Consider the following 114016-nt stretch of genomic DNA (forward strand, 5'->3'; position numbering starts at 1 on the left):
GGCGCCCGTGCGGTTGCTCGTGGCTCAGCACCCGCGCCCCCGGGTACGGCGTCAGGTCGACGGCCGGTGCCTCCGGGTCGGTGAGGTCTACGCGGAACAGGTGGTGGTTCTCGTCGCCACCGCTGTCCTGCGCGTAGATCAGCCAGCGCGGGTCGTGCGTCCACTCGAAGCTCGTGACGCTGCGGACTTCGTCGGCGGTCACGCAGCGCGGCTCGCCGTCGGCTCCTCCGTCCCGGCCGAGGTCCTGCACCCAGACGTTGAGCCGGTTCTTCCACGGCGCGAGGAAGGCGATCCGGTCGCCGTCCGGGGAGATCGACGCACCGGCGCGCTCGGGCGGGCCGACCAGGTCCTCGACGGAGAGGCGTGCGGGTGAGGTCATCGGAGTCCTTTCATCGGGCTGGTGAGGCGCTGCAACCAGCACACGCCGTGCCGTCGCGGCACGGTCAACCCGACGTGTCGGGCATCACCTCGCGCCTCGGCCGGTGAAATTCGGTTGCTCGGTCGTGGTGGGGGCGGGCAGGGTTCCGGTGTGGTCGAGGGGGCTCGGGACGGGCGTGCGGGGATCGATGCGGAGCTGGTCGGGCGCTTGGTCGCGACCCGGTTCCCGCGGTGGGGCGGGCTGCCGGTGACGCCCGTGGAGGTCGACGGGTGGGACAACCGGACCTATCGGCTCGGCGAGCGGATGACGGTGCGGCTGCCGACGGCGCCCGAGTACGAGGCGGCGATCCACAAGGAGCACCACTGGCTCCCGCTGCTCGCGCCGTCGCTGCCCGTGGCGATCCCGGAGCCGCTGGCCAAAGGCGAGCCTGGGTGCGGTTTTCCGCGCAGCTGGTCGATCCGGCGCTGGCTGGACGGCGCGACCGCCGCGCCGGGGCGCATCGCGGATCTGACCTCCTTCGCCGTGTCGGTCGCGGAGTTCCTGTCGGCCCTGCACCGGATCGACGCGTCCGGCGGCCCGCCACCGGGGGCGCACAACTTCCACCGGGGAGCGCCGCCCGCGCACTACGACGGTGAGACCCGGGCCGCGCTGGCGGAGCTCGACGGCCGGATCGACGTGGACGCGGTCGCCGCGGTGTGGGACGCGGCGCTCGACTCGACCTGGGGCGGCGACCCGGTGTGGTTCCACGGCGACGTCGCCGTGGGGAACCTGCTGGTGCGCGACGGCCGGCTCAGCGCGGTCATCGACTTCGGGTCCTGCGGAGTCGGGGACCCCGCCTGCGACCTGGTGATCGCGTGGACGTTGTTCACCGGCGCGAGCCGGGACGCGTTCCGCGCGGCCGTCGGACTGGACGACGCGACGTGGGCGCGCGCTCGCGGCTGGGCGTTGTGGAAAGCGCTGATCACGCTCGCCGCCGACCCGCTCGGAGAGTCCGCCGTCGCGCAGCACCGGGTGCTCGACGCAGTTCTCGCCGAGGTGTGAGGACCGGGCGGGTCAGCGGGTCCGGGGCAGGCGTGCGATGGCGGTGATGATGAGGCCGTCGTCGGCCAGCCAGCGGCCGGTGAACGAGGTGAGCGGGGCCCCCTCCACTTCGGGGCCGGTCTTGAGCAGCCGCGCGGAGAAGGTGCCGCCGGGGTCGATGGTGAGGTCGGCGTCCTCGAAGCCCAGCCACTCGCCGGTGATCGGGAACCACGCCTTGTAGACGGATTCCTTGGCGCTGAACAGAATCCGGTCCCAGTGCACCGAAGGGTCCTCGGCGGACAGCGCCTCGATCCGCGGGCGCTCGGCGGGGAGGGTCACGGCGTTGAGGACGCCGTCCGGCAGCACGTCGTGCGGTTCCGCGTCGATGCCGACGGTGAGCACCGAGCTCTCCAGGCCGACGACGGCGGCCCGGTAACCGGCGCAGTGCGTCATGCTGCCCACGACCCCGGCGGGCCAGCCGGGCGCGCCGCGTTCGCCGGGCAGCAGCGGTGCGGCCGGCACACCGACCTTCGCCAGCGCGGCTCGGGCGCAGTGGCGGACCGTGGTGAACTCGCGGCGGCGCTTGTCCACCGCGCGCGCGATCACCGCGGCCTCCTCGTCGAACAGCCAGGCGTCCGGCGGGTCGGTGCGGGTCTCCTCCCAGGCGAGCTCGCCGGGCAGCAGGCGTTCGATCACGACGTCTCCTCGGGGAACACCAGGCGCAGCGGGTCGTCGGGCAGGCCGCGGCGCTTCCACTCGCGCGGGTAGCCGACCGACACCTCCTGGAACCGCACGCCGTCGTGCCAGGTGGTGCGGGGGATGTGCAGGTGCCCGTAGATCACGGCCGCGGCCCGGTGGCGCAGGTGCCAGTCGGCGGTGTGCACGGTGCCGCACCACTGCGCGAACTGCGGGTACCAGAGCACGTCGGTGGGTTCGCGCACCAGCGGGTAGTGGTTCACCAGCACCGTCGGCAGCTCCGGATCGCACTCGGCGAGCCGCTTCTCGCTGTAGGCGAGCCGCGCCCGGCACCAGTCGTCGCGGGTCGCGTACGGATCCGGGTGCAGCAGGAACTCGTCGCTGCACACCACGCCGGACTCGTGCGCCACGGCCAGCGCCTCCTCCTTCGTGGAGGTCCCGGCGGGGCGGAAGGTGTAGTCGTAGAGCACGAACAGCGGCGCGATGGTCACCGGGCCGCCGCGCCCGGTCCACACCGGGAACTCGTCCTCCGGGGTGACCACGCCGAGCTCGCGGCAGCGGCGCACCAGCTCCAGGTAACGGGCTTCACCGCGCAGCTGCAGCGAATCCTGCTTCGGCGTCCACAGCTCGTGGTTGCCGGGCACCCAGATGACCTTCGCGAACCGCTCCGCGAGCATGCCCAGCGCCCAGGAGATCTCGTCGGCGAGCTCGCCCACGTCGCCCGCGACGATCAGCCAGTCGTGCTCGGTGCGCGGACGCAGGGCGCGCGCGATGTCCTTGTTCTCGGCCATCGCGACGTGCAGGTCGCTGACGGCCAGCAGTTCGCCGGAAGTGGAGCTCATGATGCCGCGATCGTATCCGAACGAATGCCGGTGCTCGGCCGGTTCGCGCGGTTTCTAGGGGTTCCCCGGGCCGTGGCGCCGCACCGGCCGCCGGGGGCGGGGCGTCAGGCCGTGAACGATCGGATCGGCTGTGCCTTGCACTGCCTGGAGGCGATCGGTCACGGGCTCCACCCGCGGGATCGGCACGGTGTCCTGCTCCAGCGGATCGGGTCCGGTCAGCCAGCCGATGCCGGTTCCGCGCAGGTGCCGGTACTCGACGAACGCCAGTGCCAGCGTGGTCACCAGCCCGCACAGGTTCAGCGCGTACGAGAGTTCATCGGGTACGGGGTCCTGCGCGGTGGTCCACCGGCCGACGAACTCGATCCCGGTCATCGTGACGGCCAGCGCCGCCGAGATGACCGGCGCGAGCAGCGGGTGCACGTCGCTCGTCCACATCGCCGTCCGCGCCGCCCAGTACACGAAGCACAGCGCGTACCCCGCGAGCCAGCCGACGAACAGGAATGCGGTGAGTCCGACCGCGTACTGCCATCCCTCGGTGATCACCTGGGTCTCCTCGCCGTCCGAACCGGCCCAGAGCGCCACGATGCATCCGACGGCCACCGCGACCGGGATGACGACGGTGCCCAAGCCAGCCAGGAGCCGTCCTCCCAGGCGGGAGAACCCCGCCCCGAACCGGCCGCGGAACCGCCGGTGGGTGGCGAAGAACAGCAGCGGCAGCACCACCGGGACGACGCACAGCGCGAGCAGGGCGGTCCAGAACGTCTTCTCGGAGGCCTCCGTGAGGTTCTCCAGCACCGACTTCTGGTACAGCCCCGTCGCGATGCTGACGGTCAGCAGACCGCTCGCCGAACGCCAGAACGCGACCCGCTCCAGCGTCCGGGTCTCCTTGTCCACGGCGTACGGCCGGAACAGCGCGCGGGCCAGCTGCCACGGCAGCACGATGCTGATCCCGTGGGCGGGGCGGACGCGCACCGGAACGCCGTTGCGCTCGGAGATCAGCTCGCCCAGGTACCGGTGGCGCCGGTCGGCGACCGCCAGCACGACTCGCAGGCCGATGCCGAGCGGGATCGTGATCGCGAGCACCGGCCACAACAGCCACTGCACCGAGAAGCCCAGCGCGCCGAACACCGCCGCGATCAGCAAGGCCGCGATCAGCACGCCCTCGGTCGTCCACACACCCAGGCGCAGCCGCCATCGGTCCTGCGCCGCGCGCTGGAACCGGTTTTCGAGCGGGTCGAGCGGGAGTGGTCGGATCATGCCATCGACGCTATGAAGACGGCGGATCCCGCGTTCCCGGATTTCCGGGGCTCCGCGAAGTTCGCCGGTCGCTCGGGTGACGGCGGATTCCGGCGCTCCCCGGCGATGGAAGGGCCCTCCGCACCCCGGCACGACGAACTCCCACACTGTGAGAGGCACAATCTTGGTCTGGTGGGTTGGGTTTACATCCGCTGGGCGGCGTGGCTACCGTGATCGCATGGCCCGGACGGCGACGCTCACCACGCGCGAATACGTGGACAACGCACGGGTGTCCTCCGCGCTCTGTAGCGCCTGAGCCCTTCCTTCCGCACTGCCGTGGCCGAGCCGGACCGCTCGGCCGAGTCGGCACTGCCGCCCCCGCTGACCGACCTTCTCCGGTGACACCGCACGCCTGATGCGAGTCGGTGCGGCGCCCCGTTCTTCGGCGGCACCGGTCGCGAACCAGTGCCGTCCTCCGCAGATCCTTGTCGCCAGTGGAGCGTGACGATGACTTCGCCCGCGGCGCCTCCGAGCGCCCGATCCGACACCGGCGGCATCGCCGTCACAACGGTGCGGACCAGCCGATCCAAAGGGGAGCAGCGCGTTCCCCGCTGGCTGGTCAAGACCTTCAGCCCGATCGCGCTGATCGCGCTGTGGCAACTGCTCAGCTCGATCGGCGTGCTCGACGACGACACGCTCGCCTCGCCGGCGACGGTCGCCGCCACCGCCTGGGAGATGTGGCAGGAGGGCAGGCTGCAGGACGCGGTGCTGGCCTCCGTGCAGCGCGTGGCGATCGGGCTGGTCTTCGGCCTGATCGCGGCGGTCGTGCTGGCCACGATCTCCGGGTTGTTCCGGCGCGGTGAGGACATCGCCGACGCGCCGATGCAGATGCTGCGCACGGTGCCCGTGATCGGCCTGATCCCGCTGCTGATCATCTGGTTCGGCATCGGGGAGACGCCGAAGATCGTGCTCATCGCGCTCGCGGTGACCTTCCCGCTGTACATGAACATCTTCGGCGGCATCCGCAACGTGGACGCGGGCCTGGTGGAGGCCGCCAAGACCCTCGGTCTCGGCTGGTTCGCCCAGGTGCGGCACGTGATCCTGCCCGCGGCGATGCCGAACGCGCTGGTGGGGCTGCGGTTCTCGCTCGGCTCGGCGTGGCTGGCGCTGGTGTTCGGCGAAACGATCAACGCGAACGCGGGCATCGGCTACGAGATGAACATGGCCCGCGAGTTCTTCCAGACCGACGTCATCGTGGTCTGCCTGGTGCTCTACGCCCTGCTCGGCCTGGTGGCCGACTTCATCGTTCGACTTCTCGAAAGGACCGTGCTGGCATGGCGACCGGCTTTCCGCGGAGCGTGACGGAATCCGCCCCCGAGACCGCGGCCCCCGAGACCGCGGCCCCCGAGGCCGCCCCCGACGAGCACGTCGACGCGGCCACCACCGGTCCGGGCGGGGCCACCACCGACCCGGGCGGTGCGCCGGAGACCGCCACCGAGTCCGCGTCGAAGGGCGCGCTGCCCGCCACGGTGCGCGGCCTCACGAAGAGCTTCGGCGACCACACCGTCATCGACGGTCTCGACCTGGACATCGAACCGGGCCAGTTCGTGGCGCTGCTCGGCCCCAGCGGGTGCGGCAAGAGCACCCTGCTGCGCATCCTCGCCGACCTCGACCGCGAGATCACCGGCGAGGTCCAGGTGGCGCAGCGGCGCGCGGTGGCGTTCCAAGCGCCGCGGCTGCTGCCGTGGAAGCGGGTGTGGCGCAACGTGGTCCTCGGCCTGCGCGGCAAGCCGAACCGGGCGAAGGCCGTCGCCGCGCTGGAGGAGGTCGGCCTCGGGCACCGGGTGGACGTGTGGCCGAAGGTGCTCTCCGGCGGTGAGGCGCAGCGCGCCTCGCTGGCCCGCGCGCTGGTGCGCGAACCGGACCTGCTGCTGCTGGACGAGCCGTTCTCCGCGCTCGACGCCCTCACCCGGCTGAAGGTGCAGGCGCTGGTCGGGGAGCTGTGGCAGCGCCACGGCTGCGCGATCCTGCTCGTCACCCACGACGTCGAGGAGGCGCTGCTGCTCGCGGATCGGGTGCTGGTGATGGACGGCGGCGGCATCGTGCACGACCAGCTCGTCGAACACCCCCGCCCGCGCGACGTGTCCGCACCGGCGTTCGTGGCGCAGCGCTCCGAGCTCCTCTCCTGGCTGGGAGTGCACTGAGCACGACTTCTCCATAGCGGCGCAACGACATTCGCCGCACGGACGCGCGATCACCACCGCGGCTCCACCGGAGCCGGGGCGAGCCGACGCGTCCGCTCGCGGATCAGGACCGAACAGGAAGTGTTGTCATGAGTGTGGAAATCGTCGGCATGATCGGCCCCCAGCACGTCTCGGAGATCCACCGAGCAGAAGGGCCCGCGATCGACCCGGAGTTCCTGCGGCGTTTCGCCCGCGCCCACGAGGACGGCGGGTTCGACCGCGTGCTCATCGGCCACGGCTCCGGCTCACCGGACGGCACCCAGATCGCCGCGCACGTCGCCGCGCACACCGACCGGCTCGGGTTCCTGGTGGCGCACCGGCCGGGCTTCGTGTCGCCGACGCTGGCGGCGCGCACCTTCTCGACGCTGGACACCCTCGCGGGCGGCCGGATCGCGGTGCACATCATCACCGGCGGCAGCGACTCCGAGCAGCGCCGCGACGGCGACTACCTGGACAAGGAGCAGCGCTACGCCCGCACCGACGAATACCTCGACGTCCTGAAGCGGGCGTGGACCGAGGACGGCCCGATCAGCCACGACGGCCCGAACTACCGCTTCGAGGACTTCCAGACCGCGGTGAAACCCGTTCAGCGGCCCCGGATTCCGCTGTACTTCGGCGGTTCCTCCGAGGCCGCATACCGGGTCGGCGGCAAGCACGCCGACGTGTTCGCGCTGTGGGGCGAACCGCTGGCCGAGACCGCCGAGCAGATCGCCTCGGTGCGCGCCGCCGCCCGCGCGGCCGGGCGCACCGACACCCCCGGAATCAGCGTGTCGTTCCGGCCGATCCTCGGCGCCACCGAGGAGCTCGCCTGGGAACGCGCGCATTCCGTGCTGGACCGGATCCACGCCGCCCGCGGCGGGTTCGGCTCGTTCACCGGGCCGAAGACCCTCGGCAAGGGCACCGAGGTCGCCAACGTCGGCTCGCAGCGCCTGCTCGCCGCCGCCGCGAAGGGCGAGCTGCACGACCGCGCGCTGTGGACCCCGACCTCGCAGGCCACGAACGCGGCGGGCAACTCCACCGCGCTCGTCGGCACCGCCGAGACCGTGGCGAAGGCGCTGGCCGACTACGTCGACATCGGCGTGACCACGTTGCTGATCCGCGGTTACGACCCGCTCGACGACGCCATCGACTACGGCCGCGAACTCCTCCCGGCCGTCCGCGAAGAAGTCGCCCGCCGCGCCCGCGCGGGCGCGACCACCGAGCAGGACCAGAGCGAAAGGACCCCGGCATGACCGCCACCGCACCTTCCTCGCAACTCTCGGAATTCGCCCGGAACCTGCGGCCCCGCACCAACACCTTCCCGCCGCGGCCGAAGTTCGACTCCGTGGAGGACGAGCGGCTCTTCCGCAAGCAGCGCCTCGTCGCCGGGTTCCGGATCTTCGGCAAGCTCGGCTACAACGAGGGCGCAGCCGGGCACATCACCGTGCGCGACCCGGAACTGACCGACCACTTCTGGGTCAACCCCTTGGGCCGCGCGTTCAGCCGCATCAAGGCCTCCGATCTGCTGCTGGTCAACCACGACGGCGAGATCGTGCACGGCGACCACCCGGTCAACCAGGCCGCTTTCGCGATCCACTCGCAGATCCACCGCGCCCACCCGCACCTGGACGCGGCCGCGCACAGCCACTCCATCTGGGGCAAGGCGCTGGCCGCGCTGGGCACCGAGCTGCTGCCGATCTCGCAGGACGGCGCGCAGTTCTACGGCGACAACGTGATCGTGCCGGACTTCTCCGGTGTGGTGCTGGACCTGGAAGAGGGCCGCCGCATCGCCGAAACCCTGGGACAGCGGCGGGTGGCGATCCTCGCGAACCACGGCCTGCTCACCGTCGGGCGGTCGGTGGAGGAGGCGGTGTCGCTGTACGTGGCCGCCGAGCGCAACGCGAAGACGCAGATCCTCGCCTCGTCGGCGGGCGAGCCGCAGCTGATCCCCGACGACATCGCCCGCCACACCCACGAGCAGTACAGCAGGCACGCCGACCCGGGCTGGGTCACGTTCGCGCCGCTGTACGAGGAGATCGTGCACGAACAGCCCGACCTGCTGGACTGACCGTCCTAAACGGACATGAGGAGTGATCGTGGCTCGACATCGCACGGCGGTGGTGGCGGTGGTGCTAGCGCTGCTCTCGGTGCTGGCAGGCTGCGGCGGCGGACGACCCGCGGACCGGCTCTCGGACGTGACCCTGGTGCTCGGTGACCAAGCCGGCGGCACCCGGGCGCGGGCCGAGGCGGCGAAGGCGTTCGAGGACGCGCCGTACCGGGTGCGGTGGGCCAATTTCCAAGGCGCCGCGCCGCTGTTCGAGGCGGTGCGTTCCGGCGAAGTGGACACCGCCGTCGCCGGGGACACCCCCACCTTGCAGGCGCTGGCCGGGGGAGTGCCGATCCGCCCGGCCGTCGCCACCGCCGCCGCGCAGTCGTCCACGGCGATCGTGGTGCCGCCGGACTCGCCGATCCGCACCGTGGCCGACCTGCGCGGCAAGCACATCGTGATCTCCTCGGCCGCGGGCAGCATCTCGCAGCTCACCGTGCTCGGAGCACTGGAGGAGGCGGGCTTGGACCCGCGCGATGTGGAGATCACCTTCAGCCTGCCCACCGACGCTCAAGCCGGTTTCCGCGCCGGCCACATCGAGGCGTGGGCGACGTTCGACCCGTACCTCGCCATCGCGCAGGACGCGGGAGCGCGGGTGCTCCGCGACGGCACCGGCATCAACGGCCACAACGGATTCATATCCGTCGCCGAGTCCTCCCTGGCGGACCCGCTGAAGCGGGAGGCGTTGGCCGACGCCATGCGCCGATTCGCCCGAGCCTGGCAGTGGAGCGACGAGAACCAAGCCGAATACCAGCGGGTCTACTCGGACCTGACGTCCCTGGAACCCCAGGTGGCCCGCAACATCCTCACCCGGACCCGGCAAGAGATCCGGCCGCTGAGCCCGGAGGTGCTCGCCGAGTTGCAGCGCACCGCCGACCGGTTCCGCGCCGCCGGGGTGATCCGGGAGCCGATCGACGTCGCGGCATCCAGCGTGCCCGACCTGTACTCCGGCGGGGCATGATGCCGGGGATGGAACGAATGGAGTCGACATGACGCGCACGTGGGTGCCCGACAGCGCTTCGCGGGGCCACGTCGTAGTGCTGCACGGCAGGGGCGAACATCCCGGTGTGTACGAGCGGTTCGGGCGCAGGCTCGCCGTCGACGGCTACACGGTGGTCGTACCGGACCTGGCCGCGGAGCCGGGTGAGCCCGCGGCGTGGTTCGCCGACGCGGGCGACACGGCCCGCATCCTCGTCGGGACCGACACCGGGGCGCTGCGAGCCTGGGAGGCGGCGCTGAGCTCGTCCGTCGACGGCCTGGTGCTGGCGGGCACGCCGCTGTCGGCGGCGACGGAGGCGCCCGCGGGCCGTGACGAAGAGATCTCCGCGCGCACGTCCTGCCCGATCCACCGGGAACGCCTCGACGCCGACCCCGACTTCAGGTGGGGCGAGCTCGACGCGGGCACTTCGGTGCCGCCGCGAGGTCTCCCGGAGATCCCGGTGCTGCTGCTGCACGGCGACGGCGACGCCATCGCGCCGGTGGACCCGGTGACGCGGCTCGGCGCCGCGCATCCGCAGGCCACCGCGGCGGTGTTCAAGGACGGCGTGCACGACATCCTCAACGACAAGGTGCACCGCAGCGTCGCCGCCCGGATCGTGCTGTTCTGCGAGGAGATCGCCAAGGGAGCCGTGGTGCTGCCCGAGGTCACCGCCGCGAAGAGCTCGCGGGTGCGCCGCGCCGCGCCCGTGCACATCTCGGCGCGGGTGGACTACTCGGTGCGGGCGCTCACCGAACTCGCCCGCAGCGGCAGGCAGCAGACCTGCGAGTCGATGGCCCGCACCCAGGGAATTCCGCTGAACTCCCTGGTGAACCTGATGGTGGAGCTGCGCCGCGGCCGCCTCGTCAACAGCCAGCGCGGCTGCGAAGGCGGCTACTGGCCGGCGAAACCGGCCGAGGAGATCACTCTCGCGGAGGTGATCCGCGTCGTGGAGGGCTCGGTGACCTCCCGCCACGACGACGCGCCGCAGGACGGCGTGTGGGCGCGGCTGGGCGGCACGGTCGCCGAGTTCCTCGACCACGTCACCATCGCCGACCTCGCCGCCGACCGAACCCCGGTGGCCTGACCCGCCCGACCGCCCGGGTCGCGAGGAACCCCGAGCCGGGGCGACCCTCGCCGTGAACCACGCGCAGAACGGAGCTCGACATGTCCGACGCCTTCCACCCCGACTTCAGCTCGCAGGACGCACCCGCGGACGACCGGCCGCTGCGGGCACGGCTGCACCACATCCGTGGTGATTCGCTGGACCGCAACACCGCGCAGACCGAGGGGATGCAGCGGCTCGCCGCGATCAGCGGGGACACCGTCGGCTCCGAGCGGATCTGGACCGGCGAGACGCACGTCGCCCCGTCCACCTCCTCCGACAACCACCACCACGGCGAGTCCGAGACGGCGATCTACGTCGCGAGCGGCAACCCCGAGTTCGTCTTCCACGACGGCACCGAAGAGGTCCGCATCAAGACCGAACCGGGCGACTACATCTTCGTCCCGCCCTACGTCCCGCACCGCGAGGAGAACCCCGACCCGGACAACAAGGCCGTCGTCGTCATCTCCCGCAGCACCCAGGAGGCGATCGTCGTGAACCTCCCGGAGCTCTACGCGCTCTGACGCCGCCTTCTCGCCACGGGGTCGATTTCTGGCGTTCGTCCGATTGCTGATTCCGGGAGCGGGCTGCCGGGAACCCGTCCCCGTGGTGGGGCGCCTTGGTGGCCGCTGCGCGGCGGCTCCGCCGCCGACGAGGGAAGCGGGGACGCCCGCTGGGCCGACGGGGACGGCGGCCACCCGCCCCGCCCGCGGACCGCCTCGAAGCCCTTGTGGCAGGGTTGGATAGAGTTTCGTGCCTGCATTCAGGTGCACCCCGCGGCCGGATGCTCCTCGTCGGGGATCGGGCAGTCGATGCTGGTGGCCGCGCGACGGAAGGATCTCGTTGGCCACCCCGCTGCACCCTGACTTATCGGGCACGTCCGGCCCGCCTGAGCAGACCGGATTCCGCTCGGCCCTCGCTTCGCACCTCGCCACCGCGCAGCGGTGGACGGAGCTCTTGCGCGCCCAGGTGCTCGCACGGCCGCGTTCCGTGATCGCCGTCGGAGCGGCCGCGCTGGTGGTCTCGACGGTGGCGATGTTCCTGATGCGCCGCGCCGGGCTCGGGCACGACGCGGGCATCGACTACCAGGTCTACCGGTGGGCGGTGCACACCTGGCTCAGCGGCGGGGACATCACGGTCGGCGGGCCGATGACCAGCGCGGATCGCATCCTGCCGTGGGTGTACCCGCCGTTCGCGCTGCTCCCGCTGTCGGTGCCCGCGCTGCTGCCGCACGTCGTCGGCCTGTGGCTGATCTACCTGACGGACCTGGCCGCCATCGGGGTGGTGCTGTACCTCGTGGCGCGGCGGATGTGGCCGCTGGCCGGGCGGGAGAGCGCGCTGGCGGTGGCCGCGCTCGCGCTGCCGGGAACGCTGCTGCTGGAACCGGTGTACGCGTCGTTCGGACTGGGCCAGATCAACATCCTGCTGATGGCGCTGGTGGCCGTCGACTGCCTCGCCGAGAGCCCTCGGTGGCCGCGCGGTCTGCTGGTCGGCCTCGCCGCCGCGATCAAGCTCACGCCCGCCGCGTTCCTGCTGTTCTTCCTGGTGCGCAAGGACTACCGGGCCGCCGCCGTCGCGGCGGTCACCGCCACGGCCGGAACCTGCTTCGGCTTCGTGCTCAACCGGTCGGCCTCGATGGACTACTGGTTCGGCAGCGGCCCCGCGGCCGGGGTGAGTGGTTCCGCGTTCCACACCAACCAATCGGTCATGGGCGGGCTCGCCAGGTTGGACCTGCCCACGTTGACCCAGTACTCGCTGTGGGCGCTGTTCGCGCTGGTGCTGACGCTGGTGACGGTCCGCGTGCTGCGGTCGGCGGAGGTCGGGCATGCGCTGCTGGGGACCGCGCTGCTGGCCCTGCTGATCTCGCCGACGTCCTGGTCGGACCACTGGGTGTGGGTGGCGCCGGGCCTGCTCGTCGTGGCCGGTACCGCCCTGCGCAGGCGCAGCACGGGCTGGCTCGCCGCCGGAGCGGTCATCATCGTCGCCGCGTTCGCGGCCACGTTCCGGATGCTGCCCGCGAGCGGCGACTGGAATGCCGTACAGCACGTGATCGGCGATTCCTATCTGCTGATCGGTATCGCAATGCTTTTGCTGCTGTCGCGTTATGCGGCGCGTCCGGGTCGGTTGCCCGAACCGCCGGGAGTGCTCACCGGTCGCCTCCCGCGCGATTGATCGGAGCGGGCGGGAATCTGCTGTGACGGTGTGAAATCGTCCGATTCCGCTCCGCTTCGCAGCATTCCCGATAATCGATCAAGAATGGTCTTCTCGGCGGTTCGCTCAGCGTGGCAGCGGAATTGCGCAGCGTGCCGGTGCGGCCTTTCCGGAGTGGACCGGTTCCGCGGTGGGCGACCGGGCGCGGCAGCCGTGGTGCCCGATCGGTGCTGGTCAGGGAGGTGTCCGACCTGGTTCAGGGCCGTCTGTGTGCGGCTGGGCGGGTCGGTGCGCTCGCGTTCCCGCGCATAGCGGGAAAGGCGACCGCGCGGGTTGCGGCATCCGTGTGAACTTCGCCCCGTCGCCGGAGAATCGGCCATTCCACAGGGGACGGTGCGGCGGAAAGCCGCTGCGCGCAAGGGTTCCTATGCTGTGGCCTACATCACCAGTAACGCGGGCTGGACCGAAAAAGCCGCTCTGAGCTGGGAAGACGACTCTCGGTGGCGCGCTGCGGGCCGCCGCTCGCCGGAAGTGGCGGGCACGGGCGGTTGATCGAACGTGACCTGCGGTGGAAGTGCCCGAAGGGGATCGTCGCGGTCGGCGGGAAGGCGCCATGTGATTTTTACCCGCGTTACTCAGGCGTAGCCTTGAGCGGCATCGGTCTGTACAGTGCCTCAAACTGACCGACGATGCAACGGCGCATCCTTTTGTCAGTGCCCGATAGGTTTTCGCGGATCGATGGCGAGTGCTCACAATTCCCTCGCTCGATCCGGGCCTGGCGACGGGAGGATCGATGCCGGATTCCCAGTATTTGAGAAATGAGGCGCAACGTCGCGCCGCCGAGCGGGGTCTGTACGACCCGGCTCACGACCACGACGCCTGCGGAGTGGCGTTCGTGGCCGATATGCACGGGCGACGCAGCCATGCCCTGGTGGAGAACGCGCTCACGGCATTGCGAAACCTGGAACACCGGGGAGCCAAGGGCGCCGACCCGGAGACCGGAGACGGCGTCGGCCTGCTCACGCAGGTCCCGGACGCCTTCTTCCGCGCCGTCGTCCCCTTCGACCTGCCCGAAGCGGGCGGGTACGCGGCGGGGACCGCCTTCCTGCCCGCGGACGGGTCCGCGGCCGAGGAGGCCGTCGGAGTCATCGAGCGGATCGTGGCCGAGGAAGGGCTCACCCTGCTCGGCTGGCGCGAAGTGCCGATCGTCGCCGAGAACGCGGGCCGCTCCGCCCGCGAGGTGATGCCGAGCTTCCGGCAGTTGTTCATCGGGCACGGAACCGACGGTGCCGAGCAGGAATCGGCGCTCCAGTTCGAACGCCGCGCCTTCTGCGTGCGCAAGCGTGCCGAGCACGAGGCGGCGGTGTACTTCCCGAGCCTGTCGGCCCGGACCTTCGTCTACAAGGGAATGCTCAGCGAGACCCAGCTCGACGCGTTCTTCCCGGACCTGCTCGACGAGCGGTTCACGAGCGCGATCGGCCTGGTGCACTCGCGGTTCTCCACGAACACGTTCCCGTCGTGGCCGCTGGCGCACCCGTACCGCTTCATCGCGCACAACGGCGAGATCAACACGATGAAGGGCAACCGGAACTGGATGCGGACCCGCGAGAGCATGCTCGCGACCGACCTCATCCCCGGTGAGCTCAAGCGGCTGTTCCCGATCGCCACGCCCGACGGCAGCGACTCGGCGACCTTCGACGAGGTCTTGGAGCTGCTGCACCTCGGTGGCCGGTCGCTGCCGCACTCGGTGCTGATGATGATCCCGGAGGCGTGGGAGAACCACGCCGAGATGGACCCGCGGCGCAAGGCGTTCTACGAGTTCCACAACTACCTGATGGAGCCCTGGGACGGTCCCGCGCTGGTGGCGTTCACCGACGGCACCCAGATCGGCGCGGTCCTCGACCGCAACGGGCTGCGCCCCGGCCGCTACTGGGTCACCGACGACGGCCTGGTCGTGCTGGCCAGCGAAGTCGGCGTGCTCGACCTGGACCCGGCGCGCGTGGTGCGCAAGGGCCGGTTGCAGCCGGGCCGCATGTTCCTCGTCGACACCGGCGCCGGCCGCATCGTCGACGACGAGGAGATCAAGGGCGAGCTGGCCGCCGCGCACCCGTACCAGCAGTGGCTGGACGACGGCGTGGTGCACCTGGGCGACCTGCCCGACCGCGACCGCGAGGTGCCCTCGCACGCGTCGCTGGTGCACAGCCAGCAGGTGTTCGGCTACACCCAGGAAGAACTGGGAGTGCTGCTCAAGCCGATGGCCGCCGGTGGTGCGGAACCGATCGGCTCGATGGGCAACGACGTGCCGTTCGCGGCGTTCTCCAAGCGCCCCCGGCAACTGTTCGACTACTTCACCCAGTTGTTCGCGCAGGTCACGAACCCGCCGCTGGACGCGATCCGGGAAGAGCTGGTGACCTCGCTGGCCACCCACGTGGGACCTGAGCACAACCTGCTCGACCACGACCCGGACGCCTGCAAGCAGCTGGTGCTGCCGTTCCCGGTGCTGGACAACGACCAGCTCGCCAAGATCGTGCACATCAACGACGACGGCGACCGGCCCGGCCTCAAGCCCGCCACGATCCGCAGCACCTACGAGGTCGGCGGTGGCGGGCAGGCGCTGCGGGACCGGCTGGACGAGATCTGCGACGAGGTCTCGGCCGCCGTCGCAGACGGGGCGCACGTCCTGGTGCTCTCCGACCGCACCGCCGACGCCGATCACGCCCCGATCCCGTCGCTGCTGGTCACCGGCGCCGTGCACCACCACCTGGTGCGCGAGAAGACCCGCACCCGGGTCGGCCTGGTGATCGAGGCGGGCGACGTGCGCGAGGTGCACCACGTCGCGCTGCTGATCGGCTACGGCGCCGCCGCGGTCAACCCGTACCTGGCGATGGCCAGCGTCGAGGACCTGGTGCACAACGGCGTGCTCCAGGGACTCGACGGCACGCAGGCCACCGGCAACCTGATCAAGGCGCTCGGCAAGGGCGTGCGCAAGACCATGTCCAAGATGGGCGTGTCCACGGTGGCCTCCTACACCGGCGCGCAGATCTTCGAGGCGATCGGTCTCGGCGCGGAGGTCATCGAGCGGTGCTTCGCGGGCACCACCTCGCGGCTCGGCGGCGTCGGCTTCGACCTGCTGGCCAAGGAGGTCGCCGAGCGGCACCGCAAGGCCTACCCGGCCGACGGCGTCCAGGCCTCGCACCGGAGCCTGGCGGTGGGCGGTGAGTACCAGTGGCGGCGCGAAGGCGACCCGCACCTGTTCAACCCGCGCACCGTGTTCAAGCTGCAGCACTCCACGCGGGCCGGTCGCTACGAGGTCTTCAAGGAGTACACGAAGGCCGTCGACGACCAGTCGCGCGACCTGATGACGCTGCGCGGGCTGTTCAAGTTCCGCGACGGCGTGCGCAAGCCGGTGCCGATCGACGAGGTCGAGTCCGTCGAGTCGATCGTGAAGCGGTTCGCCACCGGCGCCATCTCCTACGGGTCGATCTCGCAGGAGATGCACGAGACGCTGGCGATCGCGATGAACCGCCTCGGCGGCAAGTCCAACACCGGTGAGGGCGGTGAGGACGCCGACCGGTTCACCCCGGACGCCAACGGCGACTCGCGCCGCTCCGCGATCAAGCAGGTCGCCTCCGGGCGGTTCGGCGTCACCAGCGAATACCTGGTCAACGCCGACGACATCCAGATCAAGATGGCCCAGGGCGCCAAGCCCGGTGAGGGCGGCCAGCTGCCCGGCCACAAGGTGTACCCGTGGGTCGGCAAGACCCGGCACTCCACGCCGGGCGTGGGGCTGATCTCCCCGCCGCCGCACCACGACATCTACTCGATCGAAGACCTCGCGCAGCTGATCCACGACCTGAAGAACGCCAACCCGAAGGCGCGGATCCACGTCAAGCTGGTCAGCGAGGTCGGTGTCGGCACGGTCGCGGCGGGCGTGAGCAAGGCCCACGCCGACGTGGTGCTCATCTCCGGGCACGACGGCGGCACCGGCGCCTCACCGCTGTCGTCGATCAAGCACGCGGGCGGGCCCTGGGAGCTGGGGCTGGCCGAGACGCAGCAGACGCTGCTGGCCAACGACCTGCGCGACCGGATCGTGGTGCAGACCGACGGTCAGCTCAAGACCGGTCGCGACGTGGTGATCGCCGCGCTGCTCGGCGCGGAGGAGTTCGGTTTCGCCACCGCTCCGCTGGTCGTGTCCGGCTGCATCATGATGCGGGTGTGCCACCTCGACACCTGTCCGGTGGGCGTGGCGACGCAGAACCCGGATCTGCGGGCGAAGTTCGACGGCAAGGCCGAGTACGTGGTGAACTTCTTCAAGTTCATCGCCGAAGAAGTGCGGGAATACCTGGCAGAACTCGGTTTCCGCTCCATCGAAGAGGCCATCGGGCACGCCGAGCTGATCGACACCGACGACGCGGTGCGGCACTGGAAGACCGAGGAGCTCGACCTCTCGGCCATCACCCACGTGCCGGAACTGCCCGCGGGCGCGGCGCTGCACAACACGACCACCCAGGACCACGGGCTGGACAAGGCCCTGGACCACACGCTGATCCAGCTCAGCGAGGGTGCGCTCAAGGACGGCTCGCCGGTGCGGCTGGAACTGCCGGTGCGCAACGTCAACCGCACGGTGGGCACCATGCTCGGCCACGAGCTGACCACCAGGTGGGGCGGCGAGGGCCTGCCGGACGACACGATCGACGTGACGTTCACCGGTTCGGCCGGGCAGAGCTTCGGCGCGTTCGTGCCGCGCGGCATCACGCTGCGGTTGCTGGGCGACGGCAACGACTACGTCGGCAAGGGCCTCTCGGGCGGGCGCATCGTGGTGCGGCCACCGGAGAACGCCTCCTACACCGCCGAGGACAACGTCATCGCGGGCAACGTGCTGCTCTACGGCGCGACCGGCGGCGAGCTGTTCGTGCGCGGTGTCGTGGGGGAGCGGTTCTGCGTGCGCAACTCCGGCGCGGTGGCCGTCGTCGAGGGCATCGGCGATCACGGTTGCGAGTACATGACCGGTGGCCGCGCGGTGATCCTCGGTGGCACCGGGCGCAACTTCGCGGCCGGCATGTCCGGCGGCATCGCCTACGTGCTGGACCTGCGCGAGGACCGCGTCAACCCGGAGATGGTCGACCTCGACCCGCTCGACGACGCCGACCGCGAGTTCCTGCACGACCGGATCCGCAGGCACTTCGAGCAGACCGCCTCGCAGGTGGCGAGCGAACTGCTGGCCGACTGGGACCGTTCGGTGGAGCGCTTCGGCAAGGTCATGCCGCGCGACTTCAAGCGCGTGCTGGAAGCGCAGGACGCCGCCGAGCGCGACGGTCGCGACGTCAACAAGGCGATCATGGAGGCGGCTCATGGCTGACCCGAAGGGATTCATCACCACGGCGCGCCAAACGCCCCAGCGCCGCCCCGTGGACATCAGGATCAAGGACTGGCGCGAGGTCTACCTGGACTTCGAGCCGGGCCGGGTCAAGGAGCAGGCAGGGCGCTGCATGGATTGCGGCATCCCCTTCTGTCACAACGGTTGTCCGCTGGGCAACCTGATCCCGGAGTGGAACGACCTCACCTGGCGCGGCGACTGGAGCGACGCGGTCGAGCGCCTGCACGCCACGAACAACTTCCCGGAGTTCACCGGGACGTTGTGCCCCGCCCCGTGCGAGGCGGCGTGCGTGGTCGGCATCAACTCCGACCCGGTGACGATCAAGCAGGTCGAGATCGAGATCATCGACAAGGCCTGGGACGAGGGCTGGGTGACCCCGCAGGCGCCCGCGGCGAAGACCGGCAAGAAGGTCGCGGTGATCGGTTCCGGCCCGTCCGGGCTGGCCGCCGCCCAGCAGTTGACCCGCGCGGGCCACGACGTCGTGGTCTACGAGCGGGCCGACCGCATCGGCGGGCTGCTGCGCTACGGCATTCCCGAGTTCAAGATGGAGAAGCGCCGGCTGGACCGGCGGCTCGGGCAGATGCGGGCCGAGGGCACCGAGTTCCGCGCCGGCGTCAACGTCGGCGTGGACGTGACGGTGGAGCAGCTGAAGGCGGACTACGACGCGGTGGTCCTCTCCGGCGGCGCGACCGCGGCCCGCGACCTGCCGATCACCGGCCGCGAGGCCGTCGGTGTCCACCAGGCGATGGAGTACCTGCCGCTGTCGAACCGGGTGCAGGAGGGCGACCTCCAGTCCTCGCCGATCGACGCCGCGGGCAAGGACGTCGTCGTGATCGGCGGCGGTGACACCGGTGCCGACTGCGTCGGCACCGCGCACCGCCAGGGCGCTGCGTCGGTGACCCAGCTGGAGATCATGCCGACGCCGCCGTCCGAGCGGCCCGACAGCCAGCCGTGGCCGACGTACCCGATGACGTTCAAGGTGACCTCGGCGCACGAGGAGGGCGGGGAGCGGCTGTTCTCCGTCAACACCCAGGAGTTCCTCAAGGACGAGGCTGGGAACCTGCGTGCGCTGCGCCTCGCGGAAGTGCGTCGGGAGGACGGCCGCTTCGTGCCGGTCGAGGGCACCGAGCGGGAACTGCCCTGCCAGCTGGCGTTCCTGGCGATGGGCTTCGTCGGCCCGGAGAAGGAAGGTCTGCTCACCGACCTCGGCGTGGAGCTCGACGAGCGCGGCAACGTCGCCCGCGACTCGGACTTCATGACCACTGTGGACGGTGTGTTCACGGCGGGCGACATGGGCCGCGGCCAGTCGCTGATCGTGTGGGCGATCTCGGAGGGCCGTTCGGCCGCCGCCGGGGTCGACCGCTACCTGACGGGCCGGGACGTGCTCCCCGCCCCGATCGCACCGACGGACCGCCCGATGGTCTGATCGGTCGACGTCACGAGCGCCCCGGGATCCGCGCGATCTCGGGGCGCTCCGTCGTTTCCGGTCGTCTCCGGCCGGGTCGTTCCCGACGGGACGTCGCTGCCCGCCGAGCTGACCGATTGGTCGGTCTTGTTCCATCCCGACGCGTATCACACACGAACCTGATCGCATGGATTCCCGCTGCTCATCAGGCGTGCGGACGAGGTGGAGACCGGTTCGCGTCGCGGAAAACACCTTTGCCGTGCGTGGCGTTCGGAGGAACATGGGCGCCGTCATCCGGGTGCGGCGATGCGGCCGACCGGGCAAGGGGCATCCCGAGGGGAACATGAGCAAGCACTTCGCGTTCGTCAGCATGACCGCGCACGGGCACGTCAATCCGACCTTGCCGCTGGTGGAGGAGCTCGTCCGGCGCGGGCACCGCGTCACCTACGCCATCGGCCCCGAATTCCACGCCGCCGTCCAGGCGGTCGGTGCGGGGCTGCTCGACACCGGCACCGTGATGCCCGAGATGCCCACGAACTTCACGAAGTTCACGCCCGAAGCCATGGCCCCGCTGCTCGAATTCCGGTTGAAGGACGTCCGGGAGTCCTTCCCGAAGCTGCTGGCGCACTTCGAGCAGGACCGGCCGGACGCGGTGTGCTTCGACCAGGGCGAGCTCACCGGCCGGATGCTCGCCGAGAAGCTCGGCGTGCCGGAAGTCGCGCTGGTGCCGCACTTCGCGGGCAACGAGGAGTTCTCGCTGCGCGACATCATGACGAACGAGGACGAGGACGCGTTCGACCCGAGCCACCCGGTCCTGCAGGATTTCATGGCTCGGCTCAAGGAGATCACCACCGAGTTCGGGGTGAGCTTCGACCCGGCCGCGTTCGGCCAGGCGCCGCCGTCGCCGCTGAACCTGGTGTTCCTGCCGAAGAAGTTCCAGCTGCGCCCGGAGACCTTCGACGACCGGTTCGAGTTCATCGGCCCGTCGGTCGGTCAGCGCGGCATCGTCGACTGGAAGCCGGCGCACCCCGAGTCGCCGCTGCTGTTCATCTCGCTGGGCACCGTGTTCAACCAGCGCCCGGACTTCTTCCAGCTGTGCATCGAGGCGTTCCGGGACTCCGGCTGGCAGGTCGCGATGTCCATCGGCAAGGTCGTCGACGTCGCGGACCTGGGCGAGATCCCGGAGAACTTCGACGTGCGCCCGAGCTTCCCGCAGCCCGCGGTGCTCCAGCACGCCGCCGCGTTCCTCACCCACACCGGCATGAACTCGACGATGGAGACGCTGTACTACGGCGTGCCGCCGATCGCCGTTCCGCAGATGCCGGAGCAGGAGGCCAACGCCGACCGCGCCGAAGAGCTCGGCCTCGGCAAGCGCTTGCAGGCCGCGGACCTCACGCCGGAGCTGCTGCGCACGACCGTGGACGAGGTCGCAGCGGACGAGCGGATCCGCGCCAACCTGGCCGAGATGCGCGAGGCCGTCCTCGCCGGGGGCGGAGCCTCCGCCGGAGCCGACGCCCTGGAGAAGTTCCTGGGCTGACCGCCGCACCCGAACGGCCCGTCCTCCCTTCGCCGGGAGGGCGGGCCGTTCGCGCGCGTTCAGGTCAGGATTCGGGCTCCGCGCGGCTGCGGAAGGTGAGCAGCCCCTCGACTCCGCGCGTGAACGTGTCGCACACGGGTTGCGGGTCGGTCAGGCAGCCCGCGGCCATCGCGCCGTCGCGCAGCATCACGAAGTGCCGGGCGGCGGGGGCCGGGTCGATCTTCCCGATGCCGGTGAACAGGTCGACCATCGTCGCCAGGTACCACTGCCGGTGCGCCTGGACTGCCTGGTGGACGGGGTGTTCCGGGTCGGGGTACTCGGCGGCGGCGTTGAGGAACGCGCAGCCCCGGAATCCCGGTCCCCGGATGTCGTCGGTGACGGCTCGGCCGACGGCTCGCACGACGTCGTCCGGATCGGTGCCGGTGGCGCGCGCCTGCTCCGTCCGCGCCCGGATGGCCTCGTCGGCGCGGGACAGGTATGCGACGAGCAGGTCGTCCTTGCTGGGGAAGTGCCGGTAGAGCGTGGCGCGCGTGACCTGCGCTCGGGCGATGACGCGATCGACCCCCACGGAGTGCAGGCCTTCGGCGTAGAAGAGCTCCGTCGCCGCGTCGAGCAGGCGAGCCCGTGCCTCCGACATCCGTCCTCCGTTCGTTTCGCTGGAGTGCCGCCGCGAGGTTAGCAGATAGAACGGTCGGTCTTGACGCGGCGCGACGGGTGATGCAGGCCAAGTGTACCGACCGTTCTATCTCCCTGATGGAACGGAACACCGCACCCTGGGAGGGCTCCGATGTCCAGCTCCGCAACAGCCGCCCGAGCCGACGGCACCGGCACGGCCGCCGCCGAGGCCACCAAGTCGCTGCGCGCGCTGTACTACGTCCGGTTCGGATTCGCGCTGGTCTGGGCAGCGCTGATGGCGGTGCTGGCCGGGACCCTCGGCCCGGCGGTCATCGTCCTGCTGGTGCTCTACCCGCTGTTCGACATGGCGGCGGCGGTGCTCGACTTCCGCTCGTCGGGCGCCGGCCGACCGAAGGCGCCGCTCTACGTCAACATGGGGCTGAGCCTGCTCACCGCGGCAGGTCTGGTCGTCGCGATCCCCGTCGGCATCCCCGGCGTGCTGCGGGTGTGGGGGGCGTGGGCGATCACCGCGGGCCTCGTGCAGCTGCTCGTCGCGATCCTGCGCTACCGGCTCGGCGGCCAGTGGCCGATGATCCTCAGCGGGGGCATCTCCACGATCGCGGGCGCCGGCTTCGTCCTGATGGCCGACGGGCCGGACGCCTCGCTCGGCTCCATCGCCGGTTATGCGCTGCTGGGCGGCATCTTCTTCCTGCTGTCCGCGCTCCGGCTGCACCGCCTGGCAGTCCGGGCGAGCTGACCGCTGTCCGCCGCCGGTCCGGTGGGGCCGGTGACTCCGCGAGAACGCGAGGTGCGACGGCGACCGGGACGATGCGTGCCCGGTCGCCGCCGGTGCGTCAGCGCGAGGTGTCCGAGCGGACCAGGACGCGCGCGAGCTCGATGGCGTCCGCGAGGGTGTCGAGGGGGAGTGGCTGCATCGCCAGCGCGCCCTCGTGCAGGAGGAGGAGCCGGGTGGCGAGGGTGCCGGGGTCCGGGCAGCCGGCGGCGGTGGCGAGCTCCTCGAAGAGGTCCCGCAACCAGGACTTCTGGTCCGCGATGATGCCGTGCGCCGGGTGCGCGGGGTCCGGGATCTCGGCCAGCGCGTTGGTGAACGCGCAGCCGCGGGCGTGGGTCGCGCTCCAGGTCCGCAGCGCTTCGAAGGGCGCGGTGACGGCCTCGGCGGGATCTTCGCAGGCGTCCGCGGTGGCGCGCACCAGCGACCGCCAGCGCTCGCCGCGTTGCGCCAGGTAGATCGCGACGAGCCGGTCCTTGGACCCGAACTGGTTGTAGAGGGTTCGCTTGGTGACGCCGGAGCGTTCGGCGATCAGGTCAACGCCGACCGCGGTGATCCCGTTGGCGTAGAACAGTTCCTCGGCGGCCGTCGCGATGCGGCTCCCGGCCGCTGTCAGGGGGCGTGCTTCCTGCATCGAGCTCACTTCACAGGTCGGTGTACCGTGGGCGGAGGTTCACCGATCAGTATACCTAGGGAGGTTCACGATGGGCATGCCCGAGACCATGCGCGCGGTCCGGATCACGATGCACGGGGGACCGGAGGTTCTCGAACCGGTGGAAGCGGCAGTGCCCGCCGCGGGCGAAGGGGAAGTGCTGGTGCGGGTCGCTTCGGTGGCGTTGAACAACACTGACCTGTGGACCAGGGGCGGTGCCTACGGCCGTCCGGACGACCCCGAGGCGCTGTCGGGCTGGCGCGGCCCCATCGACTTCCCGCGGATCCAGGGCGCCGACGTGGCGGGGCGGATCGTCGCGGTCGGCGCGGGCGTGGCCGACGACCTCGTCGGCCGCCGAGTGGTCGTCGACCCGGCGATCTACGACGCCGACGGCCCGGACGCGAACCCGGTCGGGCTGATGGGCAGCGAACGCGACGGCGGCTACGCCGAGTACGTGACCGCACCGGCGCGGCGGGTCCACGACGTCACCGACTCCCCGCTCACCGACGACCAGATCGCGGCGCTGCCGACCGCGTACGGCACCGCGCTGGGCATGATCGAGCGGGGCCGGGTGCGGGCGGGCGAGACGGTGCTGGTCTCCGGCGCCTCCGGCGGCGTCGGCATCGCGCTGGTGCAGCTCGCCCGTGCTCGCGGGGCGACGGTCCTCGCGATCAGCAGCGGATCCAAGATCCGGGCGGTGCGGGAGGCGGGCGCGCACGCCGTCGTCGACCGCGCGGGCGACGTCGTCGACCAGCTCCGCGCCGCCGCGCCCGGTGGCGTCGACGTCGCGCTCGACGTCGTGGCGGGAGACCTGGTGAGCGAAGGGGTTGCGCTGCTGCGGGAAGGCGGCCGGTGGGTGATCGCGGGCGCGCTCGGCGGATACCGCACGACCCTGGACGTGCGCCGCCTCTACCTGCACAACGCGCAGGTGATCGGCTCCGCGATGCACACGCCCGCCCACTTCGACCTGCTCGTGGGACTCGCCCGCCGGGCCGAGGTCCAGCCCGTGATCGCCGCGACGTTCGCGCTGGAGCAAGCCGCCCGGGCACAGGAGGAACTGGCCCGCCGCAACCACGTCGGCAAGCTCGTCCTGCACCCGTGAACCGGTCGAACCGCTCGCTCGTCGCTTCGGCGACGCGCGATTTCGCGGAATCGGAGAACGGGTGACCGGAATCAGAGGAAGCGCCTTCGTTCCGCGCGCGTGCGGAGCTTTTCAGGGACGCATTCCCATCCGGTGATTCGCCCTGGAATTGTCGCCGGAGCGGGGAACCGTTCGCACGGTGGCCGACGGTTCCCCGCTCCGGCCGTGCGGATTCCTCGTCAGCCGAGGTCGACGTCGGAGCAGCTGTAGAAAGCGTTGTCGGTGTCGGCGATCTCCCACGCCGCGAAGATCACGTGCCTGCCCTGCTTGCCCTCGGGCAGCCGCACGTCGTGGGCTTCGACGTCACCGGGCGTCCGGCCGCCGTAATCCACCGTGCCGAAGGGGGCGGGTTCGAGCTGATCCCTGGTCAGCGGCTTGGCCGGGTCCCATCCGTCCTTGGTGATGAAGTACCGGTAGACCTCGGTCGGGTGCGAAGCGGTGTTCTTCCAGTGGAATCGCACGTTCTGCCCGGACTGGAGGTCCGTGGCCGGCCAGCCGCCGCCGCGCGGGTCGTCGAGCTGCTGGAACGACGGATTGTCGGCGCTGCACAGGTGCCCGTCGGCCGGGCCCTGCTCCGGGAAGCTCCCGGGGCCCTCCACGCTTTGCGGCTCCCACTGGATCGGGCCGCACTCGCCCGCCGAACCGGCGGCGCACGCGGCCTGGCGGCTCGGCGGGTTCTCGGTGAACCCGTGCGCCTGGGCGGTGCCGGTGGTGATCGCGGGTGCCAGCACCGTGCTCACGCCGAGCAGGGAAATGCCGAGCGAGCGTGCCGCGCGCTTGGTGGTCATGCAACTCCTTTTCGGGGTTCCTCGCGGAAGGGTGGATCGTTTTCTTCCCCTTCTGGGGCGAGGACTCTAGTAGCCCGAAAAGAGCCCACAAGACTTGATCGAGATGATTACCGTCACGTAACGCCCTGATGAAGTCGAATCCGGATGTTCATGTGCGCAGCGTGCTCAAGATGCGACTGGCGGTTTATTGTTTTCCGGGTAATTGATTTGCGCGTTGCTTGTTTTCATGGAAATCGCGTCGGTCGCTGGAGAAGGCGCGTGCCGGATGAGGCGATCTGCCTCAACGGCCGATGATGTCGCCGTGCTTGGTCGTGATCGCGTTGAGCGAGGCGAGGGTCGCCTCGTCGAGGGTGATCGCACCCGCGGCGATGTTCTCCTCGAGGTGCCGGAGGGTCGCGGTGCCCGGGATGAGCAGCACGTTCGGGGCGCGGTGCAGCAGCCAGGCGAGGCCGATCTGCGAAGGCGTGCTGCCCGAAGCGCGCGCGGCGGCGATGACGGCGGGTTCGTCGGTCACCTTCGGCATGCCGGGGAAGGCGCTGCCCAGCGGGAAGAACGGAACCCAGGCGATGTCCTGCGCCTCGCAGAGCCGCAAGAGTTCCTCGTCGTTGCGGGCCACCAGGCTGTAAGCGTTCTGCACGCAGGCGATGCCCGCCGGGAGCGCGCGGCGCAGATCGTCGAGGGTGACGTTGCTGAGGCCGATCGCGCCGATCTTGCCCTCGTCGCGCATCGCGGTGAGCGCCGCGAGCTGGTCGTCGATGCCGACCCGCTGGTCGCCGTCGGCGATCAGTCCGGGGCCGACGTCCGCGCGCCGCAGGTTGACCAGGGGAATCCGGTCGAGCCCGAGGCTCGCGAGGTTGGCTTCGAGATCCGCGCGCAGTTCTTCCGGACGCTGCGCGAGGCGCAGGGGCAGCGGGCCGCCGGAGTCGGGGGTGGCGCCGAGCTTGCTGGCGACGAGCACGCCGTCGCGGGCGGCCTCGCGGATGACGTCGTTGGCGAAGCCGTCCCCGTAGAACTGCGCGGTGTCGATGTGGTCGACGCCGAGTTCGAGGGCGCGGCGCAGGATCGCGAGACCTGCCGGGCGGTCGCCGCGCAGTCGTTCGAGCTGCATCGCTCCGTAGCCGATCCGCGCCACGGTGCGGCCCGCGAGGTGGCCGACACCGCCGGGCCGTGCCGCGCCAGAGGAAGAGGTGGGTGAAGTCATGGTCGGTCCTCACAGGTGAGATGATGGGAGAAGGAGGCGGAGGCGCCTCCGGTAATGGCGACCGTAGCACAGACGGAGGGTCCTCCATTTTGACCGAGCCTGACCCGGCGCACACCCGTCCAGCCCGCGCCGACGCGCGCCGCAACCGCGAGAAGGTCCTCGCCGCCGCATGCGCCGCGTTCACCGACGCCGAGGGCACCGTCTCGCTGGAGGCCGTCGCTCGCGACGCGGGCGTCGGCATCGGCACCCTCTACCGCCACTTCCCGACCCGCGAAGCGCTCGTCGAGGCCGTCTACGCGGCCGAGCTCGACGACGTGGTCGCCAGCGCCACCGCCCTGCTCGACGAACTGCCGCCCGACGCGGCGCTGCGCGCGTGGATGGAGCGGTATGCGGCCTTCGTCGCCACGAAGCGCGGGATGCTCGACACGCTCCGCGCCGGGTGGGAATCCGGCAGCATGGCCGCACCCGCCACGAGGGAGCGGATCACCACCGCGATCGAGTCGATCCTCGCGGCCGGGGTGCGCGCCGGTTCGCTGCGCGCCGACGTGGCGGCCGACGACGTCGTCGCCCTGCTGCTCGGGGTGTTCTTCTCCGCCGCGGCCGAGGCCGCCCCGGAGAAGACGGCCCGGCGGCTCGACCTCATCCTCGACGCGGTCCGCGCTCACTGCGGCTGAACGGTCCCGCGCGCTAGTGGCCGACGCGCACCAGCGCGGGCCGGATCAAGTGGCCGTGCACCTGGTAGCCGGGCCGGAGCACTTCGGTGATCACCGCGCCCGGGCCGATCTCCTCGCGGTGCAGCGGGATCACGGCACGCGGCTCGGAGCGCTCGGGCGGTACCGCCTCGTGCTCGGCCGGGTCGAACGGTTCGCCGAGCGGGTCGATGCGGTGCAGGCCTTCGGCGGCGAGAGTCTGCTGCAACTGCGAGTGCACGGCGCTCAGCGCCTCCGGGTTGTGCGCAGCGCCGATCTCGACGGCGTCGAGCACCGGCAGCAGGTCCCGCAGCAGGCCTTCGGCCGCGCGGTCCAAGTGCGCGGTCTGCTCCCGCAGCATCCGCTTGCGGTAGTTGTCGAACTCCGCCGTCACCCGGCGCAACGTCTCCAAGTGGGCGTCGCGCTCCCCGCGCAGCCTGCTGATCTGCTCGTCGGGTTCAGCCGAGCCGCCGCCTTCGGCGGGGGGAGTCGTCCCCGGAGGTTCGGTCCTGGGCGAAGTCACGACGTGCGGCCTGCCGGGGCGATGTTCCGCGGGCACCGGCAACGAGTTCCGGCGCGGGCCGTCGGGGCGATCGTCGTCCATCGCTCACTCCTTGGTACCGGGCTCGTCGACGATCTCCGCGTCCACCACGTCGTCGGAACCCGAACCACCGCCGGTGGATCCGCCGCCCGCACCGGCTCCGCCCGTCGAAGCGCCGCCGGCGGGGGATTCGGTGTCGCTGTAGAGGGCCTGGCCCAGCGCTTGGGATTCGGTGGCGAGCTTCTCCACCGCCGCCTGGATCGCGGCGACGTCCTGGCCGCGCAACGCCTCGTTGGTCTCGCCGATCGCCGCGCGCACCCGGTCCTTGACGTCGGCGGGCAGCTTCTCGTCGTTGTCGGCCAGGACCTTCTCGGTCTGGTACACGAGGGTTTCGGCCTGGTTGCGGGCTTCCGCCTCGTCGCGGCGCTGCTTGTCCTCGTCGGCGTGGGCTTCGGCGTCGGAGACCATCCGGTCGATGTCCTCCTTCGGCAGCGCCGAGCCGCCGGAGATCTGGATGGACTGCTCCTTGCCGGTCCCCAAGTCCTTCGCGTTGACGTGCACGATGCCGTTGGCGTCGATGTCGAAGGACACCTCGATCTGCGGCACCCCGCGCGGAGCGGGCGGCAGCCCGGTCAGGTCGAAGCTGCCGAGCTTCTTGTTGTGCGCGGCCATCTCGCGCTCGCCCTGGAAGACCTGGATCTGCACGGACGGCTGGTTGTCGTCGGCCGTCGTGAAGGTCTCGGAGCGCTTCGTCGGGATCGTGGTGTTGCGCTCGATCAGCTTGGTCATGATGCCGCCCTTGGTCTCGATCCCGAGCGACAGCGGGGTGACGTCGAGCAGCAGGACGTCCTTGACCTCACCGCGCAGCACACCGGCCTGCAGGGCGGCGCCGACGGCGACGACCTCATCGGGGTTGACGCCCTTGTGCGGTTCCTTGCCGCCGGTGAGCTCCTTGACGAGCTCGGTGACCGCGGGCATCCGGGTCGACCCGCCCACCAGCACCACGTGGTCCACGTCCTGCACCGAGATCCCCGCGTCGCGCACCGCGTTCTCGAACGGCTTGCGGGTGCGCTCCAGCAGGTCGGAGGTGATCCGCTGGAACTCCGCGCGGGACAGCGTCTCGTCGAGGAACATCGGGTTCTTCTCGGAATCGACCGTGATGTAGGGCAGGTTGATGTTGGTGGTCGACGAGCTGGAGAGCTCGATCTTGGCCTTCTCCGCGGCTTCCTTGATCCGCTGCAAGGCCATCTTGTCCTTGGTGAGGTCGATGCCGGAGGACGCCTTGAACTTCTCCACCAGCCAGTCGACGATGCGCTGGTCCCAGTCGTCGCCGCCGAGGTCGGTGTCCCCGGACGTCGCCTTCACCTCGACCAGGCCCTCGCCCACGTCGAGCAGCGACACGTCGAACGTGCCGCCGCCCAGGTCGAAGACCAGGATCGTCTGCTCCTTCTCGCCCTTCTCCAGCCCGTAGGCGAGCGCGGCGGCGGTCGGCTCGTTGATGATGCGCAGCACGGTGAGCCCGGCGATCTGACCGGCTTCCTTCGTGGTCTGGCGCTGCGCGTCGTCGAAGTAGGCGGGGACGGTGACGACCGCGTCGGTGACCTCCTCGCCGAGGTAGGTCTCCGCGTCGCGCTTGAGCTTCATCAGCACTCGCGCGCTGATCTCCTGCGCGGTGTAGTCCTTGTCGTCGATCGTCGTCTTCCAGTCGGTGCCCATGTGGCGCTTGACCGACCGGATGGTGCGGTCGACGTTCGTCACCGCCTGGTTCTTCGCCGGTTGTCCCGTCAGCAGTTCGCCGCTGCGGGCGAATGCCACCACCGACGGCGTGGTGCGCGCCCCTTCCGAGTTCGCGATGACCGTCGCGTCGCCGCCTTCGAGCACGGCCACGACGGAGTTCGTCGTGCCCAGGTCGATGCCCACCGCTCGCCCCATTGCGCCTCCTCGCCTCGGCCACACCGCAGCCCGGCCGTGCGGCGTCACCACGTGGCTCCTGCTTCCAGGCTCGGAGGTCGGCGCGGCACATCGGTAGGGGACAACGTCCTTGCCGGACGGCGGCGCGCCGTGGTCCCGCGACGCGCCGGAACGGGACGGTCAGGAGTTCGCGAGCTCCAGCAGCCGGGTCACCGTGGTCCAGTTGCGTGCCGTGGCGCGCACGCCGAGCCGGCGTTCCCACCAGGACTGCGGGACCCGCGAGTTCCGCACTCCTTCCGGGCACCAGACGTAGACCTCGCGCTCGCCGAACCGCACCTCGTCCGGCGCGAAGGCCGCCGGGTCGAGCTCGGCGAGCACCGCCGGATCGGGGCGCGCGGACAGGAAGATGACCAGGTACTGCGCCGGAACCGCGGCGATCTCGGCCAGCGGGTCGGCGGCCACCACCGCGGCCAGCTCGTCGCGGGTCCGGACCACCACGGGCACGTCCAGCCCGAACTCCTCGGCGATGCCCGCCGAGATCACCCGTTCCGACTCCGCGGCGGAGATGTCGGCGGAGAACACGGCGTTGCCGCTCTGCAGGTGCGTCCCGGCCTCGTCGAAGCCGAGCCGAGCCAGCAGCTCCCGCAATCCCGCCATCGGAATCCTGTTGTGCTTGCCCAGGTTGATCCCGCGAAGCAACGCGACCTGCCGCACCCGACACCTCCTGCCCCTCGCCGCTCCCCAAACGGAAAGCCCCCGCAGCATCCCTCCCGCCCCCGACACTCCACTTCGCGCACCGTGCCCGGAGGGTCGGTCGCCGTCCCGGTCGGCGGGTCGTCGGGCGGGGTGGATGAGAAGATCGCCAGGTGGGTCCCGGTATCGACCTGGAACGGTCTGACTTGACTGTTTTTCCGGGGGCGGGTAACACTCGAAGTCCGGCAGCGCTCCGCAGCGGGACGAACCACCGGCGAGGCGGCCGATTCCCTCAGCGAACAGAGGAGAACAGCACGTGAGCGACAGCGTCCGCACCGAATTCGGCGACGGCATCGCCGTGATCACCATCGACCGGCCCGAGGCGCGCAACGCCGTCGACAAGTCGGTCGCCGAAGGCATCGCCGCCGCCATCGACGAGTTCGAATCCCGCAGCGACCTGGTCATCGGCATCCTCACCGGAGCGGGTGGCACGTTCTGCGCGGGCATGGACCTCAAGGCGTTCACCCGAGGAGAGCGGCCCGCGCTGCCAGGCCGCGGTTTCGGCGGGCTCACCGAACAGCCGCCGCAGAAGCCGCTCATCGCCGCCGTCGAAGGCTGGGCGCTGGCCGGAGGGTGCGAGCTGGCGCTGTCGGCGGACCTCGTCGTCGCCTCGCGGGAGGCGAAGTTCGGGCTGCCCGAGGTCAAGCGCGGACTGGTCGCCGCCGCAGGAGGGCTGCTGCGGCTGCCGAAGGCGCTGCCCTACCAGCTGGCGATGGAGATCGCGCTCACCGGCGACCCGCTGACCGCGGAGAAGGCGCACGCTCACGGCCTGATCAACACCCTCACCGAACCGGGCGGCGCGCTCGACGGCGCGAAGGAGCTCGCGGCGCGCGTCGCCGCCAACGGGCCGCTCGCGGTGCGCGCCACCAAGCAGATCGTCTCCGGCGCGGTGCGCTGGACCGACGCCGAGGCGTTCGCCGCGCAGGCCGACCTCGTGGGGCCGGTGTTCGCGTCGGCCGACGCCCAGGAAGGCGCCCGCGCGTTCGCCGAGAAGCGCGCCCCCGTCTGGCGCGGCGAGTGACCGAACCGCACCCGCCTCGTACGACCAGCAAGGAGAGCACCGCCATCGCCCCGTACCGCCAGTCCGACGCCGAGACCGACCCCGAAGGCTCCGGCGAGGACCGAGACCAGGACCGAGCCCGCGCGGCGCGCGAACTCGGCGACGCGCTGCGCGCGCTCACCGCCGCCGCCACCAGCACGGAGGTGGACGCCGCGACCTTGCGCAAGATCGCCGATCAGGCGCGGGACCTGACCGGGCCGCTGAGCGCGGCCTCCCGCACCCGGCACACGGCGCCGTCCATCGACGACGCCAAGCCGGGCAGGCGGATGTACAACCCCGCGGTCGGGCCGGGAAACCCGATCGCACCGCCGATGCGCGTCGAGGTCGGCGACGGCGTCGTCGTCGGCACCTGCACGCTCGGGCTCGCCTACGAAGGGCCGCACAGCTACACCCACGGCGGGGTGAGCGCGATGCTCATCGACCAGATCCTCGGGCACGCGCACGCCGCCCTCGGGCGGCCCGGCATGACCGTGGCGCTGTCGCTGCGCTACCGGAGGCCCGTTCCGCTGGAGACGCCGCTGCGGCTGACCGCGTGGGTTCCGGAGGAGTCCATCACCGACCGCCGCACCGGCCCGCAGGCCACCATCGCCACCCAGGACGAACCGGATCGGGTGCTGGTGGAGGCGTCCGGGGTGTTCGTCGTGCCCAGCGCCGAGCAGGCCAGCCGGATCTTCGGCGACTCCCGCCTTCCGAGCTGGCAGCGCGACCGGTACTGACCGGCGGCCGATCGTGGTCCGCCGCCGCGCGGAGCACGATCGGCGGCCCCTCACGCGTCGGGGAGGTCGCCCGCTTCGCGATCGGCCCGGAGGCGGGTCTTGAGGACCTTCCCGCTCGGATTCCGGGGCAGTTCCGGCAGGATCGTGACGTGGCGCGGTCGCTTGTAGCCGGCCAGGTGCTCGCGGCAGTACCGCTCGACGTCCTGCGGCGTCGGCGGGTCCGCCGGGTCACGGGCCACGAGCACCGCCAGCGGCGTCTCGCCCCACTTCTCGTCCGGCACGCCGATCAGCGCGACCTCGGCGACCTTCGGGTGCCCGGCGAGCACGTCCTCCACCTCGGCGCAGTAGATGTTCTCCCCGCCCGAGATGATCATGTCCTTCTTCCGGTCGACCACGTAGTAGTAGCCGTCCTCGTCCTCGCGCACCAGGTCGCCGGAGTGGAACCAGCCGCCTTCGAACGCGTCCGCGGTCTCGGCGGGCTTGCCCCAGTACTCCCGCATCACCGTCGGGCCGCGGTAGACGATCTCGCCGACCTCGCCGCGCGGGACGTCGTTCATCGCCACGTCCACCACGCGGACCTCGACGTTGAGCATCGGCGTGCCGACGGAGCCGATCTTGCGCAACGCGTCCTCACCGCGCAGCAACGTGGTGACCGGGCTGCACTCGGTCTGGCCGAACGAGGTCACCACTTGGGCCTGCGGGAACGTGTCGATCATCGTGCGCAGCAGCGTGGTGGACGCGGGGGCGGCGCCCCAGGAGATCCGGTGCAGCGCGGAGAGGTCGCGCTCGGCGACGCCCGGCACCGCGCAGATCGCCTGCCACTGCGCGGGAACGAAGAAGCAGTCCGAGACGCGCTCGCGCTCCAGCACGTCCACGATCTCCGCCGGGTCGAACCGCCCGGAGCGCGAGAGCACCGTCTTCCCGCCCAGCAGCAGGTTCGGCAGCATGCCGGAGACCCCGGCGATGTGGAACAGCGGAGCGCCGGAGATCCCGACGCGCTCCCCGACGGGCGTGCCCAGGTGCGCCATCATGCTGAACGAGTGCAGCAGCAGGTTGTGGTGGGTGAGCACCGCGCCCTTGGGGCGGCCGGTGGTCCCGGAGGTGTACATGATGTACGCCGGTGAGCGTTCGTCCACGTCGATGCCGGGGTGTTCCGGACCGGCCGCGGCGAGCACGTCCTCGTAGCGCTCCGCGCCCGGCCCGGCTGCGGTGGCGTCCTCGCCGACGACCAGGCAGGTCCGCACGTCGGCCTGCTCGCGGGCCTTGCCCAGCACGGGCGCGAGCGGCGCGTCGACGACGACCGCGGCGGCTCCGCTGTCGGTGAGCGCGTAGGCGACCTCGTCGGCGACCAGGCGGAAGTTGATCGGCACGCAGATCGCCCCGATCCGCCCGCAGGCGTGGTAGGCCTCCGCGACCTCGAGTCCGTTGAGCCCGAGCACCGCGACCCGGTCTCCCGGCCGCACCCCGCGCGCCAGCAGCGCGTTCGCGAGCCTGCTGAGCCGCTCGTCGAGCTCGCGGTAGGTGCGGCCGTCCTCGCCGAAGCGCAGCGCGACCGCGTCGGGGATCTTGCGCGCGTGCCGGGCGACCTGGTCGCTGCTGGTCATGCCGGTACCTGCGGACTGGGGCGTGTGCATCGGCGTTCCTCGGCGTTGAGGGGCGGATGGGGCGGCGAAATCCGGTGACGTCAGGACAACGAGGCAGGGGGCCGTGGCGTGTCGGCGATGGGGTGTTGCGAGCCGGGGGAACCGTTCGGCGGCCGGTCGTCGAGGGTGCGGACCGCTTGCGTCGTCCGGTGTCCATGGTGCGATCGTCGACCTGTGGCGGTCAACCCTGACTGCTCAGGGGGTTCTTGCCCTCCGCGCCCCGCGTGCCGTAGAAAACAGTCATCACTGACTGGCTGGGGCCTCGGTCGGCCCCGTCGGGGCGAGGAGGAACGCATGGACATCGCGGGTGGCGTCGCCGTCATCACCGGGGGAGCGTCCGGGCTCGGACTGGCCACCGCCAAGCGGCTGGTGGCGGCGGGCGGCAGCGTCGTGCTGCTGGACCTGCCGACGTCCCAGGGCGAGCAGGTCGCGGCCGAACTCGGCTCCGCCGCGCGGTTCGCGGCAGCCGACGTCACCGACGAGACCCAGGTCGCCGCCGCGCTCGACGTGGCCGACGAGCTCGGGCCGCTGCGCGCGGTCGTCAACTGCGCCGGCCTCGGCAACGCGCTGCGGGTCGTGAGCCGCAAGCGCGGCCCGTTCCCGCTGGAGGCGTTCACGAAGATCATCAACATCAACCTGATCGGCACGTTCAACGTGCTGCGCCTCGGGGCGGAGCGGATGATCGCGCACGAACCGGTCGGGGAGGAGCGCGGCGTCATCATCAACACCGCCTCCGCCGCCGCCTTCGACGGCCAGGTCGGGCAGGCCGCCTACTCCGCCTCCAAGGGCGGCGTGGTCGGCATGACGCTGCCGATCGCCCGCGACCTCGCCGAACACCTGATCCGGGTCGTCACCATCGCACCCGGCCTGTTCAACACCCCGCTGCTGGCGGGTGCGTCCGAGGAGGTCAAGGCCTCCCTCGGCGAGCAGGTCCCGCACCCCTCGCGGCTCGGCGAACCCGACGAATTCGGCGCTCTGGCCGAACACATCGTCGCCAACCCGATGCTCAACGGCGAGGTCATCCGCCTCGACGGCTCCATCCGCATGGCACCCCGCTGACCCGCGGAGTGAACGGACCGTTCGTCCAACGGGATTGGGCGAACGGGCCGTTCACCTCACCTCCGGGTTCCGGCCGAGGCCCGCGATCGCGGAGTGAACGGACCGTTCGTCCAACGGGATTGGGCGAACGGGCCGTTCACCTCACCTCCGGGTTCCGGCCGAGACCTGCGATCGCGGAGTGAACGGACTGTTCGTCCAACGAGATGGGACGAACGGTCCGTTCACTCGGGAAAGCCCGTGCGCCATGCGGAGATTCGTCGCATGGCGCGATGAGCAGTGCATCAGTGCGGCTGTGGTTCGGAGTGAACGGCCTGTTCGTCCAACGGGATTGGACGAACAGGCCGTTCACTCATCGGCGGAGTCGGGTGGTCGGTGGGTGAACGGACCGCTTGTCCAACGGGATTGGACGAACGGTCCGTTCACTCCGGACAGGGTTGCGGCTCTCGGGGTGGCGGAGCGATGAGGGCGTGCTCGGCTGTCGCGCGGCGGCCATCGCGGCGCGGTGCTTTCGAAGATCATCATGAGGTCGTTCAGGATCTGCCGGAACTCACGGGCGAACGCACCCACCGAGCTGGTGCCGCACGCGCCAGGGCGCCGAACCCGCTCACTCCTGGTCGAACAGCAGCCTGCGGGCCAATCCCTTCCACAGCGCCAAGTGCGGGTCGGTGGCGGGGGAGCGGTCTTCGAAGGCGTAGGGCATCGCGGCGCCGCGCATGCTGGTGAACAGCAGCTCGCGGAGCAGTTCGTACTGCGGGTGTTCGCGCACGGCCGGTCCCCAGATGCCGTCGGTGACGTCGCGGATCGCGGCGCGCAGCCCGCGTTCCTCGGGGCGCAGCGCGGCGCCGAGCGCGGGGTTGGTGCGGGCGGCGGTCCACAGTTCGATCGCGGCCCAGAAGTGCGGTTCCTGGAAGGTCTCCCACAGCAGTTCGATGCAGCGGTCGACGCGCGCCGGGCCCTCGGGTTCTTCGGCGAGCTTGTGCTGGGCGTGCACCTGGGTCTGCGCGAGCCGGGTGTTCGCCAGGTGCTGCGCGGCGGCGACCAGCAGCCCGTCGCGCGAGGGGAAGTGGTGCAGCAGCCGCCCTCGGGACACTCCGGCCTTCGCCTGGATCACGAGGGTGGAGGCGCCGGCGTAGCCGTGCTCGATGAGGCAGTCCACGGCGGCGTCGAGGATGAGCGCTCGGCTGTCGGCGGTGCGTTCCTCGCGCGTGCGGGGTGCGCCGCCGGAGCTCGGGGTGCGTGCGTTCGCCGTTTCGGACTCGACCACCGGGACAGCGTACCCGCTGGTGGACTGAACATGACCCGGAAGCAGTCGGCATTGACCGCCGCCGTGCGGCGGTGCCAGGCTCGGTTGGTCCGGGGCGCCCGAGCCGGGTGCCGCCGGGCCGCGGTGGCCTCCGCCGCGTCGCCGGGCGGCGGAGGCCCGCGGCGTGGGCGGCCGGGCGCGCGGCGAGGTCGAGGTTCGAGGAGGAACCGCATGTATCCAGGTGCCCATGCCGCGACCGCCCCGGACCGGCCCGCCGTGATCATGGCGGGTTCCGGGGATCGGCTCACCTACGGCGAGCTGGAGGAGCGGTCGGTCCGGCTGGCGCACTCGCTGCGCGAAGCGGGCTTGGAGCGCGGCGACGTGGTGGCGCTGCTGACCGACAACGCGCTGCCGGCCTTCGAGGTGTACTGGGCCGCCGTGCGGTCCGGTCTCTACGTCACCGCGGTCAACAGCCACCTCACCCCGGCCGAGATCTCCTACATCGTCGGCGATTCCGGAGCCGCGGCGCTGATCGCGTCCGCCGCGCTCGCCGATGCGGCGTCCGAAGTGGCCGCGTCCGCGCCGGACGTGCGGGTCCGGTTGGCCTTCGGCGGCGAGGTCGACGGCTACGGCGACTACGAGGCGGCGCTGGCGGAGTCCTCGCCGGTGCCGCCCGCGGACCAGCCGCGGGGCGCGGACATGCTGTACTCGTCGGGAACCACGGGGCGCCCCAAGGGGATTCGCCCGGAACTCCCGGATCGCCAGGTCGGCGAGGAGGGCGACATCCTCACGGTGGTCGCCTCGCAGCTGTACGGGATCGACTCGGGTTCGGTGTACCTCTCGCCCGCGCCGATCTACCACGCGGCGCCGCTGCGCTACTGCGCCTCGACGCACGCGCTGGGCGGCACGGTGGTGCTGATGGAGAAGTTCGAACCGGAGCAGGCGCTGCGGGCGATCGAGCGCTACGGCGCCACGCACAGCCAGTGGGTGCCGACGATGTTCATCCGGATGTTGAAGCTGCCCGAGCAGGTCCGGAACCGCTACGACCTCTCCAGCCACCGGGTCGCGGTGCACGCCGCGGCTCCGTGTCCGGCGGAGGTGAAGCAGGCGATGATCGACTGGTGGGGGCCGGTGCTCTACGAGTACTACTCCTCGACCGAGGGCATCGGCATGACGTTCATCGATTCGCAGCAGTGGCAGCGGAAACCGGGCTCGGTGGGGAAATCGGTGCTCGGCACGGTGCGGATCTGCGACGACGACGGGGTCGAGCTCCCGGTCGGCCAGGTCGGCACGGTCTACTTCGACCGCGAGGAGCAGGCGTTCGAGTACTGGGGCGATGCGGACAAGACCCGCGCGGCCCGGCATCCGGAGCACGAGAACTGGGCGACGGTCGGGGACGTGGGCTACCTGGACGACGAGGACTTCCTGTTCCTCACCGACCGGAAGGCGTTCATGATCATCTCCGGTGGGGTGAACATCTACCCGCAGGAGATCGAGGATCTGCTCGCGCTGCACCCGCGGATCGCGGACGTGGCGGTCATCGGCGTCCCGGATCCGGAGATGGGCGAGGCGGTGAAGGCGGTGGTGCAGCCCGCGCCCGGCGTCGAGTCCGGGCCGGAGCTGGAGCGGGAGCTGCTGGAGTTCGTGCGCGCCCGGATCGCGCACTACAAGGTGCCGCGCAGCGTGGACTTCCTCGACGAGTTGCCGCGCACGCCGACGGGCAAGCTCGTCAAGGGCGTGCTGAAAGCCAGGTACGCGGCCGAACCGGTGTGAACCGCGCTCGTTCGGCGTAACGCCGGACGGCGCCACCTCGTTTACAGTCAGAGTTGACTGCTTATCTCGGTGGGAGGAACGCCATGCGCGACGCGGTGATCGTGGAGGCAGTGCGCACCCCGGTCGGCAAGCGGAACGGAGCGCTGTCCGGAGTGCACCCGGTCGACCTGTCGGCCCAAGTGCTGGACGCGCTCGTGGACCGGACCGGCATCGACCCCGGTGTCGTCGACGACGTCGTGTGGGGCTGCGTCGGCCAAGGCGGCGAGCAGACCCTGGACATCGCCCGCAACGCGGTGCTCGCGGCGGGCTGGCCGGACACGGTGACCGGCGTGACGGTGGACCGCCAGTGCGGCTCCTCGCAGCAATCGGTGCACTTCGCCGCGGCCGGGCTCGTCGCCGGGCACTACGACGTGGTCGTGGCGGGCGGCATCGAGTCGATGAGCCGGGTGCCGATGGGCAGCACCGTCAACGGTGCAGACCCGTTCGGCACGCGGCTGATGCAGCGCTACGGCGGCACACCGCCGAACCAGGGCATCGGCGCGGAGATGATCGCGCAGCGCTGGGGCCTCAGCCGCGCTCGGCTCGACGAGTTCAGCATCGGCTCGCACGAGAAGGCCGCCGCCGCGCAGGATTCCGGAGCCTTCGACGCGCAGATCGCACCGATCGCGCTGCCCGACGGCACCGTCGTCGACAAGGACGAGGGCATCCGCCGTGGCGGGACCGTCGAGAAGCTCGGCGGGCTCAAGCCCGCGTTCCGCGAGGACGGCGTGATCACCGCGGCGAACAGTTCGCAGATCAGCGACGGCTCGGCGGCGCTGCTGATGATGACCGGGGAGAAGGCCGCGCAGCTGGGCCTGCGCCCGCTGGCGCGCGTGCACACCGCCGTGCTCGCCGGGGACGATCCGGTGATCATGCTGACCGCGCCGATCCCCGCGACGAAGAAGGCGTTGCGCCGCAGCGGGTTGTCGGTGGACCGAATCGGTGCCTTCGAGGTGAACGAGGCGTTCGCGCCGGTGCCGCTGGCCTGGCTCGCCGAGATCGGTGCCGACGTCAAGTCGCTCAACCCGCTGGGCGGTGCCATCGCGCTCGGCCATCCGCTGGGCGCGAGCGGGGCGCGCATCATGACGACCCTGGTGCACCACTTGCGCGACAGCGGCGCGGAGTTCGGCCTGCAGACCATGTGCGAGGGCGGCGGCCAGGCCAACGCGACGATCTTGGAACGGCTCTGACCGAGTCGTTCCCGGCGGACTTGCCCGGTGGGGCGCTCCGAGGAAGCGCAGCCGGTGGTGGACCTGGTCAAGCAGCGGTTCCGCCGCTGACGAGCACAGCGGAAAGAACGTTCCGCACGGACTTCGGACAGGGACGGTGGCGCAGATGACGGAGCCGACCGGATCCGGCGCGGCGGCCGAGGCCGCTTCGCTCGGCGAATTCTCCCGGAGGGCCGGGGAATTCCTGGACTCGGCGATACCCGCGAACTGGTCGGAGCTGGAGCCGGCCGAGCTGATCCCGGTCGCGCGGGAATTCCAGGCCGCGCTCTACGATGCCGGTTTCGCCGGCATCACCTGGCCCGCCGAGTACGGCGGCCAAGGCGCCACCGCCGCCCACGAGCAGGCGTTCCGGGAGCAGGCCGCCGGGCACGACCTGCCGACCGGGCCGTTCGTGATCGGCCTCGGGATGTGCGGGCCGACGCTGGTCGACCTCGGCACCGACCGGCAGCGGGAGCGCTACGTCCGGCCGCTGCTGCGCGGTGAGGAGATCTGGTGCCAGTTGTTCTCCGAACCCGACGCCGGATCGGACGTGGCGAGCCTGCGGACGAAGGCCGTGCGCGACGGCGAGGACTGGATCGTCACGGGCCAGAAGGTGTGGACCTCCGGCGCGCGGCACGCCGACTTCGGCGCGCTGCTGGCCCGCACCGACCCGGACGTGCCCAAGCACGCGGGCTTGACGATGTTCATCGTGGACATGCGCGCCCCGGGCGTCGCGGTGCGCCCGTTGCGGGACATGACCGGCCGGAGCCCGTTCAACGAGGTGCACTTCGACCAGGTGCGGCTGCCCGCGGACGCGGTGCTCGGCGAGGTCGGCGCGGGCTGGCGCGCGGCGGTGACGATGCTCGGCCACGAGCGGGTCTCGCTGGGCGGCGCCACCCGGCGCCGCGACGAGCCGCTGGGTGCGGCGAACCTGGCGCGGCTGGCGCGTGAGAACGGCACCGCGGCCGTCCCGCAGGTGCGCGCCGAACTCGCCGGTCTGCACGCGGCGGAGCGGGCGCTGGAGCTGTTCAGCGTCCGGCTGCGCCAGGAAGCGGAGTCCGGGACCCCACCCGGCGCGCGCGGCTCGGTGGGCAAGCTCGGCGGCGCCATGCTGCTGTGGCAGGCCCTGCACGCCGCCGGGGAGATCGCCGGTACCGACGCGGTGGCCTGGGAACCCGGTGACGAGGCGGCGGAGGAACTGGCGGTGGCGATCAACGCGGTGCCCGCCTCCAGCATCGCCGGTGGCACGAACAACGTGCAGCGCAACATCATCGGCGAGCGGATCCTCGGCCTGCCCAAGGAACCCCAGGTCGATCGGGACGTGCCGTTCCGCGACCTCCGCGTCGGCACGCAACGCGAAACCACCTGAACCCGGGAGTGCGCACATGCGATTGGTGTTGACCGGACAGCAGGAGGACCTGCGCACGGCGGTGCGCGACTTCCTCGCCGACCAGGCCGGGCCTGAGCGGGTCCGGGACGTGCTGGAGACCGCCGACGGGTTCGACCGGGTGCTGTGGCGACGTGCCGGCGCGGAGCTCGGCGTGCTCGGGCTCGTCGTCGCCGAGGAGCACGGCGGAGCGGGCGCGGGGCACGTCGAGCGGTCCGTCGTGGCGGAGGAACTCGGCGCCACGCTGGTGCCGTCCCCGTTCCTCGCCTCGGCGGTGCTGGCGGTCGACGTGCTCAACGCCGTCGACGACGTCGGGATGCGGGAGCGGTACCTGCCGCCGCTGGCGGCGGGGGAGCTCATCGGCACCGTCGCGCACGGCGCCGAGGCCGCCGAACGCGACGGTGGCTGGCGGTTGGACGGCAGGCTCGCACCGGTGATCTCCGGTGACGTGGCCGATGTGGTGCTGGTGCACGCCGCGACGCCGGACGGCACCGGCTGGTTCGCCCTCGACACGACGGCGTCCGGAGTGCACCGCACGACCTTGCGCGCCCTCGACCCGACCCGGCGGCTCGCCCGGCTCGACCTCTCGGGCGCTCGCGCGACGCGACTGGACACGGCCGACCCGGACGCGGTGCGGTCAAGCGTGGACGACCTGGCCGCGGTGGCGCTGGCCGCCGAGCAGGTGGGCGGGATGCGCCGCGTGCTGGAGATGACCACCGAGTACGCGAAGGTCCGGGTGCAGTTCGGCAGGCGGATCGGCTCCTACCAGGGCGTGAAGCACGCGCTGGCGGACCTCCACGGCTCCTGGGAGCAGGCGGTCTCCGTGCTGCGCCACGCCGCGTGGGCCGCCGACGAGGACCCGGACGAGCTGCCGATCGCCGCCGCCGTCGCGCAGGTCTTCTGCGCTCCGGCCGCGTTCCGGGCGGCGGCCGACGGTGTCGTGCTGCACGGCGGCATCGGCTACACCTGGGAGCACGACGCGCACCTGTACTACAAGCGCGCCAAGACCTCCGAGGTCCTTTTCGGCTCGGAACGGGACCGGCGGCTGCGGCTGGCGGACCTGATGGGCGTGTAGTCCCCGCACGACTCCGGCGGCAGCCTTGGCGGGCGTGGTGGACGGACGAGCACCGCCGAGCGGTCCTCGTCGTCCGGATCAGCAGGGTTCCGCAAGAAATTCCCGTTGAACGCTCCGTCGCGGATGTGAGGTGTGGGTTGACCTACCAGCAGATTTCCTACGAGGTGCACGAGCAGGTCGCCACGATCACGTTGAACCGCCCCGAGAAGCTCAACGCGTTCACCGACGTGATGCGCCGCGAACTGCTCGGCGCCTTCGACGCCACCGACGCCGACGACGAGGTGCGCGCGGTGATCCTCACCGGCGCGGGACGGGCGTTCTGCGCCGGCGCCGACCTCAGCAGCGGCGCGGGCACGTTCGACTACGACTCCCGAGACCCGGAGTCGCGGGCGACGGGCCTGACCGAGGACGGCGTGCCGCGCGACGGCGGCGGCACCTGCTCGCTGCGCATCGCGGCATCGAAGAAACCGGTGATCGCCGCCGTCAACGGCGCCGCGGTCGGGGTGGGCGCGACGATGCTGCTGCCCGCCGACATCCGCCTCGCAGGTGCGGCCGCCCGGTTCGGGTTCGTGTTCGCCCGCCGCGGACTGGTGCCGGAGGCGGCCTCCACGTGGTTCCTGCCGCGCCTGGTCGGCATCTCGCAGGCGATGGAGTGGGCCGCGACCGGCCGCATCTTCGACGCGACCGAGGCGAAGTCCGGCGGCCTGGTCTCCCGCGTGGTCCCGGCCGCGGACCTGCTCGCCACCGCGCGGGAGCTCGCGGCGGAGATCGTGCACAACACCGCTCCGGTGTCGGTCGCCGCGACCAGGCGGTTGATGTGGAGCATGCTCAGCGCGGACAACCCCTTCGAGGCGCACCGCCTCGATTCCCGCGCCATCCACGGCCTCGGCGCGAGCCCGGACGCGGCCGAAGGCGTGTCCTCGTTCCTGGAGAAGCGCCCCGCCGACTTCCCAGGCAGGGTCACCACCGACTTCCCGGACTACCTCCCGCCTTGGCCGTGAGAGGTTGTCCCTGGCCTGGGTAGGGGTCAGGTGGCGGAACCTCAGTGGCTTCCTCGCTGCGGGATCTTTTTCCCAAGTGGCTCCGCCACGAGGGAAAAAGCTGTCCTCGCGAGGAAGCCACTGAGAACCCGCGGGTGGTCTTTTTGCTTTGGTGGTCACTGCTCAGCGGCTTCGCCGCTGACAAGACAAGGAACCAACGCCGCTCACCTGGGATGACCACAAGGTGGCTCTGAGCCGGCCGGTTCCGGTGAGTCTTCGGGTGTGCTCGTGATCCGCGGTTCGGTGTGGAAGGGATGCGGCGGTTCGGGGGCTGTTTCGGGGGAGGTTCGTGTCGCAGACTGGGGATGATCGTGGTGCCGGCCGGTCGACGCGGACCGGGGAGGAGTCGCTGCATGCTGGATCGGGAACGTCTGCTGGCGGAGTTCACCGGGCCGGGCGGGGAGTTCGAACTGGTTCCGCGCGAGGTGCGCGGCATCCCGATGCGGATCTACGCCACCGGCCCGCAGACCTTGCGCGACGTGCTGCTCAGCACCGCGGTGCACGGCGACGCCGACTACCTCGTGTTCGGCGAGCAGCGGTGGACGTTCACCGAGCACCTGCGGGTCGCGACCGGGCTGGCGGCGACCTTGCTGACCGATTTCGGGCTCAGCCAAGGGGATCGGGTCGCGATCGCCATGCGCAACTACCCGGAGTGGGCGCCGATCTTCTGGGCGGTGCAGGCCGCCGGGCTCGTGGCGGTACCGCTCAACGCGTGGTGGACCGGGCCGGAACTGCGCTTCGCGCTGGAGGACTCCGGTGCGCGGGTGCTGTTCGCGGACGCCGAGCGTGTCGGCAGGCTCGCACCGGACTTCGGCGAACTCGACGTCGTGCAGGTCCGCGGCGACAGCCCGCAGGAAGGCGTGCGCTGCTGGGACGAACTGCTCACCGGGCTGGACCCGGACGCGGCGCTGCCGGACGTGGTCGTCGATCCGGACGACGACGCCACCATCATGTACACCTCCGGCACCACGGGACGACCGAAGGGCGCCGTGGCCAGCCACCGCAACCACTGCACGAACCTGTGGAACATGGCGTTGGGGCGGCGGCTGCTGCAGGCCGCGGCGGGCGTGGAACCCGACCCGGACACCCGACCTTCGGTGCTGCTCACGTTCCCGATCTTCCACATCGCGGGCCTGTCCGGGTTGTGCTCGACGACGTTGGCGGGCGGGAAGCTGGCGACGATGTACCGCTGGGAACCGGACGAGGCGATCCGCCTGGTGCGCGAGGAACGGGTCAACACCATCGCCGGAGTGCCCACCGTGCTGCGCGAACTCGTCCGCCACGCCGAGGGCGATCTGTCCACTGTGGAAGCGGTGAACATGGGCGGTGCGCCGATCCCGCCGGACCTGGTCGGGCTGGTGCACACCTCGTTCACCGCGAACGTCGCGCCCGGCAACGGCTACGGGCTCACCGAGACCACGTCGGCCGTCGTGAACAACGGCGGCCCCGAGTACGTCGCCCACCCCGACAGCGTGGGCCGCTGCGTGCCCGGCGCCGACCTGCGCGTCGTCGACCCCGCGACGGAGGAGGACGTGCCAGCGGGGGAGATCGGTGAGCTCTGGTTCCGCGGCCCCAACGTCGTGCGCGGCTACTGGAACGACCCGACGGCCACCGCGGCGGCGTTCGTCGACGGCTGGTTCCGCACCGGCGACCTCGGCTACGTCACCGACGGGCTTGTGCGGGTGGTGGACCGGCTCAAGGACATCGTGATCCGCGGCGGCGAGAACGTCTACTGCGCCGAAGTGGAGGCCGCGCTGTTCGAGCACCCGGACGTCGCCGACGCGGCCGTGGTCGGCGTGCCGCACCAGGACCTCGGCGAGCAGGTCGCCGCGATCGTGCAGGTCCGCGACGGCGCCGACCTCGATCCCGACGACCTGCGCCGGCACGTCGCGCAACGTTTGGCCGCGTTCAAGGTCCCGGACCAGGTCTCGCTGCGGACCGGCGAGATCCCCCGCACCAGCACCGGAAAAGTCCTCAAACGAGACCTCCGCCGCGAACTGACCCCCTGAACCTCTTGCCTTGCCTGTTTTTGATCTGCGTGGGTGGTCGGGTGGCGGGTTCTCAGCGTTCTTCTCGCTGCGCCCCTGGCCGGTGTGGCAGTTTTTTCCTAGTGGCTCCGCCACGAGGGAAAAAGCTGTCCTCGCGAGAAGAACGCTGAGAACCCGCGGGTGGTCGGCCTGCTTTGGTGGGCGCTGCTCAGCGGCTTCGCCGCTGACAAGACAAGAACCAAGGGCGCCGCTCACCTGGAAATGCAAGATCAAAGACAGGTTGTGAGGTCCCGCCACCCGACCCCCACGTAGGTGAGCCGAAAAGGGGTCAGCCGGTGAGGTGGTCCCACAGTTCGTCTTCGGTTGCGGTGGCGGTTGTGCGGCCGAGCCAGGTGGACCAGGCGCGTTCCGTGCCGTGCTCGTCGCGCCAGGCCCACAGCTTGCGGGTGACGTGGTGCAGCGAGTGCTCCCGGGTCACGCCCATCGCGCCGTGCAGCTGGTGCGCGCCGCGCGCGATCGAGGTCGCCGCCCGCGCCGCGCGGATCTTCGCCGCCGCGGTCGCGGGGCGTGCTCGGGTCGGATCGTCGGTGTGGGCGGCGCAGGCCCGGTCCAGCGCCGCCTGGGCGGACACGAGCTCGGCGCGCATCCCGGCGAGCGACTGCGCGACCGCCTTCAGCGCGATCAGCGGGCGGCCGAACTGCTCGCGCCGCGTCACGTGCAGGCGGGTGATCTCGTGCGCTCCCCGCGCCGCCCCGCTGATCGCGGCGGCGTTGAGCAGCGCGGCGCGGTCCACCGACGCTGAACGGGAGGGTGCGTCCGGCAGCGGGGTGCGGGCGTCGGCGCCCACCACGACGGTGTCCCTCGGTTCCGCGGCGAGGTTCGTGCCGCAGAAGACGCGCGCGGTGGCCAGGTCGGCCAGGTACGGCGCACCGGTGCGCGGCCACACGACCAGGTTCCGCGCGTGCCGCGCCCAGGCGGCGCCGCGCGGCACGCCGGTGTCGTCCTCCCACGCGGGCAGCACCAGCCCCGGCAGGTCCGGGCGCCCGGCGGCGGCCACCGCCCAGCGGGCGAGCGCGGCCTCCGCCAGCGGCGCGCTCAGCCCGTGCTCGGCCACCGCGCCGACCAGCGCCAGCAGGTCCGCGAGGCGCCCGCCCGCGCCGCCGGAGCTCTCCGGGATCGACACCAGCGGCCACTCCAGTTCGGCCATCGTCGCCCACACCTCGGGCAGTCGATCACCGGCGTCCTGCGGGGTGGCGGAGCCGAGCACGTCGGCGGCGACCTCCGCGAGCAGCGCGTCGTTCACAGCGCCTCCTGCTTGGCGAGGATGGACAGCAGCACCTCGGAGGAGCCGCCGCGGATGCTGAACCCCGGCGCGGCGAGGATCGCCTCGCCCAGCGGGTCGTCCGGTGCGAGCACCCCGGGAACCGCCGCGCCGCGCGCGAATTCGAGCACGTCGCGTTCGAACTCGGTGCCCAGGTACTTGAGCGTCGCGGCCTCCCGGATCGGCGAGGTGCCGGTGTCGAGCGCTTCGGCGACTCGCACGCACATCGCCCGCAGCGTGCCCAGCCGGGCGACGAGCTCGCCGAGCTCCACCAGCAGGCCCTCGTCCCACTCGGCATTCGCGGTGAGCAGCCCGGCGAGCACCGGATACGTCGAGAGCACCCGCTCCGGCCCGCCGCGCTCGTGGGCGAGCTGCTCGGTGACCTGCCGCCAGCCCTGGCCCGCCACGCCGATGACCCGGCCGGCGGGCACGAACACGTCCTCGAACACCACCTCGTTGAAGTGGTGCGAACCCGCCATGTCCACGATCGGCGTGACGGTGATGCCCGGTGAGTCCATGTCCACCAGGAACTCGGTGAGGCCGTCGTGCTTGCGCTCGGTGCGCTCCGTGCGCGCGAGCAGGTAGGAGTGCGTGGCGCGGTGCGCGTGGCTCGTCCAGATCTTGCGGCCGTCGACCCGCCAGCCGCCCGCGGTGGGCCGGGCGGTGGTGCGCACGGCGGCGAGGTCGGAACCGGCCTCGGGTTCGCTCATGCCCAGGCAGAGCACGTGATCGCCGGAGGCGATGCCGGGCAGGATCTCCCGCTGCAGCTCGGGCGTCCCGTGCCGCAGGATCGACGGGCCGATCTGGCGGTCACCGATCCAGTGCGCCGCGACCGGTGCCCCGGCCCGCAGCAGCTCCTCGGTGACGACCAATCGGTCCACATTGGACCGCTCGGCGCCGCCGACGCGGCGCGGCCACGTCATGCCGATCCAGCCGTGCCGGGCCAGCTCTCGGGAGAATTCCAGGTCGAACGAGCGCAACCACGCGTCCGCGCGCGGCCGGTAACGTCCCTCGTCCCGCCGGCTGCGGCACAGGTCGCGCACCTGACGGCGCAGTTCGGTGCGTTCGGTCATGCCACCCGCTCCTCGTCCGCGTCGAGTTCGGTCCTGCTCAGCGCCGCGGTCCGCGTCTCGGGCATCGCCAGGTACACGACGAGCGAGAACAGCGCGCATCCCGAGACGTAGAAGAAGAAGTAGTGCTCGTGGCCCGCGTCGCGGAACGCCAGCGCGATGTACTCGGCGGTGCCGCCGAACAGCGCCTGCGCCAGCGAATACGGGATCGCCACGCCGACCGTGCGCACGCTGGTGGGGAACAGCTCCGCCTTCACGCACGCGTTCACCGAGGAGTAGCCGCACACGACGGTCAGCGCCAGCATCGTCAGCGCCAGCGCGACACCGACCGACGGCCAGCGCTGCATCGCGGTGAGGATCGGATAGGTGCCCAGCGTGGTGCCGACGCCGAAGAAGATCAGCACCGGCCGGCGCCCGACCCGGTCCGACAGCGCCCCGCCCACCGGCAGCAGCACGGTGAACAGGCACAGCGCGCAGAACATCACCAGCGTCGCGTCCGATTTGGACAGACCGACGGAGTTCGCCAGGTACTTCGTCAGGTAGGTCGTGTAGGTGTAGAACGCGACGCTGCCGCCGATGGTCAGCGCGAACACCAGCAGCGCCGCCCGCCGGTGCCGCCACACCTCCCGCATCGTGCCGCGCCGTTCGGTGTCGTCGTGCGCCGCTTCCTCCCGGTAGGCGTCGGTCTCGTGCAGGCCGCGGCGCAGGTAGAACACCACGACCGCGGCGACCGCCCCGATGATGAACGGGATCCGCCAGCCCCACGCCGTCAGCTCCGCCTCGGTCAGCGTCGCCTGCAGCACCATGAGCACGGCCAGCCCCAGCAGCTGGCCCAGCGTCACCGACACGTACTGGAAGCTGGAACCGAGCCCGCGATGCCCGCGAAGCGAGGCCTCCGTGAGGTAGGAGGCGCTGGCCGCGTACTCGCCGCCGACGCTCAGGCCCTGCAGCACGCGGGCGACGAGCAGGACGACGGCGCCGAGGTATCCGGCGCGGTCGTGGGTGGGCGCGACGGCGATCATCAGCGCGCTCACCGACATCATGCTCACCGACAAGGTGAGCCCGAACTTCCGGCCTCGCCGGTCGGCGACTCGGCCCAGCAGCCACCCGCCGAGCGGGCGGGCCAGGAAACCGACCGCGAACACCGCCGCCGTGTTCATCAACTGCGCCGTCGCGTCGCCCTCCGGGAAGAACCGCCCGGCGAAGTACAGCGCGAAGCTGGCGTAGACGAACCAGTCGTACCACTCGACCAGGTTGCCGATCGAGCCGCCGATCACCGCCCGCACGTGGGGTCGTCGTTGCTGTTTCGTGCTCATCCGCGGTCCTTCGGCGTGCCGGTGAGCAGCAGGTCCACCGCGGTGGCGCCCTCGGTGTGCACGATCAGCGGGTTGATCTCCAATTCGGCGAAGCGGTCGCCCCACACGGCCGCGGCCTGCGAGAGCGCCGCGATCGCCGCCGCCGCCGCCCGCAGGTCGACGGGCGGGCTACCCCGGAAGCCGGTGAGCAGCGGAGCCCCGCGCAACGCGCGCAGCATCCGCTCGGCACCCGCCACGTCGACCGGCGCGAGCGCGGTGACCACGTCGGCGTAGAGCTCGGCGGTGACACCACCGAAGCCGACGGTGAGCACCGGCGGGTAGCCGTCGCGGCCGCCTTGTGCGCCGACCAGCAGTTCCACGCCGGGTGGCGCGAGTTCCTGCACCAACACCCCGTCGATCCGGGCGTGCGGCGCCGCGGTCCGGACCGCGCGCAGCAGGCGGTCGGCGGCGGCACCGGCTTCGGCGACGGGCACTCCGAGCAGGACTCCGCCCACCTCGGTCTTGTGCGCCACGTCGGGTGATTGGACCTTGAGCACCAGTTCGCCGCGCAGATCGCGGGCGGCTGCCTCGGCTTGAGCCGCGTCGGTGGCGAGCGCGCCGCGCGGCCGGACCACGCCGAGCGCGTCGAGCAGCCGCGCACCGGCGGCTTCGGTGAGCGTGCCGGTGGGCGGGTGCGCCGCTGAGCCCGGCGGGGCGATCGGGGCGACGGTGGGGCGGTGGCGCGGCAGCAGCCGCGAGAGCAGGGTGATCGCCGCGCTGCTCGTCGAGACGACGGGAATCCCCGCTCGCCGCAACCGCCCGGCAGGTGCCGCGATCTCGGCGTGCGAGTACTGCCACGCCACAACGTACGGCTTGGCGCAGGCGCGGGAGGCCCGCAGGATCGACTCGGCGATCTGCTCCGCGGTGCGTCCGCCGAGCGTCGTCAGCAGCACCAGCACGGCGTCCACCGCGTCATCGGCGGCCACGGTCTCGCAGACCTGTCCGAGGGCGCTCGCGTCGTTGATCACCTGCGCCGTCACGTCCACGGGGTTCGCCACGCTGCCGAACGGCGGGATCAGCGGCGCGAGGGAGTCCTGTGTGGACTGATCGAGCTCCGGCAGCCGCAGGCCGGTGGGCTCGGCCTGGTCGGCGGCGAGACCACCGGCGCCGCCGGAGCTGGTGACGACCCCGATCCGTCCGTCCGACGGGCGCGGGCCGCCGAGCGCGATCGCCGTGTCCAGCAGCTCGTCGACGTCGTCCACCAGCACCGCCCCGGAGCGTTCCGCGACGAGGTCGAACGCCGCGCCGGAGCGGACCAGCGCCCCGGTGTGCGAGGCGACGGCGCGCTGCCCCGCTGCCGAACGCCCGGAGCGCAGCACCACCAGGTGCTTGCCCAGCTCGGCGGCCCGGCCGGTCAACCGGGTCCACTCCGCTCCGTCCGGCAACTGCTCCAGGTAGCAGGCCAGCACCCGGATCGCCGGGTCCTCCAGCAGCAGCGCGGTCGCCTCGGTCGCGGTGAGGTCGGCCTGGTTGCCGACGGAGATCCACGCGGTGAGCCCGACGCCCCGGTCGGCCGCCATGCCCAGCACGCTGCCGCCGAGCGCTCCGCTCTGGCCGACGTAGGCGATGCCGCCGGTCTCGGCGGGTGGCGCGGAGGGGAGGCCCGCGCCGGAGCTGAACGTCGCGGTCAACGCGGCGGGCCGGTAGAGCAGTCCCTGGCAGTTGGGCCCGAGGACGCGGATTCCGCACCGCCGCGCCGTGTCCGCCAGCTCCCGCTGGAGCGCGGCGCCGTCCGGGCCGACCTCGGCGAACCCGGAGGACAGCACGATCGCCAGCCGGGCGCCGGCCCGCGCGGACTCGGCGACGGCCTCGGCCACCTGGCCGGCGGGCACCATGATCAGCACCAGGTCGACCGGGCCGGGTAATCGGTCCAGCGCCGGGTAGCAGGGCAGGCCGTGCACCTGCTCGTATCGCGGGTTCACCGGGTGGATCGCGCCGGTGAAGCCGTCGTCGATCAGGAACCGGGTCAGCCTGGCGGCCATCGGTTTGCGCTCGGAGGCTCCGACGACCGCCACCGCAGCGGGGTTCAGCAGAGGTTCCACAGTGGACGTCACCGGCCCTGGAAGCCGGGCCGGCGCTTCTCGCGGAACGCGCTGAGCGCTTCAGCGGAGTCCTCGGTGGACTGCACGATCGCCTGGTGCGAGGAGATCAGGTCCAACGAGGTGCGCAGGTCGCACCGCGCGGACTGGTACAGCGCGCGCTTGATCGCCCGGACGGCCACCGGCGGGCCCGCGGCGAGCTTGCGCGCGAACTCGGCGGTCCGTTCCGGCAGCTCGGCGTCCGGGTAGCGGTAGCTGGCGATGCCGAGCTCGACGGCCGTGGCGGAGTCCACGAAATCCCCCGTCCACAACAACTCCAGCGCCTTCGCGGTGCCCACCAGCCGGGGCAGGAAGTAGCAGCCGCCGTCACCCGGTACCAGACCCACTCGCACGTAGCCCTCGGAGAACCGCGCGGACTCCGAGATCAGCCGGATGTCGCACATCAGCGCCATGTCCATGCCCGCGCCCACCGCGACGCCGTTGACCGACGCGAGCACCGGCTTGTCCATGTCCTCCAGTGCGAGCGCCACCTGGTGCACGCGCTCGGTGAGCACGGTCTTGTTCTGCAGCACGGTTTTCCGCTCGCCGGTGAAGTCGTCGAGGTCGACCCCGGAGCAGAAGGCGTCCCCGGCGCCGGTGACCACGAGCACCCGCACGTCGGGGTCGGCGCGGGCCTCGCGGATCGCCTGCGCCCACTGGTCGACCATCTGCAAGGTGAACGCGTTCTTGCGCTCCGGGCGGTTGAGCAGGATCGTGCCCACGCCCTCGGAGACTCCGTATTCCAGGTCCGCCATGCCGCCTCCCGTCGCCCACGCCGTCGTGCGCAGACGGAGTGAACCACGTCACTTCAGGCGAAGTCCATGCAAAATTGAATGCAATCCACCAGAACGACCAGCGCCCACCGAACTGCTCCGAGCCCGTCTCGGGCCGGTCCGTGCACCGGAGGGGCCTGCCCGAGATTTCTCGCGAAATTGCGCGGCCCGGACTCCGCAGCGGAGCCGGGAAATCGGCTGTGAACTGGTGGTGTAACCGCTGATCTGGTGGCGGGGGTGTTTCGAAATCTCGCGAAATTGCGCGGGGTTGAAACAGGTGCGGCGCGGTTCGGAGGGGTCAGGTGGGCGGGGCGAGGGCCGGGGCGAGGGTGTCGCGGGTGGCGTCGCGGTGGGCGTTCATGAGTTCCACCGCGCGCTCGGTGCTGCCGCGGCGCAGCGCGGTGATCAGCTGCCGGTGTTCGCGCACGATGCGCCGCCGGGAGGCCTCGTCGTAGAGGTAGACGGTCCGGTACACCTCGGTGCGCTGCCACACCCGCTCGATCTCGTCCACGACCAGGTTCAGCCCGGAATGGCGGAACACCTTGAAGTGGAACTCGTGGTTGAGCTCCAGCATCAGCGCCACGTCCGGAGCGGCGGCGGCCTCCGCGATGCGCTCGTTGAGGGCGGTGAGCTCGGCGAGCTGCTCGGCGCTCAGGCGCGGAATCTCGCGCAGCACCACCGTTTCCAGCGCCGCCCGCATCAGGTAGGCCTGGCGCAGCTCGTCCGCGGAGAGCCGGGCCACCGTGTAGCCGACGTTCGGCCGGTGGTGCAGCACGCCCTCGCCCTCCAGGGCCTTCAACGCCTCCCGCACCGGCACCCGGCTCACCCCGAGCCGTTCGGCCAGCGCCTCCTGGCGCAGCGACTGGCCGGGCAGGATCTCCTGGCTGCGCAGCATCGTGCGGATCTGGTCGATGGCGCGGCGCACCGAACTGGGCTTGCCGCCCGCCGTCGCGACGGCGGGAGTGCCGATGCGTTCCGATGTTCCCATGCGCCCCGTCGTCCCCGGCTCGTCCGTCGTGTCGGCTGGTGCCCGCGGCACGCGGGCCGGGGGCACCGCCAGGAGATCCGGTGCGCCCGCCGTGCTGATCCATCGTACGGGTGCGCGGGCGCCGGGCGCGTCAGTCGGCCATCTTGGGCAGGGTCGTGACGGGCGGGACGTCGCGGTCGACCTTTCCCACCTCGGCCGCGCCGCCGGGAGAGCCGAGCTCGGTGAAGAACTCTGCGTTGGCCTGGGTGTAGGCCTGGTACTCGTCGGGCACGTCGTCCTCGTCGTAGATCGCCTCCACCGGGCACACCGGTTCGCAGGCACCGCAGTCGATGCACTCGTCGGGGTGGATGTAGAGCATCCGGCCGCCCTCGTAGATGCAGTCGACCGGGCACTCGTCGATGCAGGACCGGTCGAGCACGTCCACGCACGGTTCGGTGATCACGTAGGTCACATGGCCTCCTGCCGAGCGGTTGCGCCCTCCGGCCTCCCCGCCGCGGCGCGGGTTGAAACCGGCTACGACGCGTCGAGGTCGTCGATCGCCGAGCTGATCGCGCGGTGGAACGTCGGATAGGCGTAGATCATCCGGCGCAGCACGGCGAGCGGGACCTCGGCGTGCACCGCGACGGCCAGCGCGCCCAGGACCTCACCGCCGCCGGGGGCGACGGCTGTCGCGCCGACGAGCACGTCGCGGTCGGCGTCGGCCACCACCTTGATCAGCCCGTCGTTGCCGGCCCGGTGGATCCAGCCGCGCACCGCGGACGGGATATGCGCGATGCCGGTGCGCACCCGCAGGCCCCGGTCGGTGGCCGCCTTGTCGGTGAGCCCGACCATGCCGACCTCGGGATCGGTGAACGTGACCGAGGGGACCGCGCGGTACTCGGCGGCGGGACCCTGCTCGCCGAGGACGTCGGCCGCGGCGATGGGCGCCTGGTACACCGAGGTGTGGGTGAACGCGCCGTGGCCGGTGACGTCGCCGATCGCCCACACGCCGTCGGCGGCGCGCAGCCGTTCGTCCACGGGGATCGTGCGGGCGGCTTCGTCGAGCCCGACCGCACCCACGCCCAGCGCGGCGAGGTCGGTCCGCCTGCCGGTGGCCACCAGCAGCCGTTCCGCCTCGACGGGATCGCCCTCGTCGAACTCGACGCGGAACCGGCCGTCGGAGTGCGACACCCGCCGCACGCCCGCCCCGCAGCGCACGTCGACGCCGTCGGCGCGCAGCACCCGCTCCAGGACCTCCGACGCCTCCGGTTCGGCGGGGCCGAGGATCCGCTCACCGGTCTCGACGACGGTGACGGCGCTGCCGAAGCGGGCGAAGACCTGGGTGAACTCCAGCCCCACCGGTCCCGCGCCGAGCACCAGCAGCGATTCCGGAGCCGTCCGCGCGGCGACCGCGTCCCGGTTCGTCCAGTACGGGGTGTCGGCGAGGCCGTCGATCGGCGGCACGTTGGGCTCGGTGCCCGGGTTGAGCACGATCGCCCTGCGCGCGTGGAAGGTCCGCGGCCCGGAGTCCGTCGTGACGGTGACCTCGCCGGGGGCGGTGATCCGGCCGCGGCCGCGGACCAGCCGCCCGCCGGTGCGCTCGAACCGCTCCACGGCGGCGGTGTCGTCCCAGCCGGTGGTGGCCTCGTCGCGGATCCGGTCGGCGACCGGTGTGAAATCGGGCCGCACCGTGGCGGAACCGGCCAGTTCCGGGACTCGCCGGGCTTCGCCGAGCGCGTCCGCGGCGCGCACCATCATCTTCGTCGGAATGCACGCGTAGTACGGGCATTCCCCGCCGACCAGGCGGGACTCCACGGCCACGACGTCCAGCCCGGCGGTGGCCAGGCGCCCCGCGACGTCCTCGCCTCCCGGGCCCATGCCGATCACGACCGCGTCGACTTCTTCGGTTGCCATCGAGTGCTCCTGTTCGCCGCATCAGCCCCGCGACCGCGCGGTCCGGGGCGCCTCTCGCACCACCAGCGCACCACTGCTGCGCCGCTACCGCACACGCATCGTCGTTGGCCTGCGGCTGCGCGCGGAAGTGACTACAACGGAGAGCATGGCCGACACCGATACCTCCGAACTGGTTCCCGGGCAGAGCGTGGCGCGGGACAACGGCGAGCGGATGGGCCGCTCCCGCGCGGGGCACCTGGTCTTCCTGCGACGCAGGGTGGCCGAGCCCGGCTTCGTCGTCGCCATCGACGCCCCGCCGGGCGCCGAGGGGTCCGACGGGGTGCTCACCGCGGTCTGGGCGCACGCGAACGAGGCGTTCGACCGCCTGATGCGGGAATCCTGAGCCGCGCGGCGAGGTGGGCCGCGTTCGGTCCGAGCCGGAAGGAGAAGCTCATGATGGCGCGCGAGATCATGCACGCGGGAGCCCGCTGCGTGGGTGAGGACGAGAGCCTGCAGGTGGCTGCCAGGATGATGCGCGACCTGGGAGTGGGGTCGCTGCCCATCTGCGGCCGGGACGACCGGTTGCGCGGCATGCTGACCGATCGGGACATCGTGCTGCACTGCTGCGCGGAGGGACGGGACCCGGCGTCGGTGACCGCGGGCGAGCTCGCGGCCGGCACCCCGCACTGGGTCTCCGCCGACGCCGAGACGACCGAAGTGCTCATGATGATGGAGACCCACCAGATCCGGCGAGTGCCGGTGATCGACCACCACCGGCTCGTCGGCATCATCAGCGAGGCCGACCTCGCCAGGAACATCACCGACGACCAGCTCGCGCACTTCGTCGAGAGCGTCTACGCCCTGCGGTGAGGGACCGCGGTCCGGACCACCGGCACTGCTTGAACCAGGACGGCGTGGATCGGGATCGTCGAGCACGGCCAGGCCGCTCGACGTGCCGGGACGCGGTGAGCGCGCCGCTGGCCGCACCCGACTGCCTGCGCGCCGGACGGGCGTAGGCGGAGGGCTCTGAACTGCGGTGATGCGTTCCGTGACCTGACCGCAACCTCAGCGGAACACGTGGGAGGTGCACTGACGTGCACGAACCTTCTCCGTGGAGGCGGTGCAGCGATGATGTTCTGTGCGAGTTGCCGCGAACCGATCCCGTCCTCTAGCCCGTCCGACGACTTCTGCCGAGAGCAGTGCCAGCTTTCCTGGTACTCGGGCAGGCTCACTCCAGGCGCGAGCGGCACCGCCGTGGCGCCGACGCCAGGGTTCCCCTTGCGAGATCGTCGCCACTCGGCGCCAGGTGCGTAACGAGCCTTCCCGTTTATGCTGGTCAATGCCCTGGTGTCCGCAGTGATCCACGAGGGGAGCCGGCGAGCGAGATGGCGATACGTGTGTTCGTGGTCGACGACCACGAAGTGATCCGGCGGGGCGTGGCGGCCCTGGTGAAATCCGATTCGGAACTCGAACTGATCGGTGAGGCGGCATCAGCGGCCGAAGCGCTGGCACTGGTGCCGCAGCACCGGCCGGACGTGGCCGTGCTCGACGTGCGGCTGCCCGACGGCAACGGCGTCGAGCTGTGCCGGGAGCTGCGCTCGCAGCAGCCGGAACTGCGGTGCCTGATGCTCACCTCGTTCGACGATCACGAGGCGCTGCTGGACGCGATCCTGGCCGGTGCCGCGGGTTTCGTGCTCAAGGGCGTGGTCAGCGAGGAGCTGCTCAGCGCGCTGCGGACCGTCGGGTCCGGGCGGTCGCTGCTGACCCCGAAGAAGACCGAGGCGATGCTGTCCTGGCTGCGCCGGGAGCAGGAGCGCGCGGACCCGCTGCGGGAGCTGACCTCGCGGGAACGGGAAGTGCTGGAGCTCATCGGCGAGGGCCTGACCAACCGCGAGATCTCCCAGCGGATGTACCTCGCCGAGAAGACGATCAAGAACTACGTCTCGCAGATGCTGGCGAAGCTCGCGATGCGCCACCGCAGCGAGGCGGCGGTGCTCGCGACCGAACTGCGGCTCGACCGCGGCACCCGGGGCAAGGACTGACGCGGTGACCGCTGATCCTGGGCGCGAACGGCTGCTCGCCGGGTTACGGGACCTGCGGGACGGCAACTTCCGGCGCAGGCTCGCCGTGGCGGGCCCCGACGCGGAACTCGCCGCGGCGTTCAACGAACTCGCCGACCGCGAGCAGCACCTGATCACCGAGCTGCGGCGGGTCACCGCGGCGGCCGTGCGCGGCGAGTGGCCGCAGCCGCCCGTGAGCTTCGGCGGCACCGGGGGCTGGCAAGGCGCCGAACAGGCCGTCACCGAACTCCTGGAGGCGCTGCTGCGCCCGGCGGGCGAGCTCAGCCGGGTGCTGGGCGCGGTCGCGGCTGGTGACCTGACGCAGCGGATGCCGCGCCGCGCCGACGACCGGCTGCCCGGCGGCTTCGGCGACGTGGCCTCGACGGTCAACGACCTGCTCGACCAGCTGTCGCTGTTCGCCTCCGAGGTGAGCCGGGTCGCCGGGGAGATCGGCACCGAGGGCAGGCTGGGCGGGCAGGCGCAGGTGCCTGGCTTGGTGGGCACCTGGTGGGAGCTGGCCGACGCGGTGAACCGGATGGCCGCGAACCTCACCGGTCAGGTCCGCGACATCTCCCAGGCCGCGAAGGCGGTGGCGCGCGGCGACCTGAGCAGGCGCATCACCGTCGAGGTCTCCGGGGAGCTGGTGGAGCTCAAGGACACCTTCAACTCGATGCTGGACCAGCTCTCGGAATTCGCCGACGAGGTGACCAGGGTGTCCCGCGAGGTCGGCAGCGAAGGCAGGCTGGGCGGGCAGGCGCAGGTGCCGGGGGTGGCGGGCACCTGGCGCGGCCTGACGGACTCGGTGAACCTGATGGCCGACAACCTCACCGCGCAGGTCCGCAACATCTCCCAGGTGGCCACGGCGGTGGCGCGCGGCGACCTGACCCAGAAGATCGACGTGGACGCGCGCGGCGAGGTCCTGGAGCTGAAGAACACGCTCAACACCATGGTCGACCAGCTCTCCGCGTTCGCCGACGAGGTGACCAGGGTGTCCCGCGAGGTCGGCACCGAGGGCAAGCTCGGCGGGCAGGCGCGGGTGTCCGGCGTCGGCGGCACCTGGAAGGACCTCACCGACAACGTCAACATCATGGCCGACAACCTCACCACCCAGGTGCGCAACATCGCCGCGGTGGCCGCGGCCGTGGCGGGCGGCGACCTGTCGAAGAAGATCACCGTGGAGACCAAGGGGGAGGTCGCCGCGCTGGCCGCGACGATCAACGGGATGGTCGAGACGCTGGGCGCGTTCGCCGAGCAGGTCACGCTGGTCGCCCGCGAGGTCGGCACCGAGGGCATCCTCGGCGGGCAGGCGCGGGTGCCGGGCGTGGCGGGGACGTGGAAGGACCTGACCGACAACGTGAACCTGATGGCGCGCAACCTGACCAACCAGGTGCGCAACATCGCCCAGGTGACGACGGCGGTGGCGCAGGGCGACCTGTCCAAGAAGATCGACGTGGACGCCCAGGGCGAGATCCTGGAGCTCAAGACGACCATCAACACGATGGTCGACCAGCTCTCCGCCTTCGCGGGCGAGGTGACCAGGGTGTCCCGAGAGGTCGGCACCGAGGGCAAGCTCGGCGGCCAGGCCGAGGTCGCCGACGTCTCCGGGACGTGGCGGCGCCTGACCGAGAGCGTGAACCGGCTCGCGGGCAACCTCACCACGCAGGTCCGGGCGATCGCGGGCGTGGCCAACGCGGTGACCAGCGGGGACTTGACCAGGCAGATCACCGTCGAGGCCAGCGGCGAGGTCGCCGAGCTCAAGGACGACATCAACGCGATGATCTCGAACCTCGCGGAGACGACCCGCACCAACGAGGAGCAGGACTGGCTCAAGACGCACCTGACGCGCCTGTCCGGGCTGATGCAGGGCCGCGGCGAGCTGCGCGCGCTCGCCGCGCTGATCATGACGGAGCTGGTGCCGCTGGTCTCCGCGCAGTACGGGGCGTTCTACCTGGCGCAGGGCGACGACGACGGCCCGGTGCTGACCCGCACCGCCACCTACGGCCTGCCGCGCACCGACACCCCGGAGCGGTTCGAGCTGGGTGAGTCGCTGGTGGGCCAGGCCGCCGCCGATCGCACCACGATCCTGGTGCGGGAGACGCCGCCGCAGTACCTGCGGATCAGTTCCGGGCTGGGCACCGCGACCCCGGTCGGCGTGGTGGTGGTGCCGGTGCTGTTCGAGGACCAGGTGCTGGCCGTGCTGGAACTCGCCTCGGTGCACGAGTTCAGCGCGCTGCACCTGGATCTGCTGCAGCGGTTGCAGGAGACGATCGGCGTGGAGGTGAACACGATCGTCTCCAACTCCCGGACGGAGGCGCTGCTGGCCGAGTCCCAGCACTTGGCGCGGGAGTTGCGGGCGCGGTCCGAACAGCTGGAGCACCAGCAGAACGAGTTGCAGCGCTCCAACTCGGAGCTCGCGGAGAAGGCCGAGCAGCTGGCCGCGCGCAACCGGGACATCGAGATCAAGAACAGCGAGATCGAGCAGGCCCGCCAGCAGCTGGAGGAGCGGGCGAGCGAGCTGTCGCTGGCGTCGGCCTACAAGTCGGAGTTCCTGGCCAACATGTCCCACGAGCTGCGGACGCCGCTGAACAGCTCGCTGCTGCTGGCGAAGCTGCTGGCCGACAACGTCGACGGCAACCTCACCGATCAGCAGGTGGAACTCGCCAACACCATCCACGCCGCGGGCAGCGACCTGCTGGCGCTGATCAACGACGTGCTGGATCTGTCCAAAGTGGAGGCTGGACACATGACTGTGCTGCCGGAGGACGTCGATCCGGCGGAGCTGGCCCGGCACCTGGAGTCGCAGTACCGGCCGCTGGCCGCGGACAAGGGGCTCGATTTCGAGGCGGCGGTGGCGGATTCGGCGCCGGCGCGGCTGTTCACCGACCAGAGCAGGGTGGAGCAGATCCTGCGCAACCTGCTGTCGAACGCGGTGAAGTTCACCGAGCACGGGTCGGTGCGGTTGCGCATCGAGCGCGGCGACCCGGCGGCGACGGCCGATCCGGCGTTGCGGGCGCAGCCGGAGCTGGTGGCGTTCTCGGTGCAGGACACCGGGATCGGGGTGCCCGCGGGGAAGCTCAACCGCATCTTCGAGGCGTTCCAGCAGGGCGACGGCACGATCGTGCGCGAGTTCGGCGGCACCGGGCTCGGCCTGTCCATCAGCCGCGAGCTGACCGCGCTGCTCGGCGGCGAGCTCACGGTGCAAAGCGAACCGGGCCAGGGCAGCACGTTCACGCTGCACCTGCCCGCGGAGTTCCCTGAGCGGGACGAGCAACCGGAGCCGGGACCGGAGGCGGTCGCCGAGGTGGAGTCACCGCAGGAACCGGCGTCGCCACCCCCGCCGATCAGCGCGGAGGTCAAGTTCGACGTCGCCGCCGAGGGGATCGACCCGCCGATGCCGGAGTGGGAGTCCTCGATGGACACCGGTCCGCTCGTCGCCCCCGAGAACGGGTCCGCAGCGGAGAACGGTGCGGCGGGATTCCTGCGCTTCGGCGGGCAGAAGGTGCTCGTGGTCGACGACGATCCGCGCAGCGTCTACGCGCTGACCGCGCTGCTGGAGCAGCACGGATTGCGCGTGGTGTACGTGGACAACGGCATCGCCGGGCTGGGCGCGCTGCAGGAGCACGACGACGTGTCCGTGGTGCTGATGGACGTGATGATGCCGGAGCTGGACGGGAATTCCACGATCCGCACCATCCGGCGCATCCCGCGCCACCGGGACCTGCCGATCATCGCGGTGACGGCGAAGGCGATGCACGGCGACCGCGAGCGCAGCCTCGCGTCCGGAGCCACCGAATGCGTGACCAAGCCCGTCGACCCCGAACGCCTCCTGCGACTGATCGCCGAGCAACTCGGCGTCGACGCAGGCCCGACTGCGGGGCCTTGACAGGACGGCCCGCGTAGCTGGTCGCTCAGCGGAACCTCAGCGGCTTCCTCGCTGCGGGATCGATTTCTGATGTATGTCCGATACACGGCGACATCGCCGTCCTCGCGAGGAAGCCGCCGAGAACCCGCCGGTGGTCGTCTTGCTCGGGCTGGTCGCTGCTCAGCGGTTTCGCCGCTGACAGGACAACGAGCAAAAGATCATTCCGAAAGGATGTCTCAGTCGAGATCAGGGCCAGGGGTGGTGGGGAGTTCGTCTAGCTGTTCGCGCAGTCGCTGCGACCAGCGCAGGTCGCGGGCGAAGGTGGCGTCGTAGTGGTCGACGCCGTGCGGCTGCTGCGGTTGGGGCGGTCCGGGTGGTGCCATGGGGAATCCTGAGATCGGGGATTCCGGCCCCGCTCGGGGGACTGACGAGGCCGGAATCCCCTAGCTTACGAGGCGCGCGCCCGCTGGTCGCCACCGGTGTCGGCGGACTCACAGCTCCCGCGCGGTTCTAGTGCCGTTCTGGGCCGATGGTGTGAGCTCGCGCATGCCGGTTCGGCGGCTTCCCCGATCTCCGGGATAGTGCAGACTGTATGCAGTGTTGCGGAACGGGAGGTGAGCACTCATGGGAGGACTGCGGAAGCTGGCGCGAGCGGTCGCGCGGATGCCGCGCGGTTACGCCGCGGACGGCCGCATGCTGGGGTTGGTGACGGCCGCGGCCGTCGAATCGGCCGCGCGGCAGGACGAATCGGTCGAGCAGGAGCAGAGCACTCCGCTGCCACGGCAGCGGCAGCGGGTGGACTGACGGGCCGCTCAGCGCCCGTCGGCGCGGCGGGTGTGCGCCCGGGGCCGACCGGCCTGGCGGACGTAGTGGGCGGCGAGCGCGTCGGCGAGCGCGTTGCGCGCGGCCAGCCGCAGGAACCAGTGCGGGGCGAGGCGTTCGTGCAACCAGACGAAGCCGATCGCGAAACCGGTGCCGATCAGCGCCTGGTACGCCAGGAAGCCCGCGAGCGGCTCGCGCAGGCCGGGCGAGCCGCTCAGCACCCACCACGTGATCGTCTCGTGCAGCAACCGGGCCAGCGGGAACGCCACCAGCCAATACGCGGCGGCCGGCGCGAACATCCCCGGCCGCAGCAGCCCAGCGGCCAGCAGCAGCCCGTGGCCGCCGCCGGACAACGCCAGCGGCAGCACCAGGGCGAGCGTCGTCACGGCCGTCCACCACGGCGGTTGCTGCGCGAGGGAGGCCAGCGGCCCGGCGAACGCGCCCGCCACCGCACCGATCACCGCGCCGGGCACCGCGATCGGAGCGCTCTCCCGGAACGGCATCAGCTCACCACCACGCCGAACCGGAACAGGCTGTAGAACAGCATGCCGAGGTAGAACACGGCGCCGAAGCCGATGATCGCGTTGCTCCACCACTTCGGCCGGATCGGCCTCGGCAGCAGCCGGTTGTTCACCAGCAGCAGCACCACGCAGTACGCGCCCATCGCGAACGTGGACAGGAACGCCAGCACGTCCAGGATCGCGCCAGGACCGTCGGCGGGGCCGAACAGCAGGACGAGGATCCCGAAGATGATCACGCCCCACAGGAATCCCGCGTACAGGTGCGAGAGCCGCAGCCGCCGCGCCCCCGGGACGAAGTGGTAGGTCATGTCGGCCTGCCCGCGGGAGAACGAGTCGAACAGCCCGAGCGTGGCGTTCAGCCCGATCAGCGCGATGAAGCCGAGGAACACGGTGCCCATCCAGGAACCGCCCGCCGCGGAGAACGCGTCCGCCATCGCGCTGATCGCGGCCTCCCGCTCGCCGGACTCGATGAGCCCGCGCACCCCCGGGTTCTGCCGGGCCGCGGATTGGGCGAGCACGGTGAACGAGATCGTGACGAGCATCGTCACGCCCCAGAACAGCAGCAGCGCGTCGAAGGTGACCCAGCGCCGCCAGCCCCGCCACTTGTCCAGCTCGGCCGGGTCGTCGGTGTCGAACATGAAGCCGCGCGAGGGCATCGTCTCCTCGTCGGCGGCGTGCCGGAGCCCGCGGATGCGGGGGATGTGCGCGCCCATGCCGGCCCCCTTGTCCCGCAGGTGCAGCGTGTACCACATCTGCTGCATCCCGGACGGCCCGGCGAACGCGATGGAGCCGACCACGATGGGGAACCAGGTCGGCGACATCGCCTCGGCCGGGAAGTAGCCGAAGTGCAGCATCCCCGCCAGTGTGCTGCCGAGGTCCGCCAGGTTGCCCGCCATCGCGGCGACCACGCTGGTCCCCACCACGAGCAGGCCGATCAGCACGCTGAGCACGTTCTCCAGCAGCGGGTAGATCACCTTCGCGAGGCTGAACACCACGCCCACGAGCACCAGCCCGACGCAGGCCGACAGCACCCAGGGCACCCCGGTGATCTCCTCCAGCGCCGCGGCTCCCGCGGAGAGGTGCCCCGGCCAGATGTAGACGGCGATCGCGGTGACGAAGAAGAACCACATCAGCGGCTTCGCGATCCGGGCCGCTCCGCTGAAGATGCTCTCGCCGGTGGCCATCGCCCAGCGCGCCATCTCCAGCATCACCACGGCCTGCAAGGTGACGCCGATGAGGAACAGCCAGCGGATCTCCGGGCCGAACACCAGCACCAGCCGCGGCCACATGTAGGACTCGCCCATGCCCACGCCCAGCGCCACCAGGAACACGGTCGGGCCGAGCAGGTGGATCGAGGGCGGTGCGTCGGGCAGCGGCCGGATGGGCATCGACTCCAGGCGCCCGGCCCGCCACACCCGCGCGCCGGTGCGCGTCGGCTGCCTGCTTAATTCGGGCTCCGGTTCCGCACTGCCTGCGGACGGTTTGTCGGCTTCCACGGCACTGACCTCCTCGTCGTCAGTCCAGCAATCCGGCGGCGCGGGCCCACTGGTACTTGGCGCCCAGCACGGCCACCGGTTTCTCGGTGGTGTAGGGGTAAGCGACGACCCCGCGGTCGTAGAGGTGGTCGCTCGCCTGCTCGACCTCGACGTCGCCCGCCAGCGAGGCCACGACCGGTTTGCTGATGCCCTCGGCGCGGGCTTCGGCGACGACGCGGGCGGTGAGCTCGGCGAAGACCATCGGTGGCGTGACGATCGTGTGCCAGTACCCGAGGATCAGCGCGTGCACGCGCGGATCCCGCAGGCCCAGCCGGATGGTCTCCTCGTAGGTGCGGGGCGGTTCACCGCCGGTGATGTCGATGGGATTGCCCGCCGCGCCGAACGGCGGGATGTGGCGGCGGAACGCCTCGTCCAGATCGGGAGGGACGTCCATCAGCCGCAACCCGTTGGCCACGCAGGCGTCGGACAGCAGCACCCCGGAACCGCCCGCACCGGTGATGATCACGACGTTCTCGCCCTGCGGGGTGGGCAGCACCGGCAGCCCGCGGGCGTACTCCAGCATGTCGTTGAGGCCGGGGGCGCGCACCACACCCGCTTGGCGCAGCACGTCGTCGTAGACCTTGTCGTCGCCCGCGAGCGCGCCGGTGTGCGAACTCGCCGCCCGCGCGCCGAGTTCGGTGCGCCCGGCCTTGAGCACCACCACCGGTTTCGTGCGCGTGATCCGCCGGGCCGCGTCGACGAACGCCCGCCCGTCCTTGAGGTCTTCGAGGTGCATCGCGACGCACTTGGTGTGCTCGTCCTGCTCGAAGAACGCCAGCAGGTCGTCTTCGTCCACATCGGACTTGTTGCCGAGCCCGACGATCGCCGACACCCCGGTCCGGGTGGTGCGGCTGAACCCGAGGATGGCCATCCCGATGCCGCCGCTCTGCGAGGTCAGCGCCACCCCGCCGCGCACGTCGTAGGGCGTGCAGAACGTCGCGCACAGGTCGTGCGGCGTGTAGTAGTAGCCGTAGATGTTCGGCCCCAGCAACCGGATTCCGTGCTTCTCGGCGATGGCCACGACCTCGTCCTGCAGTGCGGTCTCGCCGGTTTCGGCGAACCCGGACGGGATGAGCACGGCCGCCGCGACGCCCTTCGCGCCGCACTCCTCCAACGCGGCGGGCACGAACTTCGCGGGTACCGCGAACACCGCTACGTCCACTTCGCCCGGCACGTCGCCGATGCTGCGGTACGCCCGGTGGCCGAGCACGGTGTCCGCCTTCGGGTTGACCGGCAGGATGCGCCCGCCGTAGCCGCCGTCGGCGAGGTTGCGCAGCACCGAGTTGCCGATCTTGCCGTCCTCGTTGGACGCGCCGATCACGGCGACCGAGGCGGGCCGCATCAGCTTGTTCATCGCCCGCAGGATCTCCTCGCGCGAACGCCGCCGGGGCCGCCGCGCACCGTCCGGGTCGAGCAGCACCCGCACATCGGCGGCGATCGCGCCGGAGGGCGCGGCGAACACCGGGTTGAGGTCGAACTCGGAGATCTCGGGGAAGTCGGTGACCAGCGCGGACAGCCGGTGCAGCACGCCTGCCAGCCCCGCCGCATCGACGGGTTCGGCCCCGCGGGCTCCGCGCAGCACCGCGGCGGCCTTGATGTCGCCGAGCATGCCGCGGGCCTCCGACGCGTTGATCGGGGCCATCCGGAAGGTGACGTCTTCGAGCACCTCGACCAGCACGCCGCCGAGGCCGAACGCGACGACCTTGCCGAACGTGGGATCGGTCGTGGCGCCGATGATGACCTCGTGCCCGCCGGTGATCATCTGCTGCACCTGCACTCCGGTGAGCGTCGCGTTCGCGTCGTACCGGCGGGCGCGGTCGAGGATCGTCTCGTAGCCCGCGCGCACGTTCTGGGCGCCTTCGATCCCGGTGAGCACGCAGCCGGCCTCGGTCTTGTGCAGGATCTCCGGCGAGACGATCTTCAGCGCGACCGGTCCGCCGATGTCGGCGGCCAGCAGCACCGCCTGCTCCGCGCTGCGCGCGAGCCCTTCGGCGGCGGCGGGGATTCCGTAGGCGTCGCAGAGGGTTCGGCCCTCCGGAGCGGTCAACGCCGAGCGCCCTTCGGCGAGCACCGCGTCGAGCACCCGGCGCACCGCTTGCTTGTCGTGGCCCATCAGATCACTCCGTTCGCCTTGAGCTCGGCCAGTTCGGCGGCGTCCACGCCCAGCCGATCCCGGTAGATCTGCTCGTTGTGCTCGCCCAGCAGCGGGGATCGGGTGACGTGGGCGGGGGAGTCGGACAGCTTGATGGGGCAGCCGACGGTCCGGTACGGACCGCGCTGCGGGTGCTCGACGGTGACGATCATGCCGTTGTCGGCGAGCGAGGCGTCCTCGATCAGCTCGCGGGTGGACAGGATCGGACCGCACGGCACGCCCTGCTCGGTCAGCCGCGCGAGCACGTCCCACTTGCCGTGGCGCAGCGTCCACTCCTCGATGAGCCGGAACATCTTGTCCAGCTTGGACAACCGCGCTTCCGGCGTGGCCCAGTCCGGATCGTCGATCAGCTCCGGGCGGCCGATCAACCGGGCGATCGGTGCCCAGCCGACGGGTTGCACGATCACGTACACGTAGTCGTTGGCCCCACCCGGACTGCACCGCAGCGCGGACCCGGGCTGGCCGCCGCCGGAGGCGTTGCCGGAGCGCGGCACCTCGGCGCCGAACTCGTCGTTCGGGTACTCCCGCAGCGCCCCGTGCGCGAGCCGTTGCTGGTCGCGCAGCTTCACCCGGCACAGGTTGAGCACGGCATGCTGCATCGCCACCGACACCCGCTGCCCGCGCCCGGTGCGCTCACGTTGCAGCAGCGCCGCGAGGATGCCCGCGACCGTGTGGATGCCGGTGCCGGAGTCACCGATCTGCGCGCCCGTCGCGGTGGGCGGGCCGTCCTCGAACCCGGTGGTGGCCATCGACCCGCCCATCGCCTGCGCCACCACCTCGTAGGCCTTGTAGTGGGTGTAGGGCCCGTCGCCGAAACCCTTGATGGAGGCGTAGATCAGCGCCGGGTTCAGCGAGCGCAGCCGGTCCCAGTCGAAGCCCATCCGGTCGACCGTGCCCGGCCCGAAGTTCTCCACCAGCACGTCGGCGTCCCGGACGAGCTCGGTGAACAGCTCCTTGCCGCGGGTGCTCTTCATGTTCAGCGTGATGCTCTGCTTGTTGCCGTTGAGCATCGTGAAGTAGAGGCTGTCGGCGTCCGGCACGTCCCGCAGCTGGGTGCGGGTGATGTCGCCGGCCGGGGCCTCCAGCTTGAGGACTTCCGCGCCCAGCCACGCGAGGATCTGGGTCGCCGACGGTCCGGACTGGACATGCGTCATGTCCAGCACCCGGACGCCTTGCAGTGCGGTGCTCATGATCGTCACTCCTTCGCTCCCGAGAAGGGCGATTCGAAGCCGTCCCGCGATGGCGGGGAATGCCGGGCGGTGACGGGAGATTCCGGTCGCCGCGCGCTCCGGCGGTCGCCGCGGCGAGCGGGTCGTCCCGGCTCACCGCGACCGGAGGGTCACTTGTACATCGTCTGGTTCATGGTTCCCGGCGCGTACACGTCCGGGTCGATCCACACGTTGATCAGCGAGGGCTTCCCGGATTCCCGGGCGCGCAGCAGGGCCGGTCCGATCTCGGCGGGATCGCGCACTTCCTCGCCGTGGCCGCCGAGCATCCGGGCGAACTCGCTGTAGGGCACGTCGCCGAGGGTGTTGCCCACCCGGTCGCGGTCCGCGCCGTACTTCTGCGCCTGGCCGTAGCGGATCTGGTTCATCGACGAGTTGTTCCCGACGATGCCCACGAACGGCAGATCGAAGCGCACCATCGTCTCGAAGTCCCAGCCGGTGAGGCTGAACGCGCCGTCGCCGAACAGGCACACCACCTCCTGGTCCGGGCGGGCGTGCTTGGCGGCCATCGCGAACGGGACGCCGACGCCGAGCGTGCCCAACGGCCCCGGATCCATCCAGTGCCCGGGTGCTTTGGGCTGCACGACCTGGCCGGAGAACGTGACCACGTCACCGCCGTCGCCGATGTAGATCGAGTCCTCGGTGAGGAACTCGTTGATCTCGTGCACCAGCCGGTACGGGTCGATGGGGGAGGCGTCGGACAGCTGCCGGGGCAGGCGCTTGTCGTAGGCGGCCTGCTCGACCTCGCGCAGTTCCCGCAACCACTCCTTGCGGGTCGCCGAGCCGTTCGCCGGGCGCCCGGACGCGGCCTGGGCCGTGGCCCGCAGCACCGCGTCGGCGTCGCCGACGATGCCCAGGTCGACGTCCCGGTTGCGGCCCACCGTGCGGTAGTCCAGGTCGATCTGCACCACGGTGGCCTGCGGGGAGAGCCTGCGCCCGTAGCCCATCCGGAAGTCGAACGGGGTGCCGACGATGACGATCAGGTCGGCGTGGGCGAACGCGTGCCGGCGCGCCAGCTGGAAGTGCAGCGGGTCCTGCGGGGCGAGCGTGCCGCGCCCCGCGCCGTTCATGAACGCGGGCACGTCCAGCGCGCGCACCAGCTCGACCGCCGAGTCCGTGGCCCGGCACGTCCACACCTGGTTGCCCAGCAGGATGCACGGTTTCTCCGCGTGCACCAGCAGGTCCGCGAGCCGCTCGATCGCCTCCGGGTCGCCTGCCGAACGCGTGGAGGCCCGGTAGCTCGCGGGCACCCTCGCCCGGTCCACGGGCACCTTCGCGTCGAGCACGTCGCGCGGGATCTCCAGGAACGACGGCCCGGGAGCGCCGTGGTGGCACTCGCGGAACGCCATCGAGACCAGGTCCGCGACCCGCTCGGTGTGCGGCACGGTGGCGGCGAACTTGGTGATCGGCGACATCATGTCCACGTGCGGTAAGTCCTGCAACGACCCCATCTTGTGCTGCGCGAGCGCGCCCTGACCGCCGATCAGCAGCAGCGGGCTCTCCGCGCGGAACGCGTTCGCCACGCCGGTGACCGCGTCGGTGGTGCCGGGACCGGCGGTGACCACGGCGCAGCCGGGCCGGCCGGTGATGCGGGCGTAGCCGTCGGCGGCGTGCGCGGCGACCTGCTCGTGGCGCACGTCGATGACCGAGATGCCCTCGTCGACGCAGCCGTCGTAGATGTCGATGATGTGCCCGCCGCACAAGGTGAAGATCGTGTCGACCCCCTCGGCGCGCAGCGCCTTCGCGACCAGGTGGCCGCCGGAGATCAGTTCGGTGTCGTCAGCGGAAGGACCGGAATTCGCCATTCGGTGCTCATCTCCTCACCGCGCGCCCGGCACTGCTCGCCGATCGGCGCACCCTCGGTGGAGCTCCATACTGCATACCGTATGAGCTAGGCGTACTCCTCGGCCCGCGAGCTGTCCAGAGCCCGATCCGCAATACGCACTGATGGCGGCCCAACTCCCACCATCAAGTAAAAACTCCATTGAGGATTGTTCGTTTTTGCCTTGTGGTGTGGTCGGGTGGCGGAACCTCAGTGGCTTCCTCGCTGCGGGATCTTTTTCCCGAGTGGCTCCGCCACGAGGGAAAAAGCTGTCCTCGCGAGGAAGCCACTGAGAACCCGCGGGTGGTCGTTTTGCTCTGGCTGGTCGCTGCTCAGCGGCTTCGCCGCTGACAGGACTGGTGCGGCTTGAGCGGCGCGTGGGAGCTGCTGGTTTCTGCGTGCGACGAAGTTGTTGTGGTGCAGCGGCGAAATGTGCGCGCCGGGCCCCGGTTTGGTCGTCGCCGGGTCAGGGCTTCGGTTTGCGCTTGCGGGTGGGTTTCGGCGGAGTCTCGGCGCGGCCCAGGTAGGTGAGGCGGGTGTGTTCGGTGTGCTCGCGCATCAGGTCGGCGGCGCGGTCGCCGTCGCCGCGTTCGATGGCGTCGATCAGCGCGGCGTGCTCGTCCCAGGACTTCTTGCCGCGCGAGCGCGCCACCGGCGTGTGGTACCAGCGGACTCGGCGGTGCACCTGGTCGGCGAGCTCGCCCAGCACGCGGTTGCCGGACAGCGCGGTGATCCGGGCGTGCAGTGCGGCGTTCGCCCGCACCACCGCCTCGATGTCGTCGGCATCCAGCGCGCGCACCCCCTCCGCGTGGATCTCGCGCAGCTCGGCCACGCCTTCTTCGGTGCGGTGCGCCGCGGCCAGCCGTGCCGACTCCGCCTCCAACAGGGTGCGCACGCTCAGCAGCTGGTCGGCTTCCTCATCGGTGGGGGTGTGCACGAACGCGCCGTAGCCCGGTCGCAGGTCGACCCACTCCTCCTTCTGGAGCCACTGCAGCGCTTCGCGCACCGGCTGGCGGGACACGCCCAGCAGCTCCGCCAGCTCCTTCTCGACCAGGTGCTTGCCGGGTTCCAGCTCGCCGGTGACGATCATCTCGACGATCGCCTCGTGCACGCTTTCCCGCAGCGGCACCGGCCGGGCGACCTGACGTCCGGCCGGTGCGGGGGAGGAGGACGGCGGCATGAGCGGCTCCGCGGCGGTCGAAACGACGAATTCCTGCTGTTCAGAGGAGATTGTTCGGAGAATACAGTATTCGCCGCGTTCGGTGGGCGTTCCGCGTCCGCCCGCGGTCCGGTCCGCGCCGAAGACCATTTGTCCATTGTGGATGATTTAGGCCGTTCGACTGGCTCGGCGGTCGAGGGGTGGACTCGGGCTCGGCGGCGGGCATACAACCGGAGATCGATGCGGGCGACGATCTCGACCGCGGCCGGAGGCGCTCATGGATGCGTGGTTTCCGTGGTGGGCGGTGACGATCGGAGTCGCGGCCGTCGTGCTCGGCTGGGACTTCATCCGGGCTCGCAGGCGCCCGGACGCCCGCGCTCCGGTGGCGTGGTGGCTCGGGCAGATCGCCGTCACCGCCGTGCTGGGCGCCGCGTTCGCGCACGGCGGCGCCGGTGCCGAGTTCTTCGTCGAATGGGCGGCCTCGTGGTCGCGCTGCCTCGACCTGGTGGTGGTGCTCGCGGTCGGCTCCGTGGCGGTCGCGGAGGCGCTGAAGTGGCACGTCGTGCTGCTCGCCGTCGGGTGCGCGCTGGTGCTGCGCGCGGTGCTCTCGTTCTCGACCGGAGGCGCGCGCTGGCCGGTCGCGGTGTTCGGGGCCGCCGTGCTCGGCGCGGGCTGGTGGTGGTTCCGCCGATCGGAGCACCCGGAGCCGAGCGCACCCGCGGCGCCCGCTCCGTGGCTGGTGCTGGCCGGAGCGGGCGTCGCCGGTGCCGTGTTCGCGCTGAGCGCGGGCCGCGGCTCGCCGGAGCACGCCGCGGTGCTGTGCTGCGCGGCCGTGCCCGCGCTGCTGGGCGCGCGGGCCGCGTTCGGCCTCGTGGACCGAGCGCTGCACCGGATGCCCGCGAGCGTGCCCGCCGCCCTGCTGGCCTGCACCGGTGCGAAGGCGGTGCTGGTCGGCGTGCTCGCTCCGGTGGACGCGGGTGTCGGGCCGGCGGTGCTGACGGCGCTCACCGCCGGAGCCGCGTTCGCGTTCGGTGCCGTCACGGCCGCACGCGTTCGCACCGTGCCGGACGGTGCCGCGTGAGGAAACGGCTCTGCGGAAGGAGAACCGCGCCGGTCCCTCAGGCCTTCGCGAGCGGACCTCCGGCGCCGAAGGCCAGGTCCGCGAACCGGTGGCCGATGCGCTCGTGCGCGGCGGCGTCCGGGTGCAAGGCGTCGGGCAGCGGCAGCTCCGCCGAGTCGTCCTCCCCGTAGAGCTCGCATCCGTCGAGGTAGTGCAGGTTCGCGTCGTCGGCCGCCCGCTGCCGCACGACGCGCGCCAGCTCGTCGCGGATGACGCGCAGCGTCAGCTTCCCGCTCGCGACCTCGGCCGGATCGCCCGTGGCGGTGAAGCGGAGCTCCCCGGTGCGCAGGGCGTCGAGGTCGACCGAACCCGGCCCGGGGGTGTCCTCGTGGATGGGGCAGTGGATCGCGGAGACCACCAGCAGCGGCGTCGACGGGTGGCCTTCCCGGATGGTGTCGAGGAAGCCGTGCACGGCGGGCGTGAAGGCGCGCAGCCGCATCAGGTCCGCGTTGACCACGTTGATGCCGAGCTTCACGCTGATCACGTCGGCGGTGGTGTCGCGCAGCGTGCGGGCGACGAACGGGTCGAGCAGGGCGTTGCCGCCGAAGCCCAGGTTGATCAGCTCCACGTCGCCGCGGGCGGCGGCCAGCGCGGGCCAGATGGTGCTGGGGCTCGCGGCGTTGGAGCCGTGGCTGATCGAGCTGCCGTGGTGCAGCCACACCGGGCGTTCGCTCGCGACGGGCTCGACGGGAGCATCGGTGCGCAGCGCGACCAGTTCGGTGATCTCGTTGTGCGGCAACCAGATCTCGACGACCTTGTCCCGCTCGGGCAGGCCGGAGAACCGGGCGGTGCCGGTCGGTCCGGGACGGACCTCGCCGGATCCGGTGGTCACCTCGGCGGTCATCACGTTGCCGCCGGCGACGGTGGTGCGGTCGGTCAGCCGGCCGTCGACGAGCAGGTCGTACGTGCCGTCCGGGCGCGGCGGCAAGCCGGGGAACTCCTTCTTGGTCGGCAAGGTCTCCAGCTCGACGGCGGTGGCGCGGGTGCGCAGCACGAGGCGCACGCCCGACGGTTCCGCCTGCGCCACCAGCAGTCGCTCGTCGGGGCACTGCGCGCGGGCCCGCGCGGGCAGGCGCAGCGGTGCCAGTCCGCGCTCGGTGCGCTGCAGCTCGATCGCGCCGCGCAGCAGCTCGGCGGTGATGGGAGTGGTGGTCCAGCTCTGTTCGTCGCTCATGATCTCGATCCGCATTTCTCGGTTCTTCGTTGGTGTTCTCAGGCCGCGGGCCAGTTGCGCAGGAGGGCGTCGAGGGCGTCGACGATCCGGGTCCAGGTCTCCTCGGAGGCGGGGGCGCTGTGGCTGAACCCGCCGCTGGACTCCAGGCTCACGTAGCCGTGGAAGACGCTGCCCAGCAGCCGGACCGCGTGCGTCTGGTCGTCACCGTCGAGGTCGTAGCCGCGCAGGATCGCCCGCGTCATCTGCGCGTGCCGGACTCCGGCGCTGGCGGCGGCCGTCTCGTGGTCGAGCGGGAGCCGGGCGGCGGCGTAGCGGCCGGGGTGCTCGCGGGCGTAGTCGCGGTAGGCGTCGGCGAACGCGGCCAGCGCGTCCTTGCCCGCGCGCCCCGCGAGGGCGGCCGCGACCCGGTCCGCGAGCTCCTCCAGTGCTAGCAGCGCGATGTTGGTCTTGAGGTCCGGGGAACTCTTGACGTGCGAGTACAGGCTCGCGACCTTGACGTCGAAGCGTCGGGCGAGTTCCGAGACCGTGACCTGATCGAACCCGACCTCGTCGGCGAGTTCGGCCCCGGCGCGGGTGAGGCGCTCCGTGGTCAGTCCTGCGCGTGCCATGTCGACCATTATGCAGGTGCCTAATACCTTTAGGCAAGTGGCTAACTGGATTCGTCGGCGTGATCGGGCCAGTGCTGGGCCGAACGAGTGAAACGTGAACACTGTTCACGATCAGCTGTTGTCCGGTCTGTCCGGGCTTCGTAGCTTGTGGCGCATGATCCGCTTGCTCGGCGCCGCCTGCGCGCTGTCCCTCATGGCGTTCCCGCTCGCGCCCGTCGCGGGGGCCGCACCGCAGCGGCCCGCCGACGACGCCGCGAGCCGCACGCTCACCCTCGTGCCCTCCGAATCGGGAGTGTCCTATCGGGACGGTCACGGCCGGGAAGTGGTGCTGCGCGGCTACAACGTCTCCGGCGAGGTCAAGCTCGCCGAGAACGGCAACCTGCCGTTCGCCGACGCCGCCGACGCCCGGGAATCCGCCGTGGCGCTGCGCGAGCAGACCGGAGCGAACTCGGTGCGGTTCCTGCTGTCCTGGGAACGAGTGCAACCGGCTCCCGACCGCATCGACGAGCAGTACCTGCGCCAGGTCACCGAGCAGATCGCCGCGTTCGCCGACGAAGGCTTCTGGGTGCTGCCCGACTACCACCAGGACCTCTACTCCCGGCACCTGTTCCGCCCCGACAGCTGGTACACCGGCGACGGCGCCCCGAAGTGGGTCGTCGACGGCGGCGACTACCCGGCGGAGAGCTGCGGAATCTGCTTCCACTGGGGGCAGAACATGATGAACAACCAGGCGGTGAAGCAGGCCAAGGCCGACTTCTGGACGAACCGCCGCATCCCCACCCCGGTCGGTGAGGTCGGCGTGCAGGACGCGTTCCTCGCGCAGGCCGAAGCCACCCTCGACCACCTCGCCGCGCACCTCACCGAAGCCCAGTTCCAGCGGATCCTCGGCTTCGACCCGATGAACGAGCCGCACGCCGGGAACCTCGACGAGGGCCAGGACGCCGCGGCCTGGGAACGCGACGTGCTGTGGCCGTTCTTCGAACGGTTCCGCGCCGTCATGGACCGCACCGGGTGGAAGGACAAACCCGCCTACGTGGAACCCACCGTGTTCTGGAACAACAACGTGTCCTTCGTGAAGGAACCGGGCGGCTTCGAGGAGCTCGACGGCCTCGGCACCCGCTACGTGTTCAACTCGCACTTCTACCACGCGCTCGCCCAATCCGGGCTGTACGGCAAGGCGGAGGACGGCGAGAACACCGCGGACTTCGCCGAGATCCGCGACCGCGCCGCCGACCTCGGCACCACCGGATTCGTCTCGGAGTTCGGCCACCCGCTGGGCGGTAGCACCGCCGACAAGTTCCCGACCGTGATGAAGGGCATCTACCAGGGCATGGACTCGCGGCTGTCCGGCGCCGACTGGTGGAGAGCGCCCGCCGAATCCGGGTCGGTGCTGTCCGGCACGCAATGGCAGTGGGACGTCTACTACGACCGCCACCGCGAGGCGATGAACGGGAACCCCGACAAGATCCAGACCGAGGCCGACGGGTGGAACGGGGAGGACTTCTCCGCGGTCGGCCGCGACGACACCGGCACCCTCGGCCTGCGCGCCGACCCGCGGGTCCTCGACCGGCTGTACCCGCGAGCGGTCGACGGCACGACGGTCGCTTTCACCTACGAGGACCGCTCCCGCGACGGTGAGCAGACCCTGACGTGGAACCGCATCCCGGAGGACATGCCCGCGGTGCGCGAAGTCGTCGGCGACGGGCAGTTCGGCGTGCTCGTGTGGCGCGACGGACCGGGCACCGCGCCGACTGAACTGCACCTGCCGGAGAGCTTCGGGGCGCAGCGCACCACGGTGCTCTCCGACCTCGGCGACGCCGCGCAGCGCCACGACGACCGCCTGCTGATCACCGCGCCCGACGCGCCGGGCACCGTGCACTACGCCCTCGTCGCCAACGGCCCCGAGGCCCCGGCCCCCGACCTCCTCGCCGAAGCCCGAGCCGAACTCGACACCTGGGCGACCGCGAAGCTCCGCTGACCCACCGAACCCGAGTGAACGGCCCGTTCGTCCAACGGCATTGGACGAACGGGCCGTTCACCCCACATCCGCAAGCGCCTCGGACAGCCGCGCGCTCCTGAGCGATCAGTGAACGGACCGTTCGTCCAACGGGATTGGTCGAACGGGCCGTTCACTGCGATCCGGAAGCCGTCTGCGGCGCTCGTGCGGGCGGGCTCGGTGTGGGGTAGGGAGTGAGTGAGCGGCCCGTTCGTCCATCGGGATTGGACGGACGGGCCGCTCACTTCGGTCGGAGTCGGTGGGCGGCTCAGCCGGTGATCTCGGCGGCGATGGCCTTGCCGAGGTCCTCGGTGCTCGCGGTGCCGCCGAGGTCCGGGGTGCGCACGGCACCGGCGGCCAGCACCGATTCGATCGCGCGGACCACGTGTGCGCCTGCCTCCTGCTCGCCGAGGTGGTCGAGCATCATCGCCGCCGACCAGATCTGCCCGATCGGGTTCGCGATGCCGCGCCCGGCGATGTCCGGCGCCGAGCCGTGCACCGGCTCGAAGGTGGACGGGAAGCGCCGCTCCGGGTTGATGTTGCCCGACGGGGCCACGCCGATCGTCCCGGTCACGCCCGGCCCCAGGTCGGAGAGGATGTCGCCGAACAGGTTGCTGGCCACCACCACGTCGAACCGCTCCGGCGACATGACGAACCGCGCGCACAGGATGTCGATGTGGTCCTGGTCGACCGCGACGTCCGGATGTTCCGCGGCGATGGCCCGGAACCGCTCGTCCCAGTAGGGCATCGAGTGGTAGATGCCGTTGGACTTCGTCCCCGAGGTGACGTGCGGTTTGCCGATGCGCTCGGCGAACTCGAACGCGTAGCGCAGGATCCGGTCGGTGCCGTGCCGGGTGAACACCGCCGTCTGCAGCACCATCTCCGCCGGAGTGCCCTCGCCCTGGCGCCCGCCGAGCCGGGAGTACTCGCCTTCGGTGTTCTCCCGCACCACCCAGAAGTCGATGTCGCCGGGCTGCTTGTCCCGCACCGGCGGCGTCACTCCGGGCAGCAGCCGCACCGGGCGCAGGTTCACGTACTGGTCGAACTCGCGGCGGATCGGCAGCAGCAGCCCCCACAGCGACACGTGATCGGGCACGCCGGGGTAGCCGACGGCGCCGAGCAGGATCGAATCGTGGTCGCGCAGCCGGTCGAGGCCGTCCTCCGGCATCATCCGGCCGGTCTCCCGGTAGGTCTCGCAGCTCCAGTCGAAGTGCCGGAAGGTGAACGAGGTGCCGTACTCGCCGGCCACCGCGTCGAGCACCCGCAGCGCCTCCGGCATCACCTCGCCGCCGATGCCGTCGCCGGGCAGGACCGCGATCTCGTAGCTGGACATGCCGCCATCCAACGCCGATCGTCCGGGTGGCGTCCAAGACCGGGTTCGCATCCGGCTGATAGGCGTTGCTTATCGTCGCAGCGCCGAGTCGAGGAAGCGCTGCGCGGCGGGGCTCAGCGGAGCGGGCCGGTGGATCAGCGAGATCCGCAGCTCGGCCGCCGGGTCCAGGTCGAACACCCGAGCTCCGCTGCCGCGCGCGAACTCCGCCCAGCCCTCGGTCAGCACCGCCAGGCCCGCGCCGCGCAGCACCAGCGGCAGGATCGCTTCCCGGTGCGCGGTCTCCACCACGATCCGCAGGTCCACGCCCTGCGCGATGATCTCGTCGACGACGTGGCGCATCCGGTTGCCCTGCGGTGAGGTGATCACCCGCTGTCCGGCCAGCTCCGCGCGCCCCACCGTCGCGCGAGCCGGTTCCCACGGCCCGTCGGGGCCGGTGACCACGACGAACCGCTGCCGTTCCACCAGGTGTGCGCGCAGTCCGGGCAGCGCGAAGTCCTCGGCCGCGCCGATGAGCCCCAGTTCGCTGCGCCCGCCACGCACCATGTCCGCGGCCTCCGGCGCGGTGAACGCGGGCTGCACCGCCACGAGCACACCGGGGTTGACCTCGTGGAACCGCCCGATCATCGCGGTCAGCGGTTCCACCGACTGCGAGGGCAGCACCGCCACCTGAACCCGCCCGGTGTGCAGGCCCTTCACCGATTCGACGGTGGCGCGCGTGGTGTCGAGGTCCCGCAGCACCTGCCGGGCGGGTTCGAGCATCGCCCGGCCCGCTTCGGTGAGCACCGCGCGCCTGCCCAGCCGGTGGAACAGCGCGACCCCCACGTCCCGCTCCAGCGTGCGCACCGCCTGCGACAGCGAGGGCTGCGCGACGTGCAGGCGTTCGGCGGCCCGGTGGAACCCGCCCTCGTCGACGATCGTGACGAAGTACTCCAGTTGCCGCGCGTCCACCGTGCCTCCTCGCCTCCGCGTGCTCCGTCCGCATCCTCCCGCCGGAGTGCGATCCGGGCGAGGACCGGCTACCAACGGGAGATGGACGCCGGTGCCGCGTTGCGGGAGATCGCATTCTGGCTGGAACGGGCGGACGAGCCGACCTACCGGGTCCGCGCGTTCCGCCGGGCCGCCGACGTCGTCGCGGCGCACGACGACGTGGTCGCGCGCGCCGGATCCGGCCGGTTGACCGAGCTCGCCGGGATCGGCAAGACCACGGCCCAGGTGATCGAGCAGGCGGTGCGCGGCGAAACCCCGGACTACCTGGCGAAGTTGCGCGCCGACGCCCCCGAGCAGCAGGAAGGGTCCGCGCTGCGGGCCGAGCTGCGCGGCGATTGCCACACCCACTCCGACTGGTCCGACGGGGGCAGCCCGGTCGAGGAGATGGCCCGCACCGCGCGGGACCTGGGCCACGAGTGGATGGTGCTCACCGACCACTCGCCGCGCCTGACCGTGGCGCGCGGCCTGAGCGTCGAGCGGCTGCGGGCGCAGCTGGACCTCGTCGCCGAGCTGAACGCGGCGCTCGCGCCGTTCCGGATCCGCACCGGCATCGAGGTCGACGTCCTCGACGACGGGTCCCTGGACCAGGACCCGGGCGTGCTCGCCGAGCTGGACCTCGTGGTGGCGAGCGTGCACTCGAAGCTGCGGATGTCCTCGCGCGAGATGACCCGCCGGATGTGCGCCGCGGTGGCGAATCCGCACGTGGACGTGCTCGGCCACTGCACCGGACGGTTGCGCTCACGACGCCCGCCGTCGGAGTTCGCCGCGAGCGAGGTGTTCCGGGCGTGCCGCGACCACGGCACCGCAGTCGAGATCAACTCGCGGCCGGAGCGCCTGGATCCGCCGATGGCGCTGCTGGCCGAGGCGTTCGAGCTGGGCTGCGAGTTCGCGATCGACTCCGACGCGCACGCCCCGGGCCAGCTGGACTGGCAGATCCACGGCTGCGCCCGAGCCGAACGCTGCGGCATCCCCGCGTCCCGCGTGGTGAATTGCGCTTCGGGGCGACTCGCGTAGGGCGGAGCATCAGCGGTTCCCTCGCCGCGGGATCGATGCACGGCGAATCGCCAGCCGCCGGTGGCCGGGCGGGCGCCGAGCGCGGGGCACCCGGCGACCTCGATCGGCCCCTCGGGGTCACGCGACCTGGAAGGAGCGCTTCGCCAAGCCCATCCAGTAGCCGTCGATGGTCTGGTTCGGCGGGACGTCCTGGCCGGTCGCGGCGCCGAGGGTGACGAACATCGGGGCGAAGTGCTCGGCGGTCGGGTGCGCGTAGGGCATGCCGGGGGCGCGGTCGGCGTACGCCGCCAGCTCGTCGACGTCGCCGCGGGAGAGCGCCTCCCCGGCCCACAGGTCGAACTCCTGCGACCAGCCGGGAGCCGCGGCGTTCGGGTGCCACTCGGTGAGGAACGGCAGGCCGTGCGTGGTGAACCCGGAGCCGATGATCAGCACGCCCTCGTCGCGCAGCGGCCGCAGCCGCCTGCCCAGTTCCAGCAGCTTCGCCGGCGCCAGGGTCGGCAGCGACATCTGCAGCACGGGGACGTCCGCATCCGGGTACATCACCGTGAGCGGCACGTACGCGCCGTGGTCGAGCCCCCGGTTCGGCTGGTGCGCGACGGGTTCGGTGTCCGGCATCAGCGCGGCGACCTTCGCGGCGAGTTCGGGCGCGCCGGGGCTGCGGTACCGGGTGCGGAAGTAGCGCTCGGCGAACCCGCCGAAGTCGTAGGTCAGCGGCACGCCGGTGTCGGTGGCGCCGAGCATCAGCGGCGCGGACTCCCAGTGCGCGGAGACCATCAGGATCGCCCGCGGGCGCGGCAGTTCATCCGCCCAGGCGGCGAGCTGCGAGGTCCACAGTTCGTCGTCGACGAGGGGTGGGGCGCCGTGGCTGAGGTAGAGCGCCGGCATCCGCTCGGCGTGCGGGGTGGTCATCGCTGCCTCCATGCTTGAAGCTTCAAATAACAGCCTAGGCAAAGGTGCATGACGCTTCAAGTTGTCCGGTTAGACTGGCCGGATGGACGAGCCGAGGTGGTTGAGCGAGGACGAGCAGAAGGCGTGGCGCCAGCTCGCGATGCTCATGACCTTGCTGCCGCCCGCCCTGGACGCGCAGCTCCAGCGCGACTCGGACCTGACCCACTTCGGCTACTGGGTGATGGCGATGCTCTCCGAACGGCCCGAGCGCTCGCTGCGGATGAGCGACCTCGCCGCCCGCGCCAGCGCCTCGCCCTCGCGGGTCTCGCACGTGGTGGCCCGGCTGGAGAAGAACGGATGGGTGCGCCGCGCCCGCTCCGACCGCGACGGCCGCAGCAACCTCGCCGAACTCACCGACGCCGGATACCGCAAGGTCGTCGAAGCCGCTCCCGGCCACGTCGACCGAGTGCGGGACCTCGTCCTGGACGCGCTCACCAGCACCCAGGTCCAGCAGATGGGCGAGATCTGCGGAGCCATGCTCCGCAAGATCGACCCGGACGGCCGGATGGGCACTCGTCCGCTGACGGAGTGATCGGGCTGGGCGCGTTGCTCAGGTGACCTGCTGGTGAGGTCCGGCAGTGCGGCGAACGCGGCCAGGCCGAACGTTCGCGGTCGCCGGTGCGAGCGAGGTAGATCGCCCTTGATCGAGGATCCAGGGGTTCGTCCGGCGTCAATCGCACGGCCGATCACCCTGCGCGCCAACGCTCTTCCGGTAGTCACCCGGCGATGCCGAAGTCGGCCCCGTCGTGATCGACGGGATCGCTGCGCGCAGCGGTAGCGGGTCGCGAGCGACGCTTCAGCGACCTCCGGCCAACGCTCCGCCCTCGCCGTGAGGTGCAGGCCGCCTTCCAGGATCGAGCGGGCTCAGCCGAGCCGTGCGGGTCGGCTGAGCCCGCCCGGTCAGCGGATCGGTGCTGCGGGTTCTGCTGAGCGCTGGCCGTTCTCGGTGGCGTCGGGCTGCTGGGCGAACTGGGTGCGGTAGAGCTCGGCGTAGAGACCGCCTCGGCTGAGCAGGTCCTGGTGGGTGCCCTGCTCGGCGATGGTGCCGCCGGAGATCACCAGAATGCGGTCCGCCTCCCGGATCGTCGAGAGCCGGTGCGCGATGACCAGCGCCGTGCGCCCGGCCAGCGCCGTGGACAGGGCCTGCTGCACGGCGGCCTCCGACTCCGAGTCGAGGTGCGCGGTGGCCTCGTCGAGCACCACCACCGGCGGGGCCTTCAGCAGCAGCCGGGCGATCGCCAGGCGCTGCTTCTCCCCGCCGGAGAGCCGGTAGCCGCGGTCGCCGACGACCGTGTCGAGCCCGTCCGGCAGCTCGTCCACCAGGTCCTGGAGCTGCGCCGTGCGCAACGCCGCGATCAGATCGTCGTCGGAGAGACCCGGCCGCGCGTAGGACAGGTTCGCGCGGATCGTGTCGTGGAACAGGTGCGGGTCCTGGGTGACGACGCCGACCGTGGAGTACAGCGAGCGCAGCGTCACGTCGCGCACGTCGTGCCCGGCGATGCGGATGGCGCCCGCGTCCACGTCGTAGAGGCGTCCGGCGAGGTTCGTGATCGTCGTCTTGCCCGCGCCGGAATGCCCGACCAGCGCGATGGTCTGGCCCGGCTCGGCGCGGAAGGTGATGTCGTGCAGCACGTCGTGCGCCGGCGCGTTCTCCGGGCGGGCGACGGATTCCAGCGAGGCCAGCGAGACCTCGCTGGAGGCGGGGTAGCGGAACGAGACGTCGGCGAACTCGACGGCGGCGGGCTCGGAGCGGGCGCCGAGCTCCACCGCGTCCGGCTTCTCCTCGATCATCGGCCGCAGGTCCAGCACCTCGAAGACGCGGTCGAAGCTCACCAGCGCCGTCATCACGTCCACGTGCACGTTGGACAGCGCGGTCAGCGGGCCGTAGAGCCTGCTCAGCAGCGTGGCCAGCGCGACGAGCGTGCCGAGCTCGAACGCCCCGGACACCACCAGGCCGCCGCCGAGCCCGTACACCACGGCCGTCGCCAGCGAGGCCAGCAGCGTCAGCGCCACGAAGAACACCCGGCTGTACATCGCCGACACGACGCCCAGGTCGCGGACCCGCGCGGCCCGCGAGGAGAACAACCCGGCCTCCTCGTCGGTGCGGCCGTAGAGCTTGGCGAGCATCGCGCCGCCCACCCCGAACCGCTCGGTCATCAGGGAGCTCATCTCGGCGTCGGTCTTCATCTGCTCGCGCGTGATGCGCTGCAGCTTCCGGCCGACCCAGCGCACCGGCAGCAGGAAGGCGGGCAGCAGCGCCAGCGCGATCAGCGTGATCTGCCAGGACAGCGTGAACATGGTGGCCAGCACCAGCACCAGGCTCAGCACGTTCGACACGACCGAGGACAAGGTGCTGGTCAGGGCGCGCTGCGCGCCGATGACGTCGGTGTTGAGCCTGCTGACCAGGGAACCGGTCTGGGCCCGCACGAAGAACGCGACGGGCATCCGCTGCACGTGGTCGAAGACCTCGGAGCGCAGGTCGTAGATCAGGCCTTCCCCGAGCCGCGCCGAGTACCAGCGCTGCAGCAGCGACAGCGCCGCTTCGAGCACGGCCACCAGGGCGACGGCCAGCGACAACCAGACGACCACGCCCATGTCGCGGGGCAGGATGCCGTTGTCGATGATCGCTTTGAACAGCAGCGGGGTCACGATGCCGAGCACCGCGGCCAGGGCGACCAGCACCAGGAACGGGACGATGTCCCGCAGGTAGGGCCGGGCGTAGCGCATGATCCGCCGGGTGAGGCCGCGCGCGAGGCGCTGGCGGGTCACCGACTCGTCGCTGGCGAAGGAGCGCATCGTCTCCCAGCTGACGCCGGTGGGGGTCATGGTGGTGGTTCCTCTCGGTGAGCGGCCCGGTTCGGTGGCGGGCCGGCGCGGCGACCGGTTCGGGGCGGCCCCGCGCGGGGTGTGCCGGTTCCGGTGGTGCGGTGTCCGGCGTCGATCCTGCGACTTCGCGTTAACTCGAAGTCAAACACGCCGCCCGCGCCGGGTGTTCCCCGCGGAAGTCGGTCGATCTCCGCGGCGCGAGCCGGCGGCGGTCGCGGAGTCCGGCTCGCGGCACCTCGGTTCGCCGTCCGATGAGGCCCAAAACCCTTGTGCGTCAAGTGCTTTCGGGTGCTCCAACCGGAATGACCACTCGATCGAGCGAAGCGCGGTCGGCTTGATCACAGTCGATTTCGCGCTTCTGGAGGATCTTGCAACGAGGCGGGAAGGATTACTCTGTGTCCAAGGTTGGAAACGCAGCGCGATCAACCGCGAGCCGCCTGCGCTTCCGGGGGAGCCGAGTTCACTGGGGTGCTCATGTCGATCAACGGAGGGGCCGTGAACGGCCGCCGGGGCCGCCGCCTGCCCCGGAACAACCTGGTCACCGCCGAGGAGCCGGCTGATCGGCCGGATCCACCGGCCGTGCGCGGCGAGCAGGTGGCGCGGGAGCGGCCGACCCGCACCGGCCGCATCCCGCTGCGGCTGGCCGACCGCTACTTCCTCGCCGCCCACGCCGGCGCGGACCGGCTCACCGCGCGGGTCGATCCGGCGCTGGTGGCGCTGGGCTGCGCGGGCGGACTGCTGGTCGAGCTCCTGCTGGAGGACGAGATCGGGGTCGAGCCGACGGTGCGCCCCGCGGGCAAGGGAATGCCGCCCGACTTTCTGTCCTGGTCGGTGCTGCGCGAGATCCGGAACGAACCGGACCACGCCGTGCGCACCTGGATCCGCTACCTCGCGCGCACCGCGACGGAGAAGGTCCGCGCGAGGCTCACCATCACCGACGTGGTGCGGGAAGTCCCGGTCTCCGCCGGGTGGCGCGGCGGACCCGCGGTCGCCTGGCGCACCGGCTCGCTGGACCACCGAACACCGGTGGAGGACCTCGTGGACCTGTTCGCGCACGCCGAATCGGCGGCCACCCGCTCCGGGATGATCACCGTCCCGGAGGCGAAGGCCGAGGTGGCGCTGGCGCTGCTGGCCACCGGCACCGGCGTCACCGGGCGGCTGGGGTTGTCCCGGCCGGTGCTGCGGCAGGCGGAGCGGCGCTCCGAGGACTGGCTGCCGCGGCTGCCCGGCGGGCTGCGCACGGTCGTGGCCGAGGTGACCGCGGCCCGCGAGCAGTGGGCCATGACCCCGCGCCGGTGACCACCGCCCGCGGAACATCGCACAACGAGGGGAAGTACGCGCGTGCCGTCGTCCAAGACCTCCAGAACGGTGGAGGTTCCGCACCGCACCGGACCGGTGTCGAACTCGCTCGCCGCCTCCCGCCTGGGGACGTGGTCGATCATCTTCTTCACCGTCGCCGCCGCGGCACCCGAAACCGTGGTCGGCGGGGGAGCGGTGAGCGGGTTCGCCGTCTCCGGCGTCAACGGGATTCCGGTGGGGTACTTGGCCGTCGCCCTGGTGCTCGGCCTGTTCGCCGTCGGGTACGTGACGATGGCCCGGCACGTGGAGAACGCGGGCGCCTTCTACGCCTACATCGCCAAAGGGCTCGGCCGGGTCCCCGGCACCGCCGCGGGCGGGGTGGCGGTGCTCGCCTACACCATGGTCCAGATCAGCCTCATCGGCGGATTCGGGGTGGGGGCGGCGGATTTCCTGCGCCAGGTGGGCGGACCGGACCTGCCGTGGTGGCTGTTCGCCGGTCTCGGACTGGGCATGGTCGGGCTGCTGGGGTTGCTGCGCATCGACGTCAACGGCCGGGTCCTGGGCGTGCTGCTGATCGCCGAGATCGCCGTGATCCTGTTCTACGACTTCGCGTTCCTCACCGACCCGGCCGAGCCGGGGGTCTCGCTGACGACGCTGAACCCGGCGCAGCTTGGCACCGGCGCGGCCGGGGTGATCCTGGTGATCGCGTTCACCGGGTTCATCGGCTTCGAGAACTCGACCGTGCTGGCAGAGGAGGCGCGCGATCCCCGCACGGTCAGCCGCGCGACCTACCTCTCGCTGGTCGTGATCGGCGGGCTCTACGGGTTCTCGACCTGGGCGATGACCGTCGCCACCGGGCCGGAGCACATCGTGGCGCAGGCCGAGGAGCACTCCACGGAGCTGCTGTTCGCGCTCGCTTCGGACCGGTTGCCCGCCGGGTTGGTGACGACCGGATCCGCGCTGTACGTGACGAGCCTGTTCGCGGGCATGCTGTCGTTCCACCACGTGTGCGCCCGCTACTTCTTCGCGCTCGGTCGCGAAGGCATCGGGCCGCGCGCGCTGGCCGCCACCAGCAGCCGCACCTCGGCGCCGCTCGCGGGTTCGCTGGCCCAATCGGCGCTCACGGTGCTGGTAGTCGGGCTGTTCGCGGTGACGGGCTGGGACCCGGTGACCTACTTGTTCTTCTGGGGTGCCTCGGGCGGTGCGCTGGGCGTGCTGCTGCTGGTCACGGCGACCTCGATGGCGGTCGTCGGCTACTTCCTGCGGGTGCCCGCGCCGGGGCACGGGATCTGGCGGACGCTGCTGGCGCCGGGCTCGGCCGCGCTGGTGCTCGGCGGCGTCCTGTTCCTGACGATCCGCTCGTTCGGCACCGTGCTGGGAGTGCCGCCCGGCGACCCGGCGGCCTGGGTGCTGCCGGGCGCCTACCTGGCGGTGGTGCTGGCCGGACTCGGCTGGGGCGCGGTGCTGCGGGCCCGGTACCCGGATTCCTACGCGCGCATCGGGATGGGCGCGCGATCGATCACCATCCGTCGTTCTGAGGAGCTCATCGATGCAGGCTGAAACCGACGTGCGGGCCAGGACGCTGGTCAGCGCGTTCGTCGACGACGCGGTGTCGCGCTGGCTGGTGCCGGACGCGGACGCGCGCGAGCAGGTCTACCTCGACTGGTTCGACCTGGTCGTCGAGCACGCCGACCGCGTGGGCGCGGTGAAGGCCGCCGGGCCCGTCGTGGAGGTGTGGTTGCGCGGCACCGAGGGGGAGCCGCCGCGGATGCTCGACGAGGAGGGTGAGCGGCGGATGGCCGAGTCGGCGGCACCGTTCCTCGACCGCATCGGCGCGCTCGGCGAGCTCACCGGTGCGCGGCATCCGCTGGAAGCGCACTGGTACCTGTCGCTGATCGGGGTGGTGCCGGACCACCAGCGCACCGGAGTCGGCACGGCGGCGCTCGCGGCGAGCCTGCGGGAGTACGACCGCGCCGGGCTGCCGACGTACCTGGAGGCGAGCAGCCTCGCGAGCCGTGCGCTGTACTCGCGGCTCGGGTTCGCGGACCTCGGTGGCCCGATCGAGCTCCCCGGCGGTCCGGAGCTGTACCCGATGTGGCGCGAGGTGGGCGGTCGGGGAGGTGAGCGGCGGTAGGGCTCAGTTCTGGGATTCGGCCCCGACGTAGTCGAAGTCCCAGGTGCCGGTGCTGTGCGAGCCGGACCGCTCGTAGATCAGCAGCGGCGGCGGTCCGGCGGCGCAGCGCGGCGGGGACTGCGGGCGCACGGGCACGGTGATGCGCGGAACGGGGTGACCGGTGTGGTCGGCGGGAACGCTGACCTCGCGGCCGTCCTCGGGCCCGCCGCGCAACCGGGCGCGGACTTGATCCACTGACCTGACTCCCTTCACCGAGCGGCAACAGGTTCTGACTCGGCCCCGTCCCACCCGGTTCCCGGCCTCACCGGATCGAGTGATCACCGGAGCGGCGGGGCGCGGGTCCGACCGGGTGCTCCGCCGTCGCGATGCGGTGCGGGGAGCGGAAGACCCGCCTTGATCCGTGTTCGCCGATGTGGTCACCGAGCGTACTACCGCCGAGGTTGCCGGAGGGTTTCGATCCGGCTGCGAGCGATCGCCGCATCGGCGCCGGGTGCGCCGGAATTCCGCGCTGTTCTCCCGAAAGCGGCGGATTCGTCCAGAACGCGGGAGTTCGGTGCCGAGCGGTGCCGAAACCCGCGCCGCTGCGGAGCGTGAACCGCTCGTCAGGTGTAGAGGGGAGCCAGCAGCGCCGCGGTCTCGACGAGCCGCGCGGAGTGGACCAGCAGAGCTTCCTTGGGCGTCTGGAAGGTGATCGTCGAGATGCTCACGCCTCCGACGGGGCGCCCGTCGCGATCCAGCAGCGGCGCGGCCATGCAGCGGATCGTCGGCTCGTTCTCCTCGTCGTCGAGGGCGTAGCCGTCGGCGCGGACCTGGGCGAGTTCCCGTTCCAGCGCCGCCGGATCGGTGAGCGTGCGCTCGGTGCGCGCGGGCAGGCCGCGCAGCAGGCCCGCGCGCTCCTCGTCCGGCAGGTGTGCCAGGACCGCCTTGCCGATCGCGGTGCAGTGCAGCGGCAGCACGCCACCGATCCGGGAGGCCATCCGGTACGGGCCTTCGCTGTCGACCTTGCGCACGTAGATCGCGTGATCGCCGCTGCGCAGCGCGACGTGCACCGTCTGGTCGACCTCGGACTGGAAGCGCCGCAGCACGGTGTCCCCGCCGGTGTCCTCGGCCGAGGCGATGGTGGCCGACAGCGCGTAGCTGCGGGGGCCGAGCCCGTAGGCGCCGTCGCCATCGCCGACGACGTAGCCGGAGCCGGTGAGTCCGCCGAGGATGCGGTGGGTGCTCGGTTTGGCGATGCCGGTCGCGGCGGAGATCTCCCCGAGGCGGTGCGGGCCGCCGGGCCGGGCCACCGCTTCGAGCACGCGCAGGGTCCGCAGCGCGCTGCCTTCGCTGGCGCCGGAGGTCATGGTGCACCGCCTTCGGATGTGGGGGTCTTCGGACGTGGAGGGGCCGGGCGTTGATTTTCCGGTGATCGTCCCCTTACGCTACCGTTCATTAAATCAGAACGTCATTCCGCATACCGGAACGACCCCTCGGTCGGGTCGCGCCCCGAGAGCGGAGGCGGCTCGGCTCAAGGAGGAGCGATGGCCGTGCGATCCGAGGCCGCGGACGGGGCGACCCGTCCGAAGGGGCGCGCGAACAACCTGCGCTGGGGCATGGCGCTGCTGTGCTTCGTCGGCCTGTCGGTCAACTACATCGACCGCTCCGCGCTGAGCGTGGCGCTGCCCTCGATGAACGACGACCTCGGTTTCGACCCGAGCGTGCAAGGCCTGATCCTCGGCACGTTCTTCCTGGCCTACGCCGGTTTCCAGCTGCCCGCCGGGGTGCTCATCGACCGGATCGGCGCGAAGCGCTCCTTCGCGCTGGGCGCGCTGGTGTGGGGCGTGGCGACGATGTTGACCGGCCTGGTCACCGGACTGCTCGCGCTGCTGGTGTTCCGGTTCCTGCTGGGCATCGGCGAGTCCACCGGCTACCCGGGTTCGGCGAAGGTCGTCTCCCGCTGGTTCCCGCGCCAGGAGCGGGCGTTCGCCAACAGCATCTGGGACAACGGGGCGCGGGCGGGCACCGCGATCGCGCTGCCGGTGGTCACCGCGATCATCGCGTGGGAGGGCTGGCGGGCCGCGTTCCTCGTGGTCGGCGTGCTGGCGTTGCTGTGGGCGGTGTGGTGGTGGCGGGCCTACCACGAGCCGGAGGACCACCCGCGGGTCACCGAGCAGGAACTCGCCTACATCAGGGCGGGCGGCGCTCGCGAGGAGTCCACTTCGGACAGCGGGGCGAAGGTCCGCTGGCGGGACCTGTTCCGCTACCGGACGGTGTGGGCGATGATGCTGGGCTTCTTCTGCCTGAACTACATCATCTTCTTCTTCATCACCTGGTTCCCCAGCTACCTGGTGCAGGCGCGCGGCTTCGACCTGCTCGAACTGGGCACGGTCGGCGCCGTCCCCGGCGTGGTGGCCATCGGCGGCAGCCTGCTCGGCGGCTGGGTGTCGGACTCCTTGGTGCGGCGGGGCTGGAGCCTCACCAAGGCACGCAAGACCTGCCTCATCCCCGGCATGCTGCTGAGCTCGGTGATCGCGCTGGCGGTCGTGGTGCCGAACGCGGCGATGGCCGTGGTGCTGCTGTCGGTCTCGTACGCGAGCCTCGCGTTCAGCGCCGCCTCGGTGGCCTCGCTGCCCGCCGACGTCGCGCCGCAGCCCGGCCAGGTCTCCTCGCTGGCGGGCATCCAGAACTGCGCCTCGAACATCGCCGGGTTCATCGGCCCGATCGTCACCGGCGTGCTGCAGACCGCCACCGGCGGATCCTTCGTCGCCCCGCTGGTGCTGTCGGGGGCGCTGGGACTGATCGGCGCGTTCTCCTACGGCGTGCTCATCCGCAAGGTCGAACCGCTGCCGGTGCGGGTAGCGGCCGAATGAGCCGCGTGGCGGACTACGGGCTGCTGCGGCAGCAGGATTCGTTGTGGTGCAGCGGAAATCGAGAAAGGATCACCCGGTGAGCGAACGAGCGGCCGTCCTGCACGGGGTGCGCGACCTGCGCGTCGACGAGGTCGAAGCGGAGCCGTTGCGGCCGGGGGCCGTGCGGGTCGCCGTGCGCGCGACCGGGCTGTGCGGCAGTGACCTGCACTACTACGCCGAGGGCCGCAACGGGCCGAACGTGCTGCGCAGCCCGACCGTGCTCGGGCACGAGGCGTCCGGCGTGGTCACCGAACTCGGCGACGGCGCCGACCCGGACCTGCTCGGCAGGACCGTCGCCGTCGAACCCGCCCGGCCGTGCCGCCGCTGCCCGACCTGCGCGGCCGGCCGGTACAACCTGTGCCCGTCGGGACGCTGCTTCGGCTCACCACCGGTGCACGGCACCCTCCGCGGCACCCTGGTCGTGGACGCGGAACTGGTGCACCCGGTGCCCACCGAGATCGACCCGGCGGTGTCCGCGCTGGTCGAGCCGCTGGCCGTGGCGTGCTGGGCGGTGCGCCGCGCCGAGGTGCTCAGCGGATCATCGGTGCTGGTCACCGGGGCGGGGCCGATCGGTCAGCTGGCCGTGGCGGCGGCACGGGCGGCGGGCGCGGCGCGCATCGTGCTCACCGACGTGGACGCGCGGCGGCTCGCGACGGCAGCCGGTGCCGGAGCCGACGACGTCCTCGACACCACCGCCGAGCAGCCCGAAGCGGGGAGCTTCGACCGGCAGCTGGAGTGCTCCGGGGCGCCGGAGGCGGTGAACCTGGCGGCGCTGGTGCCAGGCGGAGCGGTGGCCCTCGTCGGCATCCCCGCCGCCCGTCCCGCCGCGTCCGACCTGCTCGCGGCGGCGCAGCGCTGGGAGATCGACGTGCGCGGCTGCTTCCGCTACGGCCCCGGCGCGTTCCGGACCGCCGTGTCGCTGCTGCGCTCGGGCCGGGTCGACCTGGCACGCATGGTGACCGGGCGGTTCCCGCTGGAGCAGGCCGACCGCGCGCTGCAGACCGCCCTGACCGAACGAGACCACTTGAAGATCGCCGTCCTGTCCGAGGAGTCCGCATGAGGATCACCGCAGCCGAAGTCATCGTGACCTGCCCCGGCCGCAACTACGTCACTCTGAAGATCACCACCGCGGACGGGGTGACGGGACTCGGCGACGCCACGCTCAACGGCCGCGAGCTCGCCGTGGCGTCGTACCTGCGCGACCACGTGTGCCCGCTGCTGATCGGCCGGGATTCGGCGCACATCAACGACATCTGGCAGTACCTCTACCGCGGGGCGTACTGGCGCCGCGGCCCGGTCACGATGACCGCGATCGCCGCCGTGGACTGCGCGCTGTGGGACATCCTCGGCAAGGAGGCGGGCCTGCCGGTGCACCGGCTGCTCGGCGGCGCCGCCCGCGACGGGGTGTTGATCTACGGCCACGCCAGCGGGCAGAGCGTGGACGAGCTGCTCGACGACGTGGCCGCCTACCGCGAGCAGGGCTACCGGGCGATCCGCGTGCAGGCCGCGATCCCCGGGCTGGAGAGCACCTACGGGCTGCACCACCCGGGCACCGGTGCGACCTACGAACCGGCCGACGCCGCGATGCCCTCGGACAACGTCTGGCACACCCCGGCCTACCTGGAATTCGCGCCGGAGCTGATGCGGGCGGTGCGCGAGCGGTTCGGCTACGACTTCCACCTGCTGCACGACGTGCACCACCGGCTGTCCCCGCTGGAGGCGGCGCAGCTGGGCAAGTCGCTGGAGCCCTACCGGATGTTCTGGATCGAGGACCCCACCCCGGCGGAGGACCAGGAGGCGTTCCGCACGATCCGGCAGCACACCACCACTCCCGTCGCGGTGGGCGAGGTGTTCAACTCCATCTGGGACTGCCAGCACCTGATCACCGAGCGGCTGATCGACTACATCCGGACCTCCGTGTCGCACACCGGCGGCATCACGCACCTGCGCAAGGTGTTCGACCTCGCCGCGCTGCACGGGGTGCGGACCGGGTCGCACGGCGCGGGCGACCTCTCGCCGATCTCGTTCGCCGCCGCGCTGCACTTGGACATCACGGTGCCGAACTTCGGAATCCAGGAGTACATGGGTCACCTGGAACCGGCGAGCGAGGTTTTCAAGACGAACTACGCCTTCCGGGACGGGTACATGCATCCGGGCGACGCGCCGGGCCTCGGCGTGGAGATCGACGAGGAGGCCGCCGCCCGCTACCCGTACGAACCGAAGTACCTGCCGGTGAACCGCCTGCGCGACGGCTCGATGCACGACTGGTGAGCACGCGGCGCCCTCGCGGGAGAATCGCGTGGACCGCCCCGGTGTCCGCCGGGGCGGAGTACGACAGGGAGGACCGGGCGTGATCCGGGTTTTGGCGATCGGCGAGTGCATGATCGAGCTCACCCACCGGGGTGCGGACGCGTTGTCGATGGGCTGCGCGGGCGACACGTTCAACACCGCGACCTACCTGTCCCGGGTCACCGCGCCGGATCGGCTGCGGGTGGACTACGCGACGCTGCTCGGCGACGACCACTACAGCGACCGGATCCTGGCGGCGATGCGCGCGGAAGGGCTCGGCACCGACCGGATCGGCCGCGTGCCCGCGGCCCAGCCCGGCCTGTACCTGGTGCGCACCGACGAGCACGGGGAGCGCTCGTTCACCTACTACCGCTCGCAGTCGGCGGCGCGCGGTCTGTTCGACGAGGACTCCGGCGCGGAACCTGAGTTCGGCGACTACGACGTGGTGTACCTGTCGGCGATCAGCCTGCAGATCCTCACGCCCCGTGCCCGCAAGCGGTTGGGCGCCGCGCTGGTGCGGTTCCGCGACGGCGGTGGCCGGGTGGCGTTCGACAGCAACTACCGCCCGGCGGGCTGGCGCGACGCTGCGGAGGCCGCCGAGCACGTGCGGCAGCTGTGGGAGCTGACGTCGATCGCGCTGCCCACCTTCTCCGACGAGCAGGCGTTGTTCGCCGACGCCGACGTGGAGTCCACCGTGCAACGCCTGCGCGCGGCGGGCGTGCCCGACATCGCGGTGAAGGACGGCGCGCGGGGCTGCGCGGTGCTCGACGGGGACCGGGTCGTCCGGTTGCCCGCGGTGCCGGTGGAGACCGTCGTGGACTCCACCGCGGCCGGGGACGCGTTCGACGCCGCGTACCTGGCGGGCAGGCTCACCGGTGCCGAACCGGTGGAGGCCGCGCGGCGGGCGCAGGAGCTGGCGGCGACGGTGATCCGGCATCCGGGCGCGATCGTCGCCGACTCGGTGCTGCCCAAGCGCGGGTGAGCCGGCGCGTGACGCGATTCGCCCGGAGTGAGCGAGTTCGTCCGAAGTGGCGGTCCGGCATGATTTCCCCGGCCCGCAGCCGAAATCCGGCCCACCGGTCGCTGCGCTGAACGGGTGAGGTCCGGTGTACAAAGAACCATGGGCATCACACGTTCGGCCGCACTGCGCTTCCACGCGGACGCCGTGCGCGCGGAGACGCACGTCAACCTGTCCGCGGTCCGCACCGACGGCAGGCACCTGTGGGTCGGCGGCGACGAGACCTCCACGGTCGAACGGTTCACGCGCACCGGAGCCCGGGAGGTGGAGTACGCCGAACACACCTCGTTCAACCTGACCGAGGTGCTGGAGCTGCCCGGCTCGGCCGACGACGAGATCGACATCGAGGGCTTGGCGCGCAGCGGTCCGTTCCTGTGGGCGATCGGTTCGCACAGCGCCAAGCGCAAGAAGCCCAAGGCGCACCACTCGGACGCGAAGGCCGCCAAGCGCCTGGCGACGGTGTCGGCGGAGCCGAGCCGCCGGGTCCTCGCCCGGGTCGCGCTGTCCGCCGACGGCGTCCCGATGCGCCGCGGCCCGCACGGCGAGCGCAGCGCCGCGCTCGGTGAACCGGGACTGCGGGACCTGCTCGCCGATGATCCGCACCTGGGCCCGTTCCTCGCGATTCCCGGCAAGGACAACGGTTTCGACGTCGAGGGCATCGCCGTGCACGGCGAACCCGGAGCGGAACGGGTCTTCCTCGGCCTGCGCGGACCGGTCCTGCGCGGATGGGCCGTGGTGCTGCGGCTCGCTCCGCGCGAGGACGACGGGGAGCTGGTGCTGCGCAAGGTCGACGGTTCGCGCCGCTACGCCAAGCACTTCCTCGACCTCGACGGCCTCGGAGTGCGCGACCTGTGCCCGCACGGCGACGACCTGCTGGTGCTGGCCGGGCCGTCGATGGCGCTGGACGGCCCGGTGCGCCTGTACCGCTGGCCCGGCGCGGCGACCCTCGACGCCCCCGACGTGGTGCGCGGCGCGGAACTGGTCCGCGAAGCCGACCTGCCCTTCGGCGAGGGCGACGACCACCCCGAAGGCATCACCGTGCTACCCGACGGCGACGTCCTCGTCGTCCACGACAGCCCAGCCCCCGCTCGCCTCCCGGCTCCGGGCACGGTCCTGGCCGACGTGCTCCGCCTGGACTGAGCGGCCCGGCCCGTCGAGCAGGTCGAAGGGCCTCAGAACCAGGAGCCCGCGAGGAGTTTCAGGGAGCGGAGCCGGTCGGCCGGGTCGTGGCAGTAGGTGACGGTGATGAGCTCGTCCGCTCCGGTGCGGTCGACCAGCGCCTCAAGTTCGCGCACCGCCGTCGCCGGGGAGCCGATCGCGTTGATGCTCAGCATCGAGTCCGCGAAGCGGCGCTCGTGCTCGCCGCCGACCTCCTCTGGTTCCGTCGGCGGCTGCAGGCCGCGGCGGTTTCCGCTGCGCACGTCGAGGAACATGCGCTGCGCGGTGGTCCACAGCCGCGTGGCCTCCTCGTCGGTGGGGGCGACGACGACGTTGACGCCGACCATCACGCGCGGTTCGGTGAGCTGCGCGGTGGGGGCCTCGGTGGAGAACGACGAGCGGTAGACGTCCAGGATCTCGTCGAGACCCGCCGGGGCGAAGTGCGAGGCCACCGCGAACGGCAGCCCCAGCTGCCCGGCGATGGACGCGCCGTTCACTGTCGACCCGAGCACCCACAGCGGCACGTGCGTACCGGTGGCGGGGCCGGCCGTGACGGGGGCGCTGTGCGCGCGGCCTTCGTCGCCGAACCAGCCGGTGAGGTCGTAGAGGGAGTTCGCGAAGCTCTGCGCGTCCGAGCCGGAGCGGTTGAGCAGCTGCGCGGTGAGCTGGTCGGTGCCGGGCGCGCGACCCAGGCCGAGGTCGATGCGGCCGGGGTGCAACTGGGCGAGAGTGCCGAACGACTCCGCGACCTGCAGCGGCGCGTGGTTGGGCAGCATGATGCCGCCGGACCCGACGCGGATCCGCTCGGTGCGGCCCGCGGCCTGGGCGATGAGCAGGGCGGTGGCGGTGGCGCCGAGGTACTGCGTGTTGTGGTGCTCGGCGTACCAGACCCGCGAGTAGCCGAGCTCGTCGGCTAGCTCGGCCGCCGCCATGGACGAGGCGATCGCGTCGGCCATCGTGGAACCGTCGCTGACGGACACGAGGTCGAGGACGTTGAGCGGGACGTGCGGTGTGGTCACGAAGCCCCTCCGGGCGGGTCGGTGTCGAGGAATTCGTCGGCGATGGCCTGGTTGTAGCGGGTGACCATGTCGGACAGCGTCCGCAGGTCCTGCTCGCTCCAGCCGGTGAGCATGGCCGCGGTGCCCGCTCGGCGGCGGGCGTGCACGGCGTCGACGGCTGCGGCGCCCTGTTCGGTGATGTGCACGATCGAGCGGCGCCGATCGGCCTCGCAGGGTGTGCGGGTGACGCACCCGGACCGCTGGGCCGCCAGCACCTGTCTGCCGGTCGTCGACGGGTCGAGGCCGAGCGCGGCGGCCAGGCAGGTGATGTCCTGCGGGCCGCGCGCGATCAGGGTCCGCAGCAGCAGATACCCGGCGCGGTCCACCTCCTGGTAGAGGTCGCCGCGGCGGCACAGCATCTCCAGGTTCCGCACCAGCACCGCGGTCTGGAACTCGATCACGTCGAGCGCGTCGCACTGGTCGTCGCCGGAGACCCGGTCGTCGCGGGAAGCGGGCGGCTCGGCCAAGACGTCCTCCCTCGCTCCGGTCGCGCTGATACCGGTATCGTACCGGTATCTCGGCGGAGGCCGGACCCAGCCGGGTCGAAGGGCACTCGGGGGAGCGGCCCTCAGCGCAGGATCAGCGCGCGGCCGACGCCGAGCGGGGCGCCACGCGCAGGTCCGCGCGAATCGCCTCGGCGGTCTCCAGCAGCGCGGGCAGCAGGTTCTCCCGCGCCTGCTCGCCGGTGGTGCGGCTGGCGTGCGAGGAGATGTTCGCCGCCGCGACCACCTGGTCCGAGCGGTCCCGGATCGGCGCCGCGATCGAGCGCAGCCCGGCCTCCAGCTCCTGGTCGACCAGCGCCCAGCCCTGCTCCCGGATGCGGGTGAGCTCGGCGCGCAGCTGCTCGGCGCTGCCGACGGTGTGCGGGCCGAGCGGATCGAGCCGCACCCCCGCCAGGAACTCGTCGAGCCGCTCCGCGGGCAGGTGCGCCAGCAGCACCCGCCCCATCGAGGTGGCGTAGGCGGGGAACCGGGTGCCGATGTTGATCGAGACGGTCATGATGCGGCTGGTCGGAACCCGGGCGATGTAGACGATGTCCTCGCCGTCGAGCACGGACACCGACGCCGATTCGTGCACCCGCGAGACCAGCCGCTCCAGGTGGGGCTGCGCGATCTCCGGCAGCGACACGCTCGACAGGTACGCGAAACCGAGCTCCAGCACGCGCGGGGTCAGCGCGAACACCCGGCCGTCGGTCCACACGTAGCCGAGCTGCACCAGGGTGTGCAGGAAGCGGCGGGCCGCGGCGCGGGACAGGTCGGTGGCGCGGGCGACGTCGCTGAGCGTCATCTCCGGCCGGGACTCGTCGAAGGCGCGGATCACCGCGAGGCCGCGCGCCAGCGACTGCACGTAGCCGCTCGATTCCGAAGCCGGTTCCATCGCTCTCCTCGCTCATCCGGTGTGGCCGGACGCCGCCGTCCCGGCACCACCGTTGCATACCGGACGGACCACCCCGGTACCCGTCCCCACGCCGCCGCGCGCTGACCGGCGGCGATCAGGCGTCCGCGTCGGCTCACCCGGCGGATTCCTCCGCGGCCAGCACGTCGCGGGCGAGCGCGAAGGCGCGGTTCGCCTTCGGCACCCCGGCGTAGACGGCCACGTGCATGAGGACTTCGCGGATCTCCTCCTGCGACACGCCGTTGCGGCGGGCGGCGCGCACGTGCATCGCGAACTCCTCCTCGCAGCCGGTCGCCGCGAGGATCGCGAGCGTCAGGCAGCTGCGGGTCGGGCGCGCAACGCCCTCGCCGGTCCACAACTCGCCCCACGCGTAGCGGGTGATGAAGTCCTGGAACCCCGCGGTGAACTCCGTCGTGTTCGCCACCGCGCGGTCGACGTGCGCGTCGCCGAGCACGTCCCGGCGCACCGCCATTCCTCGCTGGTGCCGGGTGGTGTCGTCGGTCATCTGTGCAGTCCCGTCGTCGTCTCGTTCTGCTTCGGGGGTCGGGTGGTGGAACCTCGGCCGCCTTCTCGCTGTCGGATCGTTTTTCGAGTGGCTCCGCCACGCGGGACAGTGCCGTCGTCGCCGCGAACCCGCGGTGTACCTGTTGTTCTCGCCGCCTACGCCGCTCACTTGACGTCGGCAAGATCAATGGTGGTGCTGATCAGGGGGCGTCGTGGGAGGACTCGTGCAGGCTCCGCGTGAAGTGGTGCAGCAGCAGGCGGTTCACGGTCTCGGCGCGTTCGACGTTGGCCAGGTGGGAGGCGTCGGTCAGCACTTCCACCCGCGCGCCGGGCACCGCGGCGCCGATGCGCTCCGCGTGCGGCGGGGGAGTGGCCGGATCGTCGCGACCGGCGATGACCAGCGTCGGCGCGGTGATGCGCGGGAGCCCGTCGACGAGGTCCAGCTCCGCGATGGCCTCCGCGCAACTCGCGTACCCCTCGTCGTCGCAGGCCGCGAGCGCGCCGCCGAAGCGGGCCACGACGTCCGGGTCGGTGGCCAGCGCGGGCGTGAACCAGCGGCCGAGCGATCCGTCCACCATGGACGCCGTGCCGTCGCGCCGGGCCTGCGCGGCGCGGTCGCGCCACGCCTGGCGCGGGGTGAGCTCGGCGGAGGTGCAGATCAGCGCGAGCCGGTCCAGGCGCTGCGGGGCGTGCTCGGCCAGCCACATGCCGGTCATGCCGCCCAGCGACACCCCGGCGAAGTGCGCCCGCTCCACGTCGAGGTGGTCGAGCAGTTCCAGGACGTCGCCGCCGAGGTCGGCCAGGTCGTAGCGGCCGGGCGCGGCGGGGGTGCGGCCGTGGCCGCGCTGGTCGTAGCGCAGCACCCGGAAGCGCTCCGCCAGCGCGGGCAGCTGCGCGTCCCACAGGCCGAGGTCGGTGCCCAGCGAGTTCGACAGCACGACCACCTCTGCACCTTCGGGGCCGGCGAGTTCGTAGTGCGGGGTCATTGCGGATTCCCTCCCGATTCGTGCAGCGCCAGCGCGCGATCGATGAACGCGCCCGCAGCGCCCAGGTGGTCGCCGGGCTCGGTCGCCTCGATGATCTGCGCTTCGGACAGCGCGGCGCGCACCCGGTCGTCGCCGAGCAGCGCCGCGCGCAGCGTGCCGCCGCGTTCGACGACCTGCGCGCACAGCTCCCGCACCACCCGTTGCGCCTCGGTGCGGCCCAGTTCACCGCGCAGCGCCGAAGACGCGCTCTCGGCCATCACCAGACCCGCCGTGATGTCCACATTGGACGCCATGCGCCCGGTGTTCACCCGAAGACCGGACAGCAGCCGCTCCGTCCCGGCGGCGGAAGCCGCGACCAGCCGCAGCAGCTCCGCCAACGGCTCCCACTCCGCCTGCCACGACCCGGCCGCTCGCTCGTGCGCCTGCGGCATCGCCGCGAGCAAGGTCGACACCAGGCCCGGAACGCGATGGGTCGCGGCGGAGATCAGCACCGACCCGGCCGGGTTCTGCTTGTGCGGCATCGCCGAGGAGCCGCCGGAGCTGCCCTCGGCGAGCTCACCGACCTCGGTCTGCGCGTGCAGCTCCACGTCCAGCGCGATCTTGCCGAGCGCGCCCGAGACCGTTCCCAGCGCGCCCGCCAGCTCACCGATTCGGGTGCGGTCGGTGTGCCACGGCAGCACCGGCTCGGCCAGTCCGAGCTCCGCGGCGAGGTGTCCGAGCACCGCCACGCCCTGATCGCCCAGCGACCCCAACGTGCCCGCCGGGCCGCCGAACTGCACCGCGAGCCGCCGCGACACGACCCGGTCCAGTGCGGCGGTGGCCTCGGTGAGCGCGGTGAGCCAGCCGGCGCACCGGCGCCCGAACGTCGTCGGCAGCGCCTGCTGCAGCAGCGACCGCCCGATCATCAGCGTGCCGCGGTGCTGCTCGGCCAGCCGCGCGCACCGGTCCGCCGCGCCGCGCAGGTCGCCCAGCACCCCGCGCAACGTGCGGCGCACGACCAGCATCGCGGCCGTGTCCAGCACGTCCTGGCTGGTCGCCCCGACGTGCACGTAGGGGCGAGCGGCGGGGTCGAGCAGTTCGGTGAGGTCGCCGACCAGCGCGATCACCGGCGTCGCCGAAGCGACCGCGCGCCGCGCGACGGAATCCAGGTCGAACTCCTCCGCCCGGCAGTGCGCCGCGATCTCGTCGGCGGCGGCCGCCGGGATCACCCCGGCGCGCGCCTGCGCCCGCGCCAAGGCGGCCTCGAAGTCGAGCATCGCCTGCACCCACGCGGCGCGGCCGGTGCGCCGCTCGGCGTCCGAGGTGCTGAACATCGGGTTGAACACGGCGGCCTCAGAGCTCGAAGAAGACGGTCTCGGCGTCGCCCTGCAACCGGATGTCGAAGCGCACCCCGTCCGGCTCGGCCACCGCCACCAGCGTGCCCCGGCGCTGCGGGCTCACCTCGGACAGCACCGGGTCGGCCTCGTTCGCGGCGGCCTCGTCGGGGAAGTACGCGCGGGTGATCAGGCGGTTGAGCATGCCGCGGGCCAGCACCGTCACGTTCAGGTGCGGAGCCTCGGTGCGCCCGTCCGGCGTCGGCAGCGGGCCCGGCTTGACGGTGCGGAACCAGAACCCGCCCTCGGGATCGGTGCCGCAGCGACCGAATCCCTGGAACGAGGCCGGTTCCCCGCGCGGATCCGCGGGGTGCGAGAACCTGCCGCGCTCGTCGGCGTGCCAGATCTCGATCACAGCGTCCGGCACCGGATCGCCGTTGCCGTCGAGGACCGTGCCGCGCACCACCACCGCTCCCGGCGCGCCCGCCGGGACGACCTCTGGGCCGTCCGGCCACAGCAGACCGTCGGGCAGCGCGTAGAAGGGGCCGACCGTCTGCGACGGCGTGGTGACCTCAGCGGAATCCGCCATCAGTCGTCGTCCTCCTCGTCGTCCTCGAACGGGGTGGCCGCGCTGCCGCGCAGCACGATGTCGAACTTGTAGCTCAGCGCCCACTCCGGCACCGTGCCGTCCAGGTCGAACCGGCTGATCATGCGCTCGCGCGCCCGCGGATCGCGCACCGAGTTGAAGATCGGGTCCTGGTGGAACAGCGGATCGCCGGGGAAGTACATCTGGGTGATCAGCCGCTGCGTGAACGCCTGCCCGAACAACGAGAAGTGCAGGTGCGCCGGCCGCCACGCGTTGTCGTGGTTGCGCCACGGGTAGGCGCCGGGCTTGATCGTGACGAACCGGTACTCGCCCTGCTCGTCGCTCATGGCCCGCCCGACACCGGTGAAGTTCGGGTCCAGCGGAGCCGGGTGCCGGTCGCCGGCGTGCCGGTAGCGGCCCGCCGAATTCGCCTGCCACAGCTCGATCAGCGTGTGCGGCACGGGTTTGCCGTCCGAATCGAGCACCCGGCCGCTGACGATGATCCGCTCGCCGAGCGGTTCGCCCTCGTGGCCGGTCGTCAGGTCGTGATCGGTCTCGGCGACCCGGTCGTGGCCGAGCAGCGGGCCGGTGACCTCGGTGAGGTACTGCGGCAGCAGCTGCAGCGGCTGCTTCGGGTACCGCAACGCCGAGGAGCGGTATTCGGGCGTGTTCAGCGCCGGGTGCGAGGCGTCGTCGCGCCGGTAGCGGGGCAGCAGCAGCTCGGAACGCTGCGGGGTGGTCTCGGCTGGCATCGTCGACTCCTCCTTCACGCGTGCAGGACCACGGCCAGGCCCTGCCCGACGCCGATGCAGATGGCGGCCAGGCCCCAGCCGCCACCGGCGCGGTGCAGCTGGTGGGCCAGCGACCCCAGGATGCGCGCTCCCGACGCCCCCAGCGGGTGGCCGAGCGCGATGGCACCGCCCTGAACGTTGACGATCTCGGGATCCAGTTCCGGCCACTCGGCGAGGCAGGCCAGCGACTGCGCGGCGAACGCCTCGTTGAGCTCCACCGCCGTCAGGTCGCCCCAGCCGATGCCCGCGCGGCGCAGCGCGGTGTTCGCCGCCGCTACCGGCCCGATGCCGAACACGTCCGGGTCGACCCCGGCCACCCCGCGGCCCGCGATGCGCGCCAGCGGCGTCGCGCCGAGCTCACCGGCGACGGACTCGGACCCGATGAGCAGCGCGGCGGCCCCGTCGTTGAGCGGCGAGGAGTTGCCCGCGGTGACCGTACCGTCCGCGCGGAACGCGGGCCTGAGCTTCGCCAGCGCCTCGACGGAGCTGTCCGGCCGCACGCCCTCGTCGCGGGTGAGCTCGGTGTCCGGGACGGCCACCACCTCGCGGTCGAACGCCCCCGCGTCCCACGCCGCGGCGGCGCGCCGGTGGCTGCGCACCGCGAACTCGTCCTGCTGCTCGCGGGTGAGCCCGTAGCGGTCGGCGAGCTGCTCCGCGGAAGCGCCCAGCGCGATCGTCCACCGCTCGGGCATCTCCGGGTTGGTCATCCGCCAGCCCAGCGTGGTCGAGTGCAGCGTCTCGTGGCCGCGCGGGAAACCGCCCTCCGGCTTCTGCAGCACCCACGGTGCGCGGCTCATGGACTCGACCCCGCCGGCGATGGCGAGCTCCTGGTCCCCGGTCTCCACGGCCCGGCTCGCGCCGATCACGGCCTCCAACCCGGAGCCGCACAGGCGGTTGACGGTGGCGCCCGCGACGCTCGTGGGCAGGCCCGCCAGCAGCGCCGCCATCCGCGCGACGTTGCGGTTGTCCTCGCCGGCGCCGTTGGCGTTGCCGAACGCGACGTCCTCGACGCGCGCCGGGTCCAGGCCGGGCGCGCGCCGCACGAGGGCGCGCACCACGTGCGCGGCGAGGTCGTCCGGGCGCACCGCCGCGAGGCCCTTGCCGTAGCGGCCGACTGGGGTGCGCACCGAATCGAGGACGTAGGCGGCCTCGGTCATGCCTGATCTCCTTCGATCGTCGCCTTCAACTCGCGCAGCACCCGCAGCTCGGTCTCGCTCGGAGCCTGCTGCACCGCGGGCTCGGGGACCACCGCGAGGTCCCAGCCGGTGGCGGCGCGCACCTGCTCGACGTCCGCGCCGGGGCTGAGCCGGGTCAGCGTCAGCTCGCAGGTCTCGGGGTCCGGTTCCATGATGCCCAGGTCGGTGATCACCTTCACGGGTCCGCGCCCGCGCAGGCCCAGCCGTTCCCGGTCGCCCTTGCCGGTGCCGTAGCCGACGGAGCTGATGAAGTCGACGGACTCCACGAAGCTGCGGGTGCTCTGGCGCATCACCACCAGCACCTCGCGGCAGGACGCGGCGATCTCCGGTGCGCCGCCCGCACCGGGCAGCCGCACCTTCGGGTCCGCGTAGTCCCCGCCGATGATCGTCGAGTTGATGTTGCCGAACTTGTCGATCTGCGCGCCGCCGAGGAAGCCGAAGTCGATGCGGCCGGGCTGCAGCCAGTAGTTGAAGATCTCCGGCACGCTCACCACCGAGTCGGCGGTGTCGGCGAGCACGCCGTCGCCGATGGACAGCGGCAGCCGGTCGGGTTTGGCGCCGAGCGTGCCCGATTCGTAGATCAGCACCAGCTCGGGCGCGTGGGTGCGCCGCGCCAAATTCGCGGCGGTGCTGGGCAGGCCGATGCCGACGAAGCAGGCGGCGCCGTTGGTGAGCGAGCGCGCGGCGGCGACGCTCATCATCTCGTCGGCGGTGAACGTCCCGGTCATCGTGCGCTCCTCTCGGCGAGTCCTTCGGTCTTCAGCCAGGACTCGAACTCCGCGCGGTCCCGCGAGAGGGCGTCCCAGCGCCGGTAGTAGGAGTTGTCGCGTTCCGAATAGCCCTGCGCGTACGAGGGGTGGGCTCCGCCGGGGACTTCGGCGACGGCGGTGACGGCCCACTTCGGCAGCACGACCGCACCCGGACGCGGGGTGAGCTCGTCGACGATCTCCTCGACGGTCACCAAGGATCGCTTCGAGGCGAGCACCGCCTCCTTCTGCACGCCGGTGATGCCCCACATCTGCACGTTGCCCTCGCGGTCGGCCTGCTGGGCGTGCACGACGCCGACGTCCGGGTTCAGCGCGGGCACCGCGGCCAGCACCTCGCCGGTGAACGGGCAGGTCACGGTCTTGATGGAGTCGGTCTGCGCGGGCAGGTCGGTGCCGGTGTAGCCGCGCAGGATCGCGAACGGCAGCCCGGAGGCGCCTGCGGCGTAGCGGTTGGCCATGCCCGCGTGGCTGTGCTCCTCGATCTCCAGCGGGCGCGGCCAGGAGTGCTGCACCGCGTCCCGGAACCGGTGCAGCGATCCCACGCCGGGGTTGCCGCCCCAGGAGAACACCAGCTTGCGAGCGCACCCGGCGCCGATGAGCTGGTCGTAGACGATGTCCGGCGTCATCCGGCACAACGTGAGGTCCCGCTTGCCCTGCCGGATGATCTCGTGCCCGGCCGCGACCGGGATGAGGTGGGTGAAGCCCTCGAGCGCGATCGAGTCGCCGTCGGCGACCAGCTCCGAGATCGCCTCGCTCAGGGTCAGGATGCGTGCCACCGATCCGCTCCGATCGTGCGCATAGTGAACAGATGTGCTTCCTGCGAACGCTATGCGGCGAGCCCGCGGCGGTCAAGCACCCACCGAGGCGGCGGAAGCGGAGTGAACGGACCGTTCGTCCAATCTCGTTGGGCGAACGGTCCGTTCACTCGGGAAAGCCCGTGCGCCATGCGGAGATTCGTCGCATGGCGCGATGAGCAGTGCATCAGTGCGGCTGCGGTTCGGAGTGAACGGCCTGTTCGTCCAACGGGATTGGACAAGCGGTCCGTTCACCCGCTCAGATCGGTGCGGCCGGCCCGCGCGGCGGTGGAGTCGGATGGAGTGAACGGACCGTTCGTCCAACCGGATTGGACGAACGGTCCGTTCACTCGGATCGCGCGGGTGGGTGCGGAGGTTTTCCCTCACGGGTGCTCGGCGGTCGCTGCGGTGGCGGGCGAGTGCGGTGTGCTGTCCGGCGGGGCTTTCGCCGGGGAAGGGAGGCGTCGGCCCAGGAGTCGACACGACCGGGAGGAACCGATGTCCGCGCACCAGGAGCATCCGCCGAACTGGCCGGAGAAGGAGCCCTACGGCACCGCGGACACCCGCGACGACCTGTGGCCGCGCGGGGACAACTCGTGCGTGCTCGACCTCGAACTGCGGCCTCGGGACGAGGAGCTCGACAGGATCTGGATCCGGGACACCTACGTCAACTGCTTCGTCGTCGACGGAAGTCCGATCTACGTCGCCACCGGCACCACCCGTCCCGCCGGCCGCTCCGGTCCGTCCCCGTGGAACGACGGCATCTTCGTGTGGACCGCCGCGGCGCTGGACGGGCCGTGGACGCTGGTGGACACGACCGGGATCAGGCCCGAGGCGGAGAAGGGCAAGGTGTGGTCACCGGAGTTCGCGGGCGAGAACGAGCCCGGACGCACCGTGGTCGCCCCGTGGCAGGAGTACTGGCACGACGAGCAGGGCAAGCGCGGCAACGTGTGGGCGCCGGAGGTGCACCACTTCCGCGGCACCTGGTACGTCGTCGCGTGCATGGGCGATCACTCCCGCAAGGTCGGCACGTTCCTGCTCAAGAGCGAAGGCGGCATCGGGGGGCCGTACCGGGTCGCCGAGGGCAACCTGGACAAGCCGTTCGGTGACCTGGTGGGCGACGCGCCGGACGGGGTGGATCCGGACGTCTACTTCCACATCGACGGCGGCCTGCACACCGAGGGCGACCGGGCGTGGCTGGTGCTGCACAACGACCTGTACGCGCGCTTCCAGGACGACATGGAGGACATCGTCCCGAAGACGGACCTCCCGAAGTTCCAGCAGACGCGGTACTCGGAGGAGCCGTACCTCGAAGGCGCGTACGTGCTCAAGCACGAGGGGAAGTACTACCTGGTGCACGCCGCCTGGAGCCGCGAGGCCGGTGCGGACCGGTACGCCTACGACGTGCGGGACGGGAAGCAGTGCCAGTACGACGCGATCATCGCCGTGTCGGACGCGTTCGAAGGGCCGTACTCGAAGCGCTGGACCGCCGGTGTCGGCGCCGGTCACAACAACCTCTTCGTCGACGCCGAGGGCGGGCTGTGGGCGACGTTCTTCCGGAACCCGGCCGCGGGCTACTGGTCCCACGACTCGCGCGTCGGGGACTCCGCGGTGCCGGGCGTGGTGCGGATGGAGTGGACCGGACCGGACGGAGACCGGATCTACGTCCGGCGGCGCTGAGCGTGCCCCGCCGTCGGCGCGAGCCTCACCGCGACTGCGGGAGCAGGTCCTGCGCGAGGGTGCTGATCGTGTCCAGCGCCGCCGCGGTCACCGGGTGCTCGCGGCCGGGGTACCGGTCGCCGTCGCGCGGCCGCTCGTGCGCGCGGGGACGGCGAGGACTCCTCAGAGGTAGCCGCTTTCCGGCAGGCCCTCGTGGGGGAGTCCGAGCACGCCGATGGCCGCGTTCGCGGCGGCCGAGGCCTGCTGGTGGCCGGTCTCGCCCCAGTTGAGCAGGTCTCCGGCCTTGCCGGGGTGCACCAGCAGCCGCAGGTAGGTGCGGCCGTTGTCGGGGTCCGGTTCCGGCGGGTGCACGCCGCTGATCTCGGCGACCATCCGCACCTGCGCGTACGGCGCGAAGCCGTCGTCGACGCACTGGTAGCCGAGGTAGTGCGGCTCGGCGATGTCCAGCGTCACCTCTTCGTAGGTCTCCCGCCGCAGGATGTCCACGTAGGCGGACTCGCCCGGTTCCGGGCGACCGCCCGGCAGCGAGTGCTTGGCGCCGTCCACCCGGATCAGCACCCGTCCGTCCGGTGCGAACAGGAAGCCGTACACCTGGCGGACGGGTAGGCCCTTCGGGACGGCGCGGGTGTGCCAGGTGAACTTGGCCATGGCGGGATCCCCTTCCTGCGTCTCCCGGCGGGGCGTCCGCCGATGATCGAACCGATCACGTTACCGGGCGCGGGGCGGCAAGTCGCGCTTCGCCGCGCGGAGATCTCCACGACCGCCCGATCCGGTCGGTCGATCATCCACTGTGGATCGAACGGTGACGGGTGTCCGATGAGTGGAACCGCCCCGTTGCGCTGTTGACACCATTCCGGTGCTCTGGTCGGATGAAATGGTGTTCATCGCGACCAGACTGACCAGAAGGCGCCACGTGGATTTCGCCCGCGTCGGCGCGCAGGGCTGTCGTCGCTGATCTGATCGTCGCGCCTCGTTTCGGAGGCGACATCAGTTCCTTTCCTCTCCGGTGATCGCCGATCGGGCGCCGCACCGCGCGGCCCCGCCCGGCGTTCCCGTTCCACTCGGCCGTTTCCGCCGATCCGAATCCGGACCGGCGATGTTCGACGGTCCGGTTCCCCTTTCCCCGCGATGCCCGGAAATCCTTCCCGCGCACCGCTCGCGCCGCCTGCTCCACGACGGGAGACGAACGTGTCCGCAGACAGCCCTGCCGAGCCGCTGAAATTCGCCTACTGGGTGCCCAACGTCAGCGGTGGCCTGGTCACCAGCAAGATCGAACAGCGCACGAACTTCGGATTCGAGTACAACAAGGAACTCGCGGTGCTCGCCGAACGAAGCGGATTCGAATACGCGCTGAGCCAGGTGCGCTACGCCTCCAGCTACGGCGCCGCGCAGCAGCACGACCCGGCGGCGTTCAGCCTCGGACTGCTGTTGGCGACCGAGCGGCTCAAGCTCATCGTGGCCGCTCACCCGGGGTTGTGGCACCCGGCGATCCTGGCGAAGTTCGGCATCACCGCGGACATCCTCTCCGAAGGCCGGTTCGCGGTGAACATCGTCAGCGGCTGGCTCAAGGAGGAGTTCACCGGCCTCGGCGAGCCGTGGCTGGAGCACGACGAGCGCTACCGGCGCACCGAGGAATTCATCCGGGTGCTGCGCGGATTGTGGACGGAGTCGAACTTCGACCTCGCCGGGGACTTCTACCAGATCCGCGATTTCAGCCTGCGTCCGCAGCCGTTCGACGTTCCGGGACGGCCGCACCCGGAGATCTTCCAGGGCGGCAATTCCTCGGCGGCGCGCACCTTGGCCGGGCGCGTCTCCGACTGGTACTTCAGCAACGGCAAGGACTTCGACGGATTCAGCGAGCAGGTCGCCGACGTCCGGGAAGGGGCCGCGGCCAACGGGCGCACCGTGCGCTTCGGGCTCAACGGTTTCCTCATCGCCAGGGAGACGCAATCCGAGGCGAAGGCCGTGCTCAAGGAGATCGTCGACAAGGCCGACGTGGACGCCGTCGAAGGATTCCGGAAATCGGTGCGCCAAGCCGGGAAATCGACCTCCGACGGCAAGGGAATGTGGGCGGATTCCGAATTCGCCGACCTCGTCCAGTACAACGACGGATTCCGCACCGGATTGATCGGTACTCCGGAGCAGATCGCGCACCGCATCATCGAGTACAAGAAGCGCGGCGCGAACCTGCTGCTGCTCGGATTCCTGCACTACCTCGAAGACGTCGAGCACTTCGGGAAGCACGTGCTGCCCATCGTCCGCGAGCTGGAAGCGGACCTCGACCGCACCGGCGACCCGATCGGCGTCTCCTGAAGCACCTGATTCCTTCCCCGCACAGCAAGGAGAAACGCACATGAGCACCACTGAGGCCGATACCGTCAACGACACCGCCGGGCGCTGGGGACAGCGGCCCGGCACCAGGGAGGGCTGGCTGGAACGGGCGCAGGACGTGGCGGCGCTGCTGGCCACCGACGCCGTCGCCCGCGACCGCGCGGGCGCCACCCCGCACGCCGAAGTCCGGCTGCTCAAGGAATCCGGGCTGGTCACCTTGCTCGGCCCCGTCGAACACGGCGGCGGCGGGCAGACCTGGAGCACCGCCTACGAGGTGATCCGCGAGGTAGCCAAGGGCGACGGCTCCATCGGCCAGCTGCTCGGCTACCACTACCTGTGGGCGTGGGCGGTGCGCCTGGTCGGCACCGACGCCCAGATCGACGCCGTGGAACGGCTCTACACCGAGAGCGACCTGTTCTTCGGCGGCGCGGTCAACCCGCGCGACTCCGACGTGGTCATCACCGACGAGGGCGACGAGATCGTCTACACCGGGCGGAAGTCCTTCTCGACCGGGAGCAAGGTCTCCGACCTGACCGTGCTCGAAGGCGTGCTGGAGGGCACCGACAAGCACATCTTCGCCATCGTGCCCTCCGACCAGGAGGCCATCGTCTACGGCGACGACTGGGACAACCTGGGCCAGCGGCTCACCGAATCCGGCAGCGTCGAGATCAACGGGGTGCGGGTGCCGTGGGCGTCGGCGGCCGGGTACGTCGACAAGGAGTTCCAGCCGCTGGTCTACAACACGCTGAACACGCCCACGATCCAGCTGGTGTTCGCGAACTTCTACCTCGGCATCGCGCAGGGCGCGCTGGACGCGGCGACCTCCTACACGAAGGAGAAGACCCGCGCCTGGCCGTTCGGCGGGGACGACAAGGACAGCGTCACCGAGGAGTTCTACGTCCTCGACGCCTACGGCGATCTGCAGGCGAAGCTGTGGGCGGCGGAGGCGTTGGTGGACCGCGCCGGCGAGCGCATCGAAGGGCTGCTGCACGCGGAGCGGGCGAGCGTGACGGCCGAGCAGCGCGGTGCGGCGGCGGTGCTCATCGCCGCGGCGAAGGAGCGGATCGTGGCCACCGGGCTGGAGATCGCCACGAAGATCTTCGAGGTGACCGGGGCGCGGGCCACGTCGAACTCGACGGGCCTGGACATCTACTGGCGCAACCTGCGCACCCACTCGCTGCACGACCCGGTGGCGTACAAGCGCGTCGAAGTGGGCCGCTACACGCTGCTCGGTGAGATCCCCGAGCCGACCTGGTACACGTGACCGGACCGCTCGTCCCGCCGGTCCGGGCCCCGTTCGCTCAACCGGGCCTGGACTGGCGGATCTCGGTGGCCAGCACCGCCGCTTGGGTGCGGCGTTGCATGCCGAGCTTCGAGAGCAGCTGCGAGACGTAGTTCTTCACCGTCTTCTCGGCGAGGAACATCCGTTCGGCGATCTGCCGGTTCGTCATGCCCGCGCCGATGAGCTCCAGCACGGCCCGCTCCTGCTCGGTGAGCCCGCGCAGCGGGTCGTCCTGGGCGTGCTTGCGCCGCTGGCGTTCCAGCACCGCGGTGGCCGTGCTGGAATCCAGCAGCGACCGCCCGGCCGCTACCTCGCGGATGGCGGAGCGCAGGTCGGAGCCCAGCACCTGCTTGAGCACGTAGCCGGAGGCGCCGGCCATGATCGCGTCCAGCAGTGCCTCGTCGTCGGAGAACGACGTCAGCACCAGGCAGCGCACGCCCGGCAGCACCGACAGCAGGTCCCGGCACAGCTCGATGCCGTTGCCGTCCGGCAGCCGCACGTCCAGCACCGCCACGTCGGGGCGCGCCGGGGGCAACCGCACCAGCGCCTCCCGGACCGTGCCGACCTCGGCGACGATCGTGAAGTCGGATTCGTCCTCCAGGAGGTCGGCGATGCCGCGGCGCACCACTTCGTGGTCGTCGACGAGGGCGATGCGGGTCTGCCCGCCGCCCCCGTCGCGCGCCTCGGTGGTGCCCGGTGCCTCCGGGACGTCGTCGGTCGTGTCCATGCCGCAGCCCCCGCTTCCACCCGCGGTGCGCGAGTGCCTGACCCCCTTTTCCCCAGGTTAAGCGCCGCGGCTCCCGCGTCGCTCGGTTGCGGCGGGTCAGCTGATCCGCACTCCGGTGGTGGTGCTCCTGCGCGTCGTCATCCGACCGTCTCCCGTCCCGCGTGGTGACCACGGTCGCCCCCAGTTCTCTTCACCTGTTCGAGGGTACGAAACGGACACACCGCGTAACACGGTCAAAGGTCCCACCCCCGGTCGGATGACCGGGGCCGGGAGTGGTTCCGACTCTCGCTGCGCTGTGGTGTCATCGGTGCTGATCATCGTCGCGGGCCCCTGCGGTCGCGGCGGCACTCGGGGTTGGAGGGGCGGCGGGATGCGGCGAGGACGACGGGGCCATCCGTGCGAGCCGGACGCGAGCCGGTTGGGTCCGTGGACGTGCCCGGAGTGCGGTCAGCACTGGGAGATCCACGGCGTCGCGGGCACCGAGCCGAAGGTGCGCCGGGTCAGCCGCGTCGCGAAGTTCGTCGCCACTTGGCTGGGCGGCTGAAACACCCGGCCCCGGCGCCACGAGGCACCCCCGCACCCGCCCGGGACGCCCATCGGCGACCAGCACCACCGAACCGCCCACTCCGGACGGACCGCGCCCACTCCGGCGTGTCGGATTCCTCGCGATTTCGCGAGAAATCGAAAGAAGTTCGCACCCGAACGGAGCCTGGTGCGCCCTTGGAAAAGGTGCCGTGACCAGTGAGGACACTTCGCGCTGGTGATCACTGCGGGCCTGCGGGGCTCGGTGATTTCTCGCGAAATTGCGGGAGGTTGAAGCAGGTTCGACCGGGGGTCAGGTGGGGTCCGGTTCGGGGGGCGTGAGCAGGGGGACGCGCCAGGACAGCAGGGTTCCCGTCGGGTCCGCGTCGGTCAGCTCCAGGGTCCCGGAGAGCTGGACCGCCCGGTCGCGGAGGTTCCGCAGGCCGTTCCCGGACGAGCCGGCGCCGAGTCCGCGGCCGTTGTCGCGGACCTCGATCGTCAGGTCCGTGCCGGTGTCGATGGACACGGTGATCGCGGTGGCCTCGCCGTGGCGCAGCGCGTTGGTGACCGCCTCCCGCACGACCGCCTCCGCGTGCTCGAAGTACGCCGCGGGCACCGCGGTGTCGATCTGGCCGGACATCCGCACCGCCGGGGTGAAACCGGCCCCGCTGCTCGCGTCCGCCACCGTGTCGAGCAACCGGCGGCGCAGGCTCACCGGATCGTCGGCCTCCGGAGCCGAGTGCAGGTCGAAGATGGCGGTGCGGATCTCGCGGACCGTGTCGTCGAGCTGCTCCACCGACTGCTGCAACCGGCGCCGCACATCGGTGTCGGTGGCGCGGCGCAACGTCCCCTGCAGGCTCAGGCCCGTCGCGAACAACCGCTGGATCACGTGGTCGTGCAGGTCGCGGGCGATCCGATCCCGGTCGCCGAACACGTCGAGCTGCCGTTGCGCCCGGTTCTTCGCGGCCAGCTCCAACGCGATCGCCGTCTGGTCCGCGAACGAGGCCAGCAGCGGGACCTGACCCGGCCCGAACGGCCTGCTGTCCTTGCGGCGCAACGCGATCACCGCGCCCGCGCCCGCTTCGCCCGAGTGCAGCGGCACCGCCAGCGCCGGACCGTAGCCGGGCAGCACGTGCTTGAGCCCGCTGACCGGGGCCGCCGACACGTCGGCCTCCAACACCGGGGTGTCCCCGGTGAGGCTGGCCAGCACCGGGCCGTCCGTGCTCACCGGGATTCCCACCTCGATGTCGGCCTCCCCGGCGACCGCCTCCACCCGGGCCTGCCCGGAGGAGGTGCCGTGGCGGGCCAGCACGATCAGCGCGCAGTCGGCGCGGGAGATCTCCATCGCGCGCTGCGCGATGAGGCGCAGGCCATCGGCCGTGCTGACGCCGGACAGCAGCTCCGTGGTGATCTCGCTTGACGCCTGCAACCAGCGGTGCCGCAGCCGGGCCTGGTCGAACAGCCGCGCGTTCTCCACCGTCACCCCGGCCGCGGCGGCCAGCGCCCGCAGCACCACCTCGTCGTCCTGGCCGAACTCGCCGCCGTCGAGCTTCTCGGTCAGGTACAGGTTGCCGAACACCTCGTCGCGCACCCGGATCGGGATCGCGAGGAAGCTCCGCATCGGCGGATGCCCCTCGGGGAAGCCGATCGACGCCGGGTGCTGGGCGAGGTCCGCGAGCCGCAGCGGGCGCGGGTCCCGGGTGACCTGGCCGAGCAGGCCGCGTCCGCGCGGCGTCGGCCCCATCCGGGCCGCCGTGCCGGCGTCGATGCCGACGTGCACGAACTGGGTGAACTCCCCGCCGGGGCCCAGCACCCCGAGCGCGCCGTAGCGGGCCTGCACGAGTTCCGCGGCGGCCGACACGATGCGGTGCAGCGTGGTGTCCAGGTCGAGCTCGGTGCCGATGGCCAGCACCGCGTCCAGCAGGTCCTGCATCCGGTCCCGCGTGCTGACCACCCGGGCCAGCCGCTCCTGGAGCTCGCCCAGCAGTTCGTCCAGCCGCAGGTCGCCGAGGGTGGAGGCCACCTCTTGCAGCCGGTCGGTGACCGGGTCGGGACGGGAGGCATCGGACATCGCTGATCCATCGGTGTGGGCGGAGCGCGCGGCGTTTCCGGGAGGGACGCGCCGCTCGTCCGGGCGCCGGGCGGCTGGGGGAGTGGGACCGGCGGCCGAGCTCGTGCCGGATCGTCGGAGGGCGCGAGCCGCGATGCCGGAGCCCGCAGTCGTGCCCGCGGAGGACGTGCCTGTGCTCGGTGTGCCGGCCGCGTGCCGTCGGCGCGGGGTCGAGCGTATGACCCGAGTGTGACCGACCGTTCCGTCGCCAGCTAGTCGTTCTAGAGGGGGTCCCGGGTCGGCCTGCGCAGGGGCGCGTGGCGGTGGCTCGGACCCTGCCTTTGATCTTGACCCTGAGCAGGGGAGGGCGGGGGAGCCTCTCGGCGGTTTCCTCGCTGCGGGATCGATTTCTCTTCCCTGCACCGCGAAATCGCCATCCGCGCGTGAGAACCCGCGGTCGACCCGGCTGCGTGCCGGGTCATTGCCGCAGCGCTCGCGGGACACCGAGGATGAAGATCCGTGCTCAGGCGGGCGCCGGGGAACCTTCCGGGGGTGGGGCCAGTTCGCCCGAGTCGTCGGCGGCGAGCTTGGCGAGCAGTTCGCGGAGGCGGTCGGACTCTTCCGGGCTGAGGCGGTCCAGCATCCCGCTGTTGATCGAGTCGGCCAGCGCGGTGGTGTCGCGGAGCACGCGGCGGCCGTCGGCGGTCAGCTCGAGCTGGCGGCGCCTGCGGTCGTAGTGGTCGACGCTGCGCACCACCAGGCCGCGCTGTTCGAGGCGGGTGAGCATCGCGGCCAGCGTCGCCTTGTCGATCGCCGCCCGCCTGCCCAGTGCGGCCTGCTCGATGCCGGGGCTCTCGTCGATCGCCGTGAGCGCGGCGTACTGCGGCTTGGTGAGCTCGGGCGACCGCGCCTGCCAGCGCGCGCCGTGGTCCTGGATGACTCGGCGCATCAGGTGGAACACCGCGTTTTCCAGCTGCACAACGCACTCCTCGATGGCGGGTCGGTGGGCTCGCATCCTACGAGATCAGTGCCATCGGGGAGGTCGTTATCTCGGGACCTCGCCGCGACCAGTGGTAGTCTGTACACGAACGTTCGCATACGAACGAATGGAGGGCGGCGTGCGGCTGATCATCGGGATGACCGGGGCCACCGGCGCGCCGCTCGGAGTCCGCCTGCTGCGCGCGCTGCGCGAGCAGCCCGGCGTGGAGACGCACCTGGTGCTGAGCCGCTGGGCGCGCACGACGATCGAGCTGGAGACCGGACACACCGCGCGCGAGGTCGCCGAGCTCGCCGACGTGGTGCACGGATCCGGTGACCAGGGCGCGTCGATCTCGTCCGGTTCGTTCCGCACCGACGGCATGGTGATCGTGCCGTGCAGCATGAAGACCCTCGCGGGCATCCGGATCGGCTACGCCGACGGGCTCGTCGGCCGCGCGGCCGACGTGGTGCTCAAGGAGCGGCGCAAGCTCGTCCTGGTGCCCAGGGAGACGCCGCTGAGCGAGATCCACCTGGAGAACATGCTCGCGCTCTCCCGGATGGGAGCGGTCCTGGTGCCGCCGATGCCCGCCTTCTACGACCACCCGGAAACCGTGAGCGACGTGCTCGACCACGTCGTGGCGCGGGTGCTCGACCAGTTCGAGCTGCCCATGCCCGGCGCCCGCCGCTGGAACGGGCTCGCCGAAGCCCGCCGCGGCGACCGACCCTGAGGAGGAGAAGTGGCCCACGACGACCTGCGGTCCTACCTGGACGCGCTCGACGAGCAGGGGCAGCTGCTGCGGATCTCCGAGCAGGTCGACCCCGAGCCCGATCTCGGCGCGGCGGCCAACGCGGTCTCGCGGCTCGGCGAAGGGGCGCCCGCGCTGTACTTCGACGACGTCACCGGGTTCACCGACGCGCGCATCGCGCTCAACGCGCACGGTTCCTGGGCGAACCACGCGATCGCGATGGGGTTGCCGCCGACGACCTCGACCCGCGAGCAGGTCCAGGAGTTCATCCGGCGCTGGGAGGACTTCCCGGTGCCGCCGGAACGCCGGGCCGATCCGCCGTTCCTGGCGAACTCGCGCGAAGGCGCGGAGGTGGACCTGTTCGAGGTGCTGCCGCTGTTCCGGCTCAACGACGGCGACGGCGGCTTCTACCTGGACAAGGCCGCCGTGGTCTCGCGCGACCCGGACGATCCGGAGAACTTCGCCAAGCAGAACGTCGGCGTGTACCGGATGGAGGTCACCGGCCGTAACGAGCTCGGCCTGCAACCGGTGCCGATGCACGACATCGCGCTGCACCTGGGCAAGGCCGAGGAGCGCGGCGAGGACCTGCCGGTGGCCATCGCGCTCGGCAACGACCCGATCCTCACCGTCGTCGGCGGCACCCCGCTGGGCTACGAGCAGTCCGAGTACGAGATGGCGGGCGCCTTGCGCGGCGCACCGGCGCCCATCGCGACCGGTCCGCTGACCGGGTTCGACGTGCCGTGGGGCTGCGAAGTCCTGCTGGAAGGCGTCGTCGTGGGGCGAAAGCGGGAGATCGAAGGGCCGTTCGGCGAGTTCACCGGGCACTACTCCGGCGGCCGGAACATGCCGGTGGTGCGCATCGACCGCATCTCGTTCCGCACCGGTCCGATCTTCGAATCGCTCTACCTGGGCAAGCCGTGGACCGAGATCGACTACCTGATCGGACCGGCGACCTGCGTGCCGCTGTACCAGCAGCTGCGCGCGGACTTCCCCGAGGTGCAGGCGGTCAACGCGATGTACACCCACGGGCTGCTGGCGATCGTGTCGACGAAGAAGCGCTACGGCGGATTCGCCCGCGCGGTGGGGTTGCGGGCGATGACGACCCCGCACGGGCTCGGCTACACGAAGGTCGTGATCGTCGTCGACGAGGACGTGGACCCGTTCGACCTGCCGCAGGTGATGTGGGCGCTGTCGACGAAGGTGAACCCGGCGAGCGACCTGGTGAACCTGCCGAACATGTCGGTCGTGGAGCTCGATCCGGGGTCGCAGCCCTCCGGCATCAGCAACAAGCTCGTGATCGACGCGACGACGCCCGTCGCCCCCGACGTGCGCGGCCACTACGGCCAGCCCGTCCGGGACCTGCCCGAAACCGGCCGGTGGGTGGAGAAGCTGCGGACCCTGCTGCGCGAGAAGTGATGCGACGTCGCCGAACGAGAGGAGTGCCCGATGTGCCCGCGTTGTGCCGCTGAGGACCTGACCAGGCAAGCCGTGTCGCCGGTCGAGGGCGTGTGGGAGGTGTGGCGCTGCGAGCGGTGCCGCTACTTCTGGCGCAGCACCGAACCGGCCCGCCGCACCGAGCGGGAGTCGTACCCGGAGGCGTTCCGCATGACGCAGCGCGACATCGACGCCGCCTCCGAGATGCCCGCGATCCCGCCGCTGCGCTCATGAACGAGGTCGCGCTGATGTGGGAGGTGCGGGTCGTACCCGGCGAGCAGCACCGGTTGCTCGACTGGGCGCGGGAGCACGCCGTGCCCGCCGTGCGCGCGGCAGGCTGCCGCGACGTGCGGCTGTACCGGTCGGAGCAGCAACGGGTGGTGCTCATCGCCCACTTCGCGGCAGCGGAGGCACCGGTGCTGCCGGAACCTCCGCCGCACCTCGCGGCCCGGCCGCCGCACCAGTGGACGTTCGACCGCGTGCTGTGACGAGCCCGCGGTGGGGCGCTCAGGTGCGTTCGCGGGTGCAGGGGTCTTGGCAGGCGTGGTTGAGGCCGGGGAGGGGCAGCGGCTCCACCTCGACGCGCCGCGTGCCGATGGTGAACCAGGACAGCACGCCGCCGAGCGCGCACACCGCCGCCGAGATGAGCATCGCGAGCCCGAACCCGGCACCGACGGTGCCGCCTGGTTCGGTCATCCCCGCCACCAGCGGCAGCACCGCCACCGCGACCAGCCCGGCCAGCCGGGAGATCGCGTTGTTCACCCCGGAGGCCACCCCGGCGCGATCCTGCTCCACGGAGGCCAGTACGGCGGAGGTCAGCGGCGCGACGGTGATCGACAGGCCGAGACCGAACACGACCACACCGGGCAGCACGCCGGTGAGGTAGCTGGAACCCGGCACCGCCAGCGTCATCAGCGCCAGCCCGGCGGCGCAACCGAAGGGGCCGATCGTCATCGGCAACCGCGGCCCGGTGCGCTGGGCCAGCGCCCCCATCCGGCCCGAGATCAGCAGCATGATCACGGTGATCGGCAGGGTGGCCACCCCGGCGCGCAGCGCCGAATACCCCAGCGTCTGCTGCAGCTGCAGCGAGAGCAGGAACA

101 protein-coding genes (2 of these 101 only partly in view) are annotated in these 114016 nt (G+C 71.5%); 49 read left to right on the forward strand and 52 right to left on the reverse strand.

Annotated features, from left to right (window positions below; all coding sequences use genetic code 11):
• Positions 1-379: the beginning of a S9 family peptidase gene (locus tag BJ969_RS12435; protein WP_184479094.1), read on the reverse strand. 1523 nt of this gene lie to the left of the window's left edge; only the first 379 of its 1902 coding nucleotides appear in the window; the start codon lies at positions 377-379; its stop codon lies beyond the left edge, outside the window.
• 150 nt (positions 380-529) lie between these two features.
• On the opposite strand from BJ969_RS12435, the gene BJ969_RS12440 reads away from it, so the two are divergent.
• A complete protein-coding gene (locus tag BJ969_RS12440) occupies positions 530-1420 on the forward strand; it encodes a phosphotransferase (protein WP_184479095.1) in 891 nt (296 codons plus the stop codon).
• A gap of 12 nt (positions 1421-1432) precedes the next feature.
• Here the strand turns inward: BJ969_RS12440 and BJ969_RS12445 are convergent, their stop codons facing one another.
• The 3 genes from BJ969_RS12445 to BJ969_RS12455 are packed head-to-tail and all read right to left on the reverse strand — an operon-like array spanning position 1433 to position 4194.
• Positions 1433-2095, reverse strand: coding sequence for a 4'-phosphopantetheinyl transferase superfamily protein (locus BJ969_RS12445; protein WP_184479096.1), 663 nt, complete (start codon positions 2093-2095; stop codon positions 1433-1435).
• Positions 2092-2937 carry a metallophosphoesterase family protein gene (locus BJ969_RS12450; protein ID WP_184479097.1) on the reverse strand — a complete coding sequence of 282 codons (846 nt, stop codon included), beginning with the start codon at positions 2935-2937 and terminating at the stop codon, positions 2092-2094. Before BJ969_RS12450 ends, BJ969_RS12445 begins: the two co-directional genes overlap by 4 nt.
• Before the next feature lie 54 nt (positions 2938-2991).
• A complete protein-coding gene (locus BJ969_RS12455) occupies positions 2992-4194 on the reverse strand; it encodes a hypothetical protein (RefSeq protein WP_184479098.1) in 1203 nt (400 codons plus the stop codon).
• Between the two features lie 486 nt (positions 4195-4680).
• Between BJ969_RS12455 and BJ969_RS12460 the strand changes: the two genes are divergently transcribed.
• The 11 genes from BJ969_RS12460 to BJ969_RS12510 all read left to right on the forward strand — a co-directional run bounded on the left by BJ969_RS12460 (position 4681) and on the right by BJ969_RS12510 (position 21053).
• Positions 4681-5535, forward strand: coding sequence for an ABC transporter permease (locus tag BJ969_RS12460; RefSeq protein WP_184479099.1), 855 nt, complete (start codon positions 4681-4683; stop codon positions 5533-5535).
• 155 nt (positions 5536-5690) lie between these two features.
• On the forward strand, positions 5691-6377 hold the full coding sequence (locus BJ969_RS12465; RefSeq protein WP_221316430.1) for an ABC transporter ATP-binding protein: 687 nt from the start codon (positions 5691-5693) through the stop codon (positions 6375-6377).
• Positions 6378-6505: 128 nt separating this feature from the next.
• Positions 6506-7648, forward strand: a complete 1143-nt coding sequence (locus BJ969_RS12470) for an LLM class flavin-dependent oxidoreductase (RefSeq protein ID WP_184479101.1) — start codon at positions 6506-6508, stop codon at positions 7646-7648.
• Positions 7645-8463: a class II aldolase/adducin family protein gene (locus BJ969_RS12475; RefSeq protein ID WP_184479102.1), complete on the forward strand. Its 819-nt coding sequence runs from the start codon at positions 7645-7647 to the stop codon at positions 8461-8463. Before BJ969_RS12470 ends, BJ969_RS12475 begins: the two co-directional genes overlap by 4 nt.
• A gap of 28 nt (positions 8464-8491) precedes the next feature.
• Entirely contained in the window at positions 8492-9463 is a 972-nt protein-coding gene (locus BJ969_RS12480) for an ABC transporter substrate-binding protein (RefSeq protein ID WP_184479103.1), read from the forward strand.
• Positions 9464-9491: 28 nt separating this feature from the next.
• Positions 9492-10565 carry an Rrf2 family transcriptional regulator gene (locus tag BJ969_RS12485; RefSeq protein ID WP_184479104.1) on the forward strand — a complete coding sequence of 358 codons (1074 nt, stop codon included), beginning with the start codon at positions 9492-9494 and terminating at the stop codon, positions 10563-10565.
• Between the two features lie 80 nt (positions 10566-10645).
• Positions 10646-11107 (forward strand): cupin domain-containing protein, encoded by a 462-nt coding sequence (locus tag BJ969_RS12490; RefSeq protein ID WP_184479105.1) that lies wholly within the window; start codon positions 10646-10648, stop codon positions 11105-11107.
• 319 nt (positions 11108-11426) lie between these two features.
• Positions 11427-12755: a glycosyltransferase family 87 protein gene (locus BJ969_RS12495; protein WP_184479106.1), complete on the forward strand. Its 1329-nt coding sequence runs from the start codon at positions 11427-11429 to the stop codon at positions 12753-12755.
• A gap of 772 nt (positions 12756-13527) precedes the next feature.
• Positions 13528-18093 carry a glutamate synthase large subunit gene (gene gltB / locus BJ969_RS12500; protein ID WP_184479107.1) on the forward strand — a complete coding sequence of 1522 codons (4566 nt, stop codon included), beginning with the start codon at positions 13528-13530 and terminating at the stop codon, positions 18091-18093.
• Positions 18086-19537 (forward strand): glutamate synthase subunit beta, encoded by a 1452-nt coding sequence (locus BJ969_RS12505; RefSeq protein ID WP_184479108.1) that lies wholly within the window; start codon positions 18086-18088, stop codon positions 19535-19537. The genes gltB and BJ969_RS12505 overlap by 8 nt, the downstream gene beginning before the upstream one ends.
• 322 nt (positions 19538-19859) lie before the next feature.
• A complete protein-coding gene (locus BJ969_RS12510) occupies positions 19860-21053 on the forward strand; it encodes a macrolide family glycosyltransferase (protein WP_184479109.1) in 1194 nt (397 codons plus the stop codon).
• 64 nt (positions 21054-21117) lie between these two features.
• Here BJ969_RS12510 and BJ969_RS12515 read toward each other — a convergent pair whose 3' ends face one another.
• Positions 21118-21690 carry a TetR/AcrR family transcriptional regulator gene (locus tag BJ969_RS12515; protein WP_184479110.1) on the reverse strand — a complete coding sequence of 191 codons (573 nt, stop codon included), beginning with the start codon at positions 21688-21690 and terminating at the stop codon, positions 21118-21120.
• Positions 21691-21840: 150 nt separating this feature from the next.
• Here BJ969_RS12515 and BJ969_RS12520 point away from each other — a divergent pair, with 150 nt between their 5' ends.
• A complete protein-coding gene (locus tag BJ969_RS12520) occupies positions 21841-22425 on the forward strand; it encodes a hypothetical protein (protein WP_184479111.1) in 585 nt (194 codons plus the stop codon).
• A 97-nt stretch (positions 22426-22522) separates the two neighbouring features.
• Here the strand turns inward: BJ969_RS12520 and BJ969_RS12525 are convergent, their stop codons facing one another.
• On the reverse strand, positions 22523-23092 hold the full coding sequence (locus BJ969_RS12525; protein WP_184479112.1) for a TetR/AcrR family transcriptional regulator: 570 nt from the start codon (positions 23090-23092) through the stop codon (positions 22523-22525).
• 70 nt (positions 23093-23162) lie between these two features.
• Here BJ969_RS12525 and BJ969_RS12530 point away from each other — a divergent pair, with 70 nt between their 5' ends.
• Positions 23163-24212, forward strand: coding sequence for a zinc-binding dehydrogenase (locus tag BJ969_RS12530; RefSeq protein ID WP_184479113.1), 1050 nt, complete (start codon positions 23163-23165; stop codon positions 24210-24212).
• 218 nt (positions 24213-24430) lie between these two features.
• Here the strand turns inward: BJ969_RS12530 and BJ969_RS12535 are convergent, their stop codons facing one another.
• A complete protein-coding gene (locus tag BJ969_RS12535) occupies positions 24431-25039 on the reverse strand; it encodes a lytic polysaccharide monooxygenase auxiliary activity family 9 protein (protein WP_184479114.1) in 609 nt (202 codons plus the stop codon).
• 280 nt (positions 25040-25319) lie between these two features.
• Positions 25320-26240 (reverse strand): aldo/keto reductase, encoded by a 921-nt coding sequence (locus BJ969_RS12540; RefSeq protein ID WP_184479115.1) that lies wholly within the window; start codon positions 26238-26240, stop codon positions 25320-25322.
• Between the two features lie 89 nt (positions 26241-26329).
• On the opposite strand from BJ969_RS12540, the gene BJ969_RS12545 reads away from it, so the two are divergent.
• The gene (locus BJ969_RS12545; RefSeq protein WP_246456764.1) at positions 26330-26914 is read left to right on the forward strand and encodes a TetR/AcrR family transcriptional regulator; all 585 of its coding nucleotides are present in this window, start codon (positions 26330-26332) and stop codon (positions 26912-26914) included.
• Positions 26915-26927: 13 nt separating this feature from the next.
• Here the strand turns inward: BJ969_RS12545 and BJ969_RS12550 are convergent, their stop codons facing one another.
• From BJ969_RS12550 to BJ969_RS12560, 3 genes are all read right to left on the reverse strand, one after another.
• A complete protein-coding gene (locus BJ969_RS12550; protein WP_184479117.1) occupies positions 26928-27533 on the reverse strand; it encodes a nucleotide exchange factor GrpE in 606 nt (201 codons plus the stop codon).
• A gap of 3 nt (positions 27534-27536) precedes the next feature.
• Entirely contained in the window at positions 27537-29402 is a 1866-nt protein-coding gene (gene dnaK / locus BJ969_RS12555) for a molecular chaperone DnaK (protein WP_184479118.1), read from the reverse strand.
• A 159-nt stretch (positions 29403-29561) separates the two neighbouring features.
• Positions 29562-30095, reverse strand: a complete 534-nt coding sequence (locus tag BJ969_RS12560) for a DUF1697 domain-containing protein (protein WP_343071361.1) — start codon at positions 30093-30095, stop codon at positions 29562-29564.
• Between the two features lie 295 nt (positions 30096-30390).
• On the opposite strand from BJ969_RS12560, the gene BJ969_RS12565 reads away from it, so the two are divergent.
• Positions 30391-31155 carry a crotonase/enoyl-CoA hydratase family protein gene (locus tag BJ969_RS12565; RefSeq protein ID WP_184479120.1) on the forward strand — a complete coding sequence of 255 codons (765 nt, stop codon included), beginning with the start codon at positions 30391-30393 and terminating at the stop codon, positions 31153-31155.
• Complete coding sequence (locus tag BJ969_RS30820; RefSeq protein ID WP_343071362.1) at positions 31152-31910, forward strand: PaaI family thioesterase; 759 nt, start codon at positions 31152-31154, stop codon at positions 31908-31910. Before BJ969_RS12565 ends, BJ969_RS30820 begins: the two co-directional genes overlap by 4 nt.
• A gap of 50 nt (positions 31911-31960) precedes the next feature.
• On the opposite strand, the gene BJ969_RS12575 is transcribed toward BJ969_RS30820, so the two are convergent.
• Entirely contained in the window at positions 31961-33544 is a 1584-nt protein-coding gene (locus BJ969_RS12575; protein WP_246456773.1) for a long-chain-fatty-acid--CoA ligase, read from the reverse strand.
• A 303-nt stretch (positions 33545-33847) separates the two neighbouring features.
• Between BJ969_RS12575 and BJ969_RS12580 the strand changes: the two genes are divergently transcribed.
• On the forward strand, positions 33848-34612 hold the full coding sequence (locus BJ969_RS12580; RefSeq protein ID WP_184479121.1) for a 3-hydroxyacyl-CoA dehydrogenase: 765 nt from the start codon (positions 33848-33850) through the stop codon (positions 34610-34612).
• Between the two features lie 604 nt (positions 34613-35216).
• On the opposite strand, the gene BJ969_RS12585 is transcribed toward BJ969_RS12580, so the two are convergent.
• The gene (locus tag BJ969_RS12585) at positions 35217-35876 is read right to left on the reverse strand and encodes a TetR/AcrR family transcriptional regulator (RefSeq protein WP_343071363.1); all 660 of its coding nucleotides are present in this window, start codon (positions 35874-35876) and stop codon (positions 35217-35219) included.
• A gap of 210 nt (positions 35877-36086) precedes the next feature.
• Between BJ969_RS12585 and BJ969_RS12590 the strand changes: the two genes are divergently transcribed.
• From BJ969_RS12590 to BJ969_RS12615, 6 genes are all read left to right on the forward strand, one after another.
• The gene (locus BJ969_RS12590) at positions 36087-37628 is read left to right on the forward strand and encodes an acyl-CoA synthetase (RefSeq protein ID WP_184479123.1); all 1542 of its coding nucleotides are present in this window, start codon (positions 36087-36089) and stop codon (positions 37626-37628) included.
• A gap of 83 nt (positions 37629-37711) precedes the next feature.
• Positions 37712-38857 carry a thiolase family protein gene (locus BJ969_RS12595; RefSeq protein ID WP_184479124.1) on the forward strand — a complete coding sequence of 382 codons (1146 nt, stop codon included), beginning with the start codon at positions 37712-37714 and terminating at the stop codon, positions 38855-38857.
• 145 nt (positions 38858-39002) lie between these two features.
• A complete protein-coding gene (locus BJ969_RS12600) occupies positions 39003-40244 on the forward strand; it encodes an acyl-CoA dehydrogenase family protein (RefSeq protein WP_184479125.1) in 1242 nt (413 codons plus the stop codon).
• A gap of 16 nt (positions 40245-40260) precedes the next feature.
• On the forward strand, positions 40261-41337 hold the full coding sequence (locus tag BJ969_RS12605; RefSeq protein WP_184479126.1) for an acyl-CoA dehydrogenase family protein: 1077 nt from the start codon (positions 40261-40263) through the stop codon (positions 41335-41337).
• A 137-nt stretch (positions 41338-41474) separates the two neighbouring features.
• Positions 41475-42338, forward strand: a complete 864-nt coding sequence (locus tag BJ969_RS12610; RefSeq protein ID WP_184479127.1) for a crotonase/enoyl-CoA hydratase family protein — start codon at positions 41475-41477, stop codon at positions 42336-42338.
• A 392-nt stretch (positions 42339-42730) separates the two neighbouring features.
• Positions 42731-44386 (forward strand): class I adenylate-forming enzyme family protein, encoded by a 1656-nt coding sequence (locus BJ969_RS12615; protein WP_184479128.1) that lies wholly within the window; start codon positions 42731-42733, stop codon positions 44384-44386.
• A 307-nt stretch (positions 44387-44693) separates the two neighbouring features.
• Here the strand turns inward: BJ969_RS12615 and BJ969_RS12620 are convergent, their stop codons facing one another.
• The 8 genes from BJ969_RS12620 to BJ969_RS12655 form a co-directional block, all read right to left on the reverse strand.
• Positions 44694-45668: an acyl-CoA dehydrogenase family protein gene (locus BJ969_RS12620; protein WP_184479129.1), complete on the reverse strand. Its 975-nt coding sequence runs from the start codon at positions 45666-45668 to the stop codon at positions 44694-44696.
• The gene (locus BJ969_RS12625) at positions 45665-46759 is read right to left on the reverse strand and encodes an acyl-CoA dehydrogenase family protein (protein ID WP_184479130.1); all 1095 of its coding nucleotides are present in this window, start codon (positions 46757-46759) and stop codon (positions 45665-45667) included. The genes BJ969_RS12620 and BJ969_RS12625 overlap by 4 nt, the downstream gene beginning before the upstream one ends.
• The gene (locus BJ969_RS12630) at positions 46756-48072 is read right to left on the reverse strand and encodes an MFS transporter (RefSeq protein WP_184479131.1); all 1317 of its coding nucleotides are present in this window, start codon (positions 48070-48072) and stop codon (positions 46756-46758) included. Before BJ969_RS12630 ends, BJ969_RS12625 begins: the two co-directional genes overlap by 4 nt.
• Positions 48069-50153, reverse strand: coding sequence for an acetate--CoA ligase family protein (locus tag BJ969_RS12635; protein ID WP_221315800.1), 2085 nt, complete (start codon positions 50151-50153; stop codon positions 48069-48071). The genes BJ969_RS12630 and BJ969_RS12635 overlap by 4 nt, the downstream gene beginning before the upstream one ends.
• Before the next feature lie 8 nt (positions 50154-50161).
• Positions 50162-50944 (reverse strand): enoyl-CoA hydratase/isomerase family protein, encoded by a 783-nt coding sequence (locus tag BJ969_RS12640; protein WP_184479132.1) that lies wholly within the window; start codon positions 50942-50944, stop codon positions 50162-50164.
• A 316-nt stretch (positions 50945-51260) separates the two neighbouring features.
• Positions 51261-51950 (reverse strand): GntR family transcriptional regulator, encoded by a 690-nt coding sequence (locus BJ969_RS12645; protein WP_184479133.1) that lies wholly within the window; start codon positions 51948-51950, stop codon positions 51261-51263.
• 130 nt (positions 51951-52080) lie between these two features.
• Positions 52081-52401: a ferredoxin gene (gene fdxA / locus BJ969_RS12650; protein ID WP_184479134.1), complete on the reverse strand. Its 321-nt coding sequence runs from the start codon at positions 52399-52401 to the stop codon at positions 52081-52083.
• Positions 52402-52463: 62 nt separating this feature from the next.
• Positions 52464-53843 (reverse strand): dihydrolipoyl dehydrogenase family protein, encoded by a 1380-nt coding sequence (locus BJ969_RS12655; protein WP_184479135.1) that lies wholly within the window; start codon positions 53841-53843, stop codon positions 52464-52466.
• A 145-nt stretch (positions 53844-53988) separates the two neighbouring features.
• Here BJ969_RS12655 and BJ969_RS12660 point away from each other — a divergent pair, with 145 nt between their 5' ends.
• The 4 genes from BJ969_RS12660 to BJ969_RS12675 all read left to right on the forward strand — a co-directional run bounded on the left by BJ969_RS12660 (position 53989) and on the right by BJ969_RS12675 (position 59765).
• A complete protein-coding gene (locus tag BJ969_RS12660; protein ID WP_184479136.1) occupies positions 53989-54225 on the forward strand; it encodes a hypothetical protein in 237 nt (78 codons plus the stop codon).
• A 50-nt stretch (positions 54226-54275) separates the two neighbouring features.
• A complete protein-coding gene (locus BJ969_RS12665) occupies positions 54276-54692 on the forward strand; it encodes a CBS domain-containing protein (RefSeq protein WP_184479137.1) in 417 nt (138 codons plus the stop codon).
• Positions 54693-55207: 515 nt separating this feature from the next.
• A complete protein-coding gene (locus tag BJ969_RS12670) occupies positions 55208-55864 on the forward strand; it encodes a response regulator (protein ID WP_184479138.1) in 657 nt (218 codons plus the stop codon).
• A gap of 4 nt (positions 55865-55868) precedes the next feature.
• A complete protein-coding gene (locus BJ969_RS12675; RefSeq protein WP_184479139.1) occupies positions 55869-59765 on the forward strand; it encodes a HAMP domain-containing protein in 3897 nt (1298 codons plus the stop codon).
• Between the two features lie 215 nt (positions 59766-59980).
• On the opposite strand, the gene BJ969_RS12680 is transcribed toward BJ969_RS12675, so the two are convergent.
• Positions 59981-60127 carry a hypothetical protein gene (locus BJ969_RS12680; protein WP_184479140.1) on the reverse strand — a complete coding sequence of 49 codons (147 nt, stop codon included), beginning with the start codon at positions 60125-60127 and terminating at the stop codon, positions 59981-59983.
• A gap of 241 nt (positions 60128-60368) precedes the next feature.
• On the opposite strand from BJ969_RS12680, the gene BJ969_RS12685 reads away from it, so the two are divergent.
• Positions 60369-60548, forward strand: a complete 180-nt coding sequence (locus BJ969_RS12685; RefSeq protein ID WP_184479141.1) for a hypothetical protein — start codon at positions 60369-60371, stop codon at positions 60546-60548.
• Positions 60549-60556: 8 nt separating this feature from the next.
• On the opposite strand, the gene BJ969_RS12690 is transcribed toward BJ969_RS12685, so the two are convergent.
• The 6 genes from BJ969_RS12690 to BJ969_RS12715 all read right to left on the reverse strand — a co-directional run bounded on the left by BJ969_RS12690 (position 60557) and on the right by BJ969_RS12715 (position 69002).
• On the reverse strand, positions 60557-61069 hold the full coding sequence (locus BJ969_RS12690; protein WP_184479142.1) for a hypothetical protein: 513 nt from the start codon (positions 61067-61069) through the stop codon (positions 60557-60559).
• Positions 61069-62583, reverse strand: coding sequence for an Nramp family divalent metal transporter (locus BJ969_RS12695; RefSeq protein ID WP_343071366.1), 1515 nt, complete (start codon positions 62581-62583; stop codon positions 61069-61071). Before BJ969_RS12695 ends, BJ969_RS12690 begins: the two co-directional genes overlap by 1 nt.
• 19 nt (positions 62584-62602) lie before the next feature.
• Positions 62603-64735 carry an acetate--CoA ligase family protein gene (locus BJ969_RS12700; RefSeq protein WP_184479143.1) on the reverse strand — a complete coding sequence of 711 codons (2133 nt, stop codon included), beginning with the start codon at positions 64733-64735 and terminating at the stop codon, positions 62603-62605.
• Positions 64735-65964: a formyl-CoA transferase gene (gene frc / locus BJ969_RS12705; protein ID WP_184479144.1), complete on the reverse strand. Its 1230-nt coding sequence runs from the start codon at positions 65962-65964 to the stop codon at positions 64735-64737. Before frc ends, BJ969_RS12700 begins: the two co-directional genes overlap by 1 nt.
• 149 nt (positions 65965-66113) lie before the next feature.
• Positions 66114-67805: a thiamine pyrophosphate-binding protein gene (locus BJ969_RS12710; RefSeq protein WP_184479145.1), complete on the reverse strand. Its 1692-nt coding sequence runs from the start codon at positions 67803-67805 to the stop codon at positions 66114-66116.
• A gap of 483 nt (positions 67806-68288) precedes the next feature.
• Positions 68289-69002, reverse strand: coding sequence for a GntR family transcriptional regulator (locus BJ969_RS12715; RefSeq protein ID WP_184479146.1), 714 nt, complete (start codon positions 69000-69002; stop codon positions 68289-68291).
• 256 nt (positions 69003-69258) lie between these two features.
• On the opposite strand from BJ969_RS12715, the gene BJ969_RS12720 reads away from it, so the two are divergent.
• A complete protein-coding gene (locus BJ969_RS12720) occupies positions 69259-70062 on the forward strand; it encodes a hypothetical protein (RefSeq protein ID WP_184479147.1) in 804 nt (267 codons plus the stop codon).
• A gap of 37 nt (positions 70063-70099) precedes the next feature.
• On the opposite strand, the gene BJ969_RS12725 is transcribed toward BJ969_RS12720, so the two are convergent.
• Positions 70100-71275: an SGNH/GDSL hydrolase family protein gene (locus BJ969_RS12725; RefSeq protein WP_221315801.1), complete on the reverse strand. Its 1176-nt coding sequence runs from the start codon at positions 71273-71275 to the stop codon at positions 70100-70102.
• Positions 71276-71313: 38 nt separating this feature from the next.
• Complete coding sequence (locus BJ969_RS12730; RefSeq protein WP_184479149.1) at positions 71314-71883, reverse strand: TetR/AcrR family transcriptional regulator; 570 nt, start codon at positions 71881-71883, stop codon at positions 71314-71316.
• A gap of 154 nt (positions 71884-72037) precedes the next feature.
• Here BJ969_RS12730 and BJ969_RS12735 point away from each other — a divergent pair, with 154 nt between their 5' ends.
• Positions 72038-73861, forward strand: a complete 1824-nt coding sequence (locus tag BJ969_RS12735) for a cellulase family glycosylhydrolase (RefSeq protein ID WP_184479150.1) — start codon at positions 72038-72040, stop codon at positions 73859-73861.
• A gap of 286 nt (positions 73862-74147) precedes the next feature.
• On the opposite strand, the gene BJ969_RS12740 is transcribed toward BJ969_RS12735, so the two are convergent.
• Both BJ969_RS12740 and BJ969_RS12745 read right to left on the reverse strand, forming a co-directional pair.
• On the reverse strand, positions 74148-75212 hold the full coding sequence (locus tag BJ969_RS12740) for a tartrate dehydrogenase (protein ID WP_184479151.1): 1065 nt from the start codon (positions 75210-75212) through the stop codon (positions 74148-74150).
• Between the two features lie 69 nt (positions 75213-75281).
• Positions 75282-76160 (reverse strand): LysR substrate-binding domain-containing protein, encoded by an 879-nt coding sequence (locus BJ969_RS12745; protein ID WP_184479152.1) that lies wholly within the window; start codon positions 76158-76160, stop codon positions 75282-75284.
• Positions 76161-76241: 81 nt separating this feature from the next.
• On the opposite strand from BJ969_RS12745, the gene BJ969_RS12750 reads away from it, so the two are divergent.
• The gene (locus BJ969_RS12750) at positions 76242-77213 is read left to right on the forward strand and encodes a PHP domain-containing protein (RefSeq protein ID WP_184479153.1); all 972 of its coding nucleotides are present in this window, start codon (positions 76242-76244) and stop codon (positions 77211-77213) included.
• Between the two features lie 117 nt (positions 77214-77330).
• Here the strand turns inward: BJ969_RS12750 and BJ969_RS12755 are convergent, their stop codons facing one another.
• The gene (locus BJ969_RS12755; RefSeq protein WP_184479154.1) at positions 77331-78122 is read right to left on the reverse strand and encodes a dioxygenase family protein; all 792 of its coding nucleotides are present in this window, start codon (positions 78120-78122) and stop codon (positions 77331-77333) included.
• A gap of 82 nt (positions 78123-78204) precedes the next feature.
• On the opposite strand from BJ969_RS12755, the gene BJ969_RS12760 reads away from it, so the two are divergent.
• Complete coding sequence (locus BJ969_RS12760) at positions 78205-78693, forward strand: MarR family winged helix-turn-helix transcriptional regulator (protein WP_184479155.1); 489 nt, start codon at positions 78205-78207, stop codon at positions 78691-78693.
• 368 nt (positions 78694-79061) lie between these two features.
• On the opposite strand, the gene BJ969_RS12765 is transcribed toward BJ969_RS12760, so the two are convergent.
• Positions 79062-80987 carry an ABC transporter ATP-binding protein gene (locus tag BJ969_RS12765; RefSeq protein ID WP_184479156.1) on the reverse strand — a complete coding sequence of 642 codons (1926 nt, stop codon included), beginning with the start codon at positions 80985-80987 and terminating at the stop codon, positions 79062-79064.
• A gap of 474 nt (positions 80988-81461) precedes the next feature.
• Between BJ969_RS12765 and BJ969_RS12770 the strand changes: the two genes are divergently transcribed.
• Genes BJ969_RS12770 through BJ969_RS12780 form a run of 3 tightly spaced genes read left to right on the forward strand, consistent with a single transcriptional unit; the run spans position 81462 to position 84420 of the window.
• Positions 81462-82286, forward strand: coding sequence for a GPP34 family phosphoprotein (locus tag BJ969_RS12770; protein ID WP_184479157.1), 825 nt, complete (start codon positions 81462-81464; stop codon positions 82284-82286).
• A 42-nt stretch (positions 82287-82328) separates the two neighbouring features.
• On the forward strand, positions 82329-83846 hold the full coding sequence (locus BJ969_RS12775) for an APC family permease (RefSeq protein ID WP_343071367.1): 1518 nt from the start codon (positions 82329-82331) through the stop codon (positions 83844-83846).
• Complete coding sequence (locus tag BJ969_RS12780) at positions 83836-84420, forward strand: GNAT family N-acetyltransferase (RefSeq protein WP_184479158.1); 585 nt, start codon at positions 83836-83838, stop codon at positions 84418-84420. Before BJ969_RS12775 ends, BJ969_RS12780 begins: the two co-directional genes overlap by 11 nt.
• Positions 84421-84423: 3 nt before the next feature.
• Here the strand turns inward: BJ969_RS12780 and BJ969_RS12785 are convergent, their stop codons facing one another.
• On the reverse strand, positions 84424-84654 hold the full coding sequence (locus BJ969_RS12785) for a hypothetical protein (RefSeq protein ID WP_184479159.1): 231 nt from the start codon (positions 84652-84654) through the stop codon (positions 84424-84426).
• Between the two features lie 368 nt (positions 84655-85022).
• The gene (locus BJ969_RS12790; protein WP_184479160.1) at positions 85023-85766 is read right to left on the reverse strand and encodes an IclR family transcriptional regulator; all 744 of its coding nucleotides are present in this window, start codon (positions 85764-85766) and stop codon (positions 85023-85025) included.
• A 177-nt stretch (positions 85767-85943) separates the two neighbouring features.
• On the opposite strand from BJ969_RS12790, the gene BJ969_RS12795 reads away from it, so the two are divergent.
• From BJ969_RS12795 to BJ969_RS12815, 5 genes are all read left to right on the forward strand, one after another.
• Positions 85944-87272, forward strand: coding sequence for an MFS transporter (locus tag BJ969_RS12795; RefSeq protein WP_184479161.1), 1329 nt, complete (start codon positions 85944-85946; stop codon positions 87270-87272).
• A gap of 76 nt (positions 87273-87348) precedes the next feature.
• A complete protein-coding gene (locus BJ969_RS12800; RefSeq protein ID WP_184479162.1) occupies positions 87349-88371 on the forward strand; it encodes an alcohol dehydrogenase catalytic domain-containing protein in 1023 nt (340 codons plus the stop codon).
• Complete coding sequence (manD, locus tag BJ969_RS12805) at positions 88368-89582, forward strand: D-mannonate dehydratase ManD (protein WP_184479163.1); 1215 nt, start codon at positions 88368-88370, stop codon at positions 89580-89582. The genes BJ969_RS12800 and manD overlap by 4 nt, the downstream gene beginning before the upstream one ends.
• Before the next feature lie 79 nt (positions 89583-89661).
• Positions 89662-90582, forward strand: coding sequence for a PfkB family carbohydrate kinase (locus tag BJ969_RS12810; RefSeq protein WP_184479164.1), 921 nt, complete (start codon positions 89662-89664; stop codon positions 90580-90582).
• A gap of 138 nt (positions 90583-90720) precedes the next feature.
• A complete protein-coding gene (locus BJ969_RS12815; protein ID WP_184479165.1) occupies positions 90721-91758 on the forward strand; it encodes a DUF3616 domain-containing protein in 1038 nt (345 codons plus the stop codon).
• A 32-nt stretch (positions 91759-91790) separates the two neighbouring features.
• Here the strand turns inward: BJ969_RS12815 and BJ969_RS12820 are convergent, their stop codons facing one another.
• The 11 genes from BJ969_RS12820 to BJ969_RS12870 form a co-directional block, all read right to left on the reverse strand.
• Positions 91791-92795, reverse strand: coding sequence for an MsnO8 family LLM class oxidoreductase (locus BJ969_RS12820; RefSeq protein WP_221315803.1), 1005 nt, complete (start codon positions 92793-92795; stop codon positions 91791-91793).
• Positions 92792-93301, reverse strand: a complete 510-nt coding sequence (locus BJ969_RS12825; protein WP_221315804.1) for a MarR family winged helix-turn-helix transcriptional regulator — start codon at positions 93299-93301, stop codon at positions 92792-92794. The genes BJ969_RS12820 and BJ969_RS12825 overlap by 4 nt, the downstream gene beginning before the upstream one ends.
• Positions 93302-93413: 112 nt before the next feature.
• Positions 93414-94211, reverse strand: a complete 798-nt coding sequence (locus BJ969_RS12830) for an IclR family transcriptional regulator (RefSeq protein WP_184479166.1) — start codon at positions 94209-94211, stop codon at positions 93414-93416.
• A gap of 133 nt (positions 94212-94344) precedes the next feature.
• Entirely contained in the window at positions 94345-94734 is a 390-nt protein-coding gene (gene pcaC, locus BJ969_RS12835; RefSeq protein ID WP_184479167.1) for a 4-carboxymuconolactone decarboxylase, read from the reverse strand.
• Positions 94735-94933: 199 nt separating this feature from the next.
• Positions 94934-95719, reverse strand: a complete 786-nt coding sequence (gene pcaD, locus BJ969_RS12840; RefSeq protein WP_184479168.1) for a 3-oxoadipate enol-lactonase — start codon at positions 95717-95719, stop codon at positions 94934-94936.
• The gene (pcaB, locus tag BJ969_RS12845; protein ID WP_184479169.1) at positions 95716-97032 is read right to left on the reverse strand and encodes a 3-carboxy-cis,cis-muconate cycloisomerase; all 1317 of its coding nucleotides are present in this window, start codon (positions 97030-97032) and stop codon (positions 95716-95718) included. Before pcaB ends, pcaD begins: the two co-directional genes overlap by 4 nt.
• A gap of 19 nt (positions 97033-97051) precedes the next feature.
• On the reverse strand, positions 97052-97621 hold the full coding sequence (pcaG, locus tag BJ969_RS12850; RefSeq protein WP_184479170.1) for a protocatechuate 3,4-dioxygenase subunit alpha: 570 nt from the start codon (positions 97619-97621) through the stop codon (positions 97052-97054).
• Complete coding sequence (gene pcaH / locus BJ969_RS12855; protein ID WP_184479171.1) at positions 97621-98370, reverse strand: protocatechuate 3,4-dioxygenase subunit beta; 750 nt, start codon at positions 98368-98370, stop codon at positions 97621-97623. The genes pcaG and pcaH overlap by 1 nt, the downstream gene beginning before the upstream one ends.
• 14 nt (positions 98371-98384) lie before the next feature.
• Positions 98385-99566 carry a thiolase family protein gene (locus BJ969_RS12860; RefSeq protein ID WP_184479172.1) on the reverse strand — a complete coding sequence of 394 codons (1182 nt, stop codon included), beginning with the start codon at positions 99564-99566 and terminating at the stop codon, positions 98385-98387.
• Complete coding sequence (locus BJ969_RS12865; protein WP_184479173.1) at positions 99563-100333, reverse strand: CoA-transferase subunit beta; 771 nt, start codon at positions 100331-100333, stop codon at positions 99563-99565. Before BJ969_RS12865 ends, BJ969_RS12860 begins: the two co-directional genes overlap by 4 nt.
• Complete coding sequence (locus tag BJ969_RS12870; protein ID WP_184479174.1) at positions 100330-101148, reverse strand: CoA-transferase; 819 nt, start codon at positions 101146-101148, stop codon at positions 100330-100332. Before BJ969_RS12870 ends, BJ969_RS12865 begins: the two co-directional genes overlap by 4 nt.
• Positions 101149-101664: 516 nt before the next feature.
• On the opposite strand from BJ969_RS12870, the gene BJ969_RS12875 reads away from it, so the two are divergent.
• On the forward strand, positions 101665-102846 hold the full coding sequence (locus BJ969_RS12875) for a family 43 glycosylhydrolase (protein WP_221315805.1): 1182 nt from the start codon (positions 101665-101667) through the stop codon (positions 102844-102846).
• A 162-nt stretch (positions 102847-103008) separates the two neighbouring features.
• Here BJ969_RS12875 and BJ969_RS12880 read toward each other — a convergent pair whose 3' ends face one another.
• Positions 103009-103494 (reverse strand): NUDIX hydrolase, encoded by a 486-nt coding sequence (locus BJ969_RS12880; RefSeq protein WP_184479176.1) that lies wholly within the window; start codon positions 103492-103494, stop codon positions 103009-103011.
• Positions 103495-104034: 540 nt separating this feature from the next.
• On the opposite strand from BJ969_RS12880, the gene sfnG reads away from it, so the two are divergent.
• Positions 104035-105159, forward strand: a complete 1125-nt coding sequence (gene sfnG, locus BJ969_RS12885) for a dimethylsulfone monooxygenase SfnG (RefSeq protein WP_343071368.1) — start codon at positions 104035-104037, stop codon at positions 105157-105159.
• Between the two features lie 40 nt (positions 105160-105199).
• Positions 105200-106441 (forward strand): acyl-CoA dehydrogenase family protein, encoded by a 1242-nt coding sequence (locus BJ969_RS12890; RefSeq protein WP_184479178.1) that lies wholly within the window; start codon positions 105200-105202, stop codon positions 106439-106441.
• Positions 106442-106478: 37 nt separating this feature from the next.
• Here the strand turns inward: BJ969_RS12890 and BJ969_RS12895 are convergent, their stop codons facing one another.
• Positions 106479-107186 (reverse strand): response regulator, encoded by a 708-nt coding sequence (locus BJ969_RS12895; protein WP_184479179.1) that lies wholly within the window; start codon positions 107184-107186, stop codon positions 106479-106481.
• Between the two features lie 370 nt (positions 107187-107556).
• Here BJ969_RS12895 and BJ969_RS12900 point away from each other — a divergent pair, with 370 nt between their 5' ends.
• Positions 107557-107730 (forward strand): hypothetical protein, encoded by a 174-nt coding sequence (locus tag BJ969_RS12900; RefSeq protein WP_184479180.1) that lies wholly within the window; start codon positions 107557-107559, stop codon positions 107728-107730.
• Between the two features lie 291 nt (positions 107731-108021).
• Here BJ969_RS12900 and BJ969_RS12905 read toward each other — a convergent pair whose 3' ends face one another.
• A complete protein-coding gene (locus tag BJ969_RS12905; RefSeq protein ID WP_184479181.1) occupies positions 108022-109779 on the reverse strand; it encodes a sensor histidine kinase in 1758 nt (585 codons plus the stop codon).
• A gap of 502 nt (positions 109780-110281) precedes the next feature.
• Entirely contained in the window at positions 110282-110737 is a 456-nt protein-coding gene (locus BJ969_RS12910; RefSeq protein WP_343071369.1) for a MarR family winged helix-turn-helix transcriptional regulator, read from the reverse strand.
• A 139-nt stretch (positions 110738-110876) separates the two neighbouring features.
• Between BJ969_RS12910 and BJ969_RS12915 the strand changes: the two genes are divergently transcribed.
• The 4 genes from BJ969_RS12915 to BJ969_RS12930 are packed head-to-tail and all read left to right on the forward strand — an operon-like array spanning position 110877 to position 113404.
• The gene (locus tag BJ969_RS12915) at positions 110877-111464 is read left to right on the forward strand and encodes a non-oxidative hydroxyarylic acid decarboxylases subunit B (protein ID WP_184479182.1); all 588 of its coding nucleotides are present in this window, start codon (positions 110877-110879) and stop codon (positions 111462-111464) included.
• Positions 111465-111473: 9 nt separating this feature from the next.
• Positions 111474-112898, forward strand: coding sequence for a non-oxidative hydroxyarylic acid decarboxylases subunit C (locus BJ969_RS12920; RefSeq protein ID WP_184479183.1), 1425 nt, complete (start codon positions 111474-111476; stop codon positions 112896-112898).
• Between the two features lie 30 nt (positions 112899-112928).
• Positions 112929-113150: a non-oxidative hydroxyarylic acid decarboxylases subunit D gene (locus BJ969_RS12925; protein ID WP_184479184.1), complete on the forward strand. Its 222-nt coding sequence runs from the start codon at positions 112929-112931 to the stop codon at positions 113148-113150.
• On the forward strand, positions 113147-113404 hold the full coding sequence (locus tag BJ969_RS12930) for a hypothetical protein (protein ID WP_184479185.1): 258 nt from the start codon (positions 113147-113149) through the stop codon (positions 113402-113404). The genes BJ969_RS12925 and BJ969_RS12930 overlap by 4 nt, the downstream gene beginning before the upstream one ends.
• A 19-nt stretch (positions 113405-113423) precedes the next feature.
• Here the strand turns inward: BJ969_RS12930 and BJ969_RS12935 are convergent, their stop codons facing one another.
• Positions 113424-114016, reverse strand: partial view of an MFS transporter gene (locus BJ969_RS12935; protein WP_184479186.1) — the 3' end only. Its footprint extends 868 nt past the window's final position; 593 of the gene's 1461 nt are visible here — the last part of the coding sequence; its start codon lies off the right edge, out of view — the gene reads right to left on this strand; it ends in the stop codon at positions 113424-113426.

This window comes from Saccharopolyspora gloriosae (genome assembly GCF_014203325.1).
GTDB lineage: Bacteria > Actinomycetota > Actinomycetes > Mycobacteriales > Pseudonocardiaceae > Saccharopolyspora_C > Saccharopolyspora_C gloriosae.

What these genes read in the sequence shown, in the direction of transcription:
- BJ969_RS12595 (WP_184479124.1), top strand. Translation starts at nt 37,712, where the DNA reads ATGCGCGACGCGGTGATCGTGGAGGCAGTGCGCACCCCGGTCGGCAAG.
- BJ969_RS12540 (WP_184479115.1), bottom strand. Translation starts at nt 26,240, where the DNA reads ATGACTTCACCCACCTCTTCCTCTGGCGCGGCACGGCCCGGCGGTGTC.
- BJ969_RS12660 (WP_184479136.1), top strand. Translation starts at nt 53,989, where the DNA reads ATGGCCGACACCGATACCTCCGAACTGGTTCCCGGGCAGAGCGTGGCG.
- BJ969_RS12925 (WP_184479184.1), top strand. Translation starts at nt 112,929, where the DNA reads ATGTGCCCGCGTTGTGCCGCTGAGGACCTGACCAGGCAAGCCGTGTCG.
- BJ969_RS12755 (WP_184479154.1), bottom strand. Translation starts at nt 78,122, where the DNA reads ATGACCACCCCGCACGCCGAGCGGATGCCGGCGCTCTACCTCAGCCAC.
- BJ969_RS12490 (WP_184479105.1), top strand. Translation starts at nt 10,646, where the DNA reads ATGTCCGACGCCTTCCACCCCGACTTCAGCTCGCAGGACGCACCCGCG.
- BJ969_RS12535 (WP_184479114.1), bottom strand. Translation starts at nt 25,039, where the DNA reads ATGACCACCAAGCGCGCGGCACGCTCGCTCGGCATTTCCCTGCTCGGC.
- BJ969_RS12485 (WP_184479104.1), top strand. Translation starts at nt 9,492, where the DNA reads ATGACGCGCACGTGGGTGCCCGACAGCGCTTCGCGGGGCCACGTCGTA.
- BJ969_RS12700 (WP_184479143.1), bottom strand. Translation starts at nt 64,735, where the DNA reads ATGGGCCACGACAAGCAAGCGGTGCGCCGGGTGCTCGACGCGGTGCTC.
- BJ969_RS12730 (WP_184479149.1), bottom strand. Translation starts at nt 71,883, where the DNA reads ATGGCACGCGCAGGACTGACCACGGAGCGCCTCACCCGCGCCGGGGCC.
- pcaD (WP_184479168.1), bottom strand. Translation starts at nt 95,719, where the DNA reads ATGACCCCGCACTACGAACTCGCCGGCCCCGAAGGTGCAGAGGTGGTC.
- BJ969_RS12550 (WP_184479117.1), bottom strand. Translation starts at nt 27,533, where the DNA reads ATGGACGACGATCGCCCCGACGGCCCGCGCCGGAACTCGTTGCCGGTG.
- BJ969_RS12470 (WP_184479101.1), top strand. Translation starts at nt 6,506, where the DNA reads ATGAGTGTGGAAATCGTCGGCATGATCGGCCCCCAGCACGTCTCGGAG.
- BJ969_RS12590 (WP_184479123.1), top strand. Translation starts at nt 36,087, where the DNA reads ATGTATCCAGGTGCCCATGCCGCGACCGCCCCGGACCGGCCCGCCGTG.
- BJ969_RS12665 (WP_184479137.1), top strand. Translation starts at nt 54,276, where the DNA reads ATGATGGCGCGCGAGATCATGCACGCGGGAGCCCGCTGCGTGGGTGAG.
- BJ969_RS12455 (WP_184479098.1), bottom strand. Translation starts at nt 4,194, where the DNA reads ATGATCCGACCACTCCCGCTCGACCCGCTCGAAAACCGGTTCCAGCGC.
- BJ969_RS12725 (WP_221315801.1), bottom strand. Translation starts at nt 71,275, where the DNA reads ATGAGCGACGAACAGAGCTGGACCACCACTCCCATCACCGCCGAGCTG.
- BJ969_RS12670 (WP_184479138.1), top strand. Translation starts at nt 55,208, where the DNA reads ATGGCGATACGTGTGTTCGTGGTCGACGACCACGAAGTGATCCGGCGG.
- BJ969_RS12790 (WP_184479160.1), bottom strand. Translation starts at nt 85,766, where the DNA reads ATGACCTCCGGCGCCAGCGAAGGCAGCGCGCTGCGGACCCTGCGCGTG.
- BJ969_RS12625 (WP_184479130.1), bottom strand. Translation starts at nt 46,759, where the DNA reads ATGACCGAACGCACCGAACTGCGCCGTCAGGTGCGCGACCTGTGCCGC.
- BJ969_RS12905 (WP_184479181.1), bottom strand. Translation starts at nt 109,779, where the DNA reads ATGTCCGATGCCTCCCGTCCCGACCCGGTCACCGACCGGCTGCAAGAG.
- BJ969_RS12760 (WP_184479155.1), top strand. Translation starts at nt 78,205, where the DNA reads ATGGACGAGCCGAGGTGGTTGAGCGAGGACGAGCAGAAGGCGTGGCGC.
- BJ969_RS12525 (WP_184479112.1), bottom strand. Translation starts at nt 23,092, where the DNA reads ATGCAGGAAGCACGCCCCCTGACAGCGGCCGGGAGCCGCATCGCGACG.
- BJ969_RS12505 (WP_184479108.1), top strand. Translation starts at nt 18,086, where the DNA reads ATGGCTGACCCGAAGGGATTCATCACCACGGCGCGCCAAACGCCCCAG.
- BJ969_RS12900 (WP_184479180.1), top strand. Translation starts at nt 107,557, where the DNA reads ATGCGGCGAGGACGACGGGGCCATCCGTGCGAGCCGGACGCGAGCCGG.
- BJ969_RS12875 (WP_221315805.1), top strand. Translation starts at nt 101,665, where the DNA reads ATGTCCGCGCACCAGGAGCATCCGCCGAACTGGCCGGAGAAGGAGCCC.
- pcaC (WP_184479167.1), bottom strand. Translation starts at nt 94,734, where the DNA reads ATGACCGACGACACCACCCGGCACCAGCGAGGAATGGCGGTGCGCCGG.
- BJ969_RS12865 (WP_184479173.1), bottom strand. Translation starts at nt 100,333, where the DNA reads ATGACCGGGACGTTCACCGCCGACGAGATGATGAGCGTCGCCGCCGCG.
- BJ969_RS12795 (WP_184479161.1), top strand. Translation starts at nt 85,944, where the DNA reads ATGGCCGTGCGATCCGAGGCCGCGGACGGGGCGACCCGTCCGAAGGGG.
- BJ969_RS12575 (WP_246456773.1), bottom strand. Translation starts at nt 33,544, where the DNA reads ATGCACACGCCCCAGTCCGCAGGTACCGGCATGACCAGCAGCGACCAG.
- BJ969_RS12740 (WP_184479151.1), bottom strand. Translation starts at nt 75,212, where the DNA reads ATGTCCAGCTACGAGATCGCGGTCCTGCCCGGCGACGGCATCGGCGGC.
- BJ969_RS12710 (WP_184479145.1), bottom strand. Translation starts at nt 67,805, where the DNA reads ATGGCGAATTCCGGTCCTTCCGCTGACGACACCGAACTGATCTCCGGC.
- BJ969_RS12895 (WP_184479179.1), bottom strand. Translation starts at nt 107,186, where the DNA reads ATGGACACGACCGACGACGTCCCGGAGGCACCGGGCACCACCGAGGCG.
- BJ969_RS12880 (WP_184479176.1), bottom strand. Translation starts at nt 103,494, where the DNA reads ATGGCCAAGTTCACCTGGCACACCCGCGCCGTCCCGAAGGGCCTACCC.
- BJ969_RS12680 (WP_184479140.1), bottom strand. Translation starts at nt 60,127, where the DNA reads ATGGCACCACCCGGACCGCCCCAACCGCAGCAGCCGCACGGCGTCGAC.
- BJ969_RS12605 (WP_184479126.1), top strand. Translation starts at nt 40,261, where the DNA reads ATGCGATTGGTGTTGACCGGACAGCAGGAGGACCTGCGCACGGCGGTG.
- BJ969_RS12475 (WP_184479102.1), top strand. Translation starts at nt 7,645, where the DNA reads ATGACCGCCACCGCACCTTCCTCGCAACTCTCGGAATTCGCCCGGAAC.
- BJ969_RS12655 (WP_184479135.1), bottom strand. Translation starts at nt 53,843, where the DNA reads ATGGCAACCGAAGAAGTCGACGCGGTCGTGATCGGCATGGGCCCGGGA.
- BJ969_RS12930 (WP_184479185.1), top strand. Translation starts at nt 113,147, where the DNA reads ATGAACGAGGTCGCGCTGATGTGGGAGGTGCGGGTCGTACCCGGCGAG.
- manD (WP_184479163.1), top strand. Translation starts at nt 88,368, where the DNA reads ATGAGGATCACCGCAGCCGAAGTCATCGTGACCTGCCCCGGCCGCAAC.
- pcaB (WP_184479169.1), bottom strand. Translation starts at nt 97,032, where the DNA reads ATGTTCAGCACCTCGGACGCCGAGCGGCGCACCGGCCGCGCCGCGTGG.
- BJ969_RS12720 (WP_184479147.1), top strand. Translation starts at nt 69,259, where the DNA reads ATGGATGCGTGGTTTCCGTGGTGGGCGGTGACGATCGGAGTCGCGGCC.
- BJ969_RS12890 (WP_184479178.1), top strand. Translation starts at nt 105,200, where the DNA reads ATGAGCACCACTGAGGCCGATACCGTCAACGACACCGCCGGGCGCTGG.
- BJ969_RS12640 (WP_184479132.1), bottom strand. Translation starts at nt 50,944, where the DNA reads ATGGCGGACCTGGAATACGGAGTCTCCGAGGGCGTGGGCACGATCCTG.
- BJ969_RS12860 (WP_184479172.1), bottom strand. Translation starts at nt 99,566, where the DNA reads ATGACCGAGGCCGCCTACGTCCTCGATTCGGTGCGCACCCCAGTCGGC.
- BJ969_RS12690 (WP_184479142.1), bottom strand. Translation starts at nt 61,069, where the DNA reads ATGCCGTTCCGGGAGAGCGCTCCGATCGCGGTGCCCGGCGCGGTGATC.
- BJ969_RS12510 (WP_184479109.1), top strand. Translation starts at nt 19,860, where the DNA reads ATGAGCAAGCACTTCGCGTTCGTCAGCATGACCGCGCACGGGCACGTC.
- gltB (WP_184479107.1), top strand. Translation starts at nt 13,528, where the DNA reads ATGCCGGATTCCCAGTATTTGAGAAATGAGGCGCAACGTCGCGCCGCC.
- BJ969_RS12520 (WP_184479111.1), top strand. Translation starts at nt 21,841, where the DNA reads ATGTCCAGCTCCGCAACAGCCGCCCGAGCCGACGGCACCGGCACGGCC.
- BJ969_RS12750 (WP_184479153.1), top strand. Translation starts at nt 76,242, where the DNA reads ATGGACGCCGGTGCCGCGTTGCGGGAGATCGCATTCTGGCTGGAACGG.
- BJ969_RS12450 (WP_184479097.1), bottom strand. Translation starts at nt 2,937, where the DNA reads ATGAGCTCCACTTCCGGCGAACTGCTGGCCGTCAGCGACCTGCACGTC.
- BJ969_RS12515 (WP_184479110.1), bottom strand. Translation starts at nt 21,690, where the DNA reads ATGTCGGAGGCACGGGCTCGCCTGCTCGACGCGGCGACGGAGCTCTTC.
- pcaH (WP_184479171.1), bottom strand. Translation starts at nt 98,370, where the DNA reads ATGCCAGCCGAGACCACCCCGCAGCGTTCCGAGCTGCTGCTGCCCCGC.
- dnaK (WP_184479118.1), bottom strand. Translation starts at nt 29,402, where the DNA reads ATGGGGCGAGCGGTGGGCATCGACCTGGGCACGACGAACTCCGTCGTG.
- BJ969_RS12615 (WP_184479128.1), top strand. Translation starts at nt 42,731, where the DNA reads ATGCTGGATCGGGAACGTCTGCTGGCGGAGTTCACCGGGCCGGGCGGG.
- BJ969_RS12530 (WP_184479113.1), top strand. Translation starts at nt 23,163, where the DNA reads ATGGGCATGCCCGAGACCATGCGCGCGGTCCGGATCACGATGCACGGG.
- BJ969_RS12770 (WP_184479157.1), top strand. Translation starts at nt 81,462, where the DNA reads ATGTCGATCAACGGAGGGGCCGTGAACGGCCGCCGGGGCCGCCGCCTG.
- BJ969_RS12630 (WP_184479131.1), bottom strand. Translation starts at nt 48,072, where the DNA reads ATGAGCACGAAACAGCAACGACGACCCCACGTGCGGGCGGTGATCGGC.
- BJ969_RS12780 (WP_184479158.1), top strand. Translation starts at nt 83,836, where the DNA reads ATGCAGGCTGAAACCGACGTGCGGGCCAGGACGCTGGTCAGCGCGTTC.
- BJ969_RS12765 (WP_184479156.1), bottom strand. Translation starts at nt 80,987, where the DNA reads ATGACCCCCACCGGCGTCAGCTGGGAGACGATGCGCTCCTTCGCCAGC.
- pcaG (WP_184479170.1), bottom strand. Translation starts at nt 97,621, where the DNA reads ATGGCGGATTCCGCTGAGGTCACCACGCCGTCGCAGACGGTCGGCCCC.
- BJ969_RS12735 (WP_184479150.1), top strand. Translation starts at nt 72,038, where the DNA reads ATGATCCGCTTGCTCGGCGCCGCCTGCGCGCTGTCCCTCATGGCGTTC.
- BJ969_RS12580 (WP_184479121.1), top strand. Translation starts at nt 33,848, where the DNA reads ATGGACATCGCGGGTGGCGTCGCCGTCATCACCGGGGGAGCGTCCGGG.
- BJ969_RS12685 (WP_184479141.1), top strand. Translation starts at nt 60,369, where the DNA reads ATGGGAGGACTGCGGAAGCTGGCGCGAGCGGTCGCGCGGATGCCGCGC.
- BJ969_RS12715 (WP_184479146.1), bottom strand. Translation starts at nt 69,002, where the DNA reads ATGCCGCCGTCCTCCTCCCCCGCACCGGCCGGACGTCAGGTCGCCCGG.
- BJ969_RS12600 (WP_184479125.1), top strand. Translation starts at nt 39,003, where the DNA reads ATGACGGAGCCGACCGGATCCGGCGCGGCGGCCGAGGCCGCTTCGCTC.
- BJ969_RS12830 (WP_184479166.1), bottom strand. Translation starts at nt 94,211, where the DNA reads ATGGAACCGGCTTCGGAATCGAGCGGCTACGTGCAGTCGCTGGCGCGC.
- BJ969_RS12460 (WP_184479099.1), top strand. Translation starts at nt 4,681, where the DNA reads ATGACTTCGCCCGCGGCGCCTCCGAGCGCCCGATCCGACACCGGCGGC.
- BJ969_RS12645 (WP_184479133.1), bottom strand. Translation starts at nt 51,950, where the DNA reads ATGGGAACATCGGAACGCATCGGCACTCCCGCCGTCGCGACGGCGGGC.
- frc (WP_184479144.1), bottom strand. Translation starts at nt 65,964, where the DNA reads ATGAGCACCGCACTGCAAGGCGTCCGGGTGCTGGACATGACGCATGTC.
- BJ969_RS12815 (WP_184479165.1), top strand. Translation starts at nt 90,721, where the DNA reads ATGGGCATCACACGTTCGGCCGCACTGCGCTTCCACGCGGACGCCGTG.